This is a genomic window from Stenotrophomonas sp. TWI169, assembly GCF_039674705.1.
GTDB lineage: Bacteria > Pseudomonadota > Gammaproteobacteria > Xanthomonadales > Xanthomonadaceae > Stenotrophomonas > Stenotrophomonas maltophilia_P.
On the sequence record NZ_JBDJOB010000010.1, the window covers coordinates 1 to 112,651 of the forward strand.

At 66.8% G+C, this 112,651-nt stretch carries 107 protein-coding genes and 1 tRNA gene (1 of these 108 cut by a window edge); 52 read left to right on the forward strand and 56 right to left on the reverse strand.

The window, feature by feature from the left end; genetic code table 11:
• Positions 1 to 433: 433 nt before the first annotated feature.
• The 6 genes from ABE543_RS09580 to ABE543_RS09605 form a co-directional block, all read right to left on the reverse strand.
• Entirely contained in the window at positions 434 to 871 is a 438-nt protein-coding gene (locus ABE543_RS09580) for a hypothetical protein (RefSeq protein ID WP_197572377.1), read from the reverse strand.
• 11 nt (positions 872 to 882) lie between these two features.
• Positions 883 to 1,086 (reverse strand): PspC domain-containing protein, encoded by a 204-nt coding sequence (locus tag ABE543_RS09585; protein WP_053517889.1) that lies wholly within the window; start codon positions 1,084 to 1,086, stop codon positions 883 to 885.
• Positions 1,087 to 1,150: 64 nt separating this feature from the next.
• Entirely contained in the window at positions 1,151 to 1,522 is a 372-nt protein-coding gene (locus tag ABE543_RS09590; protein ID WP_053517888.1) for a YfeK family protein, read from the reverse strand.
• A 32-nt stretch (positions 1,523 to 1,554) separates the two neighbouring features.
• Positions 1,555 to 2,628 (reverse strand): class III poly(R)-hydroxyalkanoic acid synthase subunit PhaC, encoded by a 1,074-nt coding sequence (gene phaC / locus ABE543_RS09595; RefSeq protein ID WP_180877025.1) that lies wholly within the window; start codon positions 2,626 to 2,628, stop codon positions 1,555 to 1,557.
• 3 nt (positions 2,629 to 2,631) lie between these two features.
• Positions 2,632 to 3,723 (reverse strand): class III poly(R)-hydroxyalkanoic acid synthase subunit PhaE, encoded by a 1,092-nt coding sequence (gene phaE / locus ABE543_RS09600; protein ID WP_346475618.1) that lies wholly within the window; start codon positions 3,721 to 3,723, stop codon positions 2,632 to 2,634.
• A 22-nt stretch (positions 3,724 to 3,745) separates the two neighbouring features.
• Positions 3,746 to 4,360: a CDP-alcohol phosphatidyltransferase family protein gene (locus tag ABE543_RS09605; RefSeq protein WP_053517884.1), complete on the reverse strand. Its 615-nt coding sequence runs from the start codon at positions 4,358 to 4,360 to the stop codon at positions 3,746 to 3,748.
• Positions 4,361 to 4,703: 343 nt separating this feature from the next.
• Between ABE543_RS09605 and ABE543_RS09610 the strand changes: the two genes are divergently transcribed.
• Positions 4,704 to 5,354, forward strand: a complete 651-nt coding sequence (locus ABE543_RS09610; protein WP_053517883.1) for a class I SAM-dependent methyltransferase — start codon at positions 4,704 to 4,706, stop codon at positions 5,352 to 5,354.
• Positions 5,355 to 5,407: 53 nt separating this feature from the next.
• On the opposite strand, the gene ABE543_RS09615 is transcribed toward ABE543_RS09610, so the two are convergent.
• The 5 genes from ABE543_RS09615 to ABE543_RS09635 form a co-directional block, all read right to left on the reverse strand.
• Positions 5,408 to 6,769: an MATE family efflux transporter gene (locus ABE543_RS09615; protein WP_346475619.1), complete on the reverse strand. Its 1,362-nt coding sequence runs from the start codon at positions 6,767 to 6,769 to the stop codon at positions 5,408 to 5,410.
• A gap of 115 nt (positions 6,770 to 6,884) precedes the next feature.
• Positions 6,885 to 7,517 carry a DUF2239 family protein gene (locus ABE543_RS09620; RefSeq protein ID WP_111187038.1) on the reverse strand — a complete coding sequence of 211 codons (633 nt, stop codon included), beginning with the start codon at positions 7,515 to 7,517 and terminating at the stop codon, positions 6,885 to 6,887.
• A 93-nt stretch (positions 7,518 to 7,610) separates the two neighbouring features.
• Positions 7,611 to 8,099 (reverse strand): 8-oxo-dGTP diphosphatase, encoded by a 489-nt coding sequence (locus ABE543_RS09625; RefSeq protein WP_053517878.1) that lies wholly within the window; start codon positions 8,097 to 8,099, stop codon positions 7,611 to 7,613.
• Between the two features lie 40 nt (positions 8,100 to 8,139).
• Positions 8,140 to 8,652 (reverse strand): DUF1249 domain-containing protein, encoded by a 513-nt coding sequence (locus ABE543_RS09630; protein WP_053517876.1) that lies wholly within the window; start codon positions 8,650 to 8,652, stop codon positions 8,140 to 8,142.
• Between the two features lie 177 nt (positions 8,653 to 8,829).
• Positions 8,830 to 9,651 (reverse strand): pyruvate, water dikinase regulatory protein, encoded by an 822-nt coding sequence (locus tag ABE543_RS09635; RefSeq protein ID WP_053517875.1) that lies wholly within the window; start codon positions 9,649 to 9,651, stop codon positions 8,830 to 8,832.
• Between the two features lie 145 nt (positions 9,652 to 9,796).
• On the opposite strand from ABE543_RS09635, the gene ppsA reads away from it, so the two are divergent.
• Positions 9,797 to 12,175 carry a phosphoenolpyruvate synthase gene (gene ppsA / locus ABE543_RS09640; RefSeq protein WP_346475620.1) on the forward strand — a complete coding sequence of 793 codons (2,379 nt, stop codon included), beginning with the start codon at positions 9,797 to 9,799 and terminating at the stop codon, positions 12,173 to 12,175.
• Between the two features lie 151 nt (positions 12,176 to 12,326).
• Entirely contained in the window at positions 12,327 to 13,220 is an 894-nt protein-coding gene (locus ABE543_RS09645) for a mechanosensitive ion channel domain-containing protein (RefSeq protein ID WP_164153104.1), read from the forward strand.
• A gap of 105 nt (positions 13,221 to 13,325) precedes the next feature.
• Here ABE543_RS09645 and ABE543_RS09650 read toward each other — a convergent pair whose 3' ends face one another.
• The 4 genes from ABE543_RS09650 to tadA form a co-directional block, all read right to left on the reverse strand.
• Positions 13,326 to 14,441, reverse strand: coding sequence for an alkene reductase (locus ABE543_RS09650; RefSeq protein WP_346475621.1), 1,116 nt, complete (start codon positions 14,439 to 14,441; stop codon positions 13,326 to 13,328).
• A 170-nt stretch (positions 14,442 to 14,611) separates the two neighbouring features.
• Entirely contained in the window at positions 14,612 to 15,484 is an 873-nt protein-coding gene (locus tag ABE543_RS09655; protein WP_053517871.1) for an EcsC family protein, read from the reverse strand.
• 64 nt (positions 15,485 to 15,548) lie between these two features.
• The gene (gene orn / locus ABE543_RS09660; protein WP_263174920.1) at positions 15,549 to 16,121 is read right to left on the reverse strand and encodes an oligoribonuclease; all 573 of its coding nucleotides are present in this window, start codon (positions 16,119 to 16,121) and stop codon (positions 15,549 to 15,551) included.
• 75 nt (positions 16,122 to 16,196) lie between these two features.
• A complete protein-coding gene (gene tadA, locus ABE543_RS09665) occupies positions 16,197 to 16,721 on the reverse strand; it encodes a tRNA adenosine(34) deaminase TadA (RefSeq protein WP_053517868.1) in 525 nt (174 codons plus the stop codon).
• Between the two features lie 111 nt (positions 16,722 to 16,832).
• Between tadA and ABE543_RS09670 the strand changes: the two genes are divergently transcribed.
• Entirely contained in the window at positions 16,833 to 17,270 is a 438-nt protein-coding gene (locus tag ABE543_RS09670; protein ID WP_253119950.1) for an acetyltransferase, read from the forward strand.
• A gap of 10 nt (positions 17,271 to 17,280) precedes the next feature.
• On the opposite strand, the gene ABE543_RS09675 is transcribed toward ABE543_RS09670, so the two are convergent.
• Positions 17,281 to 17,787, reverse strand: coding sequence for an N-acetyltransferase (locus tag ABE543_RS09675; RefSeq protein WP_346475622.1), 507 nt, complete (start codon positions 17,785 to 17,787; stop codon positions 17,281 to 17,283).
• Positions 17,788 to 18,094: 307 nt separating this feature from the next.
• Here ABE543_RS09675 and ABE543_RS09680 point away from each other — a divergent pair, with 307 nt between their 5' ends.
• The 7 genes from ABE543_RS09680 (at position 18,095) to ABE543_RS09710 (ending at position 24,665) form a co-directional block, all read left to right on the forward strand.
• The gene (locus ABE543_RS09680; protein WP_053517900.1) at positions 18,095 to 19,306 is read left to right on the forward strand and encodes an MFS transporter; all 1,212 of its coding nucleotides are present in this window, start codon (positions 18,095 to 18,097) and stop codon (positions 19,304 to 19,306) included.
• A 136-nt stretch (positions 19,307 to 19,442) separates the two neighbouring features.
• Positions 19,443 to 19,712 carry a hypothetical protein gene (locus ABE543_RS09685; protein ID WP_065176253.1) on the forward strand — a complete coding sequence of 90 codons (270 nt, stop codon included), beginning with the start codon at positions 19,443 to 19,445 and terminating at the stop codon, positions 19,710 to 19,712.
• A gap of 127 nt (positions 19,713 to 19,839) precedes the next feature.
• Positions 19,840 to 20,094, forward strand: coding sequence for a hypothetical protein (locus ABE543_RS09690; RefSeq protein WP_193396690.1), 255 nt, complete (start codon positions 19,840 to 19,842; stop codon positions 20,092 to 20,094).
• Positions 20,095 to 20,203: 109 nt separating this feature from the next.
• Positions 20,204 to 20,443 (forward strand): hypothetical protein, encoded by a 240-nt coding sequence (locus ABE543_RS09695; protein WP_053517863.1) that lies wholly within the window; start codon positions 20,204 to 20,206, stop codon positions 20,441 to 20,443.
• Between the two features lie 4 nt (positions 20,444 to 20,447).
• The gene (locus tag ABE543_RS09700) at positions 20,448 to 20,633 is read left to right on the forward strand and encodes a hypothetical protein (RefSeq protein WP_346475623.1); all 186 of its coding nucleotides are present in this window, start codon (positions 20,448 to 20,450) and stop codon (positions 20,631 to 20,633) included.
• Between the two features lie 89 nt (positions 20,634 to 20,722).
• Complete coding sequence (locus tag ABE543_RS09705; RefSeq protein ID WP_346475624.1) at positions 20,723 to 22,426, forward strand: ATP-binding protein; 1,704 nt, start codon at positions 20,723 to 20,725, stop codon at positions 22,424 to 22,426.
• Positions 22,427 to 22,526: 100 nt separating this feature from the next.
• Positions 22,527 to 24,665 carry a TonB-dependent siderophore receptor gene (locus ABE543_RS09710; protein WP_346475625.1) on the forward strand — a complete coding sequence of 713 codons (2,139 nt, stop codon included), beginning with the start codon at positions 22,527 to 22,529 and terminating at the stop codon, positions 24,663 to 24,665.
• 54 nt (positions 24,666 to 24,719) lie between these two features.
• Here the strand turns inward: ABE543_RS09710 and ABE543_RS09715 are convergent, their stop codons facing one another.
• Both ABE543_RS09715 and ABE543_RS09720 read right to left on the reverse strand, forming a co-directional pair.
• Positions 24,720 to 25,142 (reverse strand): hypothetical protein, encoded by a 423-nt coding sequence (locus ABE543_RS09715; RefSeq protein WP_277380830.1) that lies wholly within the window; start codon positions 25,140 to 25,142, stop codon positions 24,720 to 24,722.
• Entirely contained in the window at positions 25,139 to 25,825 is a 687-nt protein-coding gene (locus tag ABE543_RS09720; RefSeq protein ID WP_053517858.1) for a hypothetical protein, read from the reverse strand. Before ABE543_RS09720 ends, ABE543_RS09715 begins: the two co-directional genes overlap by 4 nt.
• A gap of 268 nt (positions 25,826 to 26,093) precedes the next feature.
• On the opposite strand from ABE543_RS09720, the gene ABE543_RS09725 reads away from it, so the two are divergent.
• From ABE543_RS09725 to ABE543_RS09750, 6 genes are all read left to right on the forward strand, one after another.
• Entirely contained in the window at positions 26,094 to 26,708 is a 615-nt protein-coding gene (locus ABE543_RS09725; RefSeq protein WP_197601012.1) for a hypothetical protein, read from the forward strand.
• 49 nt (positions 26,709 to 26,757) lie between these two features.
• The gene (locus tag ABE543_RS09730) at positions 26,758 to 28,077 is read left to right on the forward strand and encodes a retropepsin-like aspartic protease (RefSeq protein ID WP_346475626.1); all 1,320 of its coding nucleotides are present in this window, start codon (positions 26,758 to 26,760) and stop codon (positions 28,075 to 28,077) included.
• A 637-nt stretch (positions 28,078 to 28,714) separates the two neighbouring features.
• Positions 28,715 to 29,269, forward strand: a complete 555-nt coding sequence (locus tag ABE543_RS09735) for a hypothetical protein (protein ID WP_164972387.1) — start codon at positions 28,715 to 28,717, stop codon at positions 29,267 to 29,269.
• 68 nt (positions 29,270 to 29,337) lie between these two features.
• Positions 29,338 to 30,627, forward strand: a complete 1,290-nt coding sequence (locus ABE543_RS09740) for a retropepsin-like aspartic protease (RefSeq protein ID WP_346475627.1) — start codon at positions 29,338 to 29,340, stop codon at positions 30,625 to 30,627.
• Positions 30,628 to 30,675: 48 nt separating this feature from the next.
• A complete protein-coding gene (locus ABE543_RS09745) occupies positions 30,676 to 31,953 on the forward strand; it encodes an HlyD family efflux transporter periplasmic adaptor subunit (RefSeq protein WP_080375280.1) in 1,278 nt (425 codons plus the stop codon).
• A 107-nt stretch (positions 31,954 to 32,060) separates the two neighbouring features.
• Complete coding sequence (locus ABE543_RS09750; protein WP_346475628.1) at positions 32,061 to 32,618, forward strand: hypothetical protein; 558 nt, start codon at positions 32,061 to 32,063, stop codon at positions 32,616 to 32,618.
• A gap of 112 nt (positions 32,619 to 32,730) precedes the next feature.
• Here the strand turns inward: ABE543_RS09750 and ABE543_RS09755 are convergent, their stop codons facing one another.
• Genes ABE543_RS09755 through ABE543_RS09765 form a run of 3 tightly spaced genes read right to left on the reverse strand, consistent with a single transcriptional unit; the run spans position 32,731 to position 36,811 of the window.
• Positions 32,731 to 34,935 (reverse strand): peptidase domain-containing ABC transporter, encoded by a 2,205-nt coding sequence (locus ABE543_RS09755; RefSeq protein ID WP_065176244.1) that lies wholly within the window; start codon positions 34,933 to 34,935, stop codon positions 32,731 to 32,733.
• Positions 34,935 to 35,759: a Fic family protein gene (locus tag ABE543_RS09760; protein ID WP_111187023.1), complete on the reverse strand. Its 825-nt coding sequence runs from the start codon at positions 35,757 to 35,759 to the stop codon at positions 34,935 to 34,937. Before ABE543_RS09760 ends, ABE543_RS09755 begins: the two co-directional genes overlap by 1 nt.
• Entirely contained in the window at positions 35,759 to 36,811 is a 1,053-nt protein-coding gene (locus tag ABE543_RS09765) for a hypothetical protein (RefSeq protein WP_111187024.1), read from the reverse strand. Before ABE543_RS09765 ends, ABE543_RS09760 begins: the two co-directional genes overlap by 1 nt.
• A 169-nt stretch (positions 36,812 to 36,980) precedes the next feature.
• Between ABE543_RS09765 and ABE543_RS09770 the strand changes: the two genes are divergently transcribed.
• Entirely contained in the window at positions 36,981 to 37,625 is a 645-nt protein-coding gene (locus ABE543_RS09770; RefSeq protein WP_065183049.1) for a hypothetical protein, read from the forward strand.
• Here ABE543_RS09770 and ABE543_RS09775 read toward each other — a convergent pair.
• Positions 37,622 to 38,053, reverse strand: coding sequence for a hypothetical protein (locus ABE543_RS09775; protein ID WP_346475653.1), 432 nt, complete (start codon positions 38,051 to 38,053; stop codon positions 37,622 to 37,624). The two genes, ABE543_RS09770 and ABE543_RS09775, sit on opposite strands and share 4 nt — an antisense overlap.
• A gap of 109 nt (positions 38,054 to 38,162) precedes the next feature.
• Positions 38,163 to 38,570 carry a hypothetical protein gene (locus tag ABE543_RS09780; protein ID WP_262100301.1) on the reverse strand — a complete coding sequence of 136 codons (408 nt, stop codon included), beginning with the start codon at positions 38,568 to 38,570 and terminating at the stop codon, positions 38,163 to 38,165.
• A 517-nt stretch (positions 38,571 to 39,087) separates the two neighbouring features.
• Between ABE543_RS09780 and ABE543_RS09785 the strand changes: the two genes are divergently transcribed.
• From ABE543_RS09785 to ABE543_RS09795, 3 genes are all read left to right on the forward strand, one after another.
• Positions 39,088 to 40,278: a PAAR domain-containing protein gene (locus tag ABE543_RS09785; protein ID WP_346475629.1), complete on the forward strand. Its 1,191-nt coding sequence runs from the start codon at positions 39,088 to 39,090 to the stop codon at positions 40,276 to 40,278.
• Positions 40,275 to 40,790, forward strand: coding sequence for a hypothetical protein (locus tag ABE543_RS09790; RefSeq protein ID WP_346475630.1), 516 nt, complete (start codon positions 40,275 to 40,277; stop codon positions 40,788 to 40,790). Before ABE543_RS09785 ends, ABE543_RS09790 begins: the two co-directional genes overlap by 4 nt.
• A 617-nt stretch (positions 40,791 to 41,407) precedes the next feature.
• Complete coding sequence (locus ABE543_RS09795; protein WP_346475631.1) at positions 41,408 to 42,268, forward strand: DUF3800 domain-containing protein; 861 nt, start codon at positions 41,408 to 41,410, stop codon at positions 42,266 to 42,268.
• Between the two features lie 151 nt (positions 42,269 to 42,419).
• Here the strand turns inward: ABE543_RS09795 and ABE543_RS09800 are convergent.
• Positions 42,420 to 42,509 (reverse strand) — tRNA-Ser (locus tag ABE543_RS09800).
• A 158-nt stretch (positions 42,510 to 42,667) separates the two neighbouring features.
• On the opposite strand from ABE543_RS09800, the gene ABE543_RS09805 reads away from it, so the two are divergent.
• Entirely contained in the window at positions 42,668 to 44,014 is a 1,347-nt protein-coding gene (locus ABE543_RS09805; protein WP_346475632.1) for a hypothetical protein, read from the forward strand.
• A 67-nt stretch (positions 44,015 to 44,081) separates the two neighbouring features.
• Here ABE543_RS09805 and ABE543_RS09810 read toward each other — a convergent pair whose 3' ends face one another.
• Positions 44,082 to 45,074 carry a LysR family transcriptional regulator gene (locus ABE543_RS09810; protein WP_053520355.1) on the reverse strand — a complete coding sequence of 331 codons (993 nt, stop codon included), beginning with the start codon at positions 45,072 to 45,074 and terminating at the stop codon, positions 44,082 to 44,084.
• A gap of 124 nt (positions 45,075 to 45,198) precedes the next feature.
• Between ABE543_RS09810 and ABE543_RS09815 the strand changes: the two genes are divergently transcribed.
• The gene (locus ABE543_RS09815; RefSeq protein ID WP_065176020.1) at positions 45,199 to 45,786 is read left to right on the forward strand and encodes an NAD(P)H-dependent oxidoreductase; all 588 of its coding nucleotides are present in this window, start codon (positions 45,199 to 45,201) and stop codon (positions 45,784 to 45,786) included.
• A gap of 168 nt (positions 45,787 to 45,954) precedes the next feature.
• A complete protein-coding gene (locus ABE543_RS09820) occupies positions 45,955 to 46,305 on the forward strand; it encodes a ligand-binding protein SH3 (protein ID WP_111186121.1) in 351 nt (116 codons plus the stop codon).
• Positions 46,306 to 46,408: 103 nt separating this feature from the next.
• Here the strand turns inward: ABE543_RS09820 and serS are convergent, their stop codons facing one another.
• The gene (gene serS / locus ABE543_RS09825) at positions 46,409 to 47,689 is read right to left on the reverse strand and encodes a serine--tRNA ligase (RefSeq protein ID WP_346475633.1); all 1,281 of its coding nucleotides are present in this window, start codon (positions 47,687 to 47,689) and stop codon (positions 46,409 to 46,411) included.
• 113 nt (positions 47,690 to 47,802) lie between these two features.
• Here serS and ABE543_RS09830 point away from each other — a divergent pair, with 113 nt between their 5' ends.
• Positions 47,803 to 48,441 carry an energy transducer TonB gene (locus ABE543_RS09830; protein WP_180876858.1) on the forward strand — a complete coding sequence of 213 codons (639 nt, stop codon included), beginning with the start codon at positions 47,803 to 47,805 and terminating at the stop codon, positions 48,439 to 48,441.
• Positions 48,442 to 48,560: 119 nt separating this feature from the next.
• Positions 48,561 to 49,130 carry an energy transducer TonB gene (locus tag ABE543_RS09835; RefSeq protein WP_111186123.1) on the forward strand — a complete coding sequence of 190 codons (570 nt, stop codon included), beginning with the start codon at positions 48,561 to 48,563 and terminating at the stop codon, positions 49,128 to 49,130.
• A 160-nt stretch (positions 49,131 to 49,290) separates the two neighbouring features.
• On the opposite strand, the gene aroA is transcribed toward ABE543_RS09835, so the two are convergent.
• The 4 genes from aroA to ABE543_RS09855 all read right to left on the reverse strand — a co-directional run bounded on the left by aroA (position 49,291) and on the right by ABE543_RS09855 (position 53,982).
• Positions 49,291 to 50,607, reverse strand: coding sequence for a 3-phosphoshikimate 1-carboxyvinyltransferase (gene aroA, locus ABE543_RS09840; RefSeq protein WP_346475634.1), 1,317 nt, complete (start codon positions 50,605 to 50,607; stop codon positions 49,291 to 49,293).
• A 75-nt stretch (positions 50,608 to 50,682) separates the two neighbouring features.
• On the reverse strand, positions 50,683 to 51,879 hold the full coding sequence (pheA, locus tag ABE543_RS09845; protein WP_053515513.1) for a prephenate dehydratase: 1,197 nt from the start codon (positions 51,877 to 51,879) through the stop codon (positions 50,683 to 50,685).
• A gap of 51 nt (positions 51,880 to 51,930) precedes the next feature.
• Entirely contained in the window at positions 51,931 to 53,016 is a 1,086-nt protein-coding gene (serC, locus tag ABE543_RS09850; RefSeq protein WP_346475635.1) for a 3-phosphoserine/phosphohydroxythreonine transaminase, read from the reverse strand.
• A 162-nt stretch (positions 53,017 to 53,178) separates the two neighbouring features.
• Entirely contained in the window at positions 53,179 to 53,982 is an 804-nt protein-coding gene (locus ABE543_RS09855) for an FHA domain-containing protein (RefSeq protein ID WP_074899240.1), read from the reverse strand.
• A gap of 124 nt (positions 53,983 to 54,106) precedes the next feature.
• On the opposite strand from ABE543_RS09855, the gene ABE543_RS09860 reads away from it, so the two are divergent.
• From ABE543_RS09860 to ABE543_RS09870, 3 genes are all read left to right on the forward strand, one after another.
• On the forward strand, positions 54,107 to 54,382 hold the full coding sequence (locus ABE543_RS09860; protein WP_053515509.1) for a polyhydroxyalkanoic acid system family protein: 276 nt from the start codon (positions 54,107 to 54,109) through the stop codon (positions 54,380 to 54,382).
• A gap of 80 nt (positions 54,383 to 54,462) precedes the next feature.
• Positions 54,463 to 54,954, forward strand: coding sequence for a phasin family protein (locus tag ABE543_RS09865; RefSeq protein ID WP_180876863.1), 492 nt, complete (start codon positions 54,463 to 54,465; stop codon positions 54,952 to 54,954).
• A 237-nt stretch (positions 54,955 to 55,191) separates the two neighbouring features.
• Positions 55,192 to 56,196 carry a restriction endonuclease gene (locus ABE543_RS09870; RefSeq protein WP_053515506.1) on the forward strand — a complete coding sequence of 335 codons (1,005 nt, stop codon included), beginning with the start codon at positions 55,192 to 55,194 and terminating at the stop codon, positions 56,194 to 56,196.
• A gap of 24 nt (positions 56,197 to 56,220) precedes the next feature.
• Here the strand turns inward: ABE543_RS09870 and hutC are convergent, their stop codons facing one another.
• The gene (hutC, locus tag ABE543_RS09875; RefSeq protein WP_053515504.1) at positions 56,221 to 56,949 is read right to left on the reverse strand and encodes a histidine utilization repressor; all 729 of its coding nucleotides are present in this window, start codon (positions 56,947 to 56,949) and stop codon (positions 56,221 to 56,223) included.
• 27 nt (positions 56,950 to 56,976) lie between these two features.
• Positions 56,977 to 58,347, reverse strand: a complete 1,371-nt coding sequence (locus ABE543_RS09880; protein WP_346475636.1) for a formimidoylglutamate deiminase — start codon at positions 58,345 to 58,347, stop codon at positions 56,977 to 56,979.
• A 67-nt stretch (positions 58,348 to 58,414) separates the two neighbouring features.
• Here ABE543_RS09880 and hutI point away from each other — a divergent pair, with 67 nt between their 5' ends.
• The 6 genes from hutI to ABE543_RS09910 all read left to right on the forward strand — a co-directional run bounded on the left by hutI (position 58,415) and on the right by ABE543_RS09910 (position 67,523).
• Positions 58,415 to 59,638, forward strand: a complete 1,224-nt coding sequence (hutI, locus tag ABE543_RS09885) for an imidazolonepropionase (protein ID WP_346475637.1) — start codon at positions 58,415 to 58,417, stop codon at positions 59,636 to 59,638.
• Positions 59,635 to 61,176: a histidine ammonia-lyase gene (gene hutH / locus ABE543_RS09890; RefSeq protein WP_053515500.1), complete on the forward strand. Its 1,542-nt coding sequence runs from the start codon at positions 59,635 to 59,637 to the stop codon at positions 61,174 to 61,176. The genes hutI and hutH overlap by 4 nt, the downstream gene beginning before the upstream one ends.
• The gene (gene hutG, locus ABE543_RS09895) at positions 61,173 to 62,027 is read left to right on the forward strand and encodes an N-formylglutamate deformylase (protein ID WP_065176028.1); all 855 of its coding nucleotides are present in this window, start codon (positions 61,173 to 61,175) and stop codon (positions 62,025 to 62,027) included. Before hutH ends, hutG begins: the two co-directional genes overlap by 4 nt.
• Positions 62,024 to 63,691, forward strand: coding sequence for a urocanate hydratase (hutU, locus tag ABE543_RS09900; protein WP_346475638.1), 1,668 nt, complete (start codon positions 62,024 to 62,026; stop codon positions 63,689 to 63,691). Before hutG ends, hutU begins: the two co-directional genes overlap by 4 nt.
• 139 nt (positions 63,692 to 63,830) lie before the next feature.
• A complete protein-coding gene (locus tag ABE543_RS09905; protein WP_346475639.1) occupies positions 63,831 to 65,264 on the forward strand; it encodes a serine hydrolase domain-containing protein in 1,434 nt (477 codons plus the stop codon).
• Between the two features lie 150 nt (positions 65,265 to 65,414).
• The gene (locus ABE543_RS09910) at positions 65,415 to 67,523 is read left to right on the forward strand and encodes a TonB-dependent receptor (protein WP_346475640.1); all 2,109 of its coding nucleotides are present in this window, start codon (positions 65,415 to 65,417) and stop codon (positions 67,521 to 67,523) included.
• A gap of 154 nt (positions 67,524 to 67,677) precedes the next feature.
• Here the strand turns inward: ABE543_RS09910 and ABE543_RS09915 are convergent, their stop codons facing one another.
• Positions 67,678 to 68,058, reverse strand: a complete 381-nt coding sequence (locus ABE543_RS09915) for a VOC family protein (protein ID WP_346475641.1) — start codon at positions 68,056 to 68,058, stop codon at positions 67,678 to 67,680.
• A gap of 44 nt (positions 68,059 to 68,102) precedes the next feature.
• On the reverse strand, positions 68,103 to 68,684 hold the full coding sequence (locus ABE543_RS09920) for a TetR/AcrR family transcriptional regulator (RefSeq protein WP_111186136.1): 582 nt from the start codon (positions 68,682 to 68,684) through the stop codon (positions 68,103 to 68,105).
• A gap of 68 nt (positions 68,685 to 68,752) precedes the next feature.
• On the opposite strand from ABE543_RS09920, the gene ABE543_RS09925 reads away from it, so the two are divergent.
• The gene (locus ABE543_RS09925; RefSeq protein ID WP_065176034.1) at positions 68,753 to 69,298 is read left to right on the forward strand and encodes a thioesterase family protein; all 546 of its coding nucleotides are present in this window, start codon (positions 68,753 to 68,755) and stop codon (positions 69,296 to 69,298) included.
• Positions 69,299 to 69,343: 45 nt separating this feature from the next.
• Here ABE543_RS09925 and ABE543_RS09930 read toward each other — a convergent pair whose 3' ends face one another.
• Entirely contained in the window at positions 69,344 to 70,135 is a 792-nt protein-coding gene (locus tag ABE543_RS09930) for an SGNH/GDSL hydrolase family protein (protein WP_346475642.1), read from the reverse strand.
• Positions 70,136 to 70,165: 30 nt separating this feature from the next.
• Positions 70,166 to 71,128 (reverse strand): DUF2268 domain-containing putative Zn-dependent protease, encoded by a 963-nt coding sequence (locus ABE543_RS09935; protein ID WP_346475643.1) that lies wholly within the window; start codon positions 71,126 to 71,128, stop codon positions 70,166 to 70,168.
• Positions 71,129 to 71,266: 138 nt separating this feature from the next.
• Between ABE543_RS09935 and ABE543_RS09940 the strand changes: the two genes are divergently transcribed.
• Complete coding sequence (locus ABE543_RS09940; RefSeq protein ID WP_065182916.1) at positions 71,267 to 72,250, forward strand: hypothetical protein; 984 nt, start codon at positions 71,267 to 71,269, stop codon at positions 72,248 to 72,250.
• A 123-nt stretch (positions 72,251 to 72,373) separates the two neighbouring features.
• Here the strand turns inward: ABE543_RS09940 and ABE543_RS09945 are convergent, their stop codons facing one another.
• The 3 genes from ABE543_RS09945 to ABE543_RS09955 form a co-directional block, all read right to left on the reverse strand.
• On the reverse strand, positions 72,374 to 72,991 hold the full coding sequence (locus ABE543_RS09945) for a hypothetical protein (RefSeq protein ID WP_346475644.1): 618 nt from the start codon (positions 72,989 to 72,991) through the stop codon (positions 72,374 to 72,376).
• A 240-nt stretch (positions 72,992 to 73,231) separates the two neighbouring features.
• Complete coding sequence (locus ABE543_RS09950; RefSeq protein ID WP_346475645.1) at positions 73,232 to 75,694, reverse strand: prolyl oligopeptidase family serine peptidase; 2,463 nt, start codon at positions 75,692 to 75,694, stop codon at positions 73,232 to 73,234.
• A gap of 125 nt (positions 75,695 to 75,819) precedes the next feature.
• Positions 75,820 to 76,149 carry a hypothetical protein gene (locus tag ABE543_RS09955; RefSeq protein WP_065176039.1) on the reverse strand — a complete coding sequence of 110 codons (330 nt, stop codon included), beginning with the start codon at positions 76,147 to 76,149 and terminating at the stop codon, positions 75,820 to 75,822.
• Between the two features lie 221 nt (positions 76,150 to 76,370).
• Here ABE543_RS09955 and ABE543_RS09960 point away from each other — a divergent pair, with 221 nt between their 5' ends.
• The gene (locus tag ABE543_RS09960; RefSeq protein ID WP_053515477.1) at positions 76,371 to 77,147 is read left to right on the forward strand and encodes a HipA family kinase; all 777 of its coding nucleotides are present in this window, start codon (positions 76,371 to 76,373) and stop codon (positions 77,145 to 77,147) included.
• The gene (locus ABE543_RS09965) at positions 77,125 to 77,517 is read left to right on the forward strand and encodes a DUF3037 domain-containing protein (RefSeq protein ID WP_065176040.1); all 393 of its coding nucleotides are present in this window, start codon (positions 77,125 to 77,127) and stop codon (positions 77,515 to 77,517) included. The genes ABE543_RS09960 and ABE543_RS09965 overlap by 23 nt, the downstream gene beginning before the upstream one ends.
• A 15-nt stretch (positions 77,518 to 77,532) precedes the next feature.
• Here ABE543_RS09965 and ABE543_RS09970 read toward each other — a convergent pair whose 3' ends face one another.
• The 8 genes from ABE543_RS09970 to ligA form a co-directional block, all read right to left on the reverse strand.
• Complete coding sequence (locus ABE543_RS09970; protein ID WP_197601046.1) at positions 77,533 to 77,964, reverse strand: transposase; 432 nt, start codon at positions 77,962 to 77,964, stop codon at positions 77,533 to 77,535.
• A gap of 151 nt (positions 77,965 to 78,115) precedes the next feature.
• Positions 78,116 to 80,641 carry a membrane-bound PQQ-dependent dehydrogenase, glucose/quinate/shikimate family gene (locus ABE543_RS09975; RefSeq protein WP_346475646.1) on the reverse strand — a complete coding sequence of 842 codons (2,526 nt, stop codon included), beginning with the start codon at positions 80,639 to 80,641 and terminating at the stop codon, positions 78,116 to 78,118.
• Positions 80,642 to 80,773: 132 nt separating this feature from the next.
• The gene (gene gyrA / locus ABE543_RS09980) at positions 80,774 to 83,488 is read right to left on the reverse strand and encodes a DNA gyrase subunit A (RefSeq protein ID WP_065182897.1); all 2,715 of its coding nucleotides are present in this window, start codon (positions 83,486 to 83,488) and stop codon (positions 80,774 to 80,776) included.
• Positions 83,489 to 83,735: 247 nt separating this feature from the next.
• Positions 83,736 to 84,800 (reverse strand): S-methyl-5-thioribose-1-phosphate isomerase, encoded by a 1,065-nt coding sequence (mtnA, locus tag ABE543_RS09985; protein WP_346475647.1) that lies wholly within the window; start codon positions 84,798 to 84,800, stop codon positions 83,736 to 83,738.
• Positions 84,801 to 84,847: 47 nt separating this feature from the next.
• Positions 84,848 to 85,576: a DUF3011 domain-containing protein gene (locus ABE543_RS09990; protein ID WP_253120024.1), complete on the reverse strand. Its 729-nt coding sequence runs from the start codon at positions 85,574 to 85,576 to the stop codon at positions 84,848 to 84,850.
• Between the two features lie 139 nt (positions 85,577 to 85,715).
• The gene (gene epmA, locus ABE543_RS09995) at positions 85,716 to 86,672 is read right to left on the reverse strand and encodes an EF-P lysine aminoacylase EpmA (RefSeq protein WP_065176043.1); all 957 of its coding nucleotides are present in this window, start codon (positions 86,670 to 86,672) and stop codon (positions 85,716 to 85,718) included.
• Positions 86,669 to 87,154 (reverse strand): GNAT family N-acetyltransferase, encoded by a 486-nt coding sequence (locus ABE543_RS10000; RefSeq protein ID WP_053515463.1) that lies wholly within the window; start codon positions 87,152 to 87,154, stop codon positions 86,669 to 86,671. Before ABE543_RS10000 ends, epmA begins: the two co-directional genes overlap by 4 nt.
• A gap of 52 nt (positions 87,155 to 87,206) precedes the next feature.
• Entirely contained in the window at positions 87,207 to 89,678 is a 2,472-nt protein-coding gene (gene ligA / locus ABE543_RS10005) for an NAD-dependent DNA ligase LigA (protein ID WP_346475654.1), read from the reverse strand.
• A gap of 158 nt (positions 89,679 to 89,836) precedes the next feature.
• Between ligA and ABE543_RS10010 the strand changes: the two genes are divergently transcribed.
• Positions 89,837 to 90,967 carry a pyridoxal phosphate-dependent aminotransferase gene (locus ABE543_RS10010; protein ID WP_346475648.1) on the forward strand — a complete coding sequence of 377 codons (1,131 nt, stop codon included), beginning with the start codon at positions 89,837 to 89,839 and terminating at the stop codon, positions 90,965 to 90,967.
• Between the two features lie 76 nt (positions 90,968 to 91,043).
• Here ABE543_RS10010 and zipA read toward each other — a convergent pair whose 3' ends face one another.
• From zipA to ABE543_RS10040, 6 genes are all read right to left on the reverse strand, one after another.
• A complete protein-coding gene (gene zipA, locus ABE543_RS10015) occupies positions 91,044 to 91,784 on the reverse strand; it encodes a cell division protein ZipA (protein ID WP_111186144.1) in 741 nt (246 codons plus the stop codon).
• Between the two features lie 46 nt (positions 91,785 to 91,830).
• Complete coding sequence (gene smc, locus ABE543_RS10020) at positions 91,831 to 95,334, reverse strand: chromosome segregation protein SMC (protein ID WP_065176046.1); 3,504 nt, start codon at positions 95,332 to 95,334, stop codon at positions 91,831 to 91,833.
• A 235-nt stretch (positions 95,335 to 95,569) separates the two neighbouring features.
• The gene (gene rplI / locus ABE543_RS10025; protein WP_053515452.1) at positions 95,570 to 96,019 is read right to left on the reverse strand and encodes a 50S ribosomal protein L9; all 450 of its coding nucleotides are present in this window, start codon (positions 96,017 to 96,019) and stop codon (positions 95,570 to 95,572) included.
• A gap of 104 nt (positions 96,020 to 96,123) precedes the next feature.
• A complete protein-coding gene (gene rpsR / locus ABE543_RS10030) occupies positions 96,124 to 96,354 on the reverse strand; it encodes a 30S ribosomal protein S18 (protein WP_002804494.1) in 231 nt (76 codons plus the stop codon).
• Positions 96,355 to 96,365: 11 nt separating this feature from the next.
• On the reverse strand, positions 96,366 to 96,803 hold the full coding sequence (gene rpsF / locus ABE543_RS10035) for a 30S ribosomal protein S6 (RefSeq protein ID WP_053515451.1): 438 nt from the start codon (positions 96,801 to 96,803) through the stop codon (positions 96,366 to 96,368).
• 205 nt (positions 96,804 to 97,008) lie between these two features.
• Complete coding sequence (locus tag ABE543_RS10040; protein ID WP_053515449.1) at positions 97,009 to 97,347, reverse strand: iron-sulfur cluster assembly accessory protein; 339 nt, start codon at positions 97,345 to 97,347, stop codon at positions 97,009 to 97,011.
• A 127-nt stretch (positions 97,348 to 97,474) separates the two neighbouring features.
• Here ABE543_RS10040 and asnS point away from each other — a divergent pair, with 127 nt between their 5' ends.
• The 12 genes from asnS (at position 97,475) to ABE543_RS10100 (ending at position 107,984) form a co-directional block, all read left to right on the forward strand.
• Positions 97,475 to 98,869: an asparagine--tRNA ligase gene (asnS, locus tag ABE543_RS10045; RefSeq protein WP_065182902.1), complete on the forward strand. Its 1,395-nt coding sequence runs from the start codon at positions 97,475 to 97,477 to the stop codon at positions 98,867 to 98,869.
• Between the two features lie 32 nt (positions 98,870 to 98,901).
• Entirely contained in the window at positions 98,902 to 99,201 is a 300-nt protein-coding gene (locus ABE543_RS10050; RefSeq protein WP_053515445.1) for a hypothetical protein, read from the forward strand.
• A gap of 7 nt (positions 99,202 to 99,208) precedes the next feature.
• Positions 99,209 to 99,523, forward strand: coding sequence for a hypothetical protein (locus ABE543_RS10055; protein ID WP_053515443.1), 315 nt, complete (start codon positions 99,209 to 99,211; stop codon positions 99,521 to 99,523).
• A 10-nt stretch (positions 99,524 to 99,533) separates the two neighbouring features.
• Complete coding sequence (locus ABE543_RS10060; RefSeq protein WP_180876887.1) at positions 99,534 to 100,172, forward strand: FMN-binding negative transcriptional regulator; 639 nt, start codon at positions 99,534 to 99,536, stop codon at positions 100,170 to 100,172.
• Positions 100,173 to 100,242: 70 nt separating this feature from the next.
• Positions 100,243 to 100,905, forward strand: coding sequence for a carbonate dehydratase (gene can, locus ABE543_RS10065; RefSeq protein ID WP_065176047.1), 663 nt, complete (start codon positions 100,243 to 100,245; stop codon positions 100,903 to 100,905).
• A gap of 19 nt (positions 100,906 to 100,924) precedes the next feature.
• Positions 100,925 to 101,446: a 3-hydroxyanthranilate 3,4-dioxygenase gene (locus tag ABE543_RS10070; protein WP_197571717.1), complete on the forward strand. Its 522-nt coding sequence runs from the start codon at positions 100,925 to 100,927 to the stop codon at positions 101,444 to 101,446.
• Positions 101,447 to 101,615: 169 nt separating this feature from the next.
• The gene (kynU, locus tag ABE543_RS10075; RefSeq protein ID WP_053515435.1) at positions 101,616 to 102,890 is read left to right on the forward strand and encodes a kynureninase; all 1,275 of its coding nucleotides are present in this window, start codon (positions 101,616 to 101,618) and stop codon (positions 102,888 to 102,890) included.
• Positions 102,891 to 102,921: 31 nt separating this feature from the next.
• Positions 102,922 to 104,289, forward strand: a complete 1,368-nt coding sequence (locus ABE543_RS10080; protein WP_128987769.1) for an NAD(P)/FAD-dependent oxidoreductase — start codon at positions 102,922 to 102,924, stop codon at positions 104,287 to 104,289.
• Entirely contained in the window at positions 104,289 to 105,728 is a 1,440-nt protein-coding gene (gene sbcB, locus ABE543_RS10085) for an exodeoxyribonuclease I (protein ID WP_253120032.1), read from the forward strand. The genes ABE543_RS10080 and sbcB overlap by 1 nt, the downstream gene beginning before the upstream one ends.
• Positions 105,725 to 106,411, forward strand: coding sequence for a DUF2461 domain-containing protein (locus ABE543_RS10090; RefSeq protein WP_053515430.1), 687 nt, complete (start codon positions 105,725 to 105,727; stop codon positions 106,409 to 106,411). The genes sbcB and ABE543_RS10090 overlap by 4 nt, the downstream gene beginning before the upstream one ends.
• Entirely contained in the window at positions 106,411 to 107,391 is a 981-nt protein-coding gene (locus tag ABE543_RS10095) for an aldo/keto reductase (RefSeq protein ID WP_346475649.1), read from the forward strand. Before ABE543_RS10090 ends, ABE543_RS10095 begins: the two co-directional genes overlap by 1 nt.
• Before the next feature lie 41 nt (positions 107,392 to 107,432).
• Positions 107,433 to 107,984 (forward strand): DUF2939 domain-containing protein, encoded by a 552-nt coding sequence (locus ABE543_RS10100; RefSeq protein WP_262218762.1) that lies wholly within the window; start codon positions 107,433 to 107,435, stop codon positions 107,982 to 107,984.
• 34 nt (positions 107,985 to 108,018) lie between these two features.
• Here the strand turns inward: ABE543_RS10100 and ABE543_RS10105 are convergent, their stop codons facing one another.
• From ABE543_RS10105 to ABE543_RS10115, 3 genes are all read right to left on the reverse strand, one after another.
• The gene (locus ABE543_RS10105; protein ID WP_053515425.1) at positions 108,019 to 108,963 is read right to left on the reverse strand and encodes a 5'-nucleotidase; all 945 of its coding nucleotides are present in this window, start codon (positions 108,961 to 108,963) and stop codon (positions 108,019 to 108,021) included.
• 47 nt (positions 108,964 to 109,010) lie between these two features.
• A complete protein-coding gene (locus tag ABE543_RS10110) occupies positions 109,011 to 109,784 on the reverse strand; it encodes an NAD kinase (RefSeq protein ID WP_053515423.1) in 774 nt (257 codons plus the stop codon).
• A gap of 243 nt (positions 109,785 to 110,027) precedes the next feature.
• On the reverse strand, positions 110,028 to 112,651 hold the 3' portion of the coding sequence (locus ABE543_RS10115) for an NAD-glutamate dehydrogenase domain-containing protein (RefSeq protein WP_346475650.1). Its footprint extends 2,353 nt past the window's final position; only the last 2,624 of its 4,977 coding nucleotides appear in the window; its start codon lies off the right edge, out of view — the gene reads right to left on this strand; the stop codon is at positions 110,028 to 110,030.

Below are 112,651 nucleotides of genomic sequence, written 5' to 3' on the forward strand. Positions count from 1 at the left end.
GTATTCCCGCCCACCGGGCCCCCCCCGGGGGGGGGGTTGTTTACGGTTTTGTTTGTTTTGGGCCGGGGGGGGGGGGGTGCGCGGGACACGCCGTAAACCCGTCCCTGGGGGCTCGATGGCGCCATCCATGGCGCCAACGGTCCTGCGAACCCACCCCGCCCGGCCCCTGACAGTTCTTCGGGCACGTTCACCCACGGAAAAGAAAAAGAAGATCGAAAGCAAAAGCAGCCTGGCCGGCTGCATTTTGTAGAGCCGAGCCCACGCTCGGCTGCTTTCAGGTCAGTCAACGAAGCCGAGCGCAGGCTCGGCTCTACAAGGGCGGTCGGGTTGGGGTCGCGGGGGTGTCCGCGGCATGGATGCCGCGGCCAAGCCCCCAGGGAACGGTTCACGGCGTCCATTGCCGCCCACGAGGGGCTGTGCCGTTGGCTGCAGACTACGGCCACCAGCCGTGCCCGAACCGGGCGTAATGATCCGCCGCCCGCTCGAACGGGTTGCGCGCACTCACCCCACCGCACAACAGGTACACCGGCAGGTACAACGGCCCCAGCACCATGTACTGGTAGACGTGCGCGCGCTCATGGTCGTCCAGCCGGATCAGCGGCTCCGCCCCCCACCCCGCCTGATGCGCATAGGTCCGGCACGGCATGGCCAGATCATGGCCGGTATGCAGGATCACGTTGCCCAGCGTGATCGCGCCGCCGGGCCCCCACGGCCAGCGATCGAACACCAGCGCGCACTCCCGACCGCTCCAGCGCACCGTCGCACCGCCCAGCAGCCCGGCCAGGCCTCCGACCAGGCCGATCAGCGAATTGGGGACGGTCCAGGCTGCACCCAGCACCTGCAAGGCACGCAGCCAGATCGGCCGGACCATGGCAGGACGGTTCAATCGGCCTCGTTGGGAATCAGCAGCCACAGGATCAGATAGACCAGGATGCCGGGAAATGCCGCCGATGCCAGCGACACCAGTACGAAGACCACCCGCAGCAGCGTGGAATTCCAGCCGAAGCGATGCGCGATGCCGCCCATCACCCCGGCTATCATCCGGTCGTTCAGCGAGCGCGACAACGTGCGGGGCGTGGTACTCATGGCGGATCCTCCTGGCAGTGCATAAAGCAGTCGAACAGGACTCGACTCTACACCGCCCCCCTGTCTACGGCGTGCGTTGGCGCAGCGCCTGCAGCCGGGCGCTGAACCATGCGGCCGACGCCTGCTCCGGTTGCCCGGGGCACTGGATGCGGTAGGCCTTGCCGCTCATGCTGCTCTGGGTGGCCGCGCGTTCGATGAACTGCTCGGCGCTGTCCACCAGGTCCTTCTTCAGCAGGTAGTCGTACTTGCGCTGCAGGTGCGCGCGCGCACTGCTGCCGTCGTACCAGCGGCCGTTGCGCTGGAAACGGCACTGGGAGCCGTCCAGGCTGGAGATCAGCTGCGCGATTTCGCCGCGCGCTACGGGGCCCGGGGCCGCAGGGGCCCATGCAGGGGTCAGCAGCAGCGCTGCAACCAGCAGTGATTTGTGCGACAGCATCCTTGGCTCCAGCCCGTCCAGAGCGCCTGAGACTAGCCCTTCCCGTCCCGGGCCTTCAACCAGCCATCAATCGTAGCTGGCACTTCGCGCTGCGCCCGTCCGGACACGTAGATTCCAATATGCCCCCCGCGGAAACTGGACTCGGTGTAGTCCTCCGTGCCCAGGCGCCCCCGCATCGCGCGCGACGCATCCGGTGGCACCAGATGGTCTTGCTCGGCATAGATGTTCAGCACGGGCAGGGTCACCTGCGACAGATCCACGGCTTCCTCGCCGATCCGCACCGTACCGTTCACCAGCGCGTTGTCCTGGTAGAACTGCTTGATGAAGTCGCGGAACGCCTCGCCCGCCAGATCCGGCGAGTCGAAGATCCATTTCTCCATGCGCAGGAAATCCTCCAGCGCGGCCTTGTCATCGAGGATGTCCAGCAGGCCCACGTACTTCTGCACGTTCAGGCGGAACGGCTTGAGCATCAGGTAACTGGCATTCATCAGGTCGGCCGGGATGTTGCCCAGCGTGTCCACCAGCAGGTCCACATCCACCTGCCGCGCCCAGTGCGAGAGCATGTTGTCGGCGGTGTGGAAATCAACGGGCGTCACCATGGTGATCAGCTTGCCCAGCTTCTGCCGGCGCAGCGCCGCATAGCACAGCGCGAACACACCGCCCTGGCAGATGCCGAGCAGGTCCACCGGGCCGCCGCTGCGCGCGCGCAGGGCATCCACCGCGCCCTCGATGTAGCGCAGCAGGTAGTCCTCCAGCGTCTGGAACCGTTCGGATCGATCCGGGTAGCCCCAGTCCAGCACGTACACGTCCTGCCCCAGTGCCAGCAGCTTCTGCACCAGCGAGCGATCGGCCTGCAGGTCAACCATGTAGGGGCGGTTGACCAGTGCGTAGACGATCAGCAGCGGCGTCCGCCGGATCGGTGCCTGTTCGCCGACGAAGCGATAGAGCACCACCTTGCCATCACGCCAGACTTCCTCGCGGGCGGTCACCCCGTAATCGACATCTTCCACCTGTGGCAGCAGCTTCAGCCCTTCCATCAGCTTGCGCTGCATGGCCAGGGTCTCCTGCATCAGGTCATCGGCATTGAAGCCCAGAGGTCCCTTCATCGGTCATGTTTTCCGCGAGGAAGTACGGGATGTCGCCTTCCTGGCTGGCGCACGCTTTGCAGCAGCCTTCTTGACTGCAGCCTTCTTGACTGCCGCCTTCGGCGTTGGCGCCGCCTTCTTCGCGGCCGCCCTGCGAGTGCCAGGCTTCACCCTGGCCGGGGCCGGCTGTGCGGCCGGATCCACCGTCGCCGTACCCGCCAGCACCGTCACCTGCGCCTGCAGGCGACGCAGGCTGCGCTCCAGCTCGGCAATGCGACGGTGCGCGGCATCCATTTCGGAACGGGTCGGCAGGCCGATCCGCTCGCTTACCTGCTCCACTTCGCGCTGCAACCCAGCGCGCAGGCGCATCTGTGCGTTGCCGAGGTCGGCATAGACCTGCTGGAACGGCTCGGACAGGGCCACCTTGGCGTAAGCCTCTTCGGCCGCCTCGATCCACAGGTCGAACATCGCACGCGCGCTGGTCAACTGGCTGCCGGGCTGCTCATGCTGGGCCAGCCGCTGCTCGAACAGCTCGAAGGCCTCGTCCAGCGCCTGCCGGATCTGTTCGACATAGGCGCGTGACTGCTGCTGGTAATCCTCCTGCGCGCGCAGCAGGGCCTGCCAGCGCGCCTGGTATTCACGGCCGGGACCGAAGGCGGGGCTCTGCAGCCACGGGCCCGCCTGCAGCTGCCATTGCTGCAGCCAGTTGGCGAACTCCGGCAACGAACCGCCGGCCTGGGTGCTGCCGCGCGCGCCCTGCAGCATCCATTGCAGCAGGCCATCCCCCTGGCCCTGCACTGCCTCGCGCCAGGCCTGTGCCACTTCTGCGCTGCTGGCGTCGCGTCCGGCGAAGCGGCTGGCGACCTCCTGCATCGTGCCGTACCAGCTGCCCGCCTGCTCGCGGAACCGGCGCACCGCGTCCTCCGGCGCTCCCGGCCCCTGCTCGGGCAGCATCTGGCTCCAGCCGTCAAACAGTCGCTGCCAGTTGCCGGCATCGCCGCTGCCCGGCGCACCGGCGGCGGAGGCATGGCGCAGGGCATCGCCCCAAGCCCCGAAATACTGCCGGGCCAGAGTCTCGAAATCGCTGCTGCCGGCGTCATGGGCCGAACTGGTCATCGCAGGCCTCCGCAGGATGCCGTCATGGCTTGGGAATACGCAGGGTCTTGCTGATCATCAGCGACCCGGACAGGGCGAACAGCAGCACCATCGGATGCAACTGCCACGGACCCAGCTGCCATTGGCCAAGCCAGATGTCCGGGCCGATCGCGTCGGTACCCGCCGCGATCGCCAGCACGATCACCAGCACCAGGCTGGTCGGGATCGGGGTGCCCTCGAAAAACTTCACCTTGCCCTCGTCGCCGGCCAGCGCCTCGGCAGTCACGTTGTAGCGGGCCAGACGGCTGACGCCACAGCAGACGAAGTAGCTCAGCACCAGCCAGTCCCACCCGCCCTGCATGCCACAGGCATAGGCCAGCGCGGCCGGGGCCACGCCGAAGGAGATCACGTCGGACAGCGAATCCAGCTCGCGGCCCAGCGTCGAACTGGATTTGCGCCAGCGCGCGATGCGGCCGTCCAGCGCGTCGAAGATGAAGGCCAGCGGGATCAACGCCATGCCGAACAGCAGGTAGCCACGCTCGCCATCCTGCAGGAAGCGCATGGCGGCGAACACCGCGCCGGTGCCGCAGAAGGCGTTGGCCAGGGTGAACCAGTCCGCCAGCTGGAACTCGCGCAGCATCGAGAAGTGACGTTTCATGAAGTCTCACGGGGCATCAAGGGCCACAGGTTACCGCGAGCGCAGCCGCTGGCGACAGCACGGCCCGCGTTCCCCCTTCACCGGTCGCTCACGCATCGTCACCAGCGGTGAATTTTTCGCCACCCATCTTGACAGCCTAGGGGGGTGGCGCCTGTCGAGGCTTATCCACAAAGTTGCCCACGCGTAATCCACACCCCCTGTGGACAACCCGTTCTCACCGACTGCGACGGTGGACATTTGCTCATCACTTCTGGCGGGGTTTCCGCCCTTCCCAAGCCGGCTCTCTGGCGCTATGGTCAGCGGCGGACCCGCCGTCGCCACGTCCTGATCCCCTCACCGGACGATGCCGATGCTGGACGCAGCCACCCTGGCCGCTCAACTGCGGATGCCCCATGGCGACCACGCCCTGGACGTGGCCGACGCGATGAACCGCAGCAATGGCGGGCTCAACCAGGCCGCCATCCGCCTGCTCGCGACCGCTGCAGGCGAGAGCGTGCTGGAAATCGGCCCGGGCAATGGCGCGTTCGCGCCCCTGCTGCTGCAAGCGGCCAACAGCCGCTACCTCGGTATCGAACTGTCCACCGCCATGGTTGCGGCCGGCAACCAGCGACTGGCCTCGACCGGCCTGGGTGATCGCGCGGAACTGCGCCATGGCGACGCCCACGCCCTGCCCGTCACCGATGCCTGCATGGACGCGGCGCTGAGCGTAAACACCCTCTACTTCTGGCCGAACCTGGCGCCGGTGCTGGACGAACTGGCGCGGGTGCTGCGCCCTGGCGGCCGCCTGTGCCTGGCGTTCGGCGATGCCACTTTCATGCGCGGTCTGCCGTTTGCCTCGACCTTCCACCTGCACGAACTGGAGGCGGTGGAACGCGCGCTGCGGATCTCGGGCTTCCGTGTTTCGGCCTGGCGGGCACACCGTGAAACCGCGGAAGGCAACGATGGCCAGCAGCGCGAGAAGCACTTCCATCTGCTGCTGGCGCACCGGCAGTGATCGTTTTCCGTCGGGGATGGCCCGGCGAGCGCAGCCGCCAGGCGCCCAGGCGCTCAGCCGGCAATCCGGCGCCGCCAACCGGCGAAGCAGAACAGCTGCAGCACCAGCATCATCACCAGTCCCAGCGGCCAGGCCCACCACAGTCCCGCCAGGCCATGCCGCGCATGCAGCCAGGCCGCCAGCGGCAGTTCCAGCAGCACGATGGCCGCCATTCCGAGCAGCGCCGGCCACACGACCGTGCCGCTGCCGCGCATCACGCCCACCAGCACCGAGGCGCCGCCCATTGCCAGCACGCCCCAGGCCACCGTGCGCAGCTGCTCTGTCGCCAGCGCGCGTACGTCCGGTGCGTCCAGGATCAGGCCGACCAGCCACGGTGCCGACAGCATCACCAGCCCCACCACCGCAGCCAGCAGCCCGCCCCCCAGCCACGCACCGGTGCGGGCGATCGCAGGCAGCCGCGCCACGCGCCCTGCGCCCATCGCGTGCGCAGCCAGTACAGTGGCGGTGATGCCCAGCGACATCGCCGGCAGCTGCACCCAGCTCATCAGCTGGTTGACCGCGCCATAGGCGGCGGTCGCCAGGTAACCGTGCCGGTTGATCCAGCCCAGCAGTACGATTTCGGCAACGGCCAGGCTGAGCATCTGCAGCGACGACGGCACCCCGATCCGCAACATTGATCGCGCCGTGCCCGCATCCACGCGCACCGCACGCAGCAGATCACGATCGGGTGCCAGCGGATGCCCCTGTCGGCGCCAGCGCCACGACAGCCAGGCCAACGCCAGCGTGGAAGCCAGCACCGCGGAGAATGCGGCGCTGGCTGCTCCCATCCTCGGCAGGCCTGCAGCACCGACGATCAGCAAGGGTGTACACAGCAGGCCGATCAAGGTGGCGATCAGCAACGCGTGCAGCGGCGAAATCGCATCGCCCACCGCGCGGCTGACCGACGTTGCCAGCCAGAGCAGGAAGATCACCGGCACGCCGCTCAGCATGATGCGCGCGTAGGCGATGGCCTCACCCAGGATCGGCGCCGGTGTGCCGAGCGCCTGCAGCAGCTGCGGTGCGAACAGGATGCCGACCACCATCACCAGCAACGACACCGCCAGCATCAGCGCGACCGCCGTTCCGGCGACCCGTCGCACCCGAACCACATCACCGCAGCCCCACGCCTGCCCGATCAGCACCGTGGCGCCCGTAGCCAGGCCCATTGCCAGGGCCAGCAACAGGAAGAACATCGGAAACACCGCTGCCGCTGCGGCCACCGCATGTGCACCGAGCAGGTGGCCGAGGTAGATGTTGTCGAGCGTCCCGGAGGCCAGCTGCAGGGCGTTGGTCAACAGCATCGGCAGCAACAACCCGAGATAGGCGCGCCACAGGGGGGGCGACACAGGCGCTGCGGACAGTGATGGGGGATTCATGGGCATTCCATGGGCAAAGCGTTGCCCTGCCCGGCCAAGGGGCCAGCAGGAGACGCAGGTGGGAGGAGTAACGGCCCGCGGTCAGCGCGGCCGCTTGCATGTGCGGGGCGGCAGGTCAGTCGTCGGTGCTGCCGGCAGGTTCGTCGAAGGCCAGACGCAAAGCGTGGCTGCGTACGTCGACAGGCCAGCTTTCCAGCACAGCCTGCAGGCGCGCGCGGTCGTGCGCGAACAGCGCACGCGTGGCTTCCTCGAAGCCGGGCAGATCGCCGCCGATGGTCTGCAGGAAGTGATACGCGCGCTCGGCGTTGCGGCGCTGCCGGTCCAGATCGGCACCGGCCCGGCTGGCCGCTTCCACCAGCCGCCGCAGCGCTACCGAGGCGCCGCCCGGCTGTCCGGCCAACCAGGTCCAATGACGCGGCAGCAGCGTGACCTCGCGCGCGACCACACCCAGTTTCGGTCGCCCGCGCCCGCGCGCCACCACCGGCTCATCGGTGGCCGCCGTCTGCACATCGGCGTCCGCGCGTGATGCCGGGAAGGCCTGGGCGATACGCACCAGCAGCTGCGCGACGCTGCCACGCGTGTCGAAATCCCGGGTCAGGCCGGTGGCGTTGTCGAACACCAGCAGCGGGCCGGCAGCCGCATCGGCACGCAGCTGCCTGAGCGCCAGCGCGGCGACGTCCGGCGTACCGGAAGCGACAAGTCGATGACCGTCGAAGCAGCTGAACGGCGGAAGGGGAGCATTGGACATGGCACGGGCACCGGGGCGATGCGGAAATATTACCCGGGCAATTTTATGGCGTCAATATCACCCGGGTATTAATCCGCACTGCCTCGACGCGGCTCACAGCCGGCTGAACGACCAGCTCTGCATGCGTCCGTCCTTGTACGGCATCACCCCGTGGAATGGACGCGGATCCGCATCGAACACCAGCGGCAGGAAATTGCGGTCGCCCTCCCACATCGGCAGCGTGTCGAGCTTGTCCAGGTCAACCCACTCCAGCGTGCCCTCATGGTTGCCGCCATGCGGGCTGCCTTCAAAGCCGTCGATCACGAATACGAACCCGAACCAGTCCTCACCGTGCTTGCCGAAACCCGGCCAGCTGATGGTGCCGCGCAGACGCATCGAGGTACACGCGATGCCAGCCTCCTCTGCGATTTCGCGGCGCATGCCGGCTGCGACGTCCTCGCTCGGCTCGATCTTGCCCCCCAGGCCGTTGTACTTGCCCAGATGGTGGTCGCCGGGGCGGGTATTGCGATGGATCATCAGCACCTGGCGCCCGTCGGGCGAAAGCACATAGCCCAGGGTGGCGACGATCGGGGTATACGGCATGGCGGCATCCGGCGGCAGGTCAGCCCCGGATTATGGCCGATCAGCGCACCAGCGACAGGCGACGCTCGCCATCGGCTGCCGCGCTGCCGTCCGGATCGCGACGCAGGGTGGCCACGCCATGGCCACGCTCGGCCAGGTATTCCAGCCACTTGCCGAGGAAGGTGTTCATCCGCATGCGGTGGCTGATCAGTTCGGCCGGCGGCGGATACAGCCCCATGGTGTCCTGCCAGCGGCGGCCGACGTAGCAATGGGTGGTTTCAGCCTGGCGTGCGTCGCGGTACAGGCGCACATAGGCCGACGGGTCCGGCTCGCCGGTCACCGGGTCGGCCAGGTCGTAGGTCAGGCGCAGTTCGACGGTGTAGCGATGGCACTCGATCACGTCCAGGCGCACATCCAGACCATCACCCACCGAAGAGATGTAGCTGCCCGCAACCAGCTCGGCCGGTGCGAACAGGCGCACCAGGTGCCGGTAGTTTTCCGCATACAGGCCCATGAGCCAGCTCAGCCGGCTCAGGCGGGGAATGCGTTCGGTGCGGGGCAAGGCTCGGGCCATGGGTCGATCCTACACGTTGGTGGTTCAACGTGGGGGCGGTTCAAGCCGCAGCCAACCCACCGGCCGCGATCGTCCGTGTGCATCCACGCGCTGACAGGTAGCGCTGGGCCAGGCCCGGCGAGCGCGCAGCGCAGCCATCCAGCGTGGCCCGGCATCGCCGGCGCCGCCGGGAGAGGATCAGTACATTTCGCGCTGCAGCCCCAGCGTGCCCAGCACCTTGCTGGAGATTTCCTCGATGGAGGTGTGCGTGGTGCTCAGGGTCGGAATCCTCTCCATGCGGAACATGGTCTCGGCCGCCGCCACTTCGCGCCGGCAGGTTTCCAGATTGGCGTAGCGTGAGTTCGGCCGGCGCTCCTGGCGGATCTGCTGCAGCCTGTCCGGGTCGATGGTCAGGCCGAACAGCTTCCGCCGGTAGTTGCGCAGCCGCGCAGGCAGGCGGTCGCTTTCCAGGTCTTCATCGGTCAGCGGGTAGTTGGCTGCGCGCACCCCGTAGTGCAGGGCCAGGTAGATGCAGGTCGGGGTCTTGCCGGCCCGCGACACCGCCACCAGGATCACGTCGGCATCGTCGTAGTTCACCGCGATGCCGTCGTCGTGGGTCAAGGCGAAGTTCATCGCATTGATGCGGCGGTGGTAGGTGTCGAAATCGACCATGCCGTGGGCCTGGCCGACCCGGGCCAAGCGCGGGCTGGACAGTTCCCGCTCCAGCGGCTCGATGAACGGCGCGAACACGTCCAGCATCAGCGCCCCGCTGTCTGCCAGGATCAGGCTCAGGCTCTGGTCCACGCAGGAGTTCACCACGATCGGCCGGACCTGGTAGCGCTCCCCCGCCGCCTGGATCCGGGCACAGGCTTCACGGGCCTTTTCGGGGTCATCGACGAACGACATGCGATCGGTAATGAAGCTGAACCCGGAGAACTGGGTCAGCAGGCTATGTCCAATGGTTTCAGCGGTGATACCGGTTCCATCGGAAACATAGAACACCGGGCGGATGGTCGACATGCGCGCTTTTACCCCCTACGAAGCCTAAAAAGGCCGCCAGCACAAGCTTGTGCCGACGGTACTCTGCCCGGCATCATATCGGCTTCTTCCTACGGACGCGGCCATTACAGCCCGCCTCGGGCGATGGCCAAACGGAGCATCGCGCTTGAACGAGAACATCCTGTGGTTGCACGAACTGCGTCTGGCCGACCTGGCCCGCGTAGGCGGCAAGAATTCGTCGCTGGGCGAGATGATCGGCAATCTGGCCGGTCTGGGCGTGTCGGTGCCAGGCGGTTATGCCACCACCGCTGAAGCCTTCAAGGACTTCATCGCGCACAACGATCTGTCCAAGCGCATCTTTGACAAGCTGGCCACGCTGGACGTCGAGGACGTTACCGCGCTGACCGCGGCCGGCAAGGAAATCCGTGGCTGGGTCATCGACGCTCCGCTGCAGCCGCAGCTGGACCAGGACATCCGGACCGCGTACGCCAAGCTGAGCGCCGAGAACGGCGGCGGCGACGTGGCCGTGGCGGTGCGCTCTTCGGCCACCGCCGAAGATCTGCCCGACGCCTCGTTCGCCGGCCAGCAGGAAACCTTCCTCAACGTCACCGGTGCCGACGATGTCGTGCACAAGGTCAAGGAAGTGTTCGCTTCGCTGTACAACGACCGCGCCATCGCCTACCGCGTACACCACGGCTTCAAGCATGAGGACGTGTTCCTGTCCGCCGGCGTGCAGCTGATGGTGCGCTCGGGCGTGGGTTCCTCCGGCGTGCTGTTCACCCTGGATACCGAATCGGGCTTCCGCGACGTGGTGTTCGTCACCTCGTCCTTCGGCCTGGGCGAAATGGTCGTGCAGGGCGCGGTCAACCCGGACGAGTACTACGTCTACAAGCCCACCCTGCAGGCCGGCAAGCCGGCGATCCTGCGCCGCTCGCTCGGCAGCAAGGCGATCCGCATGGTGTACTCGGACGTTCCCGGCGAGCGCGTCAGGATCGAGGACACTCCGGCCGAACTGCGCAACACCTTCTCGATCAGCGACGAGGACGTGCAGGAACTGGCCAAGCAGGCGCTGGTGATCGAAAAGCACTACGGCCGCCCGATGGATATCGAGTGGGCCAAGGACGGTGTCAGCGGCAAGCTGTTCATCGTGCAGGCGCGCCCGGAGACGGTGAAGTCGCGCAGCCACGCCACCCAGATCGAGCGCTTCGCGCTGACCGAGAAGGGCGGTAACGTGTTGGCCGAAGGCCGTGCCGTGGGCGCCAAGATCGGTTCGGGCGTGGCCCGCGTGGTGAAGACGCTGGACGACATGAACCGCGTGCAGCCGGGCGACGTGCTGATTGCCGACATGACCGATCCCGATTGGGAACCGGTGATGAAGCGCGCTTCGGCCATCGTCACCAACCGCGGTGGCCGTACCTGCCACGCCGCGATCATCGCTCGCGAGCTGGGCGTACCGGCCGTGGTCGGCTCGGGCAACGCCACCAAGGTCATCGAAGACGGCCAGCTGGTCACCGTCAGCTGCGCTGAAGGCGATACCGGCTTCATCTACGAAGGCAAGCTCGGCTTTGAGCGCACCACCACCGATCTGGGCAACATGCCGCCGGCTCCGCTGAAGATCATGATGAACGTGGCCAACCCGGAACGTGCCTTCGACTTCGGCCAGCTGCCGAACGCCGGCATCGGCCTGGCGCGCCTGGAAATGATCATCGCCAGCCACATCGGCATCCATCCGAACGCGCTGCTGGAGTACGACCGCCAGGACGCGGCAACGAAGAAGAAGATCGACGAGAAGATCGCCGGCTATGGCGACCCGGTCAGCTTCTACGTGGACCGCCTGGCCGAGGGCATCGCCACCCTCACCGCGTCGGTCGCGCCGAACCCGGTGATCGTGCGTCTGTCGGACTTCAAGTCCAACGAGTACGCCAACCTGATCGGCGGCAGCAACTACGAGCCGCACGAAGAGAACCCGATGATCGGCTTCCGCGGCGCCAGCCGTTATGTCGATCCGAGCTTCTCGGCTGCCTTCGCGCTGGAGTGCAAGGCCGTACTGCGCGTGCGCAACGAAATGGGCCTGGACAACCTCTGGGTCATGATTCCGTTCGTGCGCACGCTGGAAGAAGGCCGCAAGGTGGTGGAAGTCCTCGCCCAGAACGGCCTGAAGCAGGGCGAGAACGGCCTGAAGATCATCATGATGTGCGAAGTGCCGTCCAACGCACTGCTCGCCGATGAGTTCCTGGAAATCTTCGACGGCTTCTCGATCGGCTCCAACGACCTGACCCAGCTCAGCCTGGGCCTGGACCGCGACTCGTCGATCGTCGCCCACCTGTTCGACGAACGTAACCCGGCCGTCAAGAAACTGCTGTCGATGGCGATCAAGTCGGCACGGGCCAAGGGCAAGTACGTCGGCATCTGTGGCCAAGGCCCGTCCGATCACCCGGACCTGGCCGAATGGCTGATGCAGGAAGGCATTGAATCGGTGTCGCTGAACCCGGACACCGTGGTCGATACCTGGCTGCGCCTGGCCAAGCTGAAGGCCAGCGCATGATGCGTTGAAGGCTGCAGGCTGACGTCGTTTTCATCGACGTCCGCCCATACTGCTGCTGCATGCAAGCCCCGCCTCTGCGGGGCTTGCTGTTTCTGGCGTGCGCGCACGCCCTGCCCTAGGCAGCCCACTTCCGCAGCAGAGGACCACCCGCATGATCGCCGCCGCACCCGCTACGCCCGCCACGTCCTCCTGGTTCCACACCTTGAACTGGGAGCGACTGCTGGAAACCTATGGCGTGCCACTGCTGGCCGCCATCGTGGTGCTGCTGGTCGGCCTGTGGGTGGCACGCCGCCTGTCCAACGCGATGCCGCGCGCGACCGCGCGCATGGGCGTGGACCCGATGCTGGGCAGTTTCCTGCGCAACGTGGTCTACGCCGCATCGCTGGTGATCGTGGTGGTGCTGGCCATCGGCACGCTGGGCGTGCAGATCACCCCGCTGCTGGCCGTGCTCGGTACCGCAGGCCTGGCCGTCGGCCTGGCGCTGAAGGATTCGCTGTCCAACATCGCTTCAGGCGTGATGCTGGTGACCCTGCGCCCGTTCCGCGTGGGCGATGTGGTGACGGTCGCCGGCCAGACCGGCACGGTACGCGAAGTGCGCATTTTCCAGACCGTCATCACCGGCGCTGACAACCAGCACACCACCATTCCGAACACCCTGATCACCGCGGCGCCGATCATCAACCTCACGGCCGAACCGACCCGTCGCGTCGAGCTGGTGGTCGGCATCGGCTACGACGACGACATCCAGTTGGCGCGCGATACCGCCCTCGCGCTGATGAAGGCCGACCCGCGCGTACTTCAGACGCCGGTGCCGGACGTAGTGGTCTACGAGCTGGGCGCGCACGCGATCAATCTGGGCATCCGCTGCTATGTGAAGTCGGCCGACTGGTTCGGCACGAAGGTGACGCTGCTCGAGCAGATCAAGCTGGGCTATGACAAGGCTGGCATCAACATTCCTTACCCGCAGCAGGACATGCATCTGTACCTGCACGGCAAGGACGGTGGCGTGGTCGAGGCCGACGCGCTGGTGCGCGACACGCCCTGACCGCTGCGCCTCATCCCGCGCTGCGCGCTCGCCGGGCATGGCCCGGCGCTACCTGCTCAAACGGTCGGCACGGGTAGCGCCGGGCCATGCCCGGCGGATGCGGAATCAGGCAGCGACGCTCTTTTCCAGCGTCGGGTAATCGGTGAAGCCCACCACCCCGCCTCCGAAGAACGTCGCGCGGTCCGGCAGGTTCAGTTCCGAACCTTGGCGCAGCCGCTCCGGCAGGTCCGGGTTGGCGATGAAGGGCCGGCCGAAACCAATCAGGTCGGCCCAGCCTTCGGCCAGTGCCTGCTCGGCGCGCTCGGCGGTGTACTTGCCGGCGTAGATCAGTGTTCCCGGATAGACCATGCGCAGCGCCTGCTTGAACGCCAGCGGCATCGGTGGTGCGTCGTCCCAGTCGGCTTCGGCGATGTGCAGGTAGCCCACGCCCAGCCCACCCAGCAGATGCGCGGCCGCCAGATAGGTGGCCTGCGGCGTATCGTCCACCGCCCCCTGCAGCGTGGTCAGCGGCGCCAGGCGCACCCCCACCCGGTCGCCGCCCGCCACCTCGACCACCGCCCGCGTCACCTCACGCAGGAAGCGCAGCCGGTTCTGCAGCGCGCCACCATAGCCATCGGTGCGCTGGTTGGCCTGCGAATCGATGAACTGGTTGATGAGATAGCCATTGGCCCCATGCAGCTCGACCCCGTCGAAGCCCGCCGCCAGTGCATTGCGTGCCGCCCGTGCGTAGTCCTCGACGATGCCAGGAATCTCGTCCTCGCGCAGGGCGCGCGGCATCGAGTGCTGGATCATCTCGCCGACGCCGGCCTCCGGGCCGGCACCGGTCGGGTCAACGAACACCTTCACGCCTTCGGCCAGCAGTGCCGACGACGACACCGGCGCCTCACCGTTCGGCTGCAGGGCAACATGCGAAACGCGGCCCACGTGCCACAGCTGCGCATAGATGCGTCCGCCCGCCGCGTGTACCGCATCGGTGACCTGGCGCCAGCCCTGTACCTGTTGCGGACTGTGGATGCCCGGCGTCCAGGCATAGCCCTGGCCCTGCGGGCTGATCTGGGTGCCTTCGCTGATGATCAGGCCGGCGCCGGCACGTTGCGCGTAGTACGCTGCCATTTCGGCGGTGGCAACATTGCCATGGGCCGCACGCGAACGGGTCATCGGCGGCATCACGATGCGGTTGGGCAGGGTCAGTGCGCCCAGGCGGTGGGGAGTGAACAGCATGTCGGCCATCTCTTGCGGGGGAGTGCCGCAAAGAATGGGGATGGCGCCCGCCGGGCAACAGGCACGGACTGGCAAAACAGTTGTTCCGCCGGGGCAATGATAGGCTCGCCCGAGGTCTCGCCCGGGGTCAGATCCCATTGCACGGCAAAGGGATCTGACCCCGACACCGGTTACAGCGTCGGCTCGATCAGGGCGCCGCCATGCGCCACGCGGTCATAGCAGGTGCGCACTACATCCTCACCGTACTTGCGCTCCAGCCGGCGCACGATGAAATGCCCGCGTGCCATGTCCTGGTAGTAGTCGGTGAACATGGTGTTGAGCGTGGCGCCGGCGGCAGCACCCACGATGGGGACCGCCTGCGCGGCGAACTTCTCGGTCACCACCACACCGAAACGCGCGGCGACCTTCTCCACCAGCTTGGCCAACAGCTTGCCGGCCTCCTTCGGGGCCACGCCCAGGGTGAGGTCGCGGCCGGTCACCACGCGGCCGGCCAGCTCGGCCGACAGGTGGCGCATCACATCGGTGGTGAAGCCGCGGGCCAGGTAGTAGCCCGTCTCGCTGGCGTCGTCGCGCGGCGAATTGCCGCCCAGCGCGAACACCTCCAGACAGGCCTGGCGGGTGCTGAACTCGGACAGGTCGAAGCCTTCGCTGCGCGCCACATCGGCCACGGCGCGCATCATGATGGTGGTCGACACCGGCAGTTCGATGAACAACGCGGCAAAACCGAAGGCACCGCCGACCGCGCCGGACGTTGCGGCAGCCACCTTGTGCCAGCGGGTGGATGCGCCCTTGCCGGGTGAATTGTCCATGCTCCACAGCGCCGCCTGCGCGGATTTCGACAGCGCCGCCTGCACCGCGCCGTGGATGCGGCTGGACACCGACGTCGGCAGGGCCTTCACTGCGAACTCCAGCGGCGTGCCGACCAGGTTGGCCATGCGCGCGGTCAGGGTCGGCGCCTCCAGCAGTGCCACCGCCCGCTGCAGGTCGGACCAGTCGCGGGCGTCGTGGGCGATATCGCGCGGCAGCAGGATCGGCTCGTTCATGGGCCGATAGTAGCGCCACGCGGTTGAACGATGGGTAGCGCCGGGCCATGCCCGGCGTTGTCGTTCAGGCGGCCGGCAACCCTGAAAGCGCGCCCATGAACCGGCGGTAGTGGCGCAGCTCGTTGATCGAATCATGCACGTCGCTGAGTGCGGTGTGGCTGCTGTTCTTGCCGACGCCAGCGGCCACGCCCGGCGCCCAGCGCCTGGCCAGTTCCTTCACCGTGGACACATCCAGGTTGCGGTAGTGGAAGTACTTCTCCAGGCGCGGCATCTGCCGGTGCAGGAAGCGGCGATCCTGGCAGATCGAATTGCCGCACATCGGCGACAGGCCAGCCGGAATCCACTCCGCCAGGAAATTCACCGTCTGCGCCTCGGCCTGGGCAAGGGTCACGCTGCTGTCCAGAACGCGCTGCCACAGGCCGGAACGACGATGCTGGTTGCGGTTCCACTCGTCCATCGCCTCCAGCGTCTCCAGCGGATGATGGATGGCGAATTCCGGTCCTTCGGCCAGCACGTTGAGCTGGGCATCGGTCACTACGGTGGCGATCTCGATGATCGAATCGTTGTCGGTATCCAACCCGGTCATTTCCAGGTCGATCCAGATCAATCGCTCGTTGGCCGCGCCGTTCTCCACCATCGTGTCGTCTCGCTGCAGGGCTGGCCCGCGGGCCGCCGGAAAAGGAAAGGGGCGCCCATCATACCCTTTCGCTGCTCAACCCTCGTCCGCAGGGCCTTCCAGCAGCAGGGGCGGCTTGCCGCGCTTGGCGCGGAAGTAGTTGGTCAGCCGCGTGCTCGCCTCCTTGGCCAGCACCCCGCCGTGGATCTCCACGCGGTGGTTGTGGCGCGCGTCGCCCAGCAGGTCGAACACGCTGCCACAGGCACCGGTCTTCGGGTCGCTGGCACCGTAGACCAGCCGCGACACGCGCGCATGCACGATCGCCATCGCGCACATCGCGCAGGGCTCCAGCGTCACGTACAGCGTGCTGCCCAACAGTCGATGGTTGGCCAGCGCCTTGCCGCCGGCACGCATCGCCACGATCTCGGCGTGCGCGCTGGGGTCGTGCGAAGCGATATTGAGGTTCCAGCCCTCCCCCAGCAGCTGGCCGTCCGCACCGACCAGCACCGCACCGACCGGGATCTCGTCGAACTCGCGCTGCGCGCGTTCGGCCAGCGCCAACGCATGGCGCATCCACTGTTCGTCGGCGTCGTGCACCGGTACACCCGGGGCGTCGGTCATGGCGGTTTCCGTGAGGCGGCGGAGCTCAGGCGCACAGTGTAACGCCGGGCTGCGCAGCGGATGCCAGAATGACGTCATACTGTGCTGCCTGCCCGCTTCACGTTCCCGCCCATGACCACCCTGCGCCCCTCGCGCGCCGATGACGGTGCCGCACTCGTCGACCTGTGGCGCCGCGCCGTCGACGCCACCCATGACTTCCTCAGCCCTGAAGACCGCCTGGCCATCGATGCCGAAGTGGCTGGTTTCCTGCCCCAGGCGCCGACCACCGTGGCCGTGGATGCAGATGATCGTCCTCTGGGCTTCATGTTGATCGACGGGACGCATCTGGAAGCCTTGTTCATCGACCCGGACGTGCGCGGCACCGGCATCGGCCGTCAGCTGCTGCAGCACGCACTGGCCGTGCATCCGCAGCTGAGCACCGACGTCAATGCACAGAATGCGCAGGCAGTGGGGTTCTACCTGCGCATGGGCTTCATCGAGACCGGCCGCTCAGCGCTGGATTCGCAGGGCCGTCCGTATCCGCTGATCCACCTTCGGCACGCGGGCTGAACGCCGGCGATCAGGCGGTCGCTTCGAACGCCTTGGAGTAGCGCACCTCTCCCTGCGCCAGTGGCGGCTGCAGGCACAGCGCCTGGAAATACTCGGCAGGAACGCCCGGCAGCACCAGCCCCGGCTCGGCGCGGAAGCCGAAACGACCGTAGTACGCCGGCTCGCCCAGCAACACGCAGCCTCGCGCGTGCTGCTGGCGAAGGGCCTCGATGGCCGCGCGCATCAATGCGGCACCGATGCCCTGCCCCTGTCGCTCCGGCAGCACCGAGATCGGGCCCAGGCCGTACCAGCCGCTGCTGCCGTCGCTGACGGACACCGGCGAAACAGCGACGTGGCCGATGACTTCTCCGGCCGCGTCGGCCACCAGCGAGATGCTCAGCTCGCCGCGCTCGCGCAGCGCATCAACGATGTACTGCTCGGTGTGACTGCTGTGTCCGGCCGTGGCGAAAGCGGCGGTGGTCAGGGCATGGATGGCGGCGATGTCGGCCGGCGTTTCAGTACGGATGGAAAGTGTCATGGAGCACCTTGAGCTAGGCCACGCACCGGCCCGGAGACCGCCGCGACAGGGAACGAAGGGTGTAACAACCGTGCATCCGCGATTGTCCAACCGCGGAGGTCTCGCGGAAGACAGCGATGCAGCGGCCTGGGCAGGCACCCGCACGGTGCTCTGCTCCGCTATGGAGATGTTCATGGAAATGGAGATCCCGTCAACATGCGGTGCGCAGCACTACCACTGGCCGGACGCTGATTCTTGGCAGCCGGCGATGACCCCTGTTGCGGTGCAGCAGTACAATAGCCTGCTCCCCCGCCCCCTGCGCCCCCGCATGAGCCCCAATTCCTCCCTGGCCGCGCAGCTGACGCCCCGCCAGCGCACCCTGATCATCCTCGCCCTGTCGCTCGGCGGCTTTGCCATCGGTACCAGCGAGTTCGCCAGCATGGGCCTGATGCTGGAAATCAGTCGTGGCCTGTCGATCACCGAAACACAGGTCGGCCATCTCATCAGCGCCTACGCCATCGGCGTGGTGGTCGGTGCACCGGTCCTGGCGTTCGTCGGCGCCAGCTTCCCACGCCGTCGCCTGCTGCTGGCGCTGATGGGCTTCTATGCAGTCGGCAATCTGGCCAGCGCGCTGGCACCGAACTACGCCACCATGCTCATCGCGCGCTTCGTCGCGGGCCTTCCGCATGGCGCTTACTTTGGCGTGGCGATGCTGGTAGCGGCGGCGATCAGCCCGGCCGGCCAGCGCGGCCAGGCGATGTCGCGCGTGCTGCTCGGCCTGTCCATCGCCATCCTGATCGGCAACCCGCTCACCACCTGGCTGGGCCAGCAACTGAGCTGGCGTACGGCGTTTGCGCTGGTCACCCTGCTGGCCATTGCCACCGTTGCGATGATCGCGCGCTTCCTGCTGCCCGACCCGGAGGAGGTGCGCACCTCGCCGATGCGCGAGCTGCGCGCCTTCAACACCACGCAGGTATGGCTGGCACTGGCCATCGGTGCGGTCGGATTCGCCGGCATGTTCTGTGTGTTCACCTATCTTGCGCCGACCCTGGTGCAGGTGACCGGGGTTGCCGAATCGTGGATGCCGCTCGCCGTGGGTGTGTTCGGCATCGGCGCCATCATCGGCAACATCGCCGGCGGCTGGCTGGTGGACAGATTCCACTTCAAGGCCGCCGCGCTGGTACTGGCGTGGTCGATCGTGATGCTGCTGCTGTATCCGCTGGCTGCGCAGTCGGTGTGGACCATCGGTCCGATGATCATCACCGTGGGCACCATGGGTGCGCTCGCCGCCGTGCTGCAGACCCGCCTGATGGATGTGGCGGGGGAAGCGCAGACGCTGGCTGCGGCCTCCAACCATGCCGCGTTCAACACCGCCAACGCGCTGGGGCCGTGGCTGGGTGGCATGGCCATCAGCGCCGGCTTCAGTCCCGCCACCACCGGCTATGTCGGCGCAGCCACGGCCTTCGGTGGCCTGCTGCTGTGGTGCGTAGCGGTGATGCTGGAAAAGAACCGCGCACGCACGGTCGCCCGCAGTCACTGACACTGTCCTCCGGCCGTCCCGCAGCGCCGCACGCGGCAGGCAGGCCTGCGGCGGCGGCCGACGGGACTACACATGGCGTGGATATCCGTTCGGGCAGACTTCGATCAACACCCCCTGGTCGATCGTCCGGACCGCAATGCCTCCCCGCCGTGCCCCTGCCCACCATGACGCGGTCGCCCTGCAGGCCGGCGTGCTGGGCAGTGTGCTGGGTATCGCGCTGTTCAAGGCGTCCGCCCTGTCAGCCATCGCTGCGGGGTCACTGATGACCATCGGCCTGTGGCTGCTCACCTGCGTCCTGCTGGCGGCCTGGGCCCTGGCCGCCTGCCTGGCCTGCCTGGCCTTGAGCCGACGGGTCTTCATGCTGATGCTGGCGCTGTCCGCACTGTTCATGATCTGCGTCGCGTAGCCCGCAGATGCCACAACCGCAGAGTATCGCCACACTTGTTACTGAATAACAAGTGCAGGCAGACCGATTGCGTCGGCACGGGGTCACATCATTGAATTAGGCCCCCCCTCTTTCCAGGATGCCGTCCATGCCGATCTGCTCCGCCCCCGCCGCGCTGCGCGCCTCGGTCTGTGCCGTCATGTTCGCCTCGCTCGCTGCCTGCGCCACCTATGACGACACGGCCATGCATTCGGGCTGCCAGGAGTCACCGCACCTGAAGGACCTGCCGCCGCAGGTCGCCGCACGCGAAAGCCGCTGCAACAAGAGTCTTGAAGTCTGGTCCAGCGAGCGCAAGGGCGATGACACGCCGCTGGATCTGAGCGGCAAGAAGAAGGAGCTCTGAAGGAAGGAGCTCTGACGGTGGGGCGTCTTGATCCGGTCGATGCACGCAGCTGACTGCACCGTCACGGGTGGCAGGCGAGGATGCGGACGTGTACTACTCGCGAGCGGTTATGTCCCACCCTGTCATCCGCGCTTTCGAAGCCGTCTTCAACCTGTCCGGTGGCGTTGAACGCATCACCGCGCTCACCGTCACCTGCCACCATTGCGCGGAGACCACCTCCGCCAGTGAGGACACATTGCTGCAGCTGCCAGGCGGTGCCCTGTTCCGCTGCGAGCGTTGCGGCTGCCACCAGCCGATCAGCCATGCGCGTGTTTCGGAGTGGCAGCTCCCGTCGCTGCTGGGGGTATGAGGCGATGGAGCTGACCGCAGCGAAGATCAGGATCCTGCAGGACATCGCCGACGCGCAGCCGGTGCGCGGTGACGCTGCGACCTGGGCAGTGAATGCGGGCTTTGCGGTGCAGGCCGAGGATGCGGACATCGACCTGACGCCGGCAGGCCGGCACGCCCTGGCCGGGCAACCAGGCCAGGAGCCAGGCTAGCCGCTGCGGTTGCCCCGACCCATTGGCGATGTGCAGGCCCTGCTGACATCGGTTCGGCTATGCTGCCGCACCTTCCCGCGCCGACGGCCATGCATCCTTTCCCCCTTCCCGTCTCCGCACCCGACCAGCTTGCCTATCGCCTGCTGCAGGACAGCGACTGGGCACGCTCGCCGGCGGCGGCACAGGCGCCCTGCGAGCTGCGCACGCTGCTTGCGATGATCCTCGACTCTCCGGAACCTCTGTGGATCGCCTGGGGCCAGAGCGAAAAGGCATTCTTCTTCAACGATGCCTACCTGCCGATGCTGGGTGACAAGCTGCACGGCGCCATGGGCAACCGCCTGGACGTGGTGTGGTCTGACGTCTGGGCCGATGTGGAGCATGCCATCGATGCGGCGTTCGCGGGCCGCAGCCGCAGCTTCAAGAACCTGCCGCTGATGATGGACCGCGACGGCACGCTGCGCGAGACCTTCTGGACCTTCTCCTATTCGCCTCTGCGCGATGCCAGCGGTGCCGTCGCCGGGATCATCTGCGTGGTCAGCGAGCAGACCGAACGCGTGATCGAGCGCGACCTGCACAGCCGCCAGGTGGCCGCGATCACCGAACAGGCGCGCGAGGCGCACCTGGAACTGGTGCGGGCCCGTGAGCAGCTCAGGCAGTCGCAGAAGCTGGAAGCCATCGGCCAGCTCACCGGAGGCGTCGCGCACGACTTCAACAACCTGCTGCAGGTCATCACCGGCTCGGTGGACATGCTGCTGCATACCTGGCCGGCGGAAGATCCGCGACGCCGCTACGTGCAGGCAATCGGCAATGCGTCGGACCGGGCCACACGGCTGACAGCGCAGCTGCTGGCCTTCTCGCGCCGGCAGAGCCTGTCACCGGAGGTCTTCGACCTGTGCGAGAGCGTGCAGGCCCTGTCGGACATCATCACCACGGTACTGGGGGCACGCATCCAGGTGTCGGTCAACCTGCCTGCTCGCCCGCTGCCGGTGCTGCTGGACCGCACCCAGCTGGACACTGCGCTGATCAACATCGCCGTCAACGCGCGCGATGCGATCGACGGCCACGGCACGGTCACCATCGACGTCGAGCAGGTAACCGCGGTGCCTTCGGTCCGCTTCGCGGCACCGCTGAAAGGTGACTTCGCCGCCATCAGCGTGACCGATACGGGCACTGGCATCGACCCTGGCGTGGTGGATCGCATCTTCGAACCCTTCTTCACCACCAAAGGTATTGGTGCCGGCACCGGCCTGGGCCTCAGCCAGGTATTCGGTTTCGTCAAGCAGTCCGAAGGCGAGGTGGACGTCAAGAGCGAGGCTGGCGTCGGTACCCGGTTCACGCTGTATCTGCCGCTCACCCGTTCCAGCGAGACGGTGGCGCGGCCGGCGGCACAGCCGGGCCTGCTGCACGGGCACGGGCTGTGCGTGCTGGTGGTGGAGGACAACGTGGATGTGGCCGAGTTCGCGGTCGGAGCCCTGCGCGAACTCGACTATGAGGTGGTACTGGCCCGCAACGCCAATGAGGCACTTGCCGAACTGGAACAGGACGCCACGCGGTTCCATGTGATGTTCAGCGACGTGGTGATGCCCGGCACCAACGGCCTGGAACTGGCCCGGCACGTGCGCGATCGCTTTCCGGATCTGCCCATCATCCTGACCAGCGGCTACAGCGAGTTGCTGGCACGCGACCCCGGCCACGGCTTCACCCTGCTGCGCAAGCCCTACTCGCTCAAGCAGCTCGCCGTCGTGATGACCGAGGCCGCGGGTCAAAGAGACGTAGCGGCAGCGCGGGCGTAACGCTCTCCGCACGGGCCGATGTGCATCGCGCCATCGGGGAATAGGCACAGCATCACTGCAAATGCTAATCTTTCTCATTTGCGGTTGCCAATCCCCTCCCATGACCCTATTCCCGCTCCGCCGCCGCGCGCTGTGCGCGGCCCTCGCCCTGCCCCTGGCACCCCTGGCACAGGCCGCCCCAACCACCACCGCGACCACCCAGCTCGACAAGGTCGAAGTGCGTGGCCGTGCTCAGACGCTGTACCGGGTTGACGACGCCGCGGTTGGCACCCGCACCGATACCCCGCTGGAGCTGGTGCCGCAATCGGTGCAGGTGGTGCCGCGCGAGTTGATCGACGACCAGGCGGCGCGCCAGGTGACCGACCTGTACCGCAGCATCAGCGGCATCAGCTTCTTCAGCTATGCGGGCGTGACCCTGCGTGGCTTCCGGCAGGAAAACGTGCTCTATGACGGCCTGCGCGGCGACCCGTATGCGGGCTTCGCGGTGCCCCAGCTGTTCAACATCGAGCGGGTGGAGGTGCTGAAGGGTCCGGCCGGCGCACTGTATGGCGGTGGTGATGCCGGCGGCGTCATCAATTATGTGACCCGAAAACCCCGGGCCACGGCTGAGCGCCGCATCGAAGTCCAGCTGGGCAACGAGGATTTCCGCGCCGGCTCGGTCGAGGCCACCGGCCCCCTGGATGCGGCCGGCCGCGTGCGCTACCGCGCCGGTCTGTACGGCGACACCGAGCAGGGCGTGCGCTGGAACACCGACAGCGAAAGCGTGATCGGCGATGCATCGTTGGCCTTCGATGTGGGCGATACCGGCGAGCTGACCCTGCAGTTCACCGACATCACCCAGAACCTGGGCGGCAACCGCCTGCGGGGTGTACCAGTGAATGACGCAGGTACGTTCCTGACCGATCGCCGCTGGAACCACAACGAGGCCAGCGACTTCCTCGACATGCGCGCGAAGGTCGCCCTGGCGCAGTATCGCTTCGCGCCGGCCTCGAATCTGGATGTGGATTTCGCCGCGCGCTGGTTCACCAACAACGAGCACCAGATGTATCACGAGCCGATGGGGTTGATCGACCGCGATCGCGATGGCGTGGCCGAGTGGATGACGCGCCAGCTGCGCAACCAGATCCGCGACAACGAGGCGTTTACTGTCAACGGCAATGCCGTGTGGCGGGTCAGTACCGGCCGCATCGAGCATAAAGTGCTGTTCGGCGCTGACGTGTACCAGCTCGATGCCGACTTCACCGCGCAGACCGCCAACAGTGCCGACCTCGCGCGCGGTGCGGGGCCGGTGCGTGGCATCGACCTGTTCAATCCAGTGTATGGCGCCAGCACCTGGCACGACTACGCTCTGACTACCCTGCCCTGGCGCAGCACCTCCACGCGCAGCACCCGCTACGGCGGCTACCTGCAGGACGAACTTGCGCTGGGCACGCGCTGGCATGTGCTGGCCGGCCTGCGCTGGGATGGCTTCAAGGACGAGGATCGCCTCGGCGGCAGCAGCGTGGATGGGCACGACCTCAGCTGGCGGCTGGGCAGCACTTTCACTGTGCGCGAGGGGCTGAACCTGTACGCGAACGTGGCCAGCGGATTCGTGCCTCAGAGCGCGGCCAACCAGGACCGTGCTGCCGGCGGCCCGTTCGACGCTGAACGCAGCAAGCAGTGGGAGATAGGCATGAAGTCGCTGCTGGCCGAGCGTGTGACCCTGAACATGGCGGCCTACCGCATCGACCGCAGCAACATCGTGCAGGCCACCGGCGAAGTGATCGCAGGCGTGAACCAGCTCGCCGCGCTGGGCCTGGTGCGCAGCACCGGCATGGAACTCGATCTGCTGGCCGATGTGACCGATCGCTGGGTGGTGAACCTCACCTACGCGTACAACGACGCACGGGTGAAGGATGCGGGCCCGAACGGCATCACCAACGCCTCCGGAGACCGCTTCGCCAATGCACCGCGCAACACGCTCGGCCTGTGGACGCGTTACGACCTGCCTGCGCTGAACTCGGCCATTGGTTTCGGTGCCGACCATGTCGGCGAGCGCATCAGCCTGGACGGGCAGAGCGTGAAGGCCTACACCGTGTTCGACATGAGCTGGAAGACCACGTGGAAGCAGTGGCAGTTCCAGGCCAACGTCAAGAACCTGTTCGACAAGGTGTATGCGGCCAGTGGCTTCATTGCGCGCAACGGGCACTTCCCCGGGGAACCGCGCCGGGTGTACGTGCAGGCGGCCTACCGCTTCTGACGGGCGGTCGCGCTGCCGGCCCCGCGCAGGGGCCGGCAGCCCGCAGCACCTGCGTTACCTGGCGGGTGCCGCCGGCACCAGCACGCCATCCTTGAACGAAAGCGGGATGGTCACTGCCCCCTGCGGCGATGACAGCTGAAGGGTCAGCGACTGGCGGGCCGACGTGCAGGACGAGGCGATGCCCTGGAACCAGGAGCGCTCCGGTACCTGTGCATTGATGGCCTTCAGCTGCGCGGCAGGAACCGCGACGCCATCCACCTTCAGGCCAGTCAACCTGACCGGACCCGGCGATTCCACCACGAGCTCGAACACGCGGCTGCCACAACTCATCTGGTGCTGCGAGGTGTAGCGGTCCGCAGGCAGTCCATCTTCGCTGCGCAGCACCGCCAGCCCTGGCGAATCGGCACGCGCCACCGGCGCACAGGCTGCTGCGCCCACGGCCAGAACGGCCACCGCCCATGCGGCCTCTATCTTCATAGCGTCGTACCCAGCGTTTCCGCATCGCGGTCGTTGAAATCATACTCACGGGTCACACCGTCGGGCCCGATGATGTAGTAGCGGAACTCTTCGGCATTCATGCCGTTGTCGCGCAGCAGATCGGCCACACCCCAGTCCCCGCCCTCATAGGCCACGCCGCCAACGGTGCGGTTGTCGGACGGGTACTTGTTGACCTCATGCGTCTCCGACGGGAAGACCCCGGCCGGATGGGAATGGATGATGCCCACCACCTGGCCCGGCGAGATGCCCCACTCCAGCAGCGGATAGCTGATGGCCCCGGGATTGCTGGCATCACCGCGCGCCAGTGGGCTGGTCTTGATTTCACCGGTCACTGCGTCGCGGTAGATCACCGTGCCCAGCTCCTGGCTCTGATAACCCGGATCGGCCTTGATCAGTGCCTCCACCTCACGCGCGACGGTGTCAGCCTGTCCATCGACCTGCTCATACGCGCTCGGCGGCGCTTCGCCACCGCCACCGCCGCCACCACCGCCATCGCCCGGGTCCCACGGATCGGTCCAGTCTGGCGGATCGATATCCGGCCAGCCGCCGTCATCCGGCGGCAACGCATCCACCGGCGGCAGATCGGTGGTGTCCATCTGCGCACCGCCAGAGACCAGTGCGAGCTCTTCCAGCGACAGCTCGCGAATTCCATTTTCCTGCATGCGTGCAACTCCTTGCTTCGAGCGTGAGGTGTGGTGTTTAGCGCAGCAACTGCGTGAAGGTCAAATAGCACATTCGCATTACGTCAAGATGAAGAATCGTCGTTGCGCAAGTGCGATGCGCGTTCATTTTTATCGTCTATCACCCTTCCGTCCGAATCAGATTTTTCTGACAGAGCACTGTCCACTTCGTGTGATAAATGTCCGAGGGCCGCATGAAGGCGGCAACGACGCATCCGTAATCTGCATCGGACAAACAAGGAGTTGTGAGATGTCTGCAAGTGGAGTTCGTGATCTCTCCCCCGAAGAACGCGCACTGGTCTCCGGTGGCGCGCAGGTGGACACCACCGATCTGCCGCCGGTCGATGTGACCCCACCGGACGACTGGGGTCCCAACCCGGATCCGCCGGACTGGCCTGATCCGTGGGATCCGGGCGATGGCGGCGGCGGCGGTGGCGGCGGTGGTGGTGGTGGTGGCGACGGCGGTGGTGACGGTGACGGACAGCCGGACTTCACCTTCATCGATGTCAAGCCTTTTGAAAGCAAGCTGACCTACACGCCGGGCGAGAATGGCGAGCCGGGCTTCAACAAAGCGGTGTTGACCTACCCGATTCCCAATGAATTCGGCCAGTGGACGGTCAGCACCGAGCTGAAGTTCAACACCGACGGCACCTTCAAGGACGGCAAGGGCACATTGGATTTCGTCGGCAACGATGGCAGTCTTCTCAAGTGGCAGCTGAACGAAGGTTCCTGGACCTCCACCGTCAATGGTGGTTACTACTGGGATATCGGCGCAGGCTTCGGCTTTCAGATCAACCTGATCTACAACTCAGCGGACAACGACATAAAGGGCGAAGCCCAGTTCCTCTACAACAAGAGTCCTTGATCCCTCTTGGGATGCCGCGTTCGCGGACGCGGCATCCATCTGGAGTCCCATGCGTCCCCTTTTACTTGCATTGCTGCTCGTTTCATCCTGTGCTGGTGCCGCTGAGACAACCCGCGTCACGCAGATATTCAACGACCCCACGCCGGTCAGCCAAGCGCTGGCTCAAGGTGATGTCGCTGCACTACGGCAGCTGCAGGTCAATGCAACCAATACCGTCGTAAAGAAGATGGCCAGGGCCGCCGAACGCCGCGTTCTGCTGGACGTTCCTGGAGCCCGCGAAGCGTCAGATGAATGTATCCAGATGGCGCAGCAGACTACGCATTTGGCCGGGCTGACTGTCTGCGGAGCACTGCGAGCTGGCGTCGAGGTGGTAGCGGGTGACCTGCCTGCATGGGCACGCCTGTCGATGCAGGCGCGGGAGCGCGTTCGGGCCGCTGCGGAGAAGCGGGGCAAAACATTGGGAAACGTCGATGTATTCACCCGCATTCCAGACTACGCCGCGATGGCCGGTCGGCCCGCTCCCGAAGTCGATTCATCTGGCCAAGGACGCATCGCCCTGCACACAGGAACGGTTACGGTAGCGTCCAGCCAGGATCACGACGGCGGCCGTGTCGCTTATCCCAACATGGCGCAACTGCAGATTGACGGAAAGACTGTTGAGGTTCTGGTCGACACCGGCTCGGCACTGACCATAGTGCATCCCGCGGCGATAACTGCGCCCCCGCTTATGGAGGGATTCACGCTGTCCGGCGTGCTGGGCGACTCACAACAGCGCAGCAGGATGGCCCAGCCGCAGACCCTCCAGTTTGGTCCCTTGATCATCTCGCAACCATTGGTATCCGTCAGCGAACGCATTCCTGCGAACCTTCTTGGCCTCGATGTTCTATCTCGTCTCGGCCGAGTCCTGATCGGCAAGGATGGCCTGCAGGTGCTCGCGGAGGGATCTGCCGCTCCGGCCTGCGACGCCCCGATGTTCTCGGCGGCAGACCTGAGCGGCACGCAGACCGTCCCAAGGTTGTTCATTACTGTTGACGGCAAGCGCCAGGAAGCAATGCTGGATACTGGCAACAGTGGCGAGTTGATGGAAGCCCTGCCAATCGGTGTGGCTCTGCCAGCAGGTCCAGTTCAACACAGTGTTGTTCAAGGCGTACAAGGACTGCAGCGAAGAGCATCGGTCGCGCGCGAGGCCATTGTGCAGACCTTGGACGGCTCTGCAGAATTGCAGATGAGCACATCCACTGGAAACCATCCAAGCAAGACGCGCTATGTGCTGGGCGGCGGCAGCCTGCGCAAGGTCTCCATCTATCTGGATTTCATCACAAACAAGGCCTGCCTGATGTCTTTGGGGGCTACCCAGTCAGCACACTGATATCGCATCCTGATTGAATCTCCGCATCAGCACAGCCACTCAGGCCAGAATGGAATCAGCCGGCTGATGATGAAGAGCCTGATACGATCAATTGAAGGGGTCTGCTGCAGTGCAGAGCAAACTACTCGTACTCGTGGCTGTCGTTGCAATGGCATCCTGCAGCAGCCATGGCGACGCCTATCTGGCGCAGGGAGCTCGTGAAACCACGGCTGCACGCCAATGCATGGACCAGTGTCGGGACCAGTATGCCAGCTGTCATTCCGCCGGAAGCAGTAGCGGCTGCCTGGGCTCGGCATCCCAATGGGGTGGCAACTGCGAAGAAATCCAGGACAGGGATCTTCGTCGATCATGCCAGGCGAGCGTGGATTTCTGCCGGAATCGCCTTCCGGACATCAAGTGCGGGGAAATACGCGACCGCTGCCTGAGTGCCTGCGGTGGGGGCTAGCGTGTCGCAGCAAGCGGCCGCTTAACGAAAGCAAGCGCAGGGCGCGTTCATTTTTGTCGTTTATCACCCTTCTGTCCGAATCAGATTTTTCTGACAGAGCACTGTCCACTTCGTGTGATAAATGTCGGAGCGCCGCATGAAGGCGGCAACGACGCATCCGTACTCAGCATCGGACAAACAAGGAGTTGTGAGATGTCTGCAAGTGGAATTCGTGATCTCTCCCCCGAAGAACGTGCACTGGTCTCCGGTGGCGCACAGGTGGACACCACCGATCTGCCGCCGGTCGATGTGACCCCGCCGGACGACTGGGGTCCCAACCCGGATCCGCCGGACTGGACCGATCCGTGGGATCCGGGCGATGGCGGCGGTGGCGGTGGTGGTGGCGGCGGTGGTGGTGGCGACGGCGGTGGCGAGACCACCTTCAGTTCCAACGCCAGCATTGATGGCAACGGTGTAGCCAGCGCGACCCAGACATGGGTCTTGCAGGACTACAACCTGACCTTCAACCTGACCGAGAACCTGAATCTGACCAATGGCAACTGGGGCCTGGCCGGTAACGGCAGCTTCCAGTATGCAGGTCAGACCTACACCCTGGGCCTGACCACCGATCACTTCAATGTGAGCAACTACAACGCCAGCTTCAACCAGGACTTCGGTAACGGTGTGTCGTTCAACATCGGCCTGACGTTCGATCCGAACACCAACTCGTTCACCGGCCAGTTCAACCTGGTCATCAGCGGGTTCTGACGCTGCACCGGAACATCGGCCGCCCGGGAGACCGGGCGGCCGATACGTGTCACAGAGGAGCTGAGGCAATGAAATTCCTGATGTCCGCAGTGATCGCACTGGGCGTGGCCGCCCCCGCCGGGGCCCGCGATGTGGTCGCTGAAGACAGCCATGGCATCACCGTAGCGGTGATGCAGGGCAACAGCGCGGCCCTGGAGCGGATCGGCAAATCCAATACCACGGCACGGCTGGCCGCACGTGCCGGCTACCACCGCACGCGTGGCGAAATCGCCCAGTCCAATCGCTGGGCCGACACCTGTATCGCCGACGCTGCCGTGGTGGCCGAAAAGAGCCAGGGGGTCATGTACCTGTGCCGGAGTCTGCGTGCCGGCAACCGTCTGCTGGAAGGCGACATCGCCGGCTGGGCCGCCGACATGCAGAAGGTCCGCGCGCTCTATCAACAGCATGTCGCGCCGTCGCTGCGTGCAGGCGAGGAAGTAAGCGGCATCACCGCCCCCGCGTTCGAGTCCTTCAGCCAATGGCCGCGATCGGCCACGCTGGCCGCACCGCCGCCTGCCGGAACCCGCCTGCCGCTGTCGGCCAAGGCCGGTGTCCCTGTCATCCGCGGCAAGATCCGGGGCGGCCAGGATGGAAAGCAGCGCGACATCGACTCCGATTTCATCATCGACACCGGCGCCACCCGTTCGCATATCAGCCGCAAGGCCGCACAGGCGATGGGCCTGGCGGTGACCGACAACTTCGCCACCGACAATTCGCGGCCCGGGCAGACCGTGGCGATCGGCCTGGCCGCTCCGGTCGATGTGCAGCTGGGCGATCTGCACTTCAGCAACGTCGCCTTTACGGTCACCGACCAGATCGAGTTCAACATCATCGGCCTGGACCTGCTGTATCGGCTGGGTCCGCTGGTGCTGCGGCCCACCGAGCTGGAGCTGTTGAAGGCACTGCCTGCCGGTACCTGCCGGCAACCCCTGGCAACCACCTCTGCACTGTGGGGCGGCCAGTACTCGCTGCGCCTGCCGATGCGCATCGGCAAGCGCGACGAGCTCGTCCTGCTCGACACCGGCACCGATGTCGCACTGGAAGCCTCCGGCGTGAACCTGTCCACCTACCCACAGGCCAGCCTGGTGCAGCGACGCCGCTGGACGATGCACGGCCTGCAACCGGTCCGCTATGCCGAAGCCACCGCACCGGTCACGTTCAATGGCCGCACGGTCACCCTGCAGACCCAGGTCTCCGACCAACCGGCCAACGTGTTCCCGATCTCCTGGCGGGTGGGTTTCGGCCTGCGCGACGATTACGACTACTACGTGGACGTGGCCGGTGGCCATGGCTGCCTTGCGCCCCGAACCGCGCGATGATGTCACTACCCATCCCACTCTCCGCAACGACGCGGCACCGCAGGCCACATGGAACCAGCCAGAAAGGATGAGACGGCGGATGTGATTCCGCTGTTCCGCAACGAAGCGATCGAGGCTGCCACGCAGCGCTTCGGCTCCCCGGTGCAGGCACCGGGTGTCGGCATGTGGCTGGCTACCGGCTTCGTGGTTGCGCTGCTGGGCCTGGCGGTACTGTTCCTGGTGACCACCTCGTTCCCGCGCAAGGAAACCGTATCCGGTGCGCTGGTCCCCTCGCGCGGCCTGTTGCCGATCATCAGCCAGCGCTCGGGCATCGTCAGCAACGTGCATGTGGAGGAAGGCGCGAAGGTCCGCCAGGGCGACCCCATCGTCAGCGTCTCGGTGGATTCGGTGATCGACACCGGCGAAAGCACCGGCGCCACCCTGTCCGGCATGGCCGAGCGCCTCACCCAGGCGTCGGTCGATCGCGAACGCGCCACCGAAGCATCCCTGGAAAGCCAGGAGGCCGGCATCCGCGAGCGCATGCTGGGCACCACCCGCCAGCTTTCGGTACTGCGTGACAACGTCACGCTGTACCAGCAGCAGCAGGCCATCGCCGAGAAGACCGTGCACGACCTGGGCCGCCTGCGCGCGGACAAGCTGGTATCCGAACTGCAGTACCGCGACGCGGAAGTGCGGGTTCTGAACGTGCGCCAATCGGTGGCCGAAGTGCAGACGCGCATTGCCCAGCTGGAACAGGAGCACGAGCAGATGCGGCACGAGCTGGGCCGCCTCAAGGCCGAGCGTGACGCCAACCGCGCCACCGCGCTGTCCGAACTGCTGGGCGCGCGCGAGAAGGCGATCAACTACAAGCTGGGCACGCAGTTCAATCTGGTGGCGCAGTCCGCCGGGCAGGTCACCTGGCTGCAGGCCAAGCCGGGCGCCACGGTCACCGCCGGGCGCACGCTCGGGGTGATGATGCCGGAAGGCTCGCAGCTGTTCGCCGAGCTGTGGGTGCCCTCCTCGGCCATCGCCTTCGTCAATGTCGGCACCGACGTGCGGCTGATGTACGACGCCTTCCCCTACCAGAAGTTCGGCGTCGGCCGCGCCCGGATCGTCAAGATCGCGCGCTCACCGACATCACCAGAGGAACTGCCCGCCGACCTGCAGGCCGTGGAAAGCCAGTACCGCCTGCTGGCCGCGCTGGACGACCAGCAGATGCAGGCCTATGGCAAGGCGCTGGCACTGACCCCGGGCATGCGCCTCAAAGCCGATCTGGTTCTGGAGAAGCGTTCGCTGCTGGACTGGCTGCTGGAGCCACTGCTGGCGGCGAAACGACGGCAGGAATGAGGTTGACGGTCGCCGTCGCGGAACTGCAATGCCCACGCTCCGCGCAGGCCTGGCGATGAGGTGGCTTCCATGTGGCGACTGGGCGGCCGTCTCCAGGAACAGGAACGATGAACCTCAATCTCTGCCGGAAACATCTCCTGCAGCCGCTGTTGGCGTTGACCCTGTCACTCGCATTCCAGGCATCTGCTGAAGACGGCGCCCGAGGAAAGGACAGCAACGAGAATTCACTTGAAGACGTGATTCAGAAGGTTGCCGATGCCCCTTGGCCGCTGGGCTTCGATTTCTTCCGAAGCATGGGCGCACGTGAATTCATGCAGCAGGGCAACAGCAATACCGACCCCGTCGTTTTCAGGTCAAGCCCGATCGAGACCCGCGATGGTTACCGGATCGCCTATACCGAATTCAGGATCCATCCGCGCCTGGTGCAGGGAATCAGTTTCTTCTATGCCAAGCTGGAACAGGGTCATTGCTATCCCGCTGCGTCCTTGAAGGAAAAATACGCGCTTGAGCAGTTCATGTATCCGCCGAACCCGCACAATGCAGCCGCTGAACGAGTGAGCAGGGAATCTGCTTACGAGCTTCGTTCCAACGGGACTGTCCTGCACTTCACTACCGATGGATCCCGCGACGAGTGCCTGCTCAGCTTCTATCGCGCCGCACGCTAGGGATATGCGCCCCACCGTGCAGTGAAGGATGGCGTTTGTCGGGCGCTGGGCGCCCGGCAATTCTGGTTGGGTGCCCGCGTCGGCGTGGTTTCATTCCTGGCTGTAGCACGCCTCAAAGCCTGTCTGGTTCTGGAGAAGCGTTCGCTGCTGGACTGGCTGCTGGAGCCACTGCTGGCGGCGAAACGACGGCAGGAATGAGGTTGACGGTCGGCGCTGCTGTGGGCGCCGCTGCGGTGGGCTTGCGGGTATCGCCCACCACCCTGCCCTGATCGATGCGCACCAGACGGTCGGCCAGGCGCATGGTGTCGGGGCGGTGGGTGATCAGGATGCGGGTGATATCCAGCTGCGCCAGCGCCTGGTAGATGCGGCTCTCGCGCGCCACGTCCAGGTTCGCGGTGGCCTCATCCAGCACCAGGATGCTGGGCTTGCGGTACAGCGCGCGGGCCAGCAGCAGGCGCTGCTTCTGGCCACCGGAGAGGGTCGAGCCCATGTCGCCCACCAGCGTTTCCAGCTGCATCGGCATGCGCTGCACATCCTCCTTCACTGCCGCCATTTCCAGGCACTGCCAGACCAGCGCGATGTCCGGGCGCTCGGCGAAGAAAGTCACGTTCTCCACGATCGAACCGGTCAACAGCTCATCATCCTGCATCACCACGCCCATCCGCTGACGGACCACGCGCGGCCCCCAGCTGGCGATGTTCAGCCCGTCATAGAGCAGCTCGCCGGCGCTGGGCGGGTACAGCCCGGTCAGCACCTTCACCAGCGTGCTCTTGCCACAGCCGGACGGGCCGGTGATGGCCACGAACTCGCCCGGCGCAATGGCCAGGTTGATGTCCTTCAGCGCCGGCGCTTCCTGTGCCGAGTACTGGAAGTACACCGAACGCAGCTGGATGTGCCCCTCCATGCTGTCCGACGCCGAAGGATCCTTGCTGAAGCCCTCTTCGCTGGGACTGAGGGCAATATCGGCAATGCGGTCCGAATGCAGCTCGGTCAGGCGCCAGGCGATGCACTGGTCCACCAGCGTGGTCAGCCGGTTGCTCAGCTGCTGCCGGTAGGCCACGAAGGCATACAGCGCGCCTACTGTCAGCGTGTTGGCCAGTACCGCCTGGGCGCCGATGTAGACGATGGCCACCAGGCTGAGGCCATCAAGCAGGGTGCGCCCCGCGCCGATGCCAATCTGCAGGTTGGCGCTGTTCAACGAAGCACGCACCAGATCGGCGTACTTGTTGGCCCAGATCGATTCGCGCGAGAACTCGCCGCCCATGGTCTTGATCGACTGCATCGCGCGCAGCGTTTCGATGCGCGTCCCGCGCTCGGCGATGTTCGCCTGCAGACTGGCCATGCCCATCTTCATCGACATCGGGATGGCGGCCACCCGCATCAGTACGTACAGCCCCAGCGCAGTCAGTGCGACCAGACTCATCAGCGGCGAGTAGACGAACATCAGCACGATGATGCCCAGCGCCAGCACACCGTCCAGCAGTGCGCCGATGAGCCCGTTGGCGATCAGCTGGCGGATCGGGTCGATCGACTCCATCCGCGACAGCGCATCGGCCAGACGGCGTCGATGGAACCAGGTCAGCGGCAGGCTGACCAGATGATGGAACAGGCGCCGGCTCATGTCCCAGCCCATCAACGCCGACGCCCGCTGCAGCGTGACCCCGCGCAGCGCCTCGGCCAGGCTGTTGAACACGGCCACCGCACCGAACCCCAGCGCGAGCGCCATCAGGAAGCCGCGGTCGCCGCGCAGCACACCCTCGTCCACCGCCAGCTGCATGAAGAACGGTGACAACAGCACGAAGCCCTGCAGCAGCAGCGTATAGACCAGCGTATGGAACAGCGCGGTGCCGACGCCGCCCTTGAAGCGGATCATCGACCAGATGTTGAGCGGCGAACGCTGCTTGCGCGGCCGGAAGCTGGGCGAGGAACTGACCTCCACCGCGATGCCGGTGAAGGCCTGGGACAGCTCCGCTTCGCTGAAGGACAGCGATCCATGGGCCGGGTCGATGATGTGGTAGCGGCCGCGTGAGACCTTCTCCAGCACCACGAAATGATTGAGCTTCCAGTGCAGGATGGCCGGCGTGCCCAGATGCTGCAGATCGCTGGGCTCGCAGCGCACCGGCCGGCACTGCATGTCCAGCGCGCTGGCCAGCGCGATCAGCTGGTTCAGGTCCACACCGCGCTGGGAGTTGTGGTACTTGCGCCGCAGCTCGCTCATTTCCAGATCCGCGCCCAGCATGGACGAGCAGATCGCCAGGCATGCCAGCCCGCATTCGCTCACTTCAGACTGCACCCGCCAATAGCGCTTGTTGAACATCAGACATCCTCGTTCCGGTCGGGCATGGCCGGCTGCTGTCCCAGCCATGCATACAACTCGATTGCCGTGCAGTGCCAGGCGTACAGCCCTTCCCAGCGACCGTACAGTTCCGCCTCGCGCAGGCGCACTTCGTAGCCGCCACGGGACAGCACCGTCAGCACCTTCAGCGGGATGAAGCAGGCCTGCGGAAGCCCGGCGCGGTGCAGGCAGAAATTGAACAGCGCGCGCCCCAGCCGGCCATTGCCGTCGGCAAAGGCATGGGCATTGTTGGCCAGCGCCAGCAGCTGCACCGCAGACCGCAGGCCCTCAGCCGGATCGGGCGCGGCCCGTTGCCGCAGCAGCTCGTCCCAACGCGCGGCCCCCTGCAAGGCCGGCACCATCGGCAGCTGCGCGCGCCCATCACGGGCGCGGATCCATACCGGCCCGCTGCGCAGCGCGCCGTCACCGCCGGTGCTGAGCGAGACGAAGCGCTGTACATCGGCCATCGACAGCGGCCCCTGCACGGTGCGGTGCCACTGCCGATAGACGTCGGCCTCGGCCGCCTCCGCCGCAGCCAGCGCGGCCAGATCGAACGCCGGCATCTGCATGTGCGCCGACAGCGGATGGCGCAGCTGCTGCACCGCCGCCCGCAGCCGCGGATGCCCGCGATGGGACCACAGCGTTTCGCAGGGCTGCGCGCAGGGCAGCAGCGCGGGCAGCCTGAGGTTGCACGCCTGCAGCCGCTCTGCCAGCGCCGGGGACGGCGGCGGCGGCGGCAGCGGCATCAGCCCCCGTTCGGTGGCGACGGGGGCATCCGTGGGCGCGGTGGCGAGGCGTGCGGTCATCACTGCCCCGTCCCGGTACCCGGCAGCAACAGCACCAGGCCATGTTCGCGCGCCTCCGTGCCCGGCCGGCGCGATTGATACAACTGGGTGAAGTACGAGGTCAGCTTGACCATCAGCCACGGCTCGGCGTCGCACGGCACGAAACGCATGTCGATGTGTTCAAGCAGGAACTTGCGGGTCAGCCGCTGCAGGGCACGCCCCGGCTCGAAGCGGACGTCTGCCCGCGCACTGTAGAACACCACGATGTCCAGATCGTTCGGCACGGCATTGGAGACGTCCACGAAGCTGCCGCCCACCAGACAGCAGTGCACCTGCACCACCTGCGCCAGGTCGGCGAGTGCGCGCCCCAGCGCCGCCAGCCGCACCCGGCGCAGGCTGCTGCCGCCGAACGCGCGCTCGAAGGCCGCACGGTCGGCCAGCCAGGGTGAGGCATTGCCCGGTGTACTGGCAGCGATGGGCAGCAGGTACTGCGGCAGGCCCGCATCCACGATGTGCTGGAAGGGGGTTTCCACGGCGCCGGCGGGCGCGGCACCGGCCGGTCGGGCAGCGGGCGCCGGGCCCGCAACGCCCAGGTAGGCACGGATGCGCCCTGCCTGTGCGCGCACCAGCGCGGCCTGGTCCGGGAACACCGCGACCGAGACGTAGGCGAAGCGGTCGGCCACTGAAAGTGAAAGCGCATCGAATGCCTTGCGCACTGCGATGCGCTCGTCGGCGGGGAAATCACGCTCCGGGAAGCGGGCGGCATCGGCCGACGCCGCCGTCGGCGCCGAGCACCGCTGATACAACCCGGCGTTGACGATGGCCAGATCCAGATCGGAAAACGCGGGATCGAAAGCCGCGCCATCGCGCAGCGAAAAGCCGAAGCGGGCCGAGCCGACAATCTGCACATCGGCCACCGGCACCGCCAGCAGCTGGCTCACTCCCCGCAGCAGCGGCGCAAGGCTTTCGCTGTCGCCTGCACACAGTGCCGGCCCATCCAGCGCGGCCTCGGCGATCTGCTCGGCCGCCACACTGCGCGCGTGCTGTTCGCGAATCCATTCAGCGTAGTTCATCAGGCATCCAGGCCAACGGTGGAACGTCTCAACGCTAGCATATCCACGCGTCGGGCTTGTGCACGCAGCCCCGCAAATACATGCCTGAACAGGCAGCGCAATGCGTCGGACCAGTACCGCTGCCGCAGAGCGTGGTCTACTGTCGTCCCCCAAGGATGAGGCACATCGCATGATCCACCCCCGTTCCGCGCTCGGACGCGCGTTGCCGCTGGCCCTGCTGGCCCTGCTCTCGGCCTGCCAGAGCGAGAAGGTCGGCGAGTTCTTCAACCCACCGCAGGAGGTGCAGGCGCACAGCGAGTTCCGTGTCAGCGGGCTGCCGGCGCTGGCCTACCCGAACCTGGTCTCGTCGGCTTCGGTGGAAGGCGGGCAGGCCCGCGTCGATGGCAACGGCCCTGGTTACATGGATCTCCAGTTCTTCCCCATCACCTCCGCCGATGCGCTGGACAGCACCGACGCTGCGTGGGCCCGGCAATCGCAGTACCGCGCGCCGGATCTTTCCGGTATCGACTTCAGCACGCAGTTCGCCTTCCTGGTGGCGCACCCGGAGCTGTCCGGCTATGCCGCGATGACCAGCGGCCAGTACGCCACGTTCTTCAGCACGGTGAAGGTGGCGTACCTGGACGACCGCGTCGTGGTGCATCTGGACGCCAGCCGGCTGGGCAACATCAATCCGATCACGGCCCTGGGCAGCCCCTGGGCCGGCAAGCTGTACACCCTTGAACGGCGCGGCCGGACACAGCTGGAAGTGAAGCTTTACGAGAACCGCTACCGGTTCACGCTGGTGCCGGACACCGCGCCTCCGATGGCGCCCTAGCGGACCTTGTACAGCACCGCGGCGCCAGGGCGCGGCTCGAAGGCCGGCACGATCTGCTGGCTCAGCGCCCTGCCCTGGGCATCCCACACCAGGGTTCCCACCGGGTACTCGTCCTTGCGCGTCATCGCGTCGATCTGGCCGATGACCACGGTCGCTGCCGCTGGAACGTCCGGGTTCCAGCCGAACACACCTACCCGGCCGTAGAACACGGCCGGCGCGCTGGCGTCCAGGCGCCGGTCCGGGCACATCACCAGGCCACGATCCAGCATCACCCGCAGCGCGCCGACCGGGACCTTCTTCACCGTGGGCGTGGTGCGCTCGGCGCTGTGGCCGGGGCAGACATTGGCGGCGCGGGTGACCATGTGTTCGGCCACCTCGCGATCGGACTGGGCGAAGGCCAGCGTGGGGGCGAGGCAGAGTGCGAGCAGCGTGAGCGAGGACATCCGGGTCATTGCAGGTTCCTGTTCGGGGTGCGCAGCGACCTTAGCAATGGCGGACGGCGGAAATGCAAACGAGGCGTGAGGGACAACAGGCGGCTCAGGGAACGAGGCAGCGCTCGATCTGCAGCGACAGCGCATGGCAGGCATCGAACATGCCATGGACCAGCGCCGCCGAGGGATAACAGTCGGGATCGTCGTTTTCCCGGGCCACGTGGGATGCCTGCAGCACTGCCGTCAGCGCGGTGATACCGGATGCGCATCGGGTCGCCAGGGCCAGATCGAACGCACGCCCCGGGCTGAGGCGGGTTTCGGTCCAGGGCTGGCCATCCGCGCGCAGGTTCCTGCCATGGCCCAGCAGATGGGTGAAGAACGCGGACGGTGGCGAGGACGCGGCGGCATCGCTGAGGGCGTCTTCCATCTTTTCAGCAAGGGCGTCGGGAAGATCACGCAGCGCATCGCCGAGCAGGGCGTGCAGGCGGGGATAGTCGGGGCGCAGATCAGGCATGGCGGCAACCTCACAGGTGGGCCACCCGCAAAGGCAAGGTGGCGGACGGTGCGGGTTGGCGTGCCGGATACATGCCGCAGGAAGCCGGCGGATCAGTGATCCCCACGCACCATCCGCCGTGAACTGGCAGAGTGATGCATTGTCGCGATTGCAATTTTCACCGCAACCGCGACGCCGCGCGTCATGTAAGTTCGGGACGCCAATCCCGGCCAGGGCGGGTGCCTTGGCGCGACCATCGTTTGCCCTGCGCGGCCTCTGGAAAAGAGGCAGATGCGGCATTTGGCGCAGCACGCGACAGAGCGCCGCGAGCGAAACATCAACTTGTGACCGCCTTCACTCGACGCCGCTGACCGAGGCACGCCTGCGTTGATCCAGAACCCGCAGCACCACGGCGGGTCGCGACACAGTGCGGCCTGCCATCCGCCTCGCCGCCTATTCAGCCAACCCGACCTGAACCGGCGCATCATGGAGCCCTGGTCTGCAATGGAAGCGAACCATGGGACGGAACTGGATTGTGATGGGGGACCCGACCTCCAGCGGCGGACGGGTCATCACGGCCTCAAGTGAAACCGACATCGACGGCATCGGCGTCGCGCGGGTCAGCGACAAGGCGACCTGCCCTACCCTGCATAAAGGCGTCTTTCCAATTGTTGAAGGCGATGCCACCTTGATGGTGGACGGCCAGCCGGTGGCGTTGCACGGCAGCGCGCTGGCCTGCGGCTGCCGGGTGTTGTCCAGCCAGCAGGCCGTGGTGCATGTCACGGGGGGCGGAGGGGGTGGTGGCGGCGGCGGGGCCGCAGGCGGTGCTGGCAAGGCGGCCGCGGTCGCCAGCACGGCCGCACAGCTGGCGCGCGCACTGCCCACCGCGTTCGATCAGGCCATCCGTTTTCTCGGCCTGCAGGGCGCACCGTTGGCCGAGGTGCCGTACACGCTGCATCTGGCCGATGGGCAGACCCTTTCCGGCACCACCAATGCGCAGGGCGAGACGGCGCGGGTATCGACCGCGCAGAGCCAGGCCATCGTGCGTGCCGAACTGCGCCCGCCGACACAGCCGACCGGCTGCTGTGCGCGCACGGCACCGGCCAGCACCGACGAAGCGGAAGTGTTCGATGTGGACGGTGTAGTGACCACCTCCGAGGGCATGGGCACCTCCGTGGTACCGGTAAGCGCGCCTGGCCACGAACGCGCCATGACCGCCGGCGAGATCGAGATGGCACGCCTGGTGTTCGGCGATGCAGTCGACTACAGCACCGTGAAAGTCCATAACCACGGCTACTGGATGTTCTTCGGCTTCCAGGACAAGGACACCGCCGTGACGCCCAACGGGCAGATGTATTTCCCGAAGGGTATCTATCGGGAGGATTACTCGCTGGATACCGTGAGATTCCAGGCGTTCTTCATCCATGAGATGGCCCACGTCTGGCAGTATCAGCTTGGCTACAACGTCAAGCTGGTGCGGGCACCCCGGCCGAACATGAGCTACGACTACGTGCTTGACGAGACGCGGCTGCTGCATGACTACAACATGGAGGCCCAGGGTGACATTCTGGCGGACTACTTCCTCGTCACGTTCCGTGGCTCACAGTCGAGCATGAACAACACGCGTTATCGCGCGACGGCTGGCATCGGCGCACAACTCGAGCGCGCGCTCTCCCAGTTCCTGGCCGACCGCAGCAGCAAGGACAACCTCCCGAGGACGACCCGATGATGCGACTACAACTGCCGGTGGCTCTGCTGGGGCTGCTCCTGCCGATGATGGCCAGCTGCTCCTCGCCAGCCGGTCGCTACCAGCAGGCGACGATACAGAGCCGTGAGGGTGTGCCCTGCTTCGGCGTGCCCGATACCCATGAAACGCGCGTCAACGCCCCCCTTGTCACTGGCGTGTCCGTGATGGAAGTGGGCACCGGCGGCACCCCGCTATGGGAACATGATTTTCTGCGCGAGGGCACAACCGAACCTGCGCTGCCCCCCAGCCAGTGCCTCACCTACGGCGAGGGCGCGGCATCCGCCCCCGCGCTGCGGCCGGGCAAGCGCTACCAGGTGGAGATATGGGGGCGCACACCTGGCACGCCGGGCAAGAAGAATGAAGCACAGGCGCGTGTGTTCAGTGCCTGCTTCCACATGGTGGACGTGGCCGGCAAAAGCATGAAATCCGTCATATCGGACTGCGCGACTGCACTCTCGTCCGGACCGCCACCCGTACGCGAAGACGGCACGTAGCAGATGCCACTTCGAGGTGACCCGTTGATGCGACAGACGGTGGCCCTGGTGATCCTGCTGTTGCCAATGATGGCCACGGGTTCACAGCCCCATGGGACCTATCAGCGCGCCACGATCCAGGCACACGATGGCGTACCGTGTTTTGGCGTGCCTGACACGCGTGAGACACGTGCTGCCCCGCCGATTATCGCGGGCGTGACAGTGACGGAAGTGGGCAAGGGACATCCGCCTGTCTGGCAGCGCATCTTTCTTCGCGAAGGGTCTACCGAGCCTGCGCTGGGTCCTGGTCAGTGTCTGCCGTACGGTCAGGAGGGAGAGCCTGCACTCGGCACAGCTTTGCGTGCGGGAAAGCACTATAGGGTGGTTGTTTCCGGCTACACCCCAGGCACCTCCGGCACCACGAATGGTGCGGAGAAGCGTGTGTTCAGCGCCTGCTTCCACATGGTGGAAGCCGCTGATGCCGAGAGACCTGTCGAATCGGACTGCTCAACTGCGGCTTCTGCCGGCATGCCCTTGGGAAGGCGCAGAGTTCAATCCGAAACCCACGACAAACACCCTCGTTGAACTAATCTTGATCAACCCAACCATGTAAATGCAATCGCGGGAAGGAGCAAGGGATGCACTTCTTCTACTTGGACGAGTCGGGCGATACCGGCGCGAACTTGGCGGACGCCCAGCAACCAGTATTTGTGCTTGGAGGGGTCAACCTGCGCGATGAAGGGTGGAACACAACCTACGCCGCTTTGTCCGACCTCCTCAACGACTATTTCGGCGGTGCACCTCCAGCTGCCTTCGAGCTACATGGGTGCGAGTTGCTTTCGCCCAATGGTGAAGGTCCCTTTGCGGGCCACCTGATTGAGCGGCGCTTGCAACTTGTACGAGATTTTCCCAGCGTAATCGAGTCGCGGAAGCATCACGTCCACTACATTGCCATAGACAAGTCGAAACTTGCAGCCGCCCTCGCGATCAATGTCGCCGCCCTTCCCACCCACGCAAGCACGCCCTATACCCTCGCGTACGACTACATGATTACCGAGATCGACCATAGGGTTTCAGAAGGTCTGGGCCGCACAGCGAGGGGGATGCTGATTATCGACAAGAAGGATGAGCACACTCATGCCATTGCGGAAATAACCCAACGACGCCGCTTCGGGAGTCCAGTGGCGTGCAGAACAAAGTGGATTGCCGAGTTCAGCTATCCCCTCGACTCGACACGCAATCTCCTCGTCCAGCTGTCGGACCTAGTCATCCTCTGCCTCCGGCGCTTCTTTGAGATTGAGGGCGGGTACAAGCCGGACACCCCGGCGGTCGTACGACAGTTCTATGCCGAGTGCTTTCGTCGGCTTTACCAAAGAACGCCAATTAAAAAGTTGGCTCTACATAAGGGCGCGGCGAATGCGACTCTCAACGCCCTGCTCGACGGCACGTGCTGCCGCCCAGCTCGCAACGTCGCCAAGAGGTACGGAATCCCCGCCTAACTCACGGTCGGCCTGGAGTGCCAGCTCCATGCCCCCAGCCGCCTAGCAGCCCGACCGAACCTATCCATCAGTCGATAGACGAAAACTCATTGAAGTCATCCAGCCAGTTTGGCGGGATGCTTGATGGCAAGCATGAACTTGCATAAATGATTGGCGGAGAGAGTGGGATTCGAACCCACGGAAGGTTTAACCCTTCGCCGGTTTTCAAGACCGGTGCCTTAAACCGCTCGGCCATCTCTCCGTATCGGCCCGGCACTGCTGGCCGGGAACGCATTCTCGCACGGCCGGAGGAAATGCCCAAGGCCCCCGCCACGGCTGGACCTCCAAGTCGCAACAATGTTCATAGCTAGCACTGTCCTAGACCACTAGCCTGCTCATTTCCGCTCGGCAATGGCCCACATGAACTCTCTCGACCTCCTCTCCATCCGGCCTGGCATGCCCGCCAGCGCGCTGGCCAAGCTACTGGGACATCGCTGGCGCGAACCGGATGAACAGGGCCGTCTGACCTGCCTGACAAAGGATGTGTTCGCCCGACTGGATGAGGAGCGTGCCGTTGGATATGTCCTGTTCTCCTGTTCGATGCCAAGGACGCTCCTGATTGAAGGATTGCGCACGGGCATGTTCATCAGCGATGCTCTGGCCGCCAACCCTCGCCTGACAGCACTTCCGGAAGATCCTGATACGACAGAGGCCGGGTGGACGCGCTATGGCTTCATCTCGGACGGTGGGATGAAGGTCACCGCGAACGTGAGCACACAGGACAACACGGTCAGGAGCGTGCGCCTCGACAATCCTTGTGCCGTCTACTGTGAGCCAGCCCTACCCGTCTTCGATCCGACGCTGACCAATGCCTTCGACCTGGAGCTGGGTCCGCAACGGATACTCCCCAGGGTCGACCGGGGCGACGAATGGAGCGGCGGTTGGACCCTCGGCCTGCCACCGGGCATCTCCTCCGCGCAATGGCCGCTCAGTGCAAGCAACGGGCAGCCACTGCGACACGCCTTCACCCTGCACCTGCCCCCGGAGTACCGAGTCAAGGGAGAGCAATGGGTTGCCCTGTGCATGTTTGTCGACGATCAGCAGGAGGAGCTGTCGCACGTGGAGGAGATCGCTGCGTTCTTTGACAGTCCGCTTGCAATGACACCGCCCGATGACAGCAACCTGCTTCCCTTCTGGCATTACCGCCATGCCAAGCATCCCCACAGCCGCACCATGGAGGACATCCTCGGCACACAGTACTGTGCGATCTGGCTCACACAGCAGGAATTTGAAGGCGAACTGAGCTTGCCCCCCAAGTCGCTCTCGACCCTGCTGGAAGACCCGCCCGGTTGGATAGAGAAGGACTACGCCAGCTACTTCCGCGACAGCTGGCTGTGCACCAGAAGCGGGGACGACCCTATTCCTGGCGCGGGAGTTGGCGGTGCTGCCAATCCGTCAGTCGCGTTGCCGATCAACGCGGTCATCCGCGCTGATGATCCCAATGTGGGCAGATCGCCCCGTGAATGGGAAAGCGAATGCGCCATCAGTGGATACATCGAGGCATTCAGCGATCTCGGACAAGAACTGAATCTGAGTCGCTGGGATTCCGTTGCCCACCTCGGTGGAACAATGCTGCCCCAGCAGGGCTACCCTGAGTTCGGCCCCTATTACCTCGAGTTCGAGGAAGGCTTCGGTGGCTTCAACTTTGGCGGCGGCAACGCCCAGCTCGATCTTGAACAGATGAAGATCGATTGGGCTTGCGGATGACAGCTACGCATTGAAACAAGAAGCCCCCGGACATGGCCGGGGCTTCTATTCTCTATTCGCGCGCGGCTCAGCCCGCATCCACCGCCAGCGCACCCAGCGCGCTGGCCTTGATGCGCTCCTTGGCCTTCTCGCAGGCGCCATCGCAATGCAGGCGCGAGGCCTCCAGCTGCGGCGGCAGGTGCTCGGCCAGGAAATCGATGAACACGCGCACCGCCGGCAGCAGGCCGCGACGCGAGGCAAACACGGCGTGGCACACGCCCTGTGGCAGCGACCAGTCCGGCAGCACCACTTCCAGTTCGCCATTGCGCACGGCATCGGCGCACACGGTCTCCGGCAGCATGGTGATGCCGAAGCCGTCCTTCACCATGCTCTGCAGCAGCGGGAAATCGAAGCCGGCCACGCGCGGCTGCAGGTCCACCCGGCGCACCTCGCCTTCCGGGCCATGCAGTTCCCAACGCTGGCGCGCCTCGTCCTCGCTGATGCTGAGGGTGACGTGCTGGGTCAGCTCTTCCGGCTCCTTCGGGCGGCCGGCGCGGTCCAGGTACTTCGGGCTGGCCACCAGCAGTTCCTGCACCTGGCCGAAGCTGCGCATCACCAGGCTGCCATCGTCGTCCAGGCGCGAGCGCACGCGCAGGGCCACGTCGTAGCCTTCGTTGATGATGTCCACGCGGCGGTTGCTGATGTTCAGCTGCAGCCGCACCTTCGGGTACTGCTCCAGGAACTTGGGCAGCAGCTTGGGCAGCTGCATCTGCGCCAACGACACCGGCACGCTGGCGCGGACCACGCCGCGCGGCTCCGCACTGAGGCGGTCCACCACTTCGCGTGCGGCCTGTGCTTCGGCCAGCATGGTCTGCGCGTGACGGTGCACGCTGGTGCCGACGTCGGTGACCGCGAAGCGGCGCGTGGAGCGCTGCAGCAGCCGCACGCCCAGGTCGGTCTCCAGCTGGCTGATGCGGCGGCTCAGGCGCGATTTGGGGATGCCCAGGGCGCGCTCGGCCGCGGCGAACCCGCCGTGGTCGACCACCATCGCGAAGTAGTACAGATCATTCAGGTCATGCATACCCGAGTTCCATATCTAGAACAATACGTGGCATTCAACCACCTTTATTCCGCCTTTGCAACAACCTATCCTTCTCTCCGTCGGCGGCAAACCCGCCCTTCCTTCCAGAACATAGGTGACTGCCATGAAGCTTCTGCATCTCGACGCCAGCGTGCTTGGCGACAATTCCGTCTCCCGCCAGCTGTCGGCGGCGGTGGTGGCCCGGTTCAAGGACCAGATCGACGGCCTGCAGGTCGATTATCGCGATCTTGACGCCAATCCGGTACCGCATCTGCGCAGCAGCTCGCTGGCCAAGACCGATGCGGCCGAGGCGACCGACGCTGAACAGGTGATGCAGCAGTTCCTCGATGCCGACGTGGTGGTGATCGGCGCGCCGATGTACAACTTCAGCATCCCGTCCACCCTGAAGGCCTGGATCGACCGCGTGGCCGTGGCCGGCCGCACCTTCAAGTACACCGAGAATGGCCCGGTGGGTCTGGCCGGTGGCAAGCGGGTGATCATCGCCAGCAGCCGTGGCGGCATCTACACCGATTCGCCGGCCGACTTCCAGGAGCCGTTCCTGCGCCAGGTGTTCGCCTTCATGGGCATCAATGAGGTCGAGTTCGTGCGTGCCGAGGGCATCGCCTACTCGCCGCAGCACCGCGAAGACGCCATTGCCGGTGCACTGGCTGCACTGCCCTCGCATGAGGCGGCGGAAGCGGCAACGGCGTAACGCGTTCCAGCGTTCAGCGCCCCTCTCTCCTCGTCTGGGCGTTGAACGCGGGCCGGGATTCCCCTCCCCCCTCCCGGCCCACCCCGACGGCCCCGCAATGCGGGGCCGTTTTTTGTGGCCCGGTTCCCGCCCGCCGGGCATGGCCCGGCGGAGACGGTACAGTGGGCCATGAACTACATCGTGACGACCACGCACCGCAGCGAATTCCCACACCCGATCACCCTGCTCCGCGGCCAGGCGCTGGCGGTAGGCGAGCGCTATGAAGGCCCGGAGGGCTGGGAGGACTGGTTCCTGTGCCAGGCCGAGGGGCAGCAGCCCGGATTCGTGCCGGCACCGGTGATCGGTCGCGATGCGCAGGGCGACGCGTTTGCCACCGCGGATTACTGCGCGCGGGAGCTGGATGTCGATCCCGGGCAGCTGCTGCGCGGGGTGCGCACACTGAATGGTTGGGCGTGGTGCATGCCCGAGGCGGGCGAGGCGGGATGGGTGCCGTTGGAGAAGGTGCGGGTTGTAGAGTGATCGCGGGGCTCATCCACGCAGGGCGTGGATGTAGCCGCATTGCAGATCCACGCCATGCGTGGATTCGGTGCCATGCAAGCATGGCACCCACCTGAGCCGGTTGTCAGGCGATGGTTTCCAGGCCACCCATGTACGGGCGCAGCGCTTCCGGCACGGTGATGCTGCCGTCGGCGTTCTGGTAGTTCTCCATCACCGCGATCATCGCGCGGCCGACCGCCACGCCCGAGCCGTTCAGGGTGTGCACCAGCTCGGGCTTGCCGGTGGCCGGGTTGCGCCAGCGCGCCTGCATGCGGCGGGCCTGGAAGTCACCACAGTTCGAGCACGAGGAGATCTCGCGGTAGGTCTCCTGCGACGGCAGCCAGACTTCCAGATCGTAGGTTTTCACCGCCGCGAAGCCCATGTCGCCGGTGCACAGCAGCACCTTGCGGTACGGCAGGCCCAGCTTTTCCAGCACGACTTCCGCACAGCGGGTCATGCGCTGGTGCTCGGCCTCGCTGTCTTCCGGCTGGCAGATCGAGACCAGCTCGACCTTCTCGAACTGATGCTGGCGGATCATGCCGCGCACGTCGCGGCCGCCGCTGCCCGCCTCGGCACGGAAGCACATCGAATGCGCGGTCATGCGCAGCGGCAGGCGCTCGGCGTCGATGATCTCGTCGCGCACGATGTTGGTCAGCGGCACTTCCGAGGTGGGGATCAGGTAGCGCGTGGACTCGCCGACGGCCGTCTTGAACAGGTCATCCTCGAACTTCGGCAGCTGGCTGGTGCCGCGCAGCGATTCGGCGTTGACCAGCAGCGGTACGTTGGTTTCCTCGTAGCCGTGTTCGCCCGTGTGCAGATCGACCATGAACTGGGCCAGCGCACGGTGCAGGCGCGCGATCGGGCCGCGCAGCACGGTGAAGCGCGAACCGGACAGCTTGGCGGCGGTTTCGCCATCCAGCCAGCCGTTGCGGGCGCCCAGTTCGACGTGGTCCAGCACCTTGAAATCGAACTGGCGCGGGGTACCCCAGCGCGCCTGCTCGACGTTGTCGTTCTCGTCGGCACCGGCCGGTACGTCGTCGGCCGGAAGGTTCGGAATACCCAGCGAGATTGCTTCGATCTTCTCGCGCAGCTCGTCCAGCGCCACTTCCGAGGCCTTCAGTTCGTCGGCGAAGGCGGCGACCTCGGCCATGATGGCCGAGACGTCCTCGCCCTTGGCCTTGGCCTGGCCGATGGCCTTGGAGCGGCTGTTGCGCAGGCTCTGCAGCTCCTGGGTCCGCACCTGGATGCGCTTGCGATCGGCCTCCAGGGACTCCAGGGCAGACACGTCGAGCTCGAAGCCGCGGCTGGTGCGCAGGCGTTCGGCGAGGTCGGCGGGCTGGTGGCGGAGCAGGGCTGGATCAAGCATGGCAGGTGTCGTGGTGGGTGTCAGGACCGGGATTATCGCCTGTTATGCGGATTTCTGCCGCCCGGTTCATTCGGGCCGTGGCAGAATCGGGCTATTCCGTACTGGTCCGGTCCATGTCTGCACCCCGCTCGTCGTCTGCCAAGTCGTTCACTGTGCATATTCCGCGCAACGCCCTGAAGATCGCCGGCATCGCTTTCGGCGTGGGAGTGCTGCTGTTCGTGGTGGTCTGGCTGACCGGCCGCGACAAGGAATTCTTCCGCGCCGACCCTGCGGCACAGACGCCGCAGGAAACCGCCCAGGTGGAGCCTCTGCCGGAACCCCTGCCGGCGGCAGCCGGGTCCAGCGACATGCCCGACGCCAAGCCGGCGCCGGCACCGGAAGACGCCCCGAAGCTGGTGGAAACCGCTCCGCCCCCGCCGCCTGCAATGGCTGAACCGGCACCCGCTGCGCCCGGCACCGTGCCGGCCGCCGGTGGCGGCAGCCAGCCCATGCCGATCGCGGGCCAATCGCCGCCGCCGGCCTATCCAGCCGCCGCACTGCGTGCCGGCGAAACCGGCAGTGTGGTGGTGCGGGTAGAGGTGGACGCTACGGGCTATCCGAACAACGTCACCGTCATCCAGCGCAGCGGCTCGCGTGACCTGGACCGCGCAGCGACCGACGCGGTGCGCCGCTGGCGCTTCACCCCGGCGCAGAGCAACGGGCAGGCGGTGCCGGGCACCATTGAAGTGCCGTTCGACTTCAAGACGCAGTAACTGAACGCATACCGGAAGGCAAACTGAACCCTCCCGGTTGCGTTGACGCAACACTGACACTTTTCTTCGTGGCCTCGGGCAACACTCGGCACGTCGTCAACCGACGTAAGGAGTTTGCGATGACTGTCACCACCCATGAAGACCTTCATTCGCCGCAGATGCAGCAGGACGGTACGCCGCGCCGGGCCACATCGCCTTGGCTGTGGGTCGCGCTGATCGTGGCGATGTTCGCGGCCGCGCTGCTCTGGCTGCGCTATTCCGGACCGGATGAGGTGGCGCCTGCACCGGTCGGCGAGCGCATGCTGCCAGCCACCGAACAGACGCCTGTTGCCGAAACGGCACCGCCTGCCGCACGACAGGCCACGCCGGCCACGAGCGAGCGCAAGGCAGTGCCGCCGGTGCGCAACCGCGAGGCGCGCCCGCTCGCCAGCAACAGCAAGCCGGACTATCCGGCAGCTGCGCTTCGTAACGGTGTGCAGGGCAGCGTGATCGCCAGCCTTGATGTGGATACCCGCGGCAACGTCACCAATGCCGCGATCGTGTCGCGCAGTGGCGAACGCAGCCGTGACCTGGATCGTGCGGTCCTGCGCACGGTGCAGAACTGGAAGTTCCAGCCGGCCATGCAGGATGGCCGTGCTGTGGCCAGTGTGGTGCGGGTCCCGGTGGATTTCCGTACCGAGCAGCGTTGATCGCGGACGAGGGGTTCGTGATGTTCGACGGAGGCTTCGGCCTCCGTCATTTTATGCGGAAAAGCGTGCCAACCAAGGTTGGCACCTACCGCGCAATGCGATCCGCCGGGCATGGCCCGGCGCTACCGATTCGGCGGGCCTGGCCAGGCATGGCCCGGCGCTACCGATGATCTGAGAGGTTGAATCCGGCGCTGCGTGCCAGGCCGTCGAAGTCGGGAAACGAGGTGGCCACGTTGGCGATGTCGTTGATCCGTACTTCGCCGTCGCTGATCTGGCCGGCAATGGCAAAGGCCATGGCGATGCGATGGTCGCCGTGGCTTTCGATGGTGCCGCTGCCCAGACGCGTGCCGCCATGCAGGGTCGCGCCGTCTTCGGTTTCATCCACCTGCATGCCCAGCGCGCGCAGGCCGGTGGCCATCGCTGCCAGGCGATCCGATTCCTTCACCCGCAGCTCTGCTGCGCCGCTCACCACGGTCTTGCCTTCGGCGGCGGCGGCGGCGACGAACAGGGCCGGGAATTCATCGATCATGTCCGGCACCAGCGCTTCGGGAATGCGCGCGCCCTTCAGCGGCGCGTAGCGCACCACCAGGTCAGCGACCGGCTCGCCGCCCTGCTCCGCTGGATTTTCTTCGGTGATGTCCGCCCCCATCAGCCGCAGTGCATGCAGCAGGCCGGTGCGACGCGGGTTCAGGCCAACCTGCTTCAGGCGCAGCTCGGAGCCGGGAATGATGCTGGCGGCCACCAGGAAGAACGCTGCCGAGGAAAAATCGGCAGGCACCGCGATGTTGGTGGCACGCAGGCGCTGGCCACCGTGCAGGCGCGCCTTGCCCGGCGAGAACTCGATCTGCACGCCGAACGCGGACAGCATGCGCTCGGTGTAGTCGCGGGTGGGGTGCGGTTCGACGACGCTGGTTTCGCCCTGTGCGTACAGGCCTGCCAGCAGCACGGCCGACTTGATCTGCGCGCTGGCCACCGGCGAGGTGAACGCGATGCCGTGCAGTGCCTGGCCACCCTGCACGTGCAGCGGCGGCGTGCCATCGTCCTGGGTATCGATCTTCGCGCCCATCTGCGACAGCGGGCCGGTGACACGGCGCATCGGCCGGCCGGACAGCGATTCGTCGCCGATCAGGGTGCAGTCGAACGACTGCCCGGCCAGCAGGCCCGCCAGCAGGCGCATGCCGGTGCCGGCGTTGCCGCAGTCCAGCGCTGCGCTGGGCGCCTGCAGGCCATCGATGCCGACGCCGTGGACGATGCGCTGCGACGGGCTGGGGGTTTCGATGCGCACGCCCAGCTGGCTGAAGATGCGCGCGGTGGCGCGGGTGTCTTCGCCTTCCAGGAAACCCTCGATGTGAGAGGTGCCGTCAGCCAGCGCGGCGAACATCACCGAACGGTGTGAAACCGACTTGTCGCCGGGAATGGTGAGGCTGCCCTGCAGCGGCTGGCCCTTGCGGGCGATCCAGTGTTGCGCGTTGCTCATCGTTCGATCATTCCGTAGACGCCGGCGGGCCGGCGGTGCATCAAGGGGCGGTGGCCGCGGCCACCGCGGCAGGCATCAGGGCACGGCCACCGGATAGGAGCCGAGGACCTTGATCTGCGCCGAGTGTGCTTCCAGTTCGGCCAGCGCGGCCTGCATCGGCGCGTCGTCGATGTGGCCGGCCAGGTCGATGAAGAAGCCGTACTCCCACTTCCCGTGGTGCGAAGGCCGCGACTCGATGCGGTTCATGCTGATGCCGTGCCGCGCGAACGGACTGAGCACGTCGAACAGCGCACCCGGCTTGTCATGGATGAAGACCAGCACCGAGGTACGGTCATGGCCGGAGGTCGGGAAGATGTTGCGGCCCACCACCAGGAAACGGGTGGTGTTGTCGGCATCGTTCTGGATCGGCTTGGTCACCACCTTCTTCAGGCCGTACACGTGGCCGGCACTTTCGCCACCGATGGCCGCCGCATCGTCGGCGTTGCGCGCGCGGCGTGCGCCTTCGGCGTTGCTGGAGACCGGAATCTTCTCGGCCTTGGGCAGGTTGGCGCGCATCCACGCCGAGGTCTGCATGAACGACTGCGGGTGGCCGTAGACGCGTTCGATGTCCTCGATGCGGCCGCTGCGCGACATCAGGTACTGCTGCACGCGCAGTTCCACTTCGCCGCAGATCTTCAGGTTGGAGGTCAGGAACATGTCCAGGGTGATCTGGATGGTGCCCTGCCCCGAGTTCTCCACCGGCACCACGCCGAAATCGGCGTTGCCCGCTTCCACTTCCTGGAAGACTTCTTCGATGCTGGCCAATGGCAGGCCCAGCGCCGAGCGACCGAAATGCTTGAGCACGGCCTGCTGGCTGAAGGTGCCTTCCGGGCCGAGGTAGCCGATCTTCAATGGCTCCTGCTGGGCCAGGCAGGCCGACATGATCTCGCGATAGACGTGCACCAGCACTTCATCGCTGAGCGGGCCTTCATTGCGGTCCACCACCATGCGCAGCACCTGTGCTTCACGCTCGGGGCGGTAGTAATCGACGGCGGCGGCAAGCTTGCCCTTGGCCTTGCCGACCTGGTGGGCGAACTGCGCGCGCTCGGCGATCAGGCGCTGGATGTCGCGGTCGATCTGGTCGATCTTCGAACGCACGTCGGCCAGTGCCAGCGGCGCCTGGGTGGGTGCCGGCGTCGATGCAGCCCTGGCCTTGGACGTGCCCTTGGACGCAGCGCTGTCCTTGGCCGGTGCAGCCTGCTTCGGCGCCTTCTTGCTGGATTTGCTTGCCATCGGAATTCCCTGTTGCGTGGGCACGCACCGACGGTGCGCGCCGTTCATTGCTCAGCCGTAGCGCTGCTGGAAGTCGGCCATGAAGGCGACCAGCGCCTCCGCACCCGCCAGCGGCATGGCGTTGTACAGCGAAGCACGGATGCCGCCGACCACCTTGTGACCCTTCAGCGCCAGCAGGCCGGCGGCCTTGGCCTCGGCGACGAAACGCGCATCGAGGTCGGCGTTGGGCAGGAAGAACGGGATGTTCATCCGCGAGCGCGCCGCGTGCGCGACTTCATTGCGATAGAAGCCGCCGGACGCATCGATGGCGCCGTACACCAGCGCGGCCTTGGCCGCATTGCGCCGGGCGAACTCGACCACGCCGCCTTCAGCCAGCATCCACTTGAACACCAGCCCCGCCAGGTACCAGTTCCAGGTGGGCGGGGTGTTGAGCATCGAGTCGCGCGCCACGTGCGAGCGGTAGTCGAAGATGTCCGCGCGCGGCTGGCCACTGCGCTCCAGCAGGTCGCGACGGATGATCATCACCGCGATGCCGACCGGGCCCAGGTTCTTCTGCGCGCCCGCGTAGATGACGCCGTAGCGGCGCACATCCAGCGGTTCGCTGGCGATGGACGAACTGAAATCGGCCACCAGCGGCACATCGCCGGTATCGGGCACGTCACGGAACTCGACGCCGTGGATGGTCTCGTTGGCGGTGATGTGCACATAGGCCGCATCGGGCGAAAGCTGCCAGCTGCTGCGCGCGGGCAGCTCGCGGTAGCCCCCGTCCTCGCTGCTGCCAGCGATGTTGACGTCCACATAGGGGCCGGCCTGCTTGACCGCCGTCCTGCCCCAGTGGCCGCTGACCACGTAGTCGGCACGCTGGCCGGGGCTTGCGAAATTCAGCGGGATCAACGCCTGCTGGGTGGTGGCGCCGCCGGACAGGAACAGCACGGCGTAGTCCTCGGGAATGTCGAGCAGGCGGCGCAGGTCCGCCTCGGCCTCGGCGGCGACGGACATGAATTCCGCACCGCGATGGCTCATTTCCACGATCGAGGCGCCGGTACCGTGCCAGTCCAGCATTTCCGCCTGCGCCTGGCGCAGGACCGATTCCGGCAAGGTTGCAGGGCCGGCACTGAAGTTGAACGCGCGCGTCATGTCACACCTGTGGGGCAAGATCCCTAGTATGCCGCAGTGCACCAGCCTTGCGGCCTTGCGCGGCAAGGGAAATTTGGTTTCATCGGAATCCATCGCCCGCGGCACTGCACCGGCAGTCGCCGACCTGGGCCGGCGCCTGCCCGAAGCACGGAGACGACAGGCTCAGCGCGCGCCGAACCAGAGCAGCAGGCTGAGCAGCGCAGCCAGCAGCAGTGCGCTGACCAGCAGCCACGGCCAGCGGCGGACCCGGCGCGGAGGAAGGGGCTCCGCGGGCGCCCGTTCGGCCTCGCGGCTGGACTCATCCTCGGCCGCCAGCGGCCGCCGGCGCGGATCACGCGGCACTTCCAGCACGAAACGGTGCTGGCCATCGAATACCACCTGGTCGCCCGGCTGCAGCCAGCAGTGGCGCACGGCCACGCCGTTGACGCAGGTGCCATCGGCGCTGCCCAGGTCACGCAGCAGGACGCGATCGCCGTGCACTTCCACGCGCGCGTGCTGTTCGGCGAACGCCGGATCGTCGATGGCGATGTCGGCCTCGGTGCCGCGGCCGATCACGCGGGCGCGCGACAAGGTGAAACTGCGGCCATGGTGCAGGCCACCGACGCCCCGCAGCAGGCGCTGCTCGTCGCCGGCATCTTCGCCGTCCGGTGACGGCGCCTGCAGCAGGCTCTCGGCTTCGCCCCGCAGGACCATTTCCACGCCATCGACATACACTGCATCGCCGGCGCGCAGCAGCGCCATGCGCCGTACCGGACGGCCGTTGACATGGATGCCGCGGATGCCGTTGCCGACCTGGAGCCAGAGGCCGCGATCATCCATGCAGAACTGCGCCAGCAGCAACGCGCCGTTGCCTGCTTCGCCCAGCCGCACGCTGCCGTTGGCATGGCGCACGATGCGTTGCACCCCGGGCCGCAGCGGCTGGTCGGGCTGTTGTTGTTGACTGAAGTGAACAAGCAGGTTCTGCACGCGGCGCAGCCTAGCAGGTTGGCCGGCATCGAAGAAGAACCCCGGATGAGCGCTTGGCGCGGACGCGATCGATGCGCACAATGCTCGCCCTCTCTGATCACCCCGCCCTGCGCCAGGAGCCTGCATGTCCACCATCGATGTCCGCCACGCCCACGCCCTGCCCGACGCACAGGCGCGCGAGGCGATCGAACAGGTTGCCGCCAAGCTGGCCGAGCGCTTTGGCCTGAAGTCCTCGTGGAGCGCCGATGTGCTGAATTTCTCCGGCAGCGGCGTGGACGGCGCGATCGAGCTGCAGCCGGGCGCCGTGCGGGTGACCGCCAAGCTCGGCTTCCTGCTGTCGGCAATGAAAGGCATGGTCGAAAGCGAAATCCAGCGCGTGCTGAAGGAAAAGCTGGGCTGAACCACGACAGCGGCCGTCACGGCCCTGCAACGGCGGCGCGCGCTACTCTCGGGGCAGGTCCAACTCCCACGGGAAGTGCGATGAACCGCTACGAAAACGACGACCGCCGCGACGACGACGCCACCTTTGGTGAACAGGCCGGACGCTTCTCACGCAAGCTGAGCGATTCGGCCCAGCAGGTCTGGCTGGCCGGACTGGGTGCGCTGGGCCGGGCACAGGCCGAAGGCAGCCGTTTCTTCGATGGGCTGGTGAAGGAAGGCGAGGCCTGGGAGGCCCGCCGCCGTGAGCGCGCCAGCGAGCAGGGCCCGGGATGGCGCGACAACGTCGAGTCCTCGCTGGATGAGGCGCGCGAGAAGGCCTCGGGCACCTGGAACAAGGTCGAAAAGGCCTTCGACGACCAGGTGCAGGGCGTGCTCAGGCGCCTGCATGTGCCCACCGCCGACGAGCTCACCGCGCTGGAGGCACGCCTGGACGCCCTTCATGCGCGCCTGGCCAAGCTGGAGACGCGGGCGGCCTCGGGCAGCGATGCGCCGGCCCCGGGCAGCCACCAGTCGCCGGGCAGCGTGCCCTGACGATGGATTGTTGCAATGCAATAAAATTTGCCTGACAATCGCGAGCAACCCGCCAATCGCTTCGCCTGCCGTTTGTTCCCTCCCCTCACGGCTTCAGGATTGGCGGGTTTTTCGTGCCTGCGGAACGCCGATCTGAGCGTTCCATCACGCTTGCTGTGGGGAACGTCCTGACCCTGCCAGGCAGTGCGCGCTTTACACTGTCTGCTTCCGTTTTCGCCCCTTCCGCGCTCTCCCTGCATGCTTCCCTGGATTCTGGCCCTGCTGTCGGCCCTGCTTATCTGTTCCCTGGCCGTCGTTCACCTGTGGTGGATCAAGCGGCGGCAGAAGGAGATGCAACTGGGCCTGCAGGCCTTGGCCGGCATGCACTGGCGGGAGTTCTCCGCGCTGGTCAAGCGGATGCTGCGCGAGCAGCGCGGCCTGCGCGAACTGGAGGTTCCTGCCGAGGATGCCCGCGAGCCCAGCAGCGATTTCCTGCTCAGCGATGGCCCCAATACCTGGCGGGTGTCCTGCAAGCATGGCCTGGCCTATCGCATCGGTACCGCTGCGGTGAACGAACTGGGCGCGGCAGCGCGGCTGGCCGGGGCCAAGGGCGGCGTGCTGATCACCGAAGGCCGGATCCAGCGCGATGGCCGTAGTGCCGCCGAGCTGCAGGCCGTGGAGGTGCTGGACGGCCCGCGCCTGTGGCCATTGCTGCAGCCCTATCTGCCGGCCGACATCGATGCGCGCGTGCGCGCCACTGCACGCCACGAGGCCCTGCGTCGCATCGCCATTGCCGCGTTGGCCTCGGTAACCGTCGGCCTGCTGGTCGGCCTCGGCCTGCAGGGCCTGCACCTGGCGTCACCGGCGCCGCAGGCGGTGACCGCCCCTGCCTCCGCCGACATCGCCGCCGCGGCGCCTGCCGCTGTCTCCCAGGCGCCCGCACCGGCAGCGGCGGCGCCTGCTGCTGCCGTTTCCACGCCGGCAGACGATGGCCACAGCGACCCCAACCCGGATATGGCGACCCTTGACCGCTACCAGGCGGATCTGGCCCGGGCGCTGGCTGGACAGCCCGGCATTGCCAGCGGCGTCTGGCTGACCCGGCAGACCCTGGCGATCAACCGCACCGGCGAACTTGACGATGTATGGCCGCGCGTCTGCACGCAGGTCCTGCGCTACCCCGCGCTGCGCACGGTGCGCGTGCAGCTCAATGCCCGCCCCGGCGTGGATGAGCCGGTGCGCTGGCGGCAGTGCGCGACGTATTGATCTGAACGCGCGGAAGCGTGCGCGCTAGCGCGCGCCGGGCGCGAAGCGGGCCACCAGATCCCAGGCATCGCCGAGGAACACCTGGCGCACGCGGGTGATGGGCTGTTCGCCCCGCCAGGTCAGGCGTTCGATCACCAGGCAGGCGGTGCCCGGCTTCACGTCCAGCAGGCGGGCAGACGCCGTGTCCGCACCCCACGCGCTGATGCGGTGCTGCGCCCGGGTCCAGGACACATTCTGCAGCAGCCAGCTGCCCGGCGCGGTGGTGCTGAAGTCCACCTCCAGCACCTCCGGTACACCCACCGGGCTGATCAACCGGTGCTCCAGCGCCAGCGGGCGGCCGTCGGCCAGATGCAGACAGCGCATCGCCAGCAGCATTTCACTGCCGGCCAGCTCCACTTCACCGGCATTGCCGGCGTCGGCCAGGCGCAGCTCGCGCTGCAGCAGCCGGTACCCGTACTGGTGGCCACGCGAGCCGACCTCCATCGCGATGTCCGGAATCTCCAGCGCCACCTGTTCCAGATGCGGTGGCTGCCGGGCGACGAACGAACCGGCCCGGCGGCGACGCTCGATCATGCCGCTCTCGGCCAGCGCGGTCAGCACCTTGTTGACGGTCATCCGCGAGCAGCCGTACTGCTCCATCAGTTCGTGCTCATAGGGGATGCGGAAACCCGGCGCCCACTCTCCGCTGAGAATGCGGCTTTCCAGGTCGCTGCGGATGCGCTGGTTGAGCGTGGCGGACTTGCTGGCCTTCACGTGACAGGTCTCGGTGGCGGGAAGCGATCAGCCCAGCACGCCGCGCAGGGCGGCAGCGAAGGCGGTGGTGATCGCCTCGCGCTGGAGGTGGCGGCCTTCGGCCACGCATTGGCGGCCATGGCGCCAGACCGATCGCAGCGCGCCATTACGTGCGGCGAATACCCAGCTGTCAAGCCATGCGTCATCCCGTCGCGCCTGCAACGCGGGATGTGCGGCGTCCAGTTCAAGCAGGTCGGCACTGGCTCCGACCTGCAGGCCGGCGGCCACGCCCAACGCCTGAGCGCCGCCGTGCAGCGCCCCCTCGAACAGGAATCTGCCGCTGCTGCGGCTGGCATCGGCAGCCAGCACGTTGCGCCCGCGCAGCGCCAGGCGTTGGCCGTATTCGAGCAGGCGCAGTTCCTCGGCCGCATCGATCAGCACGTTGGAATCGGACCCCACGCCGAAGCGCCCGCCTTCGCGTGCGAACGCCTGCATCGGGAACAGGCCATCGCCCAGATTGGCTTCGGTGATCGGGCACAGGCCGGCGACGGCCCGGCTGGCGACGATGGAGGCGCGCTCGTCATCGGATATGTGGGTGGCGTGCACCAGGCACCAGCGCGCGTCCACCTCGGTGTGCGCGTACAGCCACTGCACGGGACGCTGTCCACTCCACGCCAGGCAGGCGTCGACTTCGCGCACCTGCTCGGCGATGTGGATGTGCACCGGGCCCTCGTTCAACGGCAGCAGTGCTGCCAGTTCATCGCCGGTGACGGCCCGCAGACTGTGCGGGGCGATGCCCAGCACCGCATCGGGCAACGCAGCCAGCGCAGCACGGGCACGCTCCAGCAGCCGCGCAAAACCGTCCACGTCGTGAATCAGCCGACGCTGGGCCGGGTTCGGCGCTGCACCACCGAAATCGGCGTGGGCATAGAACACCGGCAGCAGGGTCAGGCCGATGCCGGTCTGTGCCGCGGCTGCGGCAATACGTGCACTCATCTCGGCCCGGTCGGCGTAGGGCCGCCCCTCCGCATCGTGGTGCAGGTAATGGAACTCGCCGACACGGGTGAAGCCGCTTTCCAGCATCTCCATGTATGCCTGGGCAGCGATGGCCTGCACTGCGTCCGGGCGCAGGCGGGCAAGGAAGCGGTACATCAGTTCGCGCCAGCTCCAGAAACTGTCGCCGTCGCCGCCCCCGATCTCGGTCAGGCCGGCCATGCCGCGCTGGAACGCATGGCTGTGCAGGTTCGGCAGGCCCGGCACTAGGATGCCGACCCGGGCATCCCCATCCTGCGCGGGCTGCCCCACGTCGATCGCGGCGATGCGCCCCGCCTGCACCTGCAGGCGGACATCGCGGGCCCAGCCATCGGCGAGCAGCGCGTGGGCGGCATGGAAACAGGACGGGGAACGCGAATCGGACATGGCTGGACAACCCGAAATGGACACCTATATTGTATAGACATATAAGCACAGCCGCAGTGTGGATGCCATGCATGTCGATATCCTCTGGTCCAACGTCCATCTGATCACCCTCGACGGTGAGGGCCTGGGTGTCCTCCGTGACGCCGTGCTGGCCTGCGCGGGCGGCCGCATCGTCCACGTCGGCCCGGCCGGCAGCGATGCCCATCTGCAGCCGACCACCCGCATCGACGGCGAAGGCCGCTGGGTCTCGCCCGGCCTGATCGACTGCCACACCCACCTGGTCTACGCCGGCAACCGCGCCAACGAATTCGAGCAGCGCCTGCAGGGTGTGAGCTATGCCGACATCGCCCGCGCGGGCGGCGGCATTGTCTCCACCGTGCGCGCCACCCGCGCCGCAACGCCAGCCCAGCTTGCCGCCGAGAGCCGTCCTCGCCTGCTGGCGATGCGCGCCGAGGGCGTGACCACGATCGAGATCAAGTCCGGCTACGGCCTGACCCTGGACGACGAGCGCAAGCAGCTGCAGGTCGCACGCGCGTTGGGCGAGGAGTGCCGGGTGAATGTGGTGCCGACCTTCCTGGGTGCCCATGCGGTTCCCCCGGGCCGCCAGGCGCAGGAGTACATCGACGAGGTCTGCGACGTGATGATTCCGGCCATCGCGGCCGAGGGCCTGGCCGAAGCCGTGGACGTGTTCTGCGAGAACATCGCCTTCTCCCCTGCGCAGGCGCGGCAGGTGTTCGACGCCGCACGCGCGAACGGACTGGCGGTGAAGATCCATGCCGAGCAGTTGAGCAACCAGCACGGGGCAGAGCTTGCCGCCGGCTTCGGCGCGCTGTCGGCCGATCACATCGAACATCTGGATGACGCCGGCATCGCCGCGATGGCGGCGGCCGGCACCGTTGCCGTGCTGCTGCCGGGCGCGTTCTATTTCACCCGCGATACCACCCCGCCGCCGATTGCCGCGCTGCGTGCAGCGGGTGTGCCGCTGGCACTGGCCACCGACAGCAACCCGGGCACCTCGCCGCTGACCAGCCCGCTGCTGGCGATGAACATGGGCGCGACCCTGTTCCGCCTGACGGTGGACGAGTGCATCGCCGGCTTCACCCGCGAAGCAGCGCGTGCGCTGGGCCATGGCGACCGCATCGGCCGCCTGGCCGTGGGCATGGACTGCGACCTGGCGATCTGGGACATCGACGCGCCCGCCGACCTGGTCTACCGCATTGGATTCAACCCGCTGCACGCGCGCGTGGTGCGCGGTCAGCCCGACCTGCCTGCCTCCTGGAGCAACACATGAGCAACACCCTGGTTCTTCGCCCCGGCCATGTCACCCTCGCCCAGTGGCGACAGGTCTATCGCGGTGCGCCGCTTGCGCTGGATCCGGCGGCGCTGCCGGTGGTACGCGCCAGTGCCGCCGCCGTGGCGGCCATCGTCGCCAAGGGTGCGCCGGTGTACGGCATCAATACCGGCTTCGGCAAGCTGGCCAGCGTGCGCATCGAGCGCGAAGACCTGGCCACGCTGCAGCGGAACATCGTTCTTTCGCACGCCGCAGGCGTGGGTGAGCCGATGCCCGCCAGCGTGGTGCGGCTGATGATGGCGCTGAAGCTGGTCAGCCTGGCCCAGGGGGCTTCCGGTGTGCGCGAGGAGACGCTGCTGCTGCTGGAGGCGATGCTGGTCAAGGGCGTGTTGCCAGTGGTGCCGGCGCAGGGCTCGGTCGGCGCATCGGGTGACCTCGCACCGCTTTCGCACCTGGCCAGCGTGATGCTGGGCGTGGGCGAAGCCTTCATCGGCGATGAGCGGCTGCCGGCCCGGGACGCACTGGCGCGGGCCGGCCTGCAGCCGGTTGAACTGGGCGCAAAGGAAGGCCTGGCCCTGCTCAATGGCACCCAGTTCTCCACCGCCTATGCACTGGCCGGCCTGTTCGAGATCGAGACCGTGTTCCAGGCCGCGCTGGTCACCGGCGCACTGTCGGTGGAAGCGGCGAAGGGATCGGATACACCGTTCGATCCGCGCATCCACGCCATCCGCGGCCAGCGCGGACAGATCGCCACGGCCGCCACGCTGCGCACGCTGATGCAGGACTCGGGCATCCGTGAATCGCATCGCGACAACGACGTGCGGGTGCAGGATCCGTATTGCCTGCGCTGCCAGCCGCAGGTGATGGGTGCGGCACTGGACATCCTGCGCCAGGCCGCCACCACGCTGGAAATCGAAGCCAACGGCGTGTCCGACAATCCGCTGGTGTTCACCGACACCGGCGAGGCGCTGTCCGGCGGCAACTTCCACGCCGAGCCGGTGGCCTTCGCGGCCGACATGCTGGCGATGGCGGTGTGCGAGATCGGTTCGATCAGCGAACGCCGCCTGGCCATGCTGGTGGATCCGGCACTGTCCGGCCTGCCGGCTTTCCTGACCCCGCGCCCCGGCCTGAATTCCGGCTTCATGATTCCGCAGGTGACCGCCGCCGCGCTGGTGTCCGAGAACAAGCAGCGGGCCTATCCGGCCAGTGTGGATTCGATCCCGACCTCGGCCAACCAGGAAGACCACGTGTCCATGGCCGCACACGGTGCGCGCCGGCTGATGCAGATGGCCGAGAACGCGGCCAATGTGATCGGCATCGAGCTGCTGGCCGCCGCACAGGGCTGTGACTTCCATGCGCCGCTGCGCTCCAGCGCTGCCCTGGAGAACGTGCGCGCCACCCTGCGCGCGCAGGTGCCGACCCTGCAGGACGACCGCTACTTCCACCCGGACATGGTGGTTGCCACCTCGCTCGTGCGCAGCGGCGCGCTGGCACGGGGCCTGGAAGCTGTCCTGCCGACCGTGGAGCCGCAGGCATGAATGCCCACCCCGAATGGCTGACGGTGCACGAGGGCGATGCCCCGCTGATCGTCAGCTTCCCGCATACCGGCAGCGAGCTGCCGCACGATCTGATCGGCGACTATCACTCGCCGTGGCTGGCGCGTCGCGACGCCGACTGGTGGGTGCACGAACTGTACGACTTCGCACGCGGCATGGGCGCGACCACCGTGCGGTCGGCGATCTCGCGTTCGGTGATCGATCTCAACCGCGATCCCAGCGGGGTATCGCTGTACCCGGGCCAGAACACCACCGGCCTGTGCCCGCTGACCACCTTCGACAACCAGCCGCTGTACCACGCCGGGCGCGAGCCGGACGAAGCGGAGATCGCGCGCCGTCGGGACACCTATTTCGCGCCTTACCATGACGCGCTGGCCGCGCAGATCGCGCGGCTGCGCGCACGTCACGGCACGGTGGTGGTGTATGACGCGCACTCGATCCGTTCGCATATTCCGCACCTGTTCGACGGTGAACTGCCGCAGTTCAATCTCGGCACCGCCGGTCCGTCCGGCGCACCGGATACCTCCTGCGACAACGCACTGAGCGACGTGGTGGAGAACCTGCTGAAGATCAGCGGCATGAGCCAGGTGCGCAACGGCCGCTTCAAGGGCGGCTGGATCACCCGCCACTACAGCAACGTGGCCGGCGGCGTGCACAGCCTGCAGATGGAGCTGGCCTGTCGCGGCTACATGCACGAACCCCTGCCGGACCAGGTGGACGAGCACAGCTGGCCCACCCCGCTCGACCCCGACCACGCCGCACCGCTGCGCCACACCCTGGCGCAGGTGCTCAATGCCTGCCTTGAATTTGCTACGAACCGGAGCGCCGCATGACCCGCAACGACCCGTCCCGCACCATCGCCGCGCCGACCGGCACCACGCTCAATGCCAAGAGCTGGCTGACCGAAGCACCGCTGCGCATGCTGATGAACAACCTGCACCCGGACGTGGCCGAGCGCCCGCAGGAACTGGTGGTGTATGGCGGCATCGGTCGCGCCGCACGCGACTGGGAAAGCTTCGACGCCATCGTCGAAACGCTCAAGCGCCTGGACGATGACCAGACCCTGCTCGTGCAATCGGGCAAGCCGGTGGGCGTGTTCCGCACCCACGCCGATGCACCGCGCGTGCTGATCGCCAATTCCAACCTGGTGCCGCGCTGGGCCAACTGGGACCACTTCAACGAGCTGGATAAGAAGGGCCTGGCCATGTACGGCCAGATGACCGCCGGCAGCTGGATCTACATCGGTGCGCAGGGCATCGTGCAGGGCACCTACGAGACCTTCGTGGAAATGGGGCGCCAGCATTTCGGCGGCGACCTGACCGGGAAGTGGCTGTTCACCGGTGGCCTCGGCGGCATGGGTGGTGCACAGCCGCTGGCTGCCGTGATGGCCGGCGCCTCCTGCCTGGCCGTCGAGTGCCGCAAGAGCAGCATCGACATGCGCCTGCGCACCGGCTATCTGGATACCTGGACCGACAATCTGGACGAAGCCCTGCGCCTGATCGACGAGTCGTGCAAGGCCGGTACGCCGAAGTCGGTGGGCCTGCTCGGCAACGTCGCCGACGTGCTGGCTGAACTGCTCAAGCGCGGCGTGAAGCCGGACCTGCTGACCGACCAGACCTCCGCGCATGACCCGGTGAACGGCTACCTGCCGCAGGGCTGGACGGTCGAGCAGTGGGATGAAAAGCGTGTCTCCGCCCCCAAGGAAGTGGAAAAGGCTGCGCGTGCCTCGATGGCCAACCACATCCGCGCCATGCTCGGCTTCCACGCGCTGGGCGTGCCGACAGTGGACTACGGCAACAACCTGCGGCAGATGGCGCTGGAAGAAGGCGTGGCCAATGCCTTCGATTTCCCGGGTTTCGTGCCGGCGTATATCCGCCCGCTGTTCTGCCGTGGCATCGGCCCGTTCCGCTGGGCGGCGCTGAGTGGTGACCCGGAAGACATCGCCAGGACCGATGCCAAGGTGAAGGAACTGATTCCGGACAACCCGCACCTGCACCGCTGGCTGGACATGGCCGCCGAGAAGATCAAGTTCCAGGGTCTGCCGGCGCGCATCTGCTGGGTGGGCCTGGGTGACCGCGATCGGCTGGGGCTGGCCTTCAACGAAATGGTCGCCAACGGTGAGCTGAAGGCGCCGGTGGTGATTGGCCGCGACCACCTGGACAGCGGCAGCGTCGCCTCACCGAACCGCGAAACCGAAGCCATGGCCGACGGCTCCGACGCAGTCTCCGACTGGCCGCTGCTGAACGCGCTGCTCAACACCGCCAGCGGTGCCACCTGGGTATCGCTGCACCACGGCGGCGGCGTGGGCATGGGCTTCTCGCAGCACGCCGGCATGGTCATCGTCTGCGATGGCACCGAGGCGGCCGCCAAGCGCATCGGTCGTGTGCTGTGGAACGACCCGGCCACCGGCGTGATGCGCCACGCCGATGCCGGGTATGAGATTGCCCTGGAGTGCGCGAAGGAAAAGGGGCTGGACCTGCCGGGCATTCTGGGCTGATCGTGACCCGGGTGTCGCCGGGCATGGCCCGGCGCTCCCGGCGCGGTACCTGCGATGCCGGGCATGGCCCGGCGCCATGCGCTTGACCCCGCCCCCGCCGCTGACCAAGATGCGCCATCGCCACTGACGGATCATCGCGATGTACCGCGCCCTTGCCGCGCTCTTCTGTGCCTTGACCGTTGCCCTGCCTGCTCTGGCGGGGGATGTTCGCAACGATCTTCCGACCCGGATGGATGCGCAGTTGCAGGCCAACCGCGAACGCTATGGCATCGCCGACCAGGCGGTACTGGTCGCACACAACGGCCAGGTGCTGTACCAGGGCGCCAGCGGTGAACGTGATCCCGCTACCCATTCACCGGCCACCGTCGATACCATCTTCGCCGCGCAGTCGATGGCCAAGCTGCTGACCAGCACGCTGGTGATGCAGCTGGTCGATGAGGGCAAGGTGGATCTGGATGCACCCGCCAGCCGCTACGTGCCGGACTTGCCCGCAGCATGGCAGGCGATCCGTGTGCGTGATTTCCTCAACCACAGCTCCGGTATCGGCGAGTACTACGAGCGGGTGGACAACCGCTGGGTGAGCAAGGGCTACACCGGTGTGGCGCCAGATCTTGCCGCTGCACTGAAGGTGGCCGGCGCGGCACCGATGCAGTTCGCCACCGGAAGCCGCGTGCAGTACACGCAGGCCAACTATCTGGTGCTGACCGCATTGCTGCAAACGCATTACGGCAGGCCCTACCCGGCAATCGCCCGCGAACGCATACTGCAGCCGTTGAAGATGGCCAGCACCTCGTGGGGTGTCGCCAGCGTGCCAGCCCTGCGCGCGGCCGTGCCGTACATCGGCAAGGATGGGCAGCTGCAGCCGGCCAACGAAGATCCGTGGCCGGACTACGGCTGGGGCCATGCCGATCTGCAGACCAGCGTGGGCGACATGAACCGTTTCCTGCAGGCGCTGGCCACCGGCAAGCTGCTGCGCACGGCGACCCTGGAAAGACTCTGGCAGCCGCAGAGACTGAGCGGTGGCGGCGGCAATTTCTTCTCCACCGGCTGGGACACCACCCGCAGCGACGGCTACACCCAGGTCGGTCACGATGGTGGCACCCGTGTACGTGCGCGATTGGCCTACAAGGGCACGCTGGCCAGCGGCTACTGGGTGTTCGTGTATCTGACCAACGGCAGCGCACGCAACGTGTGGTCGAGCACGCTGGTGGAAAGCACGATGGCGGTGGCCGCACCGAAGGAATTTCCGCATGCGGTGTTGTCCGAACGCTTGATTGCCTATGCGCTGGAAGATGATGCAGGCGCTGCACCGGCCCTGCGCACATGGTTGCGCGACAGCAGCGGCATCGCGGCCAACGAACTGGAACGCGCGATCAACACCGATGGCTACGCCATCTTCGCGAACCTCGGTGCGCGCAGCGCGTTGAAGGTATTCGCCCTCAACACCGAGCTGTATCCGGATTCGGCCAATGTGTGGGACAGCCTGGCCGAGTGTCATGCGGCATTGGGTGAGAAGGATGTCGCAGAGCGGCTGTATGCGAAGTCGAAGGCGCTGGCGAAACCGTCTTTGTAGAGCCGAGCCGATGCTCGGCTCCGTAAAAATAGCAGCCGAGCATGGGCTCGGCTCTACAGGTGCACCAGCCCCCATACGCCGGTGATGGGTGACGTGGCGCCGTCGACCTGTTAACTTTCGCGCCACTTTCATGGTTTACAGCATTTCCGCATGTCGCTCGCGCCGTACTGCCCTACCCCGTCGCTGCTGTTCCTGGCCGTCTCGTTTGGCCTGGCCCCAACCGCCCAGGCCGCCCCGCAGGCCACTACCCTTGATGCCGTGCAGGTCACTGCGGCCGATGCCAGCGCCCAGGCCCGCGAGGCGCTGAAGCGCGTACCCGGCGCCAGCAACGTCATCGACGTGGCCAAGGCCGACAGCCGACTGGCCAGCAGTGCCGATGTACTCGCCTTCCAGCCGGGCATCAGTGCGCAATCGGCCGGCAACGAAGGCACCAAGGTCTCGATCCGTGGCTCGGGCATCAATCGCGGCCCGGGCGCGCATGCCTCGGGCATTGCCGTGTCCCTCGACGGCCTGCCGTTGACCGGCCCCGGCGGCACGCCCTACGAACTGCTGGAACCGCTGTGGCTGTCGCGGGTGGAGGTGCTGCGCGGCGCCAACGGCTTCGAGCGCGGCGCGCTGGCGCTGGGCGGTGCCATCGACTATGTAAGCCGCAGCGGCCGTGATTCGGCCGGCATGCAGCTGCACTACGAAGCGGGCAGCCGTGGCTACCAGAAACGCGCCATCAGCTGGGGCGGTGTCAACGGCGATCTCGATTACTTCCTGGCCTACACCGATACCGAGTTCGATGGTTATCAGCGCCATGCGCGCGGTGACGGCAAGGGCGCGATGGCCAACATCGGCTGGCAGATCACGCCCGACCTGCAGACGCGTTTCTTCGTTCGCTACCGCGAAACCAATCACGAAACGCCCGGTCGCTTGACCCGCGATCAGATCCGCAACGATCCGCGAGCCGCGAACGCAGCCAACCTGGCCATCGATGCGCGCCGCCCGCAGCCGGGCAGTACCTGGGTCGGTAATGTCACCACGCTGCAGATCGACGAGGATTCTTCGCTGCAGGCCGGGCTGGTCTATCACACGTATCCGATGGACTTGAACGAGAGCCTGTACCGCCAGCAGCTGGACTACGCCAACCTCAACGCCACGCTGGACTACCACCACCGCCACCGGCTGTTCGGCCTGGACAGCCGAACCACGATCGGTCTGCGCGTCACCCACGATCTGGACGCCGATGTGCGCGAGTCGCTGCGCTTTGCCAGCAACGGCTATGCCGCCGGTACGCGCACGCGTGACTTCCGCCACCACGGCACCGACAGCACACTGCACGTCGGCAATACCCTCGCCTTCAATGACCGCCTGCGCATGCAGACCGGGCTGGCACTGATCAACACCCGCCGCGATGTGCAGGTGACCTGGCCGAGCAGCGGCGGCCGCCTGCGCGACCACGACTGGGACTACGCACCGCGACTGGGCTTCACCTGGCAGCACAGCGCTCAGACACAGTGGTTCGGCAACCTCAGCCGCTCGGTGGAAGCGCCGCATCCTTGGTCGATGATCTGGGGCTCGAACCAATACTTCGGGCCGGGCAACGGACCGTCCAGCGGGCGCCAGCGCGCGCCGGTGCCGATGCAGAACCAGACCGCCACCACGCTGGAACTGGGCGCGCGCGGTAACGCGGCGCTGGGTCGCTGGGAACTGACCGGCTACTACGCGCACGTGAACCACGAGCTGCTGAGCGTGGAGTTGCAACCGGTGCCGAACCTGTTCATCGCAGAAAACAACGCCAGCCCCACCGTTCACCGCGGCATCGAAGCCGGTTTGGACAGCACGCTGTGGCAGGCCGCGCCGGGGCGCCTGTCGTTGCGCCAAGCGTACACCTTCAGTGATTTCCGTTACCGCCACGACGCGCGCTTCGGCAGCAACCGCCTGCCGGTCCTGCCGCGCCACAGCTACCAGGCCGAGCTGCGCTTCGATCATGCCTCCGGCCTGTACGCCGCGCTGAACACCGAATACGCCTCGCGCATCGCGGTGGACTACGCCAACAGCTACTGGGCCGACAGCCACTTGATCTTCGGCAGCCGCATCGGCTACGACGCACCCGGTGGCCGCTGGCAGGCGTGGGCGGAGATGCGCAACCTCGGCAACCGCCACTACGCGGCCACGGTCACGCCGGGCTACGACGACGCCGGCAAGGATGTCGCCCGCTCCACGCCTGGCGAAGGCCGGGGCATCTATGCAGGCGTGCGCTGGCGTTTCGATTGATCGCCCCGGGCGGCGCCGGGTGTGATCCGGCGTCGTCGTTTCAGCCACTTCGACGACGTACCCGGCAGCGTCCCACCGCGCGAACCATCGCTGGCGTGAGCTGTTGCGTGCGCTTGTGCTTGTCAGCGTGCGGGCGCCGAAACACCTGGCTGCGTCACTCCGGCCGCGCCTTGGTCACCGCTTCGATGCGATGGCCATCGGGGTCGACCACGAATGCCGCGTAGTAGAAGTCACCGTAATCGGGGCGCGGCCCGGGCGCACCGTTGTCAGCGCCCCCGTTGGCCACGGCGGCTGCGTGGAAGGCATCCACGGCCGCTGCCGAGTGCGCGGCAAACGCTACGTGGAAACCGGGACCCGGCGCTGCGGCGTCATCACGCAGCTTCAGGCACAGCGCATCCTCATCATCGACCACCCCATAACCGATCGCGGTCTCGTCCTCGAAGACCCGGCGAAACCCAAGCGTGGCGAGTGCGGCATCGTAAAAGCGGCCTGCGGCATCGAGGTCACGGACGCCGAGGGAGAGGTGGTGCAACATGGGGACGTCCTTGCCGGGCACGCAGCAGCGCGTTCGCGTTGATTCTAGCGCGCAGGTGGCGCGACAGCCCTGAGCAGCTGCGCGGCGACCTGGTCAAACGGAGCGATATCCTGCAGCGCGCGGCACATCGCCACCGCGCCTTCCACGCTGGCAATCACCAGGCTGGCCAGCTCACCCGCAGCGGCTGGCGCATGTCCTTCGGCGACGAGCGCCCTGGCGAGATGATCGTGCCAGCGCGCGAACACCTCGGCAGCTGCCGCGCGGGGCTGGCTCGGCACCGCGTCCATCGGCTCCTCAACGGCAGCGGCCAGCACCGGGCAACCCGCGCGGAACCCGGAGCGCAGCAGGCGCTCGCGCCACATCGCCAGGAACTGCTGCAGGCCCTGCACTGCGCCGCCCTTCAGCAGCGCCACCAGCAGCGCTTCCACCTTGTCGCCGGCCATAAGCGTGGCGCGCGCCAGCAGCTCCTGCTTGCCGCCGGGAAAGTGGTGGTAGGTGGACCCCAGCGGCGCGTCGGCCAGCTTGGTCACTTCACGGATGCTGGTTGCGTTCAGCCCGACCCGAGCCAGCATCTGCGCGGCGGCATCGATCACGCGCTGGGGAGCGTCGGACGTTCGCGGACTCATGGCTGCGCCTTGATAAGACAGTCGTCATAGACTAGCGTACCGTCGATTCTATAACACCCGTAATAATCATGAATCTCTGGTTCCGCCTGCTCCATCTGCTGCTGTGCAGTCTGTTCCGGCCCAGGCTGGAGGCGCCTTTCGGCGTGTCGCGGCTGCAGTTCCGGGTGCTGCCCAACGATCTGGACAGCAACCTGCACATGACCAACGGCCGCTACTGGAACATCTTCGATCTGGGCCGGTTGGACCTGATCCTGCGCATGGGCCTGGGCAAGGTGGCGCTGCGCGAGAAATGGGCGCCGATCGTCGGCGCCGGCACCATCCAGTTCCGCCGCGAGCTCCGGCCATTCCAGCGCTTCACCCTGGAAACACGCCTGGCCGGCTGGGTCGGCACGCGCGTGATCATGGAGCAGCGCGTGCTGGTCGGCGACGGCCAGAAGATCGCCACGCGCGCCCTGCTGGTCACCGGCATCTATGATCGCCGCGCGCGTGCATTCGTGGGCATGCAGCAGATGATGGACGCCATCGGTTCGCCGTTGCCGCCCTCCCCCGCACTCAGCGCCGCCGCCGAAGCTCTGCTGGCTGCCGACGCCGCGCTGAAGCGCGACGACGACTGAGTTCCCGCCATCACGTCCCGACCTGCGGCATGTTCCTGCCGACCATCACCGGGCGGCGCGCCTCGCCAGTGCCTGGTTGATCGCAGCCTCGGCCAGCGGTGCCATCACCGCGTAGCCTTTCGTGGTGGGATGCACGCCGTCGCCGGCCAGGTCGGCATCCAGACCGCCCTGCGCGTTGGCCAACGGCGTGTGGTAGTCCAGGTAGACCAGCTGTTGTTCGTCGGCATGGCGTTTCAGTGCACGGTTCAATGCACGCACCTTCGCGGCGGGCTCGATACCAGGCATCCAGGGGTACTCGCTGACCGGCAGCACCGAGGCCAGCACCACGCTGATGCCCTGCGCTTTCGCCAGCGCCACCATCGCCTGCACGTTGTCTTCGATCATCGCCTGCGTGGCCTGGCCGGTATTGCCGGCGATATCGTTGGTGCCGGCCAGGATCACCACCACCTGGGGATGCAGCGCAAGCACATCCTGCGGGAAGCGAACCAGCATCTGCGCCGTGGTCTGGCCACCGATGCCACGATTGAGATACCCCTTGCCGGGGAAGAAGGCGGCACTGCCCTCAGCCCCCCAGCCCTCGGTGATCGAGTCGCCGTAGAAGATCACGCGTGGCTGTCCGGGCCGGGCAGCAGGCAGGGCTGCGTTGGCGTCACGATAGCGCTGCAGCTGCGGCCAATCCGCCAGACGCTGCTGCATGAAACGGACTTCGTCCGGCCGCAGCTGGTCCACTGGCCGTGTCAGCAGCGGGTTGATGGCGGGTGCCTCGGCCGCGTTCACGCCGCCGGTCATCGCCAATGCCAGCGCGATGGCGCCGGCCGTCAAAGCAGGAATGCGCATGCCGATCTCCCGTAGCGTTCTGTTCCGCACTCAGCGTGCCGCAGCGCGCGCGGCCACGCCAATCACCTTCGCCGGCATCCACATGCCCGGCGTCCAGCCACTGGCCGCCAGGATCGCCTTCGGATCGTCCTGTTCGATCAGGGCGCGTACCGCTTCGCGCTTGTCCCTGGCCTGCAGGTAGTACGCCTTGGCGATGCGGTAGCCCACCCAGTAGCCCAGATCGTAGGGCGCGTCGGAGCCGGGCGTGTAGTTGTACAGCCAGGGCGAAAGGTCGGTACTGTCCAGGTCCAGCGCGAATGCACTTTCGATGTGCACTTCCCTGCCCCGCGTCCATGCCGCGTGGCGTCCGTTGCCGACGTTGCCGGAAACCAGTTCGGTGATGAACTCGGCCACGCCTTCGGCCAGTGACAGGCGCAGCACCGTCGCACGCGGATCGCCCTGCTCGAAATCGATCGCACCGGTCTGCTGGATGTGCACGTACTCGTGCGCGATCACATGCACGAAGCGGTCCTGCACATTGGGGTTCATGAAGTCAGCCGCGCAAAGGGCTTCCAGCCCGATCAGCACGCCCCCCGGATGGGTCAGGCCGACCGGGCGACCGCGCCCGACCATGATCGCGACCGGTGGAAACCTCGCCTGCGGATAGATCGCCTGCAGATTGGCAAACACCTGCACCAGCCGCTGGCGTACCGCAGGCAGTTCATCCAGGCAGGTCCGGCCATTGGCGTACATCGCCGGGTCGCGACGCATGGCGTCGGCGATGCGCTCGGCGGTGACCCGTCGCCGGCTCGCGAACTCGCCCAGGCTGGGGGTCCCTTCGGCCAGGTACTGCGCCAGCTGCGCCACGCTGGGCTGGCCATCGGTTGTGTCGTAAAGGGCATAGAAGCGGCTGGCGTCGGAAATCAGGATCTCCGGCCCTGGCGCTGCACCATGGGCCACGCCGGCCGTCCCGGCCAGCGCCAGGGCAAGCAGGCCACGCAGGGAAACGAACATCGATCCGTCCTTGGTGGAGACAATGCCAGGCAGGCAATCTATCACTGCGCCCCCTTCGCCGCAGCAGGCGGGTGCGGCCGTTACGCCCCTGTGCCAGACTCACCTCGGCATCTGCCATGGATGATGGCGCACCGCACGATGATGATCGTTCCCGCGTACTGGGCCGAAGCCCGCCTGCAGGCCCGTTTCCGCGGCCGGCCGGTGGTCGTGCGTCGCTTCGGATGGTCCGACACAAGCCCTGCCGACGCTCAGGCACACGCCGAGCGCCGGGCCAACGAAGCGCTCAATGCCATCCTCGCCGGGCAGGCACTGCCGCGCCGCGAGGTCCGCAGCAACTACGGCGTGGAAGGCGTGCCGATCCGCGAGCAGATCGTGCAGCGCGATGGCGGCGTGGTGATCACCCGCAACAGCTACGGTGCGCTGTGCCTGAACACTCCGGACGTCCTGTTCGCCGACATTGACCACCCGCAACCACCGGCAGGATGTGTGATGCCCGTCGTCATCACGGCAACCCTGCTGCCTGCCGTTGCCCTCATCGGCACCCTGCTCTGGCACTGGCTGGTGGGGCTGGTACTGGGCGTGGCAGCCGTGGCTCTGGTGAATACCGCGATGCTGATGCAACGCAGGCGTCGCCTGGCCGCTGCCGGTGGCGCCGAGGGCGTGGCCCTGCAGCGGGTTGCGGACTTCAGCAGGCAGCACCCGGACTGGCATCTGCGCGCGTACAGGACGCCGGCCGGGCTGCGGATACTGGCCATGCATGCCACGTTCTCCCCCGGCGACGAGGCGCTGCAGGCGTTCTTCAACGCACTGGGCACCGACACGCTGTACGCGCGCATGTGCCGGCTGCAGCACTGCTTCCGGGCCCGGCTAACACCCAAACCATGGCGTGTCGGCCTGAAGTACCGCATCCGCCCGCCCGCCGCCGCGTGGTCGGCCGAGCAGGCCGACAATCCGGACCGACTGGCCTGGATTACGGAGTATGAAAGCAAGAGTGACGGCTTCGCTGCCTGCGCCTATCTGCGCAGCTTCGGCGACACCACCCGGGTACATGCCAGGGCCGAGCATGTGCGCGACCTGCATGATCGCCTTTCGCACGCGCAGGACCGCCTGCCACTGGCGTGAGCGCGGATGCCCAGGCAGCGCTCTCCACGCACAACTTCCCTGCTGGGGCGCCTGTCCGGCCGCACCGCGATCGACCTGTCGCTGTCGAGTCTGCACCGTTGATCGCAGAGCATCCGTGGATGATCAATCTGCGGTTTCCTTGCGCAGCGCCCCGCAACGCAGCGCCTCCTGGGCAATGTCGTCTCGTAATCTGTTCTGCAACCAGCTGATCCTGAAACGTTCGCGGCTGGGTTCCCCCGCAGGCAGCAGCGCCATCAGTGCATCGCTCAACGCCGGACGCCACTGCTCCTGCGCGCCTGCCAGAACGTGCTGGTCGAAGTTCGTCGATGACACGCGCTTCCATGGCAGCATCATCGCGTACTGGGATGTGGACACCAGCACGGTTTCCGGGCGGCCCGGACGGCTTACGACCACGGTCATGCTGGGATGGTCGTCAGTCCAGAGGCCGCGGAAATGCGCTGCAACGCGCTCCTGCAGACCTTGCCCGGCCAGCGCCCGGCGTGCCCAGGCCTGCTGCTGGGCGAACGAGCATCTGGCCGGCGGCGTGCTGCGCAGCTGTGGATCCAGCGTCAGCATGGTGGACCGGTCCAGCCGCGAAGCGATCAGATCCACCGTGGCGTCGCGGGTCAACGGCGCTGCCTGCAGCGCAGCCTCGAACGCTGACATCGCGCCGAACGGCAGCAGCTCCGGCACCCGCGGTTGCACGTCGGGCGGGTCAACCACCTGTACACGAGTGGTCACGCCGTAGGCATCGCGCCGGATGACCCAGCGCTCAGATACGGAACCCCAGCCAGACCAGTCGTACGTGACGTGCACGCTCATCGGCCGCTGGACCGCCGTGGCCACAGGAGAAACCAACAGCGGAGCGAGCGCCAACATCCATGCCTTCATGTGACTTCCCCGGCTCTGTACTACAGCAGCCGACCATGGCTCGGCTCCACAGGATGCAGGAAGGCCGCCCGAGGGCGGCCTTTCCATTCCTCACTTGGCGTTCTTCACGTAGGTGTCGAACCAGTTGAGCATCTCCGCCACCAGCTGCTCGTTCGACTCCAGCGCCGTATACCAGTGCGGCTCGTTCGGCAGCATCACCAGGCGGGTGGTGCCGCCGTTGCCACGGATCGCCTGGTACAGCTTGCGCGACTGGAACGGCTCGGTACCCGGATTGGCATCGTCCTCGCCATGCACCAGCAGCAACGGCAGCTTGATCTTGTCGGCGTAGAAGAACGGCGATGCCTTCAGGTAGACATCCTGTGCCTGCCAGACCGAACGCCGCTCGTTCTGGAATCCGAACGGAGTGAAGGTCTTGTTGTAGGAGCCGCTGGTCGCCACGCCCGCCTTGAACAGGGTGGTATGCGCGATCAGGTTCGCGGTCATCAGGCCGCCGTGGCTGTGGCCGGTCACGCCGATCCGGTTGCGATCCACCACGCCCATGTCGACGGCCTTGTCCACGGCCGCCTTGGCATCGGCTTCCAACTGCTCCAGGTAGGTGTCGTAGGCGTTCCTGGGATCACCGACAATCGGGAACGAGGCATTGTCGATGATCGCGTAGCCGGCCAGCAGCATCAGGCGGTACGGCTGCAGGCGGGTGAACGTCTGCTGCGAACCGGAGACCTGCCCGGCCTGCGCGGCATTGGCGAAGTCTGCCGGATAGGCGTAGAGGATGGCCGGCACGCGCTGGCCTTCCCGGTAGCCGGGCGGCGTGTACAGGGTGAACGACAGGTCCACGCCGTCGGCGCGCTTGTAGGTCACCAGCTGCTTCTTGATCTGCCGCACTTCAGGCGTGGGGTCGACCAGCTTCGTCAGGGCCGTCGCGGTGGAGGTGTACTGCGCCTCGCCCTGCTTGGCGTCCGCCACAGCATCGCCCTGCTGGCGCAGGAAGGCGTTCGGCGGGTCCATCACCGACTGGTGCCACGTCAGGTAGCGGCCGGGCGTATTGCTGAAGCCCAGGAACTGCTCGTAGGCATCGGCATCGCTGCGGAACAGGCGCTCACTCTTCAGTGTGGCCAGGTCCAGACGGTCCAGGAACGGGCGATCCCCCTGCGGCGAAGCGCCCTGCCCGCGCAGGAACACGTACGTCCCTTCCTGCCGCACCACCGGTGCGCCATTGGGCAGGCGCTTGAACACCAGGTTGCCCGGATCGCCGTACAACTCGTCGCTGGACATGTCCCACAACAGGCGGCCCTCCTGCCGGGGCTTGTCCACATCGACGATGCGGGTCTGCACCCAGTGCCGGTTCTCGTCATTCTCGAACTGGAACGACACGGCCGGGTCCGCCGTCCAGGCAATGCCTTCGAAGCGCTGCGCGGTACGCGCGATCTCCACCGGCTTGCCGGTGAACGGCGCCTTGAGCATGAGCACGCGGTCACGGTGCGGCACACTCACTTTCCAGTCGCCCTTGTCCAGTGCTTCGGCATACACCAGCGTCGCCGGATCGGTGGAGCGCCAGTCGAAACCGCGCGGCCCCTCCGGCACGCCGTGCACCGGCACGCGGTCGGCCAACGGCAGGCGGGCGATGGTGGTCGTGCGCCCACTGCTGACATCCAGTACCGCGACGTCGTTGGCGAAACGCTGGTAGGTAACCGCATGCGAGAACGGTGGCTTGATCGACTCGGTCAGCACATGCACGCCGTCTGGCGCCGCACTGACATCGTTGTAGATGGCCGGCTGGCCGACCGTTCGCACGGTGCCCGCCGCGGTATCCACCACCGCCAGCTGCGAGGCCCCGTAGTAGGCGAACAACGCTTCATCATGCACGCTGGTCAGCGTGTCGCGTGCCTCATAGGTGCTGCTCTCGCCACTGCTGCCGAGCGACTCCTGTGCATCGGGTCCGGTCGGCACGCCGCCATCGGACGGCGCCGGCCCCTGGTTGGCCGGTACCAGTTTCACCAGCAGTGTCTGGCTGCCACCCAGCCACTGCACGGTGCTGCCGAAAATCGGGTTCAGCTGGACGTTCGGTACCTGCTTGACCTGACCGGTGGCGGCATCGCCCACCCACAGCTGCACGCTGGTCTCGACCGCGTTCTGGAACGCGAAGTGGCTGCCGTCGGCCGACCACAGCGCGCCACCGGCACAGCCCTGCGGCAGGTTGACCTTGGTCTCCTTGCCGCTGCCGATCTCGACCAGGGTGAAGTCGGCCACGCAGGCCGGTATGCCATAGCCTCCGGGCGTGTCATGGCGGCTGCGGTTCTTCGGCTCCAGGCGCACGCCGGCCAGTTTCAGGTAGGGCTGCGCCACCCGGCTGATCGACGGATAGGTCTGCGCGGTGGTCAGCAACAGACGCTGGCCACTGGGGTCCACGTTCGGCATTGGCGGCGGCGGTGCCTTCAGCACCTTCAGCAGATGCTCCGGCGGCTTGGCATAGTCGGCCCATGCCGGGCCTGCAGACAACAGCGTGACGGCAACGACGGCAATGGCAGCCGCCAGAGAGGTACGACGGATGAGCATCCTTATCCCCTGGTAGTGTCGGGCTGCCCGCGAAGCGGGCATGCGCCGAATCTAGCACCGCCCGGCCCGCGTTCAATGGGCCGGATGGGCTAGTCACCGGATAAGGCAAAGCGCAGGCCGGGTCACTACTGCCGGGCGTGCAGGTCCCAGGTGGCCAGATAGTCCGGGTCCACCACGATCATCCCGTTGGAGCGCATGCAGTACTCGCCCGGCTGGGCTGGCAGGTACTGGTCGAGCATGGGCGGCAGGTAGCGCTCGTGGCCATCGTTCTCGTCGGCAAGCACCACGCCTTCGAACGCGCTGATGCGCAGCACCGTGCCGGCATACTGCTCCAGCCCTTGAACCTGCCCGTCACCGCCGTAACGGGTGACGCCCACCAGCACTACCTTGCCGATCATTTCTTCGGCCTTGGCATCATCCAGAGGCGGCAGTGCCGCATTCAGTTGGTCGCTCATCCCTGTACCTCCGCATCTGGTGGAGACATCGTGGAGCAGGATCCGCGCGGCGTTTCCGCGAACGCCATGGACAGCATGTTGCCCGCGCCGTCCGGAGGATCGTGTGAAGCGCGGCACATTGCGCAGCGTGCATTCAGCATTGCCTGCGTTGCGTCGGCATGCGCGGCGTGTGCTCTGCGGCGCATGCAATGCAGCACCGTGTGCCACGCTAGAATGCGCGCATGCGCACCGTGAATGCTCTTCGTTACATTACGCCCCTGCGGGAGGGCGGCTCCCTGCCGGCCGTGGTCGAGACCGACGACGACGGCATGGCCGTACTCAAGTTCCGGGGTGCGGGCCAGGGGCCCAAGGCCCTGATCGCCGAACTGATCGCAGGTGAAATGGCCCGTACCCTGGGCCTGCCGATTCCCGAACTGCTGTTCGTCGAACTGGACAGCGAGTTCGCGCGTACCGAACCGGATCCGGAGATCCAGGAACTGATCCGCGCCAGCGAGGGCCTGAACCTGGGCCTGGATTACCTGCCCGGCGCGATCAACTACGACCCGGCGGCCATGCCGGTGGACGCCGACCTGGCGTCGCGCATCGTCTGGTTCGATGCATTCACCAGCAATGTCGATCGCACCACGCGCAACCCGAACCTGATGGTGTGGCACCGCCAGCTGTACCTGATCGACCACGGTGCAGCGATGTATTTCCACCACGACTGGGCCAACGCCGGCGATGCGTGCGAAAGGCCGTTCGTGCTGATCCGCGACCACGTGCTGCTGTCGTTCGCCAGCCGCATCGCCGAGGTGGATGCCGAGCTGGCGGCTCGCCTGACCGATGCCGAGATCGAGCGGATCGTCGGCCTCGTGCCAGACAGCTGGCTGGTCAACGAGCCGGCGTTCGACAGCCCTCAGGCCTACCGCCAGGGCTACATCGACTATCTCAAGCATCGCCTGAAGGTGCGTGCGGTGTTCGTGCAGGAGGCCATCCGTGCCCACGCTGCACACGTATGACTATGCGGTCATCCGCGTTGTACCGCGGGTGGAGCGCGAGGAATTCATCAACGTCGGGGTGATCGTGTCCTGTCCCGGTGCGCGTCATCTGGAAGCGGCCATCGAGATCGACCCGGCACGCCTGCAGGCGTTCGCACCGGCGCTGGACCAGCAGGCGCTGCAACCGTGGCTGGATGCCATCGTGGCCATCTGCCGCGGCGATGCCACCGCCGGCCCCATAGCGCAGCTTCCGGCACGCGCACGCTTCCATTTCCTCACGGCCAAACGCAGCTCGATCGTGCAGATGTCCAGCACGCATGTGGGCCGCACAGCCAACCCGGCGGGTGTGGTCGAACACTTGATGACGAGGATGGTACGGGTGCCGCAGTAACACGGCAGCCCGCCACTACCGCGCAATCGCGGCGTCCTGCAGCGGCCAGCGACACCAGCCATGGGGATACTCGCCCACCTGCCTGGCCAGCCCCGCACTGACCGGGTAAGCCAGCACCTGCCGGGCCCGCACAGGCAACGAAGCATCATTGTCGATCACCTGATCGAAATAGCCGGCCTGCCAGACCGCTCCGTTGCGGCCGCGATGGCGGTTGATCAGGAAGCTGCTGCGCGCCTTGAAGCGCTGTACGCAGTATCCGGGTGGATAGCCACGCAGCTGCGCCAGCCATCGCACGTGGTCGGGCATGACAAGCCAGGCCAGCGAGGTGGTCAGCCCCTCGCGGTCCATCGCAGCCAACAGCTGCATCGCGACATCCGCATGCGCCGCGTTCTCGAACAGGCGCTGCCGATTGCAGCAGGTCACGGTGAGCAGATGGACATTGCCCATGATGGGCTCGCGGCTGACAGGGTTCGACAGGCTGGGCATACGCAACAGCGTGCCCGCCGGCACACCGCTACTGCATCGGTGGACACCACGTCATCGGGTGGGAAATGGCCGCTTCCGGGAATCGGCGGACAGGCCCCGCCGCGAACGATGCTCAATGTTCGGGCAGGGCAAACGCCATCACGTAATCGCCGGGACGGGTCTCCATGAAGTGATGGCCTGCCGCGACGATCACCACGTACTGGCGTCCCCCCTGCTCGTAGATCATCGGAGTGGCCTGGCCCCCGGCAGGCAGCCTGGCATGCCACAGTTCCCGGCCCGTCTTCAGATCGATGGCGCGCAGCAGATCGTCGGTCGCGGCGGCGATGAACACCAGGCCGCTGGCAGTGATCACCGCACCGCCATTGTTGGGCGTTCCGATCTCGATCGGCAGGCCGGAGCGGATGCCGAACGGGCCGTTGCCGCGCGCGCTTCCGAACGGCCGGTCCCACAGCAGCGCACCCGTGCGCAGATCGATAGCGCGGATGCCGCCATACGGCGGCTGTTTGCACGACAGGCCGGTCAATGGCAGCCGCCATCCTGCATTGACGTCGATGGCATACGGCGTACCCACCTGCGGGTCGCCTGCCCCTTCGCCAGCGCCGCGGTCGGCGCGGATCTGCTCACGCGGCAGCCATCCCCGCCGGTCGGCCTCGGCACGCGGTACCAGCCGATTGTAGTTGGGCATGTCGTTGTAGTTGGCCACGATCACGCCCCGGCGGGTATCGATGGCCACGCCACCCCAGTCCGAGCCACCGTTGTAACCGGGATACTCGATGGAATGGCGATCACTGCTGGGCGGCGTGTAGAAGCCCTGGTAGTGCGCCCTGCGGAACTGGATGCGGCAGACCAGCTGATCGATCGGCGTGATGCCCCACATGTCACGCTCGGTCAGCGGCTGCTCGCGCCGCAGGGTGTGATAGAGCGAGAACAGCTGCGTCGGTGAGCGCTGCTCCGGTTCCACGCCGCCCTGCGGAACCCTGCGCTCTTCGGCAGGTGTCAGCAGCCGGCCGTTGCGCCGGTCGAGGATGTACAGGTCACCCTGCTTGGTCGGCAGCAGGATCGCGGGCACCTTGCCTGCCGCAGTCGGAAAATCGATCAGGCTGGCCTGCGAACCGAGGTCGTAGTCCCAGACATCCTTGCGTACGGCCTGGAAATGCCAGACCGGCTTGCCGGTGGCCACGTCGAGTGCCACCAGCGAGGTGGCATAGCGGTTCTGTTGCTCGCTGCGCGAGCCGCTCCAGTAGTCGCCGGCGGCATTGCCCAACGGCAGGTAGACCAGGCCCAGTTGTTCATCGCCGGTGGCGGTGGTCCACATGTTCGGCGTACCCCGGGTATAGACCTGCTCGCGGGGCGGCGGACCGGTGCGCTCGGGCCGCTCCATGTCCCACGCCCAGCGCAGCTTGCCGGTGATCGCGTCATAGGCCTGGATCACGCCGGAAGGCGCGTCACGGCGCTGCCCGTCCAGCACCTGGTGACCGGTGACGATCACGCCGCGCACGATGGCCGGCGGCGAGGTGATCGAGACATAGCCCGGCGGCACCTCGCCCATGTCGAGGGTGATGTCGATCTGGCCGTTGTTGCCGAAATTGACGCACGGCCGACCGCTGTCGGCATCCACTGCGATGATGCGTCCGTCCAGCGTGCCTTCGATGACGCGCGCCCAGCAGGCAGGCCGCGCGCCCGCCGCCGCGCCCGGTCGAACGCTGGGAGGTGGCAGGGGCAAGGCGAGATCGGCAGCCACATCCGCCAATGCCGCATCGGCGAACACCGGCACGGCGGGCTGCTCGTAGTAGGACACCCCACGGCAGGCGGCGGTGTACGGAATGGAGGCGTCCTTCACCTTTGGATCGAACTGCCACAGCGCCTTGCCGGTGCTGGCATCGAGGGCGATCAGGCGGTTGCGTGCCGTGCACAGGTACAGCCGGTCGCCGATCTTCAACGGCGTGGTCTCGGCCCCCCAGCGCCTCTTCGGCAGGTCGCCGGTGCGGAACTGCCAGGCCAGTTGCAGGGTAGCCACGTTGGCGGGCGTGATCTGCTGCAGCGGCGAGAAGCGGGTGGCGGCGTTGCTGCGGCCCCAGGCGGGCCAGTCACCCTCGGCGGGCTGGTCGGCCGGCTGCAGGCCGGTGGTGTCGCGGGTCGGCTCCAGGCCTGCGCTGAAGGCTGCTTCCGGGAACGGCGCATGGCCGTCCACGCTGCCGTGCGGACTGAACGCCAGGGCAAACGCGCCGACGAACACCAGCAGCAACACGGCGGCGATGCTGCACGACAGCCGTTTGGACAGCGGCGCGCGCAACGTCGGCGTCAGCAGCGCCAGAACGATGCCCAGCGCGGTGACCAGCCCCAGCCGTGGCACCCAGCGCCAGTAATCGCTGCCCGATTCCCACCCCGTCCACAGCAGCGTGCCGACGAACACCAGCGCGTACAGCAGCGCACCGCTGCGACGGTTGAGCCACAGCAGAATGCCGCTGGCCAGCAGGCCACAGCCGGCGATGAGGTAATAGGCCGAGCCCCCCAGCTGGAACAGCCATGCACCCAGCCCGCCGATCACCAGGCCCAGGATGACCAGCAGCAGCGACAGGACCGTGACCAGGGGGTGGCGGCGCACGGGCGCCGGCGCGGACTGCGGCGTGGCGGACATCGTCGATCTCCGGGAGCAGCATGCTGCCCTTATCCCACCGCCGCCGTGAAGCGCGTGCGTATTCCATGCTCCCGCATACGACGACGCCGGCACGGGGCCGGCGTCGTCGGGTACCTCGTCAGCGCGACCGGATCACTCCTGCGCGGCATCCTCGCTGCCGGTGGCAGCCGGGGCGCCTTCGGCCGTGGCCGGGGCGACCGCGGCCACCTCGTCCTCGTCCTCGTCGATCGAGGCATCCATGCGCTCCACCGCCTGCAGCTTCTCGTCCTTGGACAGGCGGATCAGGGTGACGCCCTGGGTGTTGCGGCCCACGCGGCTGATTTCCGAACCGCGCGTGCGCACCAGCGTGCCGCCATCGGAGATCAGCAGCACTTCATCGCTGGAGCCCATCAGCACCGCGGCGACCAGCTTGCCGTTGCGCTCGGTGGTCTGGATGCCGATCACGCCCTGGGTACCACGCCCCTTGCGCGGATAGTCCGGCAGCGGGGTGCGCTTGCCGTAACCATTCTCGGTGGCGGTGAGGATGTACTGCAGGTTGGCGTCGTCGGCACCGTCGATCACCGCATCGCCATTGGCGACCGCTTCCTCGATACCGTTGTCGTCCTCGTTCTCGTCCTCGGCACCACCGGCACTCTCGGCCACGATCAGGCTGACTACTTCCTCGCCGGGCGGCATCCTGATGCCGCGCACGCCGGTGGCGGTACGGCCCATCGAGCGGACCTTGTCCTCGCCGAAACGCACGGTCTTGCCGTTGGAGGCGAACAGCAGGATGTCACGCTCGCCATCGGTCAGGCCGACGCCAACCAGCGCATCGCCCTCGTCAAGGTTGATCGCGATCTTGCCGCGGGCCAGACGGAAGGCGAATTCGCCCAGCGGGGTCTTCTTGACCGTGCCGTTCTTCGTGGCGAAGAACACGAACTGGCCATCGGCGTATTCGCGCACCGGCAACACGGCCTGTACGCGCTCACCCGGTTCCAGCGGAATCCAGTTGATGATCGGCCGGCCGCGTGCGTTGGAGCCGGCTTCGGGCAGCTGGTACACCGGCAGCCAGAACACCTTGCCTGAACTGGTGAAGGTCAACAGGGTGTCGTGCGTGTTGACCAGCCACAGCTGTTCGATGAAATCCTCTTCCTTGGTCGCCGCCGCGCTGCGGCCACGGCCGCCACGACGCTGGGCGCGGTAGGCGCTGACCGGCTGGCGCTTGACGTAGCCGGCGTGCGACAGGGTGACCACCACGTCTTCCGGGGCGATCAGGTCGAGGATGTCCAGGTCTTCTTCGCTGTGGCGGATCTCGGTGCGACGCTCGTCGCCGAACTCGGCCTTGACGCTGACCAGCTCCTCGCGGATCACCTGTAGCAGGCGATCGGGATCTTCCAGGATGTGAATCAGACCGGCGATCACTTCCAGCAGCTGCTTGTACTCGTCGGTCAGGCGATCCTGCTCCAGCCCGGTCAGGCGGTGCAGGCGCATTTCCAGGATCTGGGTGGCCTGGATCTCGGTCAGCTGGTAGCCGCCCTCGATCAGGCCCACGCCCTTGGGCAGGTCCTCCGGGCGCGAGGCCTCGGCACCGGCAGCACCCAGCATGGCCCCGACCAGGCCCGGCTCCCACAGGCGGGCGAGCATGCGTTCGCGCGCCTCGTTGGGATTGGGCGAGGTCTTGATCAGCTCGATCATCTCGTCGATGTTGGCCAGCGCGACGGTCAGGCCTTCCAGCACGTGGGCACGGGCACGCGCCTTGCGCAGCTCGAACACGGTGCGGCGGGTGACCACCTCGCGACGGTGGCGGACGAATGCCTCCAGCATCTGCTTGAGGTTCATCAACTGCGGGCGGCCGTCGACCAGCGCCACCATGTTGATGCCGAACACCGATTCCATCTGCGTCTGCTGGTACAGGTTGTTCAGCACAACCTCGGCAGATTCACCGCGCTTGATCTCGATGTAGATGCGCATGCCGTCCTTGTCGGACTCATCGCGCAGCTCGCTGATGCCTTCGATCTTCTTTTCCTTGACCAGCTCGGCGATCTTCTCGATCAGACGCGCCTTGTTCACCTGGTAAGGAATTTCAGTGACGATGATCGATTCACGGCCGTTGTCGGCCACTTCGATATCCGCCTTGGCGCGGATGCGCACGCGGCCACGGCCGGTACGGTAGCCGGCGACGATGCCGGCGGTGCCGTTGATGATGCCCGCAGTCGGGAAATCCGGGCCCGGGATGTACTCCATCAGGCCGTCGACGTCGATTTCCGGGTTGTCGATCAGCGCGATGCAGGCATTGATCGATTCGCTCAGGTTGTGCGGCGGGATGTTGGTCGCCATGCCCACCGCGATACCGGCCGAACCGTTGACCAGCAGGTTCGGGAACCGGGTCGGCATGACCGTCGGCTCCAGTTCCTTCTCGTCGTAGTTGGGCTGGAAATCGACGGTTTCCTTGTCGATGTCGGCCATCAGCTCATGCGCGAGGCGCGACATGCGCGCTTCGGTGTATCGCATCGCCGCGGCGGAGTCACCGTCGATCGAACCGAAGTTACCCTGGCCGTCGACCAGCATGTAACGCAGCGAGAACGGCTGGGCCAGGCGCACCAGCGTGTCGTACACCGACTGATCGCCATGCGGATGGTACTTACCGATGACGTCACCGACGATACGCGCCGACTTGAAGTAGGGCTTGTTGCTGTGCGCGTTGAGCTCGTTCATCGCGTACAGCACGCGGCGATGCACCGGCTTGAGGCCATCGCGCGCATCCGGGAGCGCGCGGCCCACGATCACGCTCATGGCGTAATCGAGGTAGCTCTTGCGCATCTCGTCTTCCAGGTTGACCTGGATGATTTCCTTGGCGGTTTCTGCCATTCGGGTTCCGTTGTCTGGTAGCGGTCCAGTCCGGCGCGGACACCTGCGGGGGTGACCATGCCGGAACCTCGATTCAACCTGTGGATACTACCACATCGGACCATTCCCCGCCTGTGTTTACAGGGGTTTTACCGGCACAAATCAGGAACTTAGGGGCAGGACGGGGCCCATCGGGCCACGCCCGGGGCCGGCCGCGGCGAACCCGGAAGATGCGCCCGGCTCCCGCGGCGCAGACCGCCTGTGCGTCTCAACCGCCGAAGGCGGCGCGCATGTTCTCCACGGTCGGGTTCAGGATCACGCCGCGCTCGGTCACGATGGCGTCGATCAGCTCGCCCGGGGTGACGTCGAACACCGGGTTCCAGGCGGCGATGCCTTCGGCCACCGTGCGCGTCCCGCCCACGCCGTACAGCTCGCCCGGATCGCGCTGTTCGATCTCGATCTGGCTGCCGTCGACGGTCTCCATGTCGACCGTCGAGGACGGCGCCACGACCATGAATTTCACGCCATGGTGGCGCGCGGCGATGGCCAGCTGGTAGGTGCCGATCTTGTTGGCGGTATCGCCATTGGCGCAGATGCGGTCGGCGCCGACGATCACCCACTGCACGGCCCCGGTCTTCATCAGGTGCGAGGCGGCCGAATCGGCGATCAGGGTGGCGTCGATGCCATCCTGCTGCAGTTCCCAGACGCTCAGGCGCGCGCCCTGCAGCCATGGGCGGGTCTCGCCGGCGAACACGCGGGCGATCCGGTGCTGGGCCATGCCGGCGCGGATCACGCCCAGCGCGGTGCCGAAGCCGGCGGTGGCCAGCGAGCCGGTATTGCAGTGGGTCAGCACGCCGCTGCCGGCATCGATCAGGCCGGCGCCGAGCGCCCCCATGTGGCGGTTGGCGGCCAGGTCTTCCTCGGCGATGGCCCGCGCTTCCGCTTCAAGCAGCGTCTTCCAGTCCGCACCGGCGCTGCCCAGGCAACGACGCATCCGCGCCAGTGCCCAGGCCAGGTTGACGGCGGTCGGGCGTGAGGCGTTCAGCCGCTGCAGCGCCGGCTCAAGCTGCTGCAGGGCGAGCGGGCCATCGGCAGCCTGCACCTCACGCGCCGCCAGCACCACGCCCCAGGCCGCCGCGATGCCGATGGCCGGGGCGCCACGTACGGTCAGGGCGTGGATGGCCGCGGCGACTTCATCGCTGTCCCGGCATACCACATGCTCGACCACGAACGGCAGCTTGCGCTGGTCCAGCAGTTGCAGGGCATCGCCGGTCCACAGGATCGGGCGGATGTGGTCGTAGCGGGCGTAATCGAGGTCGGTGGCAGTGTTCATGGGCCCATTGTAGGGCCACGCCCCCTCGCGCAGGCACCCGGCCGGATTCAATTCACCGAGAATTCGGCGCGGCAACCGCCGTCCACCCAGATGCCGTTGCGGCTCCAGCCCCAGGTGCTGCCCTCCACGCACTCGGTGCTGGACAGCTGCTGTCGCACCGCGGCACCGACGGAAATGCTGGCGCCGCAGAAACGGCGCTTCTTCGATTTTGATTCGCAGGTCAGCCGGCGCGGCACGTCGACGAAACGGCCATCCTCATCGGCCACCTCGAAATCGCCCTGGCAGCCACGGCTGGTCCACACCTCGTTGCGCTTGTAACCCCAGCCCTGCCCTTCCCGGCATGGCAGCACCGACAGCTGCCGCAGCAGGCGCACCGGTGCGCCGTCCAGACGCACCGGACAACTCTGCGGACGGCCATTGGATTCACAGCGGACCACGCGGCGCACCTTGCGCTTGCCGCCTGGCTCGGCCGCAGCCACTCCCTGCGCCGGGCGCGCCCGGAACTCGGCACGGCAGCCGAGCGTGACCCACACGCCGCTGCGGTCGGTGCCCCATTCGCTGCCACGGATACAGCTGTTGCTGGACAACTGGCGGACCAGATCGACGCCGTTGCGGACATCGATATCGCAGTGCACCCAGGCCATGTCGCGTGACTCGCAGGTGACGACTTCGCCGTCATAGCCGGCCTGCTGCGCCGATGCCGGCAACGGCGTCAGCACTCCCCACATCGCAATGGAGTAGACCGGTGCCGCCACAACCGCAAACCACTTGACCAAAGCCTTCCCCATAGGACTGGACGAACTGCCATGCCAGTGTCTGGCATCGGGAGTGATGAGAGCATCATCGTGCTTGCTGAATCAAGCGCGCGGACGCGGCAATCCGTTCAGTCTGTCTGGTTCAGAAAGCCGCGTGTGCTCAGGCGTCGGCGAAATCGAAGGCCAGCACGTCGGCGATGCGGGGCGTGCGGTTCATCGCCATCAACAGGCGATCGATGCCGACCGCGACACCCGCACACGCGGGCATGGCAGGCAACGCCGCCAGCAGTGCCTCGTCCAGCGCCGGCTGCACCTGCCCGCGCGCATGGCGGCGCTGCAGGTCGTGCTGGAAACGCGCCCGTTGTTCGTCGGCATCGTTCAGTTCGTGATAGCCGTTGGCCAGCTCCACGGCCCCCAGGTACAGCTCGAACCGCTCGGCCAGCGGCGGCGTACCGGGACGGATGCGGGCCAGTGCTGCCTGGCTCGCCGGCCAGTCGTGGACAACGGTCATGACCGCGTCATCGAAATGCGGTTGGATGCGATGGGTCATCAGCAGATCCAGCCAGTCGTCGCGGGTCAGCCCGACCGGGTCGATATGCACGTCACCCAGCGCAGCGCGCAGCCCGGCCTCATCGGTCTGGAACGGATCCACGCCCACCTGCTGCTGGAACAGCTCGCGGTAGCTCAGCACACGCAGGCTGGCGCTGCGTCCAACCAGGCCCAGAGCCAGGCGGACCAGCTCCGCGGTTTCCTGCACCAGCCGGTGATGGTCCCAGCCAACCCGGTACCACTCCAGCAGGGTGAACTCCGGGTTATGGCGCCCGCCGGCCTCGCCGTTGCGGAACACCCGCCCCAGTTCGTAGCAGTCGCCGACACCGGCAGCGAGCAGCCGCTTGAGCGGGTACTCCGGCGACGTACGCAGCCAGCGACGGCGGCCGCCGGCGTCGACATGGCCGCTGAAGTCGGTATGGAAGCTGTCGATGTTGGGCTCGGTATTACCGGCCACCGACAGGATCGGTGTCTCCACCTCCAGCACGTCACGCTCTGCGAAGAAGCGGCGCACCAGCGCGTTCAGCGCGGCACGCTGCTGCAGTTTGCGCCGCAGGGCGTCGCTCACAGGATGCCCTCCGGGCGCGGGTGATCCAGCGGCAGGGTCAGCAGGTCGCGGGTGTCATCGATGTAGCCACTGGCCAGGTACAGCCGACGCGCCAGTTCGTTGTGGTGGTTCACCTCCAGGCGCAGGCGGCTGACCCCGCGTCCGCGCGCACGCTGTTCGCAGATGGCCAGCGCCTGCTTGCCCCGGCCACGGCCGCGTGCCCGCGGCCCCAGATAGAGCTCGTCAAGCAGCATGAAATGCCCGCCCTGCTCCAGGCTGAAGCCCATCGCGATCACCGCATAGCCGACCACCTGACCGGCTTCGTCCAGCCACAGCAGCACTTCGCCGTTGCGCGGATCGGCCAGCAGTGCATCGACACCGCGACGCACGCGCACGTCGTCGAACTCGATCCTGTCCTCGGCGTAGAACGCGCGCATCAGCGAGATCAGCAGTTCCTCGTCGGCGCGGGTGGCCAGGCGGAAGTCCAGCGGGGCAGTCTGCATCGGGAATCCTTTGCTGTTTCGGGCCGGGCGCATGTCACGCCCGGCAGGGTGATCATTCGTGGTCGGCGAGGAAGGCCAGCAGACGCGCTTCGTCCCACACCGGCACTCCCAGGGCCTGCGCCTTGTCCAGCTTGGAGCCGGCTTCGGTACCCGCCACCACGAAGTGGGTCTTCTTCGACACGCTGCCGGACACCTTGGCTCCCAGCGCCTCCAGTCGCTCCTTGGCCATATCGCGGGTGAGCTGGGCCAGGGTGCCGGTCAGGACCACGGTCTGCCCGTCGAGCGGACCGGCGACGATTTCGGTCAGCGCGGGCGCCTTGGCCAGGATCTGCTGCATCGCCTCCTCGGCAGCCAGCAGCATCACGCCATGGCTGTCCGCTTCCAGCCACTGGGCAAGGCCGCGCGCGGTGTCCTCGGGCAATCCGGCATTGACGAACTGGCCATGCTCGGCATCGAGCACGGCCTGCGCGCTGGGCAGCACCGCCACCAGCTTTTCCGCGCGCAGCCGGGTGATGCCGGGGATCTCCGATTCCACCAGCAGCTGAGCCAGGTCCAGCCCCTCACGCAGCTTCGCACTGGGCGGATGCACGTCGCTGATGCGCACCTGGCCGACCTGCAGCAGATCGTCGATGGCCTGCTGGTTGCCCTGCTGCTCGAAGAAGTGACCGAGCGAACGTGCCACTTCGCCACCGATGTCCGGCACGCGCTTGAACAGCGGCCAGGGCAGCCGTCGGATCAAGGCCAGATCACCGAACCACTGCGCCAACGCCTTGGCCGTGCTTTCGCCGACATGTTCGATGCCCAGCGCGAACAACAGCCGTTCCAGCGTGGTGGCACGACTGGTGTCGATCGCGGCGATCAGGTTGTCGGCCCAGCGGGTCGCGATCTTCTTCGTGTTCCACTCGAAGCTGGCCGGCTGCGCGAGTGCCTTCGCGCGCCAGGCCACATCGTTGCCATCGAGCTTGAGCACGGCATTGAGCACGGTGCCGCTGCCTTCGGCCGGCAGGTGCGGCGCCAGGCTGGCGGCCAGCGCGGACGGATCTTCCGCGTCGAGCACCAGCTTCAGGTGCAGCAGCTGGTCGCGGGTGAGCCGGTACAGGTCCGCCACGCCCTTGACGATGCCGGCATCCACCAGGGTTTCGATGTACTTGTCACCCAGGCCATCGATATCCATCGCGCGACGTGAAGCGAAATGGGCGATGGCCTCCTTGCGCTGCGCCGGGCACGACAACTCACCGGAGCAGCGCCACGCGGCCGCACCCTCTTCGCGCACGATCTCCGAGCCACAGACCGGGCAGCGCGTGGGCATCTGCCACGGCGTGGTGCCCGGCGGCCGGCGGTCGAGGATGACGCTGACCACTTCGGGAATCACGTCGCCGGCACGGCGCACGATCACGCTGTCACCCACCCGCACGTCCAGGCGCTCGATCTGGTCCGCATTGTGCAGGGTTGCGTTGGAGACGATCACGCCGGCCACGGCGACCGGCGCCAGGCGCGCGACCGGAGTGGCAGCGCCGGTGCGGCCGATCTGGATCTCGATCGCTTCCAGCGTGGTGCTCTGTTCCTGCGCCGGGAACTTGTGCGCGATGGCCCAGCGCGGTGCGCGCGAGACGAAACCCATCGCCTGCTGGCCAGCGCGGTCGTCCAGCTTGTAGACCACGCCATCGATGTCGAAGGGCAGGCCATCGCGGCGTGCGCCGATATCGCGGTAGTAGGCCAGCAATCCATCGGCGCCTTCCACCACCCTGCACAGATCGCTGACCGGGAAGCCCCAGGCACCCAGCTGCGCGAGCGTGCCCGAATGGGTACCGGGCAGTTCGCCGCCCTGCACTTCTCCGGTGCCGTAGGCGAAGAAGCTGAGCTTGCGCTGTGCGCTGATCTTCGGGTCGAGCTGCCGCAGCGACCCGGCCGCCGCATTGCGCGGGTTGGCCAGTACCTTGCCGCCATGCAGCCGCGCGCGATCGTTGTAGGCTTCAAAGTCGGCACGGGCCATGTAGACCTCACCGCGCACTTCCAGCACGTCCGGCCAGCCCTTGCCGTGCAGACGCCGGGGGATGTCGCCGATCTCGCGCAGGTTGGCCGTGACGTCTTCGCCGGTCGTGCCATCGCCGCGGGTCGCACCCAGAACGAAATGTCCATCCTCGTAGCGCAGGCTGATCGCCAGCCCGTCCATCTTCGGCTCCGCCGAAAAGCGCGCGGCACCGCGTCGCAGGCGTTCGTCGATGCGGCGCACGAAGTCGGTCACCTCCTCATCGCTGAAGGCATTGGACAACGACAGCATCGGCACCGCGTGGCGGACTTCAGCGAAACGCCCGGAGGGACGCGCGCCGACCTGCTGGGTCGGGCTGTCCGTGCGGGCCAGTTCGGGGTGCGCACGTTCCAGTGCTTCCAGCTCGCGCACCAGCCGGTCGTAATCGACGTCGGGGATCTCCGGCGCATCCAGCTCGTGATAGGCGCGGTTGGCCTGGGCGATCTGCCGGCGGAGTTCATCGACGCGTTCGGCGGGGCTGGGGCTCATCGTGATCGGTGATTCTGGGGCGGCTGGGGATTCTACCGCGCCCGGCCGTCATGCCCTGTAACGTCCCCGGCCCGGCAGCGCCGGGCCCCGCTCCGCGAAAGACGGGCTTGCCGCCCTCCACCGGCAGCGCTAGCGTGCGTCGGCCGCCCTCCGGAAACCTGCCCATGACCCTGCCTGCCTCCCGTCGTCGCTTCCTGCAGCTGGCCGGTGCCGGCCTCGCCGTCGCCGGCAGTGGCCTGCCGGGCCTGGGATACGCGCAAACCGCCCCGGCTGCGGCTCCCGCGTCGCCGCGCGCCGATGGGCCGGTGCTGCTGAACTTCAATGAATGCCCGTATGGGCCTTCCGCCGCTGCGCAATCGGCCGCTCGCGACAGCATCGCGCGCTGCGGCCGCTACCGCTTCGAGCTGGCGGCGCAGGTCCGTGATGCATTCGTCGAACTCAGCGGCGTCGGCGCCGATCACCTGCGCCTGTACCCGGGCTCCAGCGAGCCCCTGAACCGTGCCGCCGCAATCTGGACCGGCCCGCAGCAGGGCCTGGTCGTGGCTGATCCGACCTTCGAGGCGATTGGCGACGTGGCCGCCGCGCGGGGCGCACACGTCAGCCGAGTGCCTCTGCGCAGCGACGGCGCGCACGATGTGCGCGCGATGGTGGCTGCCGCGCACGCGCGCCCGACCGGGCTGATGTATGTGTGCAACCCCAACAACCCCACGGGTTCGATCAGCCCGCCCGCCGAGCTCGCCTGGCTGCTGGCCAGCAAGCCCGCCGGAACCCGGGTACTGGTGGACGAAGCGTACCTGCAGTACAGCGACCAGCCGAGCCTGATCGCGCAGGTGGCGGAGCGCGATGACCTGATCGTGCTGCGCACCTTCTCCAAGCTGTATGGCATGGCCGGACTGCGTCTGGGCGCGGCAGCGGCCCATCCCGATCGCCTGCGCGAGCTGGGCAGCCTCGGCGACAACCCGTTGCCGGTGCCGGCGCTGGCGGCCGCTCTGGCCAGCCTGCACGATCCGCAGTTGGTTCCGCAGCGCCGTCTGCAGAACGCGAAGATCCGGCAGGCGACCATCGCCTGGCTGGGCAAGCGTGGCTTCAGCTGCCTGCCGTCGGAAGCGAACTGTTTCGTGGTGGACGTCCGGCGCGACGGTGCCGCCTTTGCCAGGGCGATGGCCGCACAGGGTGTGGTGATCGGTCGCAGCTGGCCGATCTGGCCGCAGCGCGTCCGTGTGACCGTTGGCACCGAGGAGGAGATGGCAGCGTTCCGCGCCGCGTTCGCCCAGGTCGCCGGGGTGCCTTCCTGACTTCATCCACGCAGGCGATGGATCTGCCGTGGTGGTGGGTGCCGACCGTGGGTCGGCATGCCCGGGATGACCGCGCTTACCAGCGCGGGGTCTTGGTCAGGGGCGGCGCCTGGTGCTGGCGGTCATAGGCACGCAGCTCGTCACGGATGTGGGCGATGCGCTGGCGGCCGAGCGCGTTGCGGCTGTCGTCCAGCACCACGCCATCCAGCAGCTCGGCCATGCGCTGCACGGTCGGCAGCATCTTCTCCCAGGCATCGAGCGCGGTCAGCGGCGCCGGCAGGGTCAGGAAGAAGGCGATGGCCGGCGTCTCCATGGCGCGGATGTTGGCCATGTCGAAACTGCCCGGCTTCATGATGCTGGCCATCGAGAAGATCGGCCCCCGTTCCGGATGGCCCTCCACCAGACGATGGAACACGTTCATGTGGCCGAACACCAGACCGGTTTTCTCGGCCGCCACGACGATGTCCTCGCCCCGCAGCTGCTCGCCGGCCCGTGCGGCCACGAACAGCGAGACGATCTTGTCGAAATCCTGGGTGGCGCGCTTGCCCAGGTCGCTGGCCGCGCCGGCGTCGGTGTCGGCAAGGCCCAGTTCGGCCTGTTGACCCTCTTCGCCCAGTGCCGGATCGAGGCGGGTATCGGCCAACGGTACGCCGTCCTCGCCCAGGACAGGTTCGCGGCGCTCGCTGCTGGTCGGTTCGGTGCCTTCCACGCGGCGGCCCTGGGGCTTCTTCTTCGGACGGCCAAACAGGAAGATCGCGGCGATCAACAGCAGGCCGGCGGCCAGGATGCCGATGCGCAACAGTGCCGTGTCGGACATTCGATAGGTTCTCCGGCTAGTTCATTCAGGTAACTAGGATGGCACGTCAGGCCGCGCCCGCCAATCGCGCGGCCTCTTCCAGGTCCACGCTGACCAGGCGGCTGACGCCCGGCTCGCGCATGGTCACGCCCGACAGCTGCTGCGCAGCTTCCATCGTCGCCTTGTTGTGGCTGACGAACAGGAACTGCACCTTCTCGCTCATTTCCTTGACCATGTTGGCCAGGCGGCCCACGTTGGCCTCGTCCAGCGGTGCGTCCACTTCGTCCAGCAGGCAGAACGGCGCCGGATTGAGCTGGAAGATCGCGAACACCAGCGCCACTGCGGTCATCGCCTTCTCGCCGCCGGACAGCAGCGAGATGCTGGATACGCGCTTGCCCGGCGGACGCGCCATGATGGTCACGCCGGTGTCGAGCAGATCTTCACCGGTCAGTTCCAGATAGGCATGGCCACCGCCGAACAGGCGCGGATAGAGGGCCTGTACACCGGCGTTGACCCGGTCGAACGTATCCTTGAATCGGCCGCGGGTTTCGCGGTCGATCTTGCGGATGGCGTCTTCCAGGGTCTCCAGCGCCGTGGTCAGGTCCACATGCTGCGAATCGAGATACTCCGACCGCTGCGATGCCTCGCCATACTCGTGGATCGCCGCCAGGTTGACCGGCTCCAGCCGGCGCATGCGACCGTCGATCTGGTGCACGGCCTGCTCCCAGTCTCCCAGACGGGCGTCCTCGGGCAATGCGTTGAGCAGGTCGGCCATCACGAAGCCGGCCTTCTCCACCGCAGCCTGCAGGGTGTCAGCACTGAGCACCAGGGCCTGCTGGTCCAGCTTGCGCTGGGAAATACGCTCGCGCTGCGCCAGCGCCTGCTCATCACGCTGGTGGCGGGTCTGTTCGAAATTGCGCAGCTCGGCGTCGATGCCGTCAAGCAGAGTACGCGCTTCGGCCAGCACGCGGTCGGCACGCACGCGCTCTTCCAGCGCATTCTGGTGCTCGGCCTGCAGCGATTCGACCGGCGAATCACCCTCGTCCAGCTGCGAATGCAGTTCGCCCAAGCGCGAATCCAGCTGCCCGCGCTGGGTGCTCATGCGCTCCAGCGCCTGGCTCAGCGATGCCACCTGTGCGCGCTGCGATTCCAGGGTCAGTGCCAGCGAATGCGAGCGTTCGCGCACCGCCCGTGCCGCTTCGCGGGCGAGGTCGCGTGCTTCGGCCAGCTGCCGGCGTTCGCTTTCCAAGGCCTGCCGGGTCGATTCCAGGTCGCCCATGCTGCTGACGGCACTCTCCAGCCGCGAACGTGCCTCGCGCGCCTGCTCGCGGTTGACCTCGAGGGTCTCCAGCAGTTGGCTCAGCTCGCCTTCGATGCGATCGATGCGCGTGCGTGCGGCCTCCACCTTTCCCTGCTGGCCCTGAAGCTGACCCGCCAGCTCGGATACCGCACGATGCGCGAGGTACAGCGCCCGTTGCGCATCTTCGCGTTGCTGTTCGGCGGCCAGCAGCTGCTCGCGGAAGCCGGACAGCTGATCTTCCAGCTCGACCTCACGGTTCTGCAGCTGTTCGATCTGCTCGCGCAGCTCATTGATCTCGCGCTCGCGCAGCAGCGCACCCTGCTTGGCCGCACCGGAGCGCGACACGCGCACCCAGCCCTGGCCGAGACGCTCGCCGCGCTGGGTGATGATCGAATCACCGGCGGGCAGCCGGGCCTGCAGGGCACGGGCCTCGTCCAGATCCCGCGCGCCATGCAGATGCGCCAGCAGGCGTCGGATCGCCGTCGGTCCGCGCACGCGCGCGGCCAGCGATGTCGCGGCGACGTCCAGATCGCTGGCATCGTCAGACACCAGTGCGATGCGGCCTTCGCCCAGTTCGCCCAGCGCATCGACCAGGCCTGCCGGGTCGTCCACCAGCACGCCTTCGATCAGCTGGCCGAGGGCGCTTTCCACCGCATTTTCCCAACCGGCATCGACATCCAGGCGCTCGCCCACGCGCGCGGCCGAATCCAGCCCGCGCGCCTTCAACCAGGCAACCGCGGCGCCCTGCTCCTGGCCGAGTGCGGCCTGCTGCAGGGTTTCCAGCGATGCCAGGCGACCGCGCAGGCCATTGACCTGCTTGCGCAGTTCGGCCAGTTCGTTCTGACCGTTGCGCTGCTGTTCCTGCACGGTGGCCACGCCCTGCTTGCGCTGCTCGACCTGTTCGCTCAGCTCGTCCAGTGCGGTCTTCTGCGTGTCGTGCTGCAGGTGCAGCTGCTCGAAGGCTTCTTCCAGCGCGTCCACGTCCAGCCCGGCACGCTCGGCGGCCAGCGCCTCGCGACGCCGGTCGGCATCGAGGATCTGCCGGTCCAGGTAGTCCACGCGGGTGCGCTCGACATCGCCGGCGCGCGAGGCCTCGGAACTCTGTGAGGTGTGCTGTTCCCAGCGGTGCTGCCAGTCGGCCAGGCGGGCTTCGGCCTCGCGCAGGCTTTCCTGCTTGATCTCGTTCTCTTCCTGCAGCGCCTCCAGCTGCGGGGTCGCGGCGTCCACCGCCTCGCGCAGCACCATCAGCTTGGCCTCGTCGCCACTGATGTGCTGGCCCAGCTCGGCCAATGCCTGCCGCGTCTCGTCGCGGGCCTTGTGCAGGCGCTGCGACAGCTCGCGCTGGTGCTGGATCTGCTGCTCCAGTCGGGCCAAGGTACTACCGACCTGGTAGACCGCGGCCTGCGCGGTATTGAGTGCGTCGGCCGCTTCCTCGCGGCGCATGCGCGAGGTCTCGATGCGGGCCTCGGCGTCGCGCTGGTCCGCGATCAGCTGCTGAAGCCGGGTTTCTTCCTGCGACAGGCCCTCGCGAAGCTTCGACAGGCGCCCATCGAGGCCTCGGAATTCCAGCGCCTTCCACTCGGCATCCTTGACCCGGCGCTCTTCCTGCAACGCCTGGTACTGCTCCGCCTGCCGGGCCTGGCGCTTGAGGTGCTCGAGCTGCTTGCTGATCTCCTCACGCAGGTCGCCCAGGCGATCAAGGTTCTCGCGGGTGTGGCGGATGCGGGTTTCGGTTTCCTTGCGCCGCTCCTTGTACTTGGAGATTCCGGCCGCCTCTTCCAGGTAGACGCGCAGATCCTCGGGACGCGCCTCGATGATCTGGCTGATCATGCCCTGTTCGATGATCGAGTAGCTGCGCGGGCCCAGGCCGGTCCCCAGGAAAAGATCGGTGATGTCGCGGCGGCGGCACTTGGTGCCGTTGAGGTAGTAGTTGCTGGTGCCGTCGCGGCTGACCGTGCGCTTGACCGAGATCTCGTTGAACGAGGCGTACTCGCCGGAGATGGTGTGGTCGGAGTTGTCGAAGATCAGCTCGACCGTGGCCTGCGAGACGGGCTTGCGGGCGTTGGAACCGGAGAAGATCACGTCGGTCAGCGAGTCGCCGCGCAGGCGGCTGGCCGAACTTTCGCCCATGACCCAGCGCACGGCGTCGATGATGTTCGACTTGCCGCAGCCATTGGGCCCCACCACGCCGGTCATGTTGGTCGGCAGATGCAGGGTGGTCGGATCGACGAAAGACTTGAAGCCGGACAGCTTGATCGTGGAAAGACGCATAGGGGTTCCGGACTGGGGCCGGCAAGCGGCCTGCGTTTACCCTCCAAGTCATTGATCCTGCTGGGATCGCCGACCGTGGAACGGGTGTGACGCCCTGAGTATACCGATGTGGCCGTGTTCTACGAATGGGCGTGGAACATCGGGGCCCGCGCGCCCGCCGGGCGGGCCGACAAAACAAAACGGGCACCCTCGCGGGCGCCCGTTCTGCGGTGATGCCAGGCCTTGCGGCGTGGGATCAGGCTTCAGCTTCGACGACGACCTTGACGGTGGTCTCGACGTCGGCGTGCAGGTGGATCAGCACGTCGTACTCGCCGATGTTGCGGAACGCGCCTTCGCCCAGGATGACTTCGCTCTTTTCCAGCGGCAGGCCGGCGGCGGTGAAGGCCTCGGCGATGTCGCGCGGGCCGACCGAGCCGTACAGCTTGCCTTCGGTCGAAGCATTGGCGGCGATGGTGACGCTCGCGCCTTCCAGCTTCGCCTTGCGGGCTTCAGCCTCGGCGTGGATGGACTGGGCCTTGGCTTCGTACTCGGCGCGCTTGGCTTCGAACTCTGCCTTGTTGCTCTCGGTGGCCGGCACGGCCTTGCCCTGCGGCACGAGGAAGTTGCGGCCGTAGCCCGGCTTGACGGTGACCAGGTCACCCAGGTTGCCGAGGTTGGTGACCTTCTGCAGGAGGATCAGCTGCATGGTTTTACTCCAGATAAGTTATTCGTTAGCGAGGCGATGCCCCGCAACAAAGGCTGTCCGAATAGCTGGCACAACGGGGCGGCACGCGGCCACCCCGCCGGGCATCAGACGTCGTGGTTGTCGGTGTACGGAATCAGGGCCAGGAAGCGAGCGCGCTTGACGGCGGTCGCCAGCTGACGCTGGTACTTCGACTTGGTACCGGTGACGCGGCTCGGCACGATCTTGCCGTTCTCGGTCAGGTACTGGCGCAGGGTGTTGAGATCCTTGTAGTCGATCTCCTTGACACCTTCAGCCGTGAACTTGCAGAACTTGCGGCGACGGAAGAACTTGGACATGGGAAGGCTCCTTAGGCGGCGGAAGCGGCGTCTTCGCCGGCTTCGTTGTCAGCGGTGGTGGTGGACTCGCCTTCTTCGTCGTCACGACGACGGCGCTCACCGCGCTCCGGCTTGTCACCCTTCTCGTCCTTGCTCTTCATGATCAGCGACTGCTCGGTGTCAGCCTCGTCACGCTTGATGACCAGGTTGCGCAGCACGGCGTCGTTGAAGCGGAAGCTCTCGGTCAGCTCGTTCAGCACGGCCTGGTCGGCTTCGATGTTCAGCAGCACGTAGTGCGCCTTCACCAGGTTCTGGATCGGGTATGCCAGCTGGCGGCGGCCCCAGTCTTCCAGACGGTGGATGGTGCCGTTGCCGTTCTCGACCAGCGACTTGTAGCGCTCGATCATGGCCGGGACCTGCTCGCTCTGGTCCGGGTGGACCATGAACACGATTTCGTAATGACGACTCATGTTTTTTCTACCTTTCGGATGTGGCCTTGCGGCCGGACAGCCCCCCGCCGTTGAGACCGCGGTGGGGCAAGGGTTCCCGCCAGGAAGGCAGGAAGCCGCGCATTATGGCGCAGATGGGGCGGCCGGGCAACCGTGGCCGAACCTGAACCCGGCAGCGCCGGGACCTGCCCGAGGACCGGCCGGCAGGCCCCCGGGGAAGCGGCCCTCAGGCCTTGTCGGCGTCCGTGGTGAAGCTCTCGCCGCAGCCGCACTCGGCGGTCGCGTTCGGGTTGCTGAACGTGAAGGTCTCGCTCAGGCCGTGCTTGCCGAAGTCGATCACGGTGCCGTCGACCAGGGCCAGGCTCTGTGCATCGACGTAGATCTTCACGCCGTCCTGGTCGAACACCGTATCGCCCTCGCGCTCGTCACGGGCCAGGTCGGTCACGTGGCCCCAGCCGGAGCAGCCGGTCTTGGTCACGCCGAAGCGCAGGCCCAGCGCGCCCGGGGTCTGGGCGACGAAGCGCTGCACGCGCTCGAAGGCAATGGGGGTCAGGCTGACAGCCATGGGACTACTCCAGAGGAACAGGGACATTATAGGGAGGTTGGGCCGCAGAAATGCCTCGCAAGCAGAACGCTGCAACCGGTAAACTCCCGTGTTCACAGATCGAGTCGATCAGCAGAGGATTCAAGTCATGACGGTGGTCAGCGTTGAACATGCGCTTGCCGGGAAGATCCCGGAAGGCGGCGAAGTCACGGTACGCGGATGGGTGCGCACGGTGCGCGGTTCAGCGAATCTGGCCTTCGTGAATGTGACCGACGGCTCCTGCTTCGCCCCGATCCAGGTCGTAGCCAACGACACCCTGGTCAACTTCGACGAGATCAAGCGCCTCACCACCGGCTGCTCGCTGGTGGCCACCGGCATCCTGGTGAAATCGCAGGGCAAGGGCCAGTCGTTCGAGATCCAGGCCAGTGCGGTCGAAGTGGTCGGCTGGGTCGAAGACCCGCTCACCTACCCGATCCAGCCCAAGCCGATGACGCCGGAGTTCCTGCGTGAAGTGGCGCACCTGCGCCCGCGCACCAACCTGTTCGGCGCGGTCACCCGCATCCGCAACTGCCTGGCCCAGGCCGTGCACCGCTTCTTCCATGAGAACGGCTTCAACTGGATCAGCACCCCGATCATCACCACCTCCGACGCCGAAGGCGCCGGCCAGATGTTCCGTGTGTCCACGCTGGACATGGTGAACCTGCCGCGCGATGAGAAGGGCGCGATCGATTTCAGCCGCGACTTCTTCGGCAAGGAGACGTTCCTGACCGTGTCCGGCCAGCTGAACGTCGAGGCCTACTGCCTGGCCCTGAGCAAGGTGTATACCTTCGGCCCGACCTTCCGCGCCGAGAACAGCCACACCACCCGCCATCTGGCGGAGTTCTGGATGATCGAGCCGGAGATCGCCTTCGCCGACCTGGCCGAAGATGCGCGCCTGGCCGAGGAGTTCCTCAAGTACCTGTTCCGCGCGGTGCTGAACGAGCGCAGCGATGATCTGGCCTTCATCGCCGAACGCGTGGACAAGAACGCGATCACCAAGCTGGAAGACTTCATCAACGCGCCGTTCGAGCGCATCGACTACACCGATGCGGTCAGCCTGCTGCAGAAGTCTGGCCGGAAGTTCGACTTCCCGGTCGAATGGGGCCTGGACCTGCAGACCGAACACGAGCGCTGGCTGACCGAGGAACACGTCGGCCGCCCGGTGGTGGTGACCAACTACCCCGAGCACATCAAGGCGTTCTACATGCGCCTGAACGACGACGGCAAGACCGTCGCCGCGATGGACGTGCTGGCGCCGGGCATCGGCGAGATCATCGGTGGCAGCCAGCGCGAAGAGCGCCTGGACGTGCTGGACGCGCGCATGGCCCAGTTCGGCCTGGACCGTGAGCATTACAGCTGGTACCGCGATTTCCGTCGCTACGGCTCGGTGCCGCACGCCGGCTTCGGCCTGGGCTTCGAGCGCCTGGTGGTGTACGTCTGCGGCCTGTCCAACATCCGCGATGCGATTCCTTACCCGCGCGCTCCCGGCAGCGCGGACTTCTAAGCCCCACCACCGACCACGGAGGTACTGCCCCCATGACCCTGTTCTTCGCCCTCTGCTTTGTCGGCGTCGCAGTGGCCGGGTTCAGTGCCTTCGTGATCTTCTGGCCGCTGACCCTGGTGCACGTGCGTGACCGCCATCCGGCGCTGGCACAGCGCTTCGGCAGCGGCGCCTTCCTCAAGCCCGATGCCCTGGCCTGGCTGCTGCGCCGCGACTACCGGCAGCAACCGGATCGCTCGCTGTCCGGCTTGGCCACGCCGGCCTGGGTTTCGCTGCTGACCCTGCTGGCCGGACTGGGCATGGCCGCCCTGCTCTGGCTGGCTTCGCTCTGGTAACGCATACATGAACGATCTCTCCGCCCCCCACGACAGCTGGTGGCTGGCCAGCCTCGGCAACACCCTGATCTGGGCCCGCCTGCGCGTGCGCCCGGCCGGCACGGCCGAAGTGCTCGACAGTGATGGCAACACCCTCAGCTACGACAGCGAGGACACTGCCCGCGCGCAGCTGTTCGACGCCGATTTCGTCGAATTCGACGGCCTGGACGAAGAAGATGCGCTCGTGCGCGGCTTCAGCCTGCATGAGGTGCAGCCACCGCACGCCGACAGCGACGAGGGCCTGCGTGGCCGCATGGTGCAATCGCTGGGCGGGCGCGCCTGAGCCCAGGCCGATGTTCACTCCGCGCGCCTTCGCCGAGACCGATCTGATCTGGCTGGACCGCCTGCTGGCGCGCGATCCGTTCGTCACCGTGCTCACCACCGGTGACGACGGCCTGCCCGAGCTGACCCGCGTGCCGGTGCTGTACCGGCGTGATGGCCAGCGCATCGAACTTCGCGGCCACTGGGCGCGGGCCAACCCGCAGTCGCGTCGCCAAGGCACCGCCAAGGTGCTGGTCGACGGCCCGCATGGCTACGTCTCGGCCAGCTGGTATCCGGACAAGGAACCGGCGGCACGCGTTCCGACCTGGAACTATGCCGCTGCCGAGCTGCGCGGACAGCTGCAGCCGTTCGACGGCACCGATGCGCTGGCCCAGCTGGTCGGCGACATCAGCGACCGCTTTGAAGCCAGCGTCGGCCAGCAGTGGCGGTTCGAGGCTGATCGTCCCGAGCACGGCCCGGAGCTGCGCGCCATCGTCGGGTTCCACTTCCACGTCGAACAGGTACAGCTGAAACTGAAGCTCAGCCAGAACCATCCCGATGCCAACCAGCAGGCGGTGATCGACGCGCTGGATCGCCTGCACGCCCCACCTTCCACCGAACTGGCGCAGTGGATGCGCTGGTTCCGCGATGAGGCCGCCAGCGGCGGCTGAACGCACCGACTCCCGCGACGACGCGGCCGGACAGCCGCGACTTGCCCCCACCGAGGTCAGGGACCCGAACATGAAAGACATCCACAAGCTGCTGCAGAACAACCGCGACTGGGCCGACCGCATCGAGAAGGAAGATCCCGAGTTCTTCCATCAGCTGGCCAAGCAGCAGCACCCGGAATACCTGTGGATCGGCTGCTCCGATTCGCGCGTGCCGGCCAACCAGATCATCGGCATGGCACCGGGCGAAGTGTTCGTGCATCGCAACGTCGCCAACGTGGTCGCCCACACCGACCTGAACTGCCTGAGCGTGGTGCAGTACGCGGTAGACCAGCTGAAGGTGAAGCACATCCTCATCGTGGGCCACTACGGTTGCGGCGGCGTGCATGCCTGCCTGCACAACACCCGCGTCGGCCTGGCGGACAACTGGCTGCGCCACGTCGGCGACGTGATGCAGAAGCACGCGGCGATCATCGATGCGCTGGAGACCGACGAGCTGCGTCATGCCCGCCTGTGCGAGCTGAATGTCATCGAGCAGGTCGCCAACCTGTGCCGCTCGACCATCGTGCAGGACGCCTGGGCACGCGGCCAGAAGCTGATGGTGCATGGCTGGGTCTACAGCTTGAAGGATGGCCGCGTGCGCGAAATGGGCATCGATGTCGGCTCGCCGGACGATCTGCAGCCGGCTTACGAGAAAGCGCTTTCCTATGTCCCCCGCAAGGGCAAGCGCGACTGATCCCCCACGGAGCCCGACCATGCTCGCCTCACCGATCAACCTGCACGCCTGGATCGAAGAACATCGTCACCTGCTGAAACCGCCGGTGGGCAACAAGATGATCGACAACGGCGACTTCATCGTCATGGTGGTCGGCGGGCCGAACTCGCGGACCGATTATCACTACGACGAAGGCCCCGAGTGGTTCTACCAGCTCGAGGGCGAGATGGTGCTGAAGGTCCAGGAGGATGGCGCGGTCCGCGACATCCCGATCCGTGCCGGCGAGATCTTCCTGCTGCCGGCGAAGGTGCCGCACTCGCCGCGCCGGCCACCGGGCGGCGTCGGGCTGGTCGTGGAGCGCAGGCGGCTGCCGCACGAGATGGACGGTGTGATCTGGCATTGCGAGCGCTGCAACCACAAACTGCATGAGGAGTTCTTCGCGCTGCAGAACATCGAAACCGACCTGCCCAAAGTCTTCGCGCGTTACCACGCCAGCCTGGAACTGCGTACCTGCGGCAAATGCGGCCACCTCGACCCGTTGCCGGCACCGGCGGCGGACTGATCGATCGCCGGGCATGGCGATTGCCGATGCATCCGCCGGGCATGGCCCGGCATGGCCGATGCGCGTGATCTCCGGGTAGCGCCGGGCCATGCCCGGCGAGCGTACTGCGCGGCATCACGCAGGCCCCAGGCGCTACACTGGCAGCCCCGTTGCAGCCTGTTGCCCGACCATGTCCGACCTGCTGAACCGCACCCATGCCATCGCTCTCGACGCCGCGGATCCGTTGCGGCCGCTGCGCAGTGAATTCCTGATTCCGCGCCACGGCGGCGGCGAGCAGACCTACTTCGTGGGCAACTCGCTGGGACTGCAGCCGCGCGGCGCACAGGCGGCGGTGCAGGAAGTGATGAAGCAATGGGCTGAACTGGCAGTGGAAGGCCACTTCACCGGCCCCACCCAATGGCTGTCCTACCACCGCTTGGTCAGCACGCAGCTGGCGCGGGTGGTCGGTGCGCTGCCCAGCGAAGTGGTGGCGATGAACACACTGAGTGTGAACCTGCACCTGATGATGGTCAGCTTCTACCGGCCAACCCGGGAACGACCGGTGATCCTGATGGAAGCCGGCGCCTTCCCGACGGACCGTCACGCGGTGGAAGCGCAGATCCGTTTCCATGGCTTCGACCCGGCCGACTGCCTGGTGGAGGTGCAGCCGGACGAAGCCAGCGGCACGATCTCGATGACCGCGATCGAACGCGCGATCGCCACGCATGGCCCTCGCCTGGCTCTGGTGCTGTGGCCAGGCGTGCAGTACCGCACCGGCCAGGCCTTCGACCTCGATGCGATCACCCGCGCCGCACGCCTGCAGGGCGCGCGCATCGGCTTCGACCTGGCGCATTCGGTCGGCAACCTGCCCCTGCGCCTGCACGATGTGGCGCCGGACTTTGCCGTGTGGTGCCATTACAAGTACCTCAACAGCGGCCCGGGGGCCGTCGCCGGGGCGTTCGTGCACGAGCGTCACCACCGTGACAGCACCCTGCCACGCTTCGCCGGCTGGTGGGGCCATGACGAAGCCACCCGCTTCCAGATGTCCCCGCAGTTCACGCCCGCCACCGGCGCCGAAGGCTGGCAGCTGAGCAATCCGCCGATCCTCGGCCTGGCGCCGCTGCGCGCTTCACTGGACCTGTTCGAACGGGCCGGCATGGACGCCCTGCGCAGCAAGTCGCTGGCACTGACCGGCATGCTCGAAGCCCTGGTGCGCGCGCGCCTGGCCAACGTGCTCGACATCGTCACCCCGGCCGAGCCGGACCGGCGCGGCTGCCAGCTCTCGCTGCGGGTGATCGCCGGCCGCGAGCGTGGCCGCGCCCTGTTCGAGCACCTGCGCTCGGTCGGCGTGCTCGGTGACTGGCGCGAGCCGGACGTGATCCGCATCTCCCCCACCCCGCTCTACAACCGCTACCTGGACGTCCACCATTTCGTCGAGGAAGTGGAAGCCTGGGCCGGCCTCTGAGCCGGCACCTCCCCTCCTGCTGGACAGTTCGTTGATCGCACATGCCTCCCGCTCGTTGAGCATCATTGGTGCCGGCCTGGCCGGATCCCTGCTCGCCATCCTGCTGTCGCGGCAGGGCTGGCGGATCACCCTGTACGAACGCCGTGGCGACCCACGCGTGGCCGACTACGAAAGCGGCCGCTCGATCAACCTGGCGCTGGCCGAGCGCGGGCGCAACGCGCTGCGGCAGGCCGGCGTGGAGGACGAGGTGATGGCCCGCGCGGTGATGATGCGTGGACGCATGGTGCATCCGCGCGAAGGCGCCGCGCAGCTGCAGCGCTATGGCCGCGACGACAGCGAAGTGATCTGGTCGATCCATCGCAGGGACCTGAACACCACGCTGCTGACACTGGCCGAGCAGGCAGGTGCCACCGTACATTTCCACCGCCGGCTGCATACCGTCGATTTCGATGCCGGCCATGCGCGCTTCATCGACGATCGCGACGACAGCCCGCACGACATCCACTTCGACAGCCTGATCGGCGCTGACGGCGCCGGCTCGGCGCTGCGCGCGGCGATGAACCGGCGCGCGCCGCTGGGCGAGGACATCGCCTTCCTCGATCACTCCTACAAGGAACTGGAGATTCCACCGGACCGTGATGGCGGCTTCCGCATCGAACGCAACGCATTGCACATCTGGCCACGGGGCCACTTCATGTGCATCGCCCTGCCCAATCACGAAGGCACGTTCACGGTCACCCTGTTCCTGCCCAACCAGGGCGAGCCCAGCTTCGCCACCGTCAATACCGGCGCCCAGGCCGAAGCCCTGTTCGCGCGCGAGTTCGCCGATGCGTTGCCGCTGATCCCCGACCTGCGCACGGACTGGGAGCAGCATCCGCCCGGCCTGCTCGGCACGCTGACGCTGGAGCGCTGGCACCAGCAGGGCCAGGCCGTGCTGATCGGTGATGCCGCGCATGCGATGGTGCCCTTCCACGGGCAGGGCATGAACTGCGCGTTCGAGGACTGCGTGGCACTGGCCCGCCATCTGATGGAAGCCGACGACCTGCAGAGCGCGTTCGCCGCCTTCGAGGAAGAACGCAAGCCGAACGCGCATGCGATCCAGCAGATGGCCCTGGAGAACTACCTGGAGATGCGTGATCGCGTCGCCGACCCGGCCTTCCTGCTGCAGCGCGAGCTGGAGCAGGCGCTTCAGCGTCGCTGGCCGACCCGCTTCGTACCGCACTACACCATGGTCACGTTCCTGCACACGCCCTACGCGGAGGCACTGCGCCGGACCGACATCCAGCGCGACATGCTGGTGGCCGCCACGATCGGCCATACGTCGCTGGAGAACATCGACTGGGCGGCTCTGGAGGCACAGATCCATGCCCGGCTGCCGGTTCTGGAGGGCGCACACTGATGGCTGACAGCTTCCTGTTCTACGACCTGGAAACCTTCGGCCAGGACCCACGGCGAACGCGCATCTCGCAGTTCGCGGCGATCCGCACCGATGCCGATCTGAACGAGATCGACACGCCGGTGAGTTTCTTCGTACGCCCCGCCGACGATCTGCTGCCCTCGCCGATGGCCACCCTGGTCACCGGCATCACGCCGCAGCGGGCACTGGCTGAAGGCATCAGCGAAGCGGAAGCGTTCGACCGCATCAACGAACAGCTGTCGCGCCCGGGTACCTGTGCCCTGGGCTACAACACCCTGCGCTTCGACGACGAATTCATCCGCTACGGTCTGTTCCGCAACTTCCATGACCCCTACGAGCGCGAGTGGCGCAACGGCAACTCGCGCTGGGACCTGCTGGACATGCTGCGGCTGATGCGCGCCCTGCGTCCCGAAGGCATCCACTGGCCACTGCGCGAGGACGGCGCCACGTCGTTCAAGCTCGAGCACCTGGCCGAAGCCAACAATGTGCGCGATGGCGATGCGCACGAGGCGCTGTCGGACGTGCGCGCCACGATCGGCATGGCACGCCTGTTCAAGCAGTCGCAGCCGCGGTTGTGGGACTACGCGCTCAAACTGCGCGACAAGCGTTTCGTCGGCAGCCTGCTGGACGTGGGCGCGCTGAAGCCGGTGCTGCACATTTCCATGCGATACCCGGCCAGCCGGCTGTGCGCGGCGCCGGTGCTGCCGCTGGCGATGCACCCGACGATCAACAACCGGGTGATCGTGTTCGATCTGGAAGGTGACATCGACGACCTGCTGCAGCTGCCAGCCGAGACGATCGCCGAGCGGCTCTACCTGCGCGCCAGCGAACTGCCCGAAGGCGTCGCCCGGGTGCCGCTGAAGGAAGTACATCTGAACAAGGTCCCGGCGCTGGTCGCCTGGAACCACCTGCGGCCCGACGATCACGCCCGCCTGGGCCTGGATGTCGCCGCCATCGAAGCCAAGGTCGAGCGGCTGCGTGCATTCGCGCCGCAACTGGCCGAGAAGGCACGGCAGGTGTACAACCAACCACGGGACGCCGTCGTGGCCGACGTCGATGCTTCGCTGTACGACGGCTTCCTCGGCAATGGCGACAAGCCACTGCTGGCCCTGGCGCGGACCACGCCGCCCGCAGAGCTGGCTGCGCTGGAAGGCCGCTTCCGCGATCCGCGCCTGCCCGAACTGCTGTTCCGCTATCGCGCCCGCAACCATCCCGACACCCTGGCACCGGCCGAGCGCCAGCGCTGGCAGGACTACCGCCGCCAGCGCCTGCTCGGTGACGGCCGCCTGGGCGAACTCAACCTGCCCCAGTACCAGCAGCAGCTCGATGCACTGGCCGCCGAGGCGCCGGACGACGATCGCCGCCTGGCCCTGCTGCAATCGCTGCGCGACTGGGGCCAGCATCTGCAGGAGAGCTTGTGAGCACCTATTTCAGCGACGCCAGTTTCAGGTTCCTGCGCAGCCTTGCGCGGCACAATGAAAAGGCCTGGTTCAACGACCATCGCCAGCAGTACGAAGACCATGTACGGCAGCCGTTCCTGCGCCTGCTGGGCGACCTGCAGCCCGCGCTGGCCGAGGTCAGCGCGCATTTCCGTGCCGATACCCGTGGCGTCGGTGGTTCGCTGTTCCGCATCCATCGCGATGCGCGCTTTTCAAACGACAAATCGCCGTACAAGACCTGGCAGGGCGCACGCCTGTTCCATGAACGCCGCCGCGAAGTGGCCGCTCCGTCGTTCTACGTGCATCTGCAGCCGGGCGAGAGCTTCGTCGGTGCCGGCCTGTGGCACCCCGAACCGGACACCCAGCGCCGCGTGCGCCATTTCATCCTGGACAACCCCGGCAGCTGGAAGGCCGCAGCGCATGCACCCGCCCTGCGCCGGCGTTTCGATTTCGAGCAGAGCGAGAAGCTGGTCAGGCCGCCGCGTGGCTTCCCCGCCGATTTCGAGTTCATCGACGATCTCAAGCATCGCAACTGGGTGATGTGGCGCTCGCTGGACGATGAGACGATGACCGGGCCGCGCCTGCTGTCCACGCTCGGCAAGGACCTGGCCGCGCTCGGCCCCTTCGTCGACTATCTGTGCGCAGCACTGGATCTGGAGTTCTGATGCCACTGGCCCGGCAACGCCGCCCGCTCGGCCGCACCGGCCTGTCCGTATCGCCGGTCGGGCTGGGCTGCTCGGGCTTCTGGGGCCATCGCCGCTTTGCCGAGCATGCCGCCGGAGCGATCGTCGAGCACGCGCTGGCCCAGGGCGTGAACCTGTTCGACACCGGCCACAACTACTCCGGCTTCCATGCCGAACCGCGCCTGGGCCGCATCCTGCGGCCGCTGCTGGCCCGCTACCCGCGTGAGTCACTGGTCATCTCCAGCAAGGGCGGCACACTGACCGGACAGGCCGGCATCAGTGGCGCAGAACAGCGCGATTTCTCGCCTGCGGCCATCACCGCCAGCTGCGAAGCCTCGCTGCGCAACCTTGGCCTGGATTACCTGGACATCTACCAGCTGCATGGCGCCACCGCGCACGACATCAACGACGATCTGCTCGATGCGCTGCAGCGCCTGCGCGAACGTGGCCTGATCCGCGCCACCGGCATCAACACCCACTCAGCCTCGACGCTGCACTGGATGCTTGCGCATCCACAGGCATTCGACGTGGTCCTGCTGGACTACAACGCGCTGCAGCAGGATCGTGCGCCGCTGATCGACCAGCTGCATGCGGCCGGAATCGGCGTACTGGCAGGCACCGTGCTCGCACAGGGCCACCTGCTGCCCAGCCAGCCTCGCCGGCCGAGATTGGCCGATGCCTGGTACCTGGCGCGCGCGTGGCTCAAGCCCAGCAGCCGCCGTCTGATGCGCAGCGCACGTGCGATGCGCCGGGCCATTGCGGCGATCGACAGCCAGCGTCCGGCCCAGACTGCGTTTGCCTACGTTCTGGGCCACCCCGGCGTGGCCGCCGGCATCCTGGGCACTACCCGCGTCGGCAGTCTGGAGGAGGTGCTGGCCACGCGACCCGAAGCACTGCGCCCCGCCGACCGGCAACGCCTGGTCGCCGCTTATGGCGACGGCAGCGGTTCGCCCAGTCATTGAGTCTTCACCCCGGCCGGCCGCACTTGCGGCAGTCTGGCGGCATGAAGAAGCTCACTGCGATCGTGGCGCTGTTGGTGATTGCCCTGGCCGGCGTGTGGTTCGGCGGCCCCTACCTGACCATACAGGGTCTGTCCAAGGCCATCGAACAGCGCGATACCGCCGCACTGGAACGCTACGTCGACTTTCCGCGCGTGCGCGTCAGCCTGCGTGCGCAACTCAATGATTACCTCGTGCGCCAGGCCGGCCCCGATGTGGCCAGCAGTCCGTTCGGCGCCCTGCTCTACGGCCTGGGCGACCAGCTTGGGGGCGCGGCGGTGGACACCCTGATGACCCCGACCGGCATCGGTGCGATGCTGCAGGGCCATGTGCTGTGGAAGCGTGGGCGCAACGAGCTGCAGGGCGGAGATGCCTTCGCGGCGACCGAACCGGCACGGCCTTTGAAGAACGCCCGCCACCGTTTCGAAGCGTTCGACCGCTTCGTCGTCGACGTTGATCGCGGCCCGGGCCAACCACCGTTGAAGGTCGTGCTGGAACCGCAGGGGCTGCGCTGGAAAGTGGTTGACGTGCAGTTGGGAATGGCCGGCACCCCATGATGCAGAACGCCGGGCGTGGCCCGGCGCTACCGCGTCATCCCTCGTTGGCGACACCGTGCGGCACATGGCCCGCGGCAACGTGTTCGCGGGCACTGTCGATGTTGTGCTGCGAATCATCGAAGAAGATGTCGGCACCGAAGGCCTGCAGGAACGGCCCCTTGTGGCGGCCGCCCAGGAACAGCGCCTCGTCCAGGCGCACGCCCCATTCGCGCAGCGTGCGGATCACCCGCTCGTGCGCGGGCGCAGAGCGGGCGGTGACCAGCGCCGTGCGGATCGGCGCACTGTCACCGGCCGGGAACACCTCCTGCAGCGTGTGCAGCGCGGACAGGAAGCCGCGGAACGGGCCACCGCTGAGCGGTTCGCGCGCACGTTCGCGCTCGTGGCGGCCGAATGCCTCGACCCCCTGTTCACGCGAGATGCGCTCGCTTTCATCACCGAAGATCACCGCATCACCGTCAAAGGCAATGCGCAGCTGGCCGGACGGTCGGCCGGTGTCGATCTGGTCCGCGGCGGCCGCAGCGGTCTCGCCGGGTGGCTTGGGCAGGATCGTCGCAGCGGCGATTCCGTGGCGCAGCGCACTGCGGACCGACTCCGGATTGGCCGACAGGAACAGATCGGTGCCGAACGGTTTCACGTAGGGCCAGGTCGGCTCACCGGCGGTGAAGGTGGCACGGATGATGCCCAGGCCGTAGTGCTGGATCGAATTGAAGATGCGCAGGCCGGTATCGGCAGAATTGCGCGACAGCAGGATCACCTCGACGCGCGGGTTCTCCGGGCTGGCGCCCTGGTTCAGCGCCAACAGTTTGCGCACCACCGGGAAGGCCACGCCGGGACCGAGGATGTCGTCCTCGTGCTGGCGCTGGTACTCCGCATAGGCCGCCACGCCATCGGTCTCGAACAGCGCGTGGCTTTCCTCGAGATCGAACAGGGCGCGCGAGGTCACCGCGACGGTCAGCAAACGGGGGGAGTTGTCACCCATCGGTGGGGGTCCTTCTGGCGATCGACGCGACCGGCAACCTATTGTCCTCAAAAAACGAACTGTTCGCTCAGGATCCGGTCTTCCAGATTGTGTTCCGGGTCGAACAGCAATGTCACCCGGCGGTCGCGCGACTCGCGGATGGTCACCTCGACCACGTCGCGCGTCTCGTGCGAATCGGCGGTCACGCTGACCGGTCGCTTGTAGGGGTCCAGCACGCGGAAGCGCACCTCCGTATCCGCCTTGAGAATGGCACCACGCCAGCGTCGCGGGCGATACGGTGCCAATGGCGTCAGCGCGATGGTGTGCGAGCCCAAGGGCAGCACGGGTCCGTGGGCCGAATAGTTGTAGGCGGTGCTGCCTGCGGGCGTGGCAACCAGCACGCCGTCGCCGATCAGTTCGGCCACCCGCTCCTGCCCATTGAGGTCGATGCCGATGTGCGCAGCCTGGCGGGTCTGCCGCAGCAGGGACACGTCGTTGTACGCCAGCGAACCGGTGCTGGTGCCCGATTCGGTCAGCGCCACCATCTCCAGCGGACGCAGGTTGGCCGGTTCCGCGCGGGCGATGCGTGCATTGACGTCGTCGTCGCCCCGGTACTGGTTCATCAGGAAACCTACGGTGCCCAGCTTCATGCCGAACACCGGTTTTCCCAGGTGGCCGTGACGATGCAGCGTCTGCAGCATGAAGCCATCACCGCCCAGCGGGCAGAGCACGTCGGCCTGCTCGGGGGCATGGTCGCCAAAGCGCGCGACCATGGCCGCGCGGGCCATCTGCGCAGCTTCGGTGGTGCTTGCCAGGAAAGCGATGCGGGGGGTGTCGCTCATCGGTGGATCCGGGGGGCAGGCGTGAGGGCGAGCATACCCGAGCGCCGCTCCGCTCGCGGGGCCGGGCCGGGCGCTACCCGGCTCCGCGCTCCCGGTAGCGCCGCACCATGCCCGGCGAAGTTCCGCGTTCCGGTAGCGCCGGGCCATGCCTGGCGAATCCTCAGTGGCCAGAAACAGAACGGCCCCGCTTTCGCGGGGCCGCTCCGTTTCACGCAGGCCGGGCGTGGCCCGGCACTACATCAGTCACGCACCGTGTGCGGCCAGCTGGCCCAGGCGCTGGACCGCGACCGAGACGGTCGGGTAGTCCAGGGTCTTCTGCTCGGCCAGTTCCGCCAGCATTGCCAGGGTGAAGCGCAGGCTGTTGTCATCGCGGCCCATCCATGCAGCCACCTTGGCCTCGGCACTGCCGCCCTTGGTGGCGAGCACCTGACCGGCCAGGTTGCGATGGTTGGCGGCCAGCTCGTCGCGCAGCACGCCGCGTGCCACCGCATGCCAACGGCCGTTGACTTCCAGTGCATCGACCTGCTCGAACAGCCACGGCAACTGCAGGGCATCGCCCAGGCGGAAGTGCACCTTGGACACGTCCACCGGCTTCAGCTTGCGGGTACGGGCCAGTTCGATGATGTCGAACGCCGGTTCCAGGAAGTGCAGCTCGGACAGCTGCTGTGCCAGCGCGGACGGCAGGCCCTTCTCCTTCCACTCGGCCACCAGCGCCTCGTAGGTCGGACGCTGCGAGTCCGGCAGCACACCCGACGCGACACGGATGTCGTTGAACGGGCCCTGATAGCGGTTCACCGCTTCAGTGATGCCCGGCATCGCACCCGGACGCGACAGCAGCCAGCGCACGAACGAACGCTGCAGCTTCCAGATCACCTCCAGCGCGTCGATCTGCACCGACTCCGGCACCTTGCCGTCGAGGGCGTCGATCTGCGCCCACAGCGCGCGCGCATCCAGCGTCTCGCGGCTGATGGTGTAAGCCTTGGCGACCTCGGCGATGGAGCGGCCGGTGTCTTCCTGCATGCGCATCAGGAACGTTGCGCCCATGCGGTTGATGGTCTGGTTGGTCACCGCCGTGGCGATGATCTCGCGCTTCAGGCGGTGACGCTCCATCGCATCGGCGTACTTCTTCTGCAGCGGCGTGGGGAAGTAGCGCAGCAGCTCCTTGGAGAGGTACGGATCTTCCGGAATATCCGACTCCAGCAGCTGGTTGAACGCCACCAGCTTGGAGTAGGACAGCAGCACCGACAGCTCCGGACGGGTCAGGCCCTGGCCGCGCGCCTTTCGCTGGGACAGCTCGGCATCGGACGGCAGGAACTCGATCTGCCGATCCAGCAGCCCCTGCTGTTCCAGGGTGCGGATGAAGTGCTGCTTGGAACCCAGGCGCTTGACCGCCATCCGCTCCATGAGGCTCAGCGCCTGGTTCTGGCGATAGTTGTCGTTGAGCACCAGGTCGGCGACTTCATCGGTCATCGAGGCCAGCAGCTTGTTGCGCTGGTCGACCGTCAGCTTCTTCGCCCGCACCACATCATTGAGCAGGATCTTGATGTTGACTTCATGGTCCGACGTATCCACGCCGGCCGAGTTGTCGATGAAGTCCGTGTTGAGCAGCACGCCGGCCTGCGCGGCCTCGATACGGCCCAGCTGGGTCATGCCGAGGTTGCCGCCCTCGCCCACCACCTTGCAGCGCAGCTCGCCACCGTTCACGCGCAGTGCGTTGTTGGCACGGTCGCCGACATCGCTGTGCTGCTCGCTGGCGGCCTTCACGTAGGTGCCGATGCCGCCGTTCCACAGCAGGTCCACCGGTGCCTTCAGGATCGCGCTCATCAGGTCGTTCGGCGACAGCGCCTTGACGTTCTCGTCCAGGCCCAGCGCTTCACGCACCTGGGGGGTGATCTCGATCGACTTCAGGCTGCGCGGGTACACGCCGCCGCCCTTGCTGATCAGCTTGGCGTCGTAGTCTGCCCAGCTCGAACGCGGCACGGTGAACATGCGCTCGCGCTCGACGAACGAGGTCGCCGCGTCCGGATTCGGGTCAAGGAAGATATGGCGGTGGTCGAATGCCGCGACGAGACGGATGTGGCGCGACAGCAGCATGCCGTTGCCGAACACATCGCCGGACATGTCGCCGACGCCGACCGCGGTGAAGTCCTGGCTCTGGCTGTCACGGCCGAGCGCACGGAAGTGGCGCTTGACCGACTCCCATGCACCGCGCGCGGTGATGCCCATGCCCTTGTGGTCGTACCCCACCGAACCACCGGAGGCGAACGCATCGCCCATCCAGAAGCCGTGCGCGATGGCCAGGCCGTTGGCGATATCGGAGAAGGTCGCCGTGCCCTTGTCGGCGGCCACCACCAGGTACGGATCGTCCATGTCGTGCCGCACGACATCCACCGGCGGCACGATCTTGTTGTTGACGATATTGTCGGTGATGTCCAGCAGGCCCTGGATGAACAGCTTGTAGCAGGCCACGCCGTTGGCGAAGATCGCGTCGCGGTCGCCGTTCACCGGCGGGGTCTTGGCGAAGAAGCCGCCCTTCGCACCGACCGGCACGATGACGGTGTTCTTGACCATCTGCGCCTTGACCAGACCCAGCACTTCGGTACGGAAGTCTTCGCGACGGTCCGACCAGCGCAGGCCGCCACGGGCCACCGCGCCGAAGCGCAGGTGGGTACCTTCCACGCGCGGACCGTAGACGAAGATCTCGCGGTACGGACGCGGCTTCGGCAGGTCCGGCACCAGCGCCGAGTCGAACTTGAAGCTGATCACATGGCCGTGCTGGCCATTGGCGTCGGTCTGGTAGTAGCTGGTACGCAGGGTGGCATCGATCACGCCCATGAACGAACGCAGGATGCGGTCTTCGTCCAGGC

Bases quoted from the DNA above. Each gene is read 5' to 3' on its own strand.
- ABE543_RS09910 (WP_346475640.1), top strand. From the start codon at position 65,415: ATGTCGCTCGCGCCGTACTGCCCTACCCCGTCGCTGCTGTTCCTGGCC.
- rpsF (WP_053515451.1), bottom strand. From the start codon at position 96,803: ATGAGTCGTCATTACGAAATCGTGTTCATGGTCCACCCGGACCAGAGC.
- ABE543_RS09675 (WP_346475622.1), bottom strand. From the start codon at position 17,787: ATGACACTTTCCATCCGTACTGAAACGCCGGCCGACATCGCCGCCATC.
- ABE543_RS09815 (WP_065176020.1), top strand. From the start codon at position 45,199: ATGAAGCTTCTGCATCTCGACGCCAGCGTGCTTGGCGACAATTCCGTC.
- ABE543_RS10105 (WP_053515425.1), bottom strand. From the start codon at position 108,963: ATGGGTGACAACTCCCCCCGTTTGCTGACCGTCGCGGTGACCTCGCGC.
- gyrA (WP_065182897.1), bottom strand. From the start codon at position 83,488: ATGGCAGAAACCGCCAAGGAAATCATCCAGGTCAACCTGGAAGACGAG.
- ABE543_RS09745 (WP_080375280.1), top strand. From the start codon at position 30,676: ATGGAACCAGCCAGAAAGGATGAGACGGCGGATGTGATTCCGCTGTTC.
- ABE543_RS09785 (WP_346475629.1), top strand. From the start codon at position 39,088: ATGGGGGACCCGACCTCCAGCGGCGGACGGGTCATCACGGCCTCAAGT.
- ABE543_RS09730 (WP_346475626.1), top strand. From the start codon at position 26,758: ATGCGTCCCCTTTTACTTGCATTGCTGCTCGTTTCATCCTGTGCTGGT.
- ABE543_RS09735 (WP_164972387.1), top strand. From the start codon at position 28,715: ATGTCTGCAAGTGGAATTCGTGATCTCTCCCCCGAAGAACGTGCACTG.
- ABE543_RS09605 (WP_053517884.1), bottom strand. From the start codon at position 4,360: ATGAAACGTCACTTCTCGATGCTGCGCGAGTTCCAGCTGGCGGACTGG.
- ABE543_RS09865 (WP_180876863.1), top strand. From the start codon at position 54,463: ATGAACCGCTACGAAAACGACGACCGCCGCGACGACGACGCCACCTTT.
- ABE543_RS09585 (WP_053517889.1), bottom strand. From the start codon at position 1,086: ATGAGTACCACGCCCCGCACGTTGTCGCGCTCGCTGAACGACCGGATG.
- ABE543_RS10070 (WP_197571717.1), top strand. From the start codon at position 100,925: ATGCTCGCCTCACCGATCAACCTGCACGCCTGGATCGAAGAACATCGT.
- ABE543_RS09925 (WP_065176034.1), top strand. From the start codon at position 68,753: ATGAATCTCTGGTTCCGCCTGCTCCATCTGCTGCTGTGCAGTCTGTTC.
- ABE543_RS10110 (WP_053515423.1), bottom strand. From the start codon at position 109,784: ATGAGCGACACCCCCCGCATCGCTTTCCTGGCAAGCACCACCGAAGCT.
- ABE543_RS10040 (WP_053515449.1), bottom strand. From the start codon at position 97,347: ATGGCTGTCAGCCTGACCCCCATTGCCTTCGAGCGCGTGCAGCGCTTC.
- ABE543_RS09700 (WP_346475623.1), top strand. From the start codon at position 20,448: ATGGAGCTGACCGCAGCGAAGATCAGGATCCTGCAGGACATCGCCGAC.
- sbcB (WP_253120032.1), top strand. From the start codon at position 104,289: ATGGCTGACAGCTTCCTGTTCTACGACCTGGAAACCTTCGGCCAGGAC.
- ABE543_RS09770 (WP_065183049.1), top strand. From the start codon at position 36,981: ATGATCCACCCCCGTTCCGCGCTCGGACGCGCGTTGCCGCTGGCCCTG.
- ABE543_RS09820 (WP_111186121.1), top strand. From the start codon at position 45,955: ATGAACTACATCGTGACGACCACGCACCGCAGCGAATTCCCACACCCG.
- ABE543_RS09860 (WP_053515509.1), top strand. From the start codon at position 54,107: ATGTCCACCATCGATGTCCGCCACGCCCACGCCCTGCCCGACGCACAG.
- hutI (WP_346475637.1), top strand. From the start codon at position 58,415: ATGCATGTCGATATCCTCTGGTCCAACGTCCATCTGATCACCCTCGAC.
- ABE543_RS09835 (WP_111186123.1), top strand. From the start codon at position 48,561: ATGACTGTCACCACCCATGAAGACCTTCATTCGCCGCAGATGCAGCAG.
- serC (WP_346475635.1), bottom strand. From the start codon at position 53,016: ATGACGCGCGCGTTCAACTTCAGTGCCGGCCCTGCAACCTTGCCGGAA.
- hutU (WP_346475638.1), top strand. From the start codon at position 62,024: ATGACCCGCAACGACCCGTCCCGCACCATCGCCGCGCCGACCGGCACC.
- aroA (WP_346475634.1), bottom strand. From the start codon at position 50,607: ATGAGCAACGCGCAACACTGGATCGCCCGCAAGGGCCAGCCGCTGCAG.
- ABE543_RS09680 (WP_053517900.1), top strand. From the start codon at position 18,095: ATGAGCCCCAATTCCTCCCTGGCCGCGCAGCTGACGCCCCGCCAGCGC.
- hutH (WP_053515500.1), top strand. From the start codon at position 59,635: ATGAGCAACACCCTGGTTCTTCGCCCCGGCCATGTCACCCTCGCCCAG.
- ABE543_RS09690 (WP_193396690.1), top strand. From the start codon at position 19,840: ATGCCGATCTGCTCCGCCCCCGCCGCGCTGCGCGCCTCGGTCTGTGCC.
- kynU (WP_053515435.1), top strand. From the start codon at position 101,616: ATGTCCGACCTGCTGAACCGCACCCATGCCATCGCTCTCGACGCCGCG.
- serS (WP_346475633.1), bottom strand. From the start codon at position 47,689: ATGCTTGATCCAGCCCTGCTCCGCCACCAGCCCGCCGACCTCGCCGAA.
- pheA (WP_053515513.1), bottom strand. From the start codon at position 51,879: ATGGCAAGCAAATCCAGCAAGAAGGCGCCGAAGCAGGCTGCACCGGCC.
- ABE543_RS09655 (WP_053517871.1), bottom strand. From the start codon at position 15,484: ATGAACGAGCCGATCCTGCTGCCGCGCGATATCGCCCACGACGCCCGC.
- ABE543_RS09720 (WP_053517858.1), bottom strand. From the start codon at position 25,825: ATGCAGGAAAATGGAATTCGCGAGCTGTCGCTGGAAGAGCTCGCACTG.
- ABE543_RS09960 (WP_053515477.1), top strand. From the start codon at position 76,371: ATGCGCACCGTGAATGCTCTTCGTTACATTACGCCCCTGCGGGAGGGC.
- ABE543_RS09935 (WP_346475643.1), bottom strand. From the start codon at position 71,128: ATGTTCGTTTCCCTGCGTGGCCTGCTTGCCCTGGCGCTGGCCGGGACG.
- ABE543_RS09705 (WP_346475624.1), top strand. From the start codon at position 20,723: ATGCATCCTTTCCCCCTTCCCGTCTCCGCACCCGACCAGCTTGCCTAT.
- ABE543_RS10095 (WP_346475649.1), top strand. From the start codon at position 106,411: ATGCCACTGGCCCGGCAACGCCGCCCGCTCGGCCGCACCGGCCTGTCC.
- smc (WP_065176046.1), bottom strand. From the start codon at position 95,334: ATGCGTCTTTCCACGATCAAGCTGTCCGGCTTCAAGTCTTTCGTCGAT.
- ABE543_RS09760 (WP_111187023.1), bottom strand. From the start codon at position 35,759: ATGACCGCACGCCTCGCCACCGCGCCCACGGATGCCCCCGTCGCCACC.
- ABE543_RS09615 (WP_346475619.1), bottom strand. From the start codon at position 6,769: ATGAATCCCCCATCACTGTCCGCAGCGCCTGTGTCGCCCCCCCTGTGG.
- ABE543_RS09930 (WP_346475642.1), bottom strand. From the start codon at position 70,135: ATGCGCATTCCTGCTTTGACGGCCGGCGCCATCGCGCTGGCATTGGCG.
- ABE543_RS09650 (WP_346475621.1), bottom strand. From the start codon at position 14,441: ATGCTGTTCACTCCCCACCGCCTGGGCGCACTGACCCTGCCCAACCGC.
- ABE543_RS10050 (WP_053515445.1), top strand. From the start codon at position 98,902: ATGACCCTGTTCTTCGCCCTCTGCTTTGTCGGCGTCGCAGTGGCCGGG.
- mtnA (WP_346475647.1), bottom strand. From the start codon at position 84,800: ATGAACACTGCCACCGACCTCGATTACGCCCGCTACGACCACATCCGC.
- ABE543_RS09580 (WP_197572377.1), bottom strand. From the start codon at position 871: ATGGTCCGGCCGATCTGGCTGCGTGCCTTGCAGGTGCTGGGTGCAGCC.
- ABE543_RS10055 (WP_053515443.1), top strand. From the start codon at position 99,209: ATGAACGATCTCTCCGCCCCCCACGACAGCTGGTGGCTGGCCAGCCTC.
- ABE543_RS09920 (WP_111186136.1), bottom strand. From the start codon at position 68,684: ATGAGTCCGCGAACGTCCGACGCTCCCCAGCGCGTGATCGATGCCGCC.
- rpsR (WP_002804494.1), bottom strand. From the start codon at position 96,354: ATGTCCAAGTTCTTCCGTCGCCGCAAGTTCTGCAAGTTCACGGCTGAA.
- ABE543_RS09725 (WP_197601012.1), top strand. From the start codon at position 26,094: ATGTCTGCAAGTGGAGTTCGTGATCTCTCCCCCGAAGAACGCGCACTG.
- ABE543_RS09610 (WP_053517883.1), top strand. From the start codon at position 4,704: ATGCCGATGCTGGACGCAGCCACCCTGGCCGCTCAACTGCGGATGCCC.
- ABE543_RS10060 (WP_180876887.1), top strand. From the start codon at position 99,534: ATGTTCACTCCGCGCGCCTTCGCCGAGACCGATCTGATCTGGCTGGAC.
- ABE543_RS09750 (WP_346475628.1), top strand. From the start codon at position 32,061: ATGAACCTCAATCTCTGCCGGAAACATCTCCTGCAGCCGCTGTTGGCG.
- ABE543_RS09880 (WP_346475636.1), bottom strand. From the start codon at position 58,347: ATGTCCGATTCGCGTTCCCCGTCCTGTTTCCATGCCGCCCACGCGCTG.
- phaC (WP_180877025.1), bottom strand. From the start codon at position 2,628: ATGAAGGGACCTCTGGGCTTCAATGCCGATGACCTGATGCAGGAGACC.
- zipA (WP_111186144.1), bottom strand. From the start codon at position 91,784: ATGTCCGACACGGCACTGTTGCGCATCGGCATCCTGGCCGCCGGCCTG.
- ABE543_RS09790 (WP_346475630.1), top strand. From the start codon at position 40,275: ATGATGCGACTACAACTGCCGGTGGCTCTGCTGGGGCTGCTCCTGCCG.
- ABE543_RS09795 (WP_346475631.1), top strand. From the start codon at position 41,408: ATGCACTTCTTCTACTTGGACGAGTCGGGCGATACCGGCGCGAACTTG.
- orn (WP_263174920.1), bottom strand. From the start codon at position 16,121: ATGGTGGAGAACGGCGCGGCCAACGAGCGATTGATCTGGATCGACCTG.
- ABE543_RS10010 (WP_346475648.1), top strand. From the start codon at position 89,837: ATGACCCTGCCTGCCTCCCGTCGTCGCTTCCTGCAGCTGGCCGGTGCC.
- ABE543_RS09695 (WP_053517863.1), top strand. From the start codon at position 20,204: ATGTCCCACCCTGTCATCCGCGCTTTCGAAGCCGTCTTCAACCTGTCC.
- tadA (WP_053517868.1), bottom strand. From the start codon at position 16,721: ATGACCGACGCCCCGGGTGTACCGGTGCACGACGCCGACGAACAGTGG.
- ABE543_RS09975 (WP_346475646.1), bottom strand. From the start codon at position 80,641: ATGTCCGCCACGCCGCAGTCCGCGCCGGCGCCCGTGCGCCGCCACCCC.
- ABE543_RS09625 (WP_053517878.1), bottom strand. From the start codon at position 8,099: ATGCCGTATACCCCGATCGTCGCCACCCTGGGCTATGTGCTTTCGCCC.
- ABE543_RS09970 (WP_197601046.1), bottom strand. From the start codon at position 77,964: ATGGGCAATGTCCATCTGCTCACCGTGACCTGCTGCAATCGGCAGCGC.
- ABE543_RS09805 (WP_346475632.1), top strand. From the start codon at position 42,668: ATGAACTCTCTCGACCTCCTCTCCATCCGGCCTGGCATGCCCGCCAGC.
- rplI (WP_053515452.1), bottom strand. From the start codon at position 96,019: ATGCAGCTGATCCTCCTGCAGAAGGTCACCAACCTCGGCAACCTGGGT.
- ABE543_RS09670 (WP_253119950.1), top strand. From the start codon at position 16,833: ATGACCACCCTGCGCCCCTCGCGCGCCGATGACGGTGCCGCACTCGTC.
- ABE543_RS09905 (WP_346475639.1), top strand. From the start codon at position 63,831: ATGTACCGCGCCCTTGCCGCGCTCTTCTGTGCCTTGACCGTTGCCCTG.
- ABE543_RS10100 (WP_262218762.1), top strand. From the start codon at position 107,433: ATGAAGAAGCTCACTGCGATCGTGGCGCTGTTGGTGATTGCCCTGGCC.
- can (WP_065176047.1), top strand. From the start codon at position 100,243: ATGAAAGACATCCACAAGCTGCTGCAGAACAACCGCGACTGGGCCGAC.
- ABE543_RS09645 (WP_164153104.1), top strand. From the start codon at position 12,327: ATGATCGCCGCCGCACCCGCTACGCCCGCCACGTCCTCCTGGTTCCAC.
- asnS (WP_065182902.1), top strand. From the start codon at position 97,475: ATGACGGTGGTCAGCGTTGAACATGCGCTTGCCGGGAAGATCCCGGAA.
- ABE543_RS09685 (WP_065176253.1), top strand. From the start codon at position 19,443: ATGCCTCCCCGCCGTGCCCCTGCCCACCATGACGCGGTCGCCCTGCAG.
- ABE543_RS09715 (WP_277380830.1), bottom strand. From the start codon at position 25,142: ATGAAGATAGAGGCCGCATGGGCGGTGGCCGTTCTGGCCGTGGGCGCA.
- ABE543_RS09810 (WP_053520355.1), bottom strand. From the start codon at position 45,074: ATGCATGACCTGAATGATCTGTACTACTTCGCGATGGTGGTCGACCAC.
- ABE543_RS09780 (WP_262100301.1), bottom strand. From the start codon at position 38,570: ATGCCTGATCTGCGCCCCGACTATCCCCGCCTGCACGCCCTGCTCGGC.
- ABE543_RS09740 (WP_346475627.1), top strand. From the start codon at position 29,338: ATGAAATTCCTGATGTCCGCAGTGATCGCACTGGGCGTGGCCGCCCCC.
- ABE543_RS09620 (WP_111187038.1), bottom strand. From the start codon at position 7,517: ATGTCCAATGCTCCCCTTCCGCCGTTCAGCTGCTTCGACGGTCATCGA.
- ABE543_RS09590 (WP_053517888.1), bottom strand. From the start codon at position 1,522: ATGCTGTCGCACAAATCACTGCTGGTTGCAGCGCTGCTGCTGACCCCT.
- phaE (WP_346475618.1), bottom strand. From the start codon at position 3,723: ATGACCAGTTCGGCCCATGACGCCGGCAGCAGCGATTTCGAGACTCTG.
- ABE543_RS09915 (WP_346475641.1), bottom strand. From the start codon at position 68,058: ATGTTGCACCACCTCTCCCTCGGCGTCCGTGACCTCGATGCCGCAGGC.
- ABE543_RS09630 (WP_053517876.1), bottom strand. From the start codon at position 8,652: ATGGCCCGAGCCTTGCCCCGCACCGAACGCATTCCCCGCCTGAGCCGG.
- ABE543_RS09765 (WP_111187024.1), bottom strand. From the start codon at position 36,811: ATGAACTACGCTGAATGGATTCGCGAACAGCACGCGCGCAGTGTGGCG.
- ABE543_RS09955 (WP_065176039.1), bottom strand. From the start codon at position 76,149: ATGAGCGACCAACTGAATGCGGCACTGCCGCCTCTGGATGATGCCAAG.
- ABE543_RS09870 (WP_053515506.1), top strand. From the start codon at position 55,192: ATGCTTCCCTGGATTCTGGCCCTGCTGTCGGCCCTGCTTATCTGTTCC.
- ABE543_RS09710 (WP_346475625.1), top strand. From the start codon at position 22,527: ATGACCCTATTCCCGCTCCGCCGCCGCGCGCTGTGCGCGGCCCTCGCC.
- ABE543_RS09940 (WP_065182916.1), top strand. From the start codon at position 71,267: ATGATGATCGTTCCCGCGTACTGGGCCGAAGCCCGCCTGCAGGCCCGT.
- ABE543_RS09950 (WP_346475645.1), bottom strand. From the start codon at position 75,694: ATGCTCATCCGTCGTACCTCTCTGGCGGCTGCCATTGCCGTCGTTGCC.
- ABE543_RS10000 (WP_053515463.1), bottom strand. From the start codon at position 87,154: ATGCAGACTGCCCCGCTGGACTTCCGCCTGGCCACCCGCGCCGACGAG.
- ABE543_RS09635 (WP_053517875.1), bottom strand. From the start codon at position 9,651: ATGTCGACCATCCGCCCGGTGTTCTATGTTTCCGATGGAACCGGTATC.
- hutG (WP_065176028.1), top strand. From the start codon at position 61,173: ATGAATGCCCACCCCGAATGGCTGACGGTGCACGAGGGCGATGCCCCG.
- ABE543_RS09755 (WP_065176244.1), bottom strand. From the start codon at position 34,935: ATGTTCAACAAGCGCTATTGGCGGGTGCAGTCTGAAGTGAGCGAATGC.
- ABE543_RS09830 (WP_180876858.1), top strand. From the start codon at position 47,803: ATGTCTGCACCCCGCTCGTCGTCTGCCAAGTCGTTCACTGTGCATATT.